This window comes from Bifidobacterium sp. LH_417 (assembly GCF_056357035.1).
The window spans coordinates 1-83,791 of sequence record NZ_JBKEVI010000014.1 but is presented as its reverse complement, the minus strand read 5'-3'; the positions used below and the strand labels follow the sequence as shown (position 1 = coordinate 83,791).

Annotated in this window: 59 protein-coding genes, 4 tRNA genes, 1 rRNA gene and 1 pseudogene; 8 read left to right on the top strand and 57 right to left on the bottom strand. The window is 65.9% G+C overall.

Annotation, left to right across the window (positions count from 1 at the left end; all coding sequences use genetic code 11):
- The 4 genes from AC1AYR_RS08765 to AC1AYR_RS08750 form a co-directional block, all read right to left on the bottom strand.
- Positions 1 to 140 (bottom strand): 16S ribosomal RNA (locus AC1AYR_RS08765); the annotation flags it as partial.
- A gap of 689 nt (positions 141 to 829) precedes the next feature.
- A complete protein-coding gene (locus AC1AYR_RS08760) occupies positions 830 to 1,231 on the bottom strand; it encodes a VOC family protein (RefSeq protein ID WP_034527195.1) in 402 nt (133 codons plus the stop codon).
- A 127-nt stretch (positions 1,232 to 1,358) separates the two neighbouring features.
- Positions 1,359 to 2,666, bottom strand: a complete 1,308-nt coding sequence (locus tag AC1AYR_RS08755; RefSeq protein ID WP_034527192.1) for an MFS transporter — start codon at positions 2,664 to 2,666, stop codon at positions 1,359 to 1,361.
- 182 nt (positions 2,667 to 2,848) lie between these two features.
- Positions 2,849 to 3,853 carry a zinc-dependent alcohol dehydrogenase family protein gene (locus AC1AYR_RS08750; RefSeq protein ID WP_034527189.1) on the bottom strand — a complete coding sequence of 335 codons (1,005 nt, stop codon included), beginning with the start codon at positions 3,851 to 3,853 and terminating at the stop codon, positions 2,849 to 2,851.
- Positions 3,854 to 4,191: 338 nt separating this feature from the next.
- On the opposite strand from AC1AYR_RS08750, the gene glgX reads away from it, so the two are divergent.
- Complete coding sequence (gene glgX, locus AC1AYR_RS08745) at positions 4,192 to 6,909, top strand: glycogen debranching protein GlgX (RefSeq protein WP_051922820.1); 2,718 nt, start codon at positions 4,192 to 4,194, stop codon at positions 6,907 to 6,909.
- Positions 6,910 to 7,037: 128 nt separating this feature from the next.
- On the opposite strand, the gene rpsI is transcribed toward glgX, so the two are convergent.
- The 7 genes from rpsI to AC1AYR_RS08710 all read right to left on the bottom strand — a co-directional run bounded on the left by rpsI (position 7,038) and on the right by AC1AYR_RS08710 (position 14,296).
- On the bottom strand, positions 7,038 to 7,529 hold the full coding sequence (gene rpsI / locus AC1AYR_RS08740; protein ID WP_034527187.1) for a 30S ribosomal protein S9: 492 nt from the start codon (positions 7,527 to 7,529) through the stop codon (positions 7,038 to 7,040).
- Between the two features lie 20 nt (positions 7,530 to 7,549).
- Positions 7,550 to 7,999, bottom strand: a complete 450-nt coding sequence (gene rplM / locus AC1AYR_RS08735; RefSeq protein ID WP_034527184.1) for a 50S ribosomal protein L13 — start codon at positions 7,997 to 7,999, stop codon at positions 7,550 to 7,552.
- 280 nt (positions 8,000 to 8,279) lie between these two features.
- Complete coding sequence (gene malQ, locus AC1AYR_RS08730) at positions 8,280 to 10,445, bottom strand: 4-alpha-glucanotransferase (RefSeq protein WP_034527181.1); 2,166 nt, start codon at positions 10,443 to 10,445, stop codon at positions 8,280 to 8,282.
- A gap of 68 nt (positions 10,446 to 10,513) precedes the next feature.
- Positions 10,514 to 11,119: an AbrB family transcriptional regulator gene (locus AC1AYR_RS08725; RefSeq protein WP_476511887.1), complete on the bottom strand. Its 606-nt coding sequence runs from the start codon at positions 11,117 to 11,119 to the stop codon at positions 10,514 to 10,516.
- A 22-nt stretch (positions 11,120 to 11,141) separates the two neighbouring features.
- The gene (locus AC1AYR_RS08720) at positions 11,142 to 11,783 is read right to left on the bottom strand and encodes an IMPACT family protein (RefSeq protein ID WP_034527177.1); all 642 of its coding nucleotides are present in this window, start codon (positions 11,781 to 11,783) and stop codon (positions 11,142 to 11,144) included.
- A complete protein-coding gene (locus AC1AYR_RS08715; protein ID WP_051922822.1) occupies positions 11,783 to 12,760 on the bottom strand; it encodes an NAD(P)-dependent oxidoreductase in 978 nt (325 codons plus the stop codon). The genes AC1AYR_RS08720 and AC1AYR_RS08715 overlap by 1 nt, the downstream gene beginning before the upstream one ends.
- Before the next feature lie 156 nt (positions 12,761 to 12,916).
- The gene (locus AC1AYR_RS08710; protein WP_476511886.1) at positions 12,917 to 14,296 is read right to left on the bottom strand and encodes a CapA family protein; all 1,380 of its coding nucleotides are present in this window, start codon (positions 14,294 to 14,296) and stop codon (positions 12,917 to 12,919) included.
- A 533-nt stretch (positions 14,297 to 14,829) separates the two neighbouring features.
- Here AC1AYR_RS08710 and AC1AYR_RS08705 point away from each other — a divergent pair.
- Both AC1AYR_RS08705 and dinB read left to right on the top strand, forming a co-directional pair.
- A tRNA-Ser gene (locus tag AC1AYR_RS08705) sits at positions 14,830 to 14,917 on the top strand.
- 2,226 nt (positions 14,918 to 17,143) lie between these two features.
- Entirely contained in the window at positions 17,144 to 18,490 is a 1,347-nt protein-coding gene (dinB, locus tag AC1AYR_RS08700; RefSeq protein WP_476511885.1) for a DNA polymerase IV, read from the top strand.
- Positions 18,491 to 18,502: 12 nt separating this feature from the next.
- On the opposite strand, the gene dapC is transcribed toward dinB, so the two are convergent.
- From dapC to AC1AYR_RS08635, 13 genes and pseudogenes are all read right to left on the bottom strand, one after another.
- On the bottom strand, positions 18,503 to 19,672 hold the full coding sequence (gene dapC, locus AC1AYR_RS08695; protein WP_476511884.1) for a succinyldiaminopimelate transaminase: 1,170 nt from the start codon (positions 19,670 to 19,672) through the stop codon (positions 18,503 to 18,505).
- Between the two features lie 8 nt (positions 19,673 to 19,680).
- A complete protein-coding gene (gene fdxA / locus AC1AYR_RS08690) occupies positions 19,681 to 20,004 on the bottom strand; it encodes a ferredoxin (RefSeq protein ID WP_476511883.1) in 324 nt (107 codons plus the stop codon).
- Between the two features lie 131 nt (positions 20,005 to 20,135).
- Positions 20,136 to 21,665 (bottom strand): amino acid permease, encoded by a 1,530-nt coding sequence (locus tag AC1AYR_RS08685; protein ID WP_476511882.1) that lies wholly within the window; start codon positions 21,663 to 21,665, stop codon positions 20,136 to 20,138.
- A 153-nt stretch (positions 21,666 to 21,818) separates the two neighbouring features.
- Positions 21,819 to 23,096: a UDP-N-acetylmuramate dehydrogenase gene (locus tag AC1AYR_RS08680; RefSeq protein WP_476511881.1), complete on the bottom strand. Its 1,278-nt coding sequence runs from the start codon at positions 23,094 to 23,096 to the stop codon at positions 21,819 to 21,821.
- A gap of 124 nt (positions 23,097 to 23,220) precedes the next feature.
- A complete protein-coding gene (rpmG, locus tag AC1AYR_RS08675; protein WP_033508889.1) occupies positions 23,221 to 23,388 on the bottom strand; it encodes a 50S ribosomal protein L33 in 168 nt (55 codons plus the stop codon).
- Positions 23,389 to 23,451: 63 nt separating this feature from the next.
- Positions 23,452 to 23,525: transfer RNA gene (locus tag AC1AYR_RS08670), tRNA-Met, on the bottom strand.
- A gap of 4 nt (positions 23,526 to 23,529) precedes the next feature.
- Positions 23,530 to 23,601: transfer RNA gene (locus tag AC1AYR_RS08665), tRNA-Thr, on the bottom strand.
- Between the two features lies 1 nt (position 23,602).
- Positions 23,603 to 23,684: transfer RNA gene (locus AC1AYR_RS08660), tRNA-Tyr, on the bottom strand.
- 265 nt (positions 23,685 to 23,949) lie between these two features.
- Positions 23,950 to 28,347: a transglutaminaseTgpA domain-containing protein gene (locus AC1AYR_RS08655; RefSeq protein ID WP_476555163.1), complete on the bottom strand. Its 4,398-nt coding sequence runs from the start codon at positions 28,345 to 28,347 to the stop codon at positions 23,950 to 23,952.
- Positions 28,348 to 28,504: 157 nt separating this feature from the next.
- Positions 28,505 to 29,464 carry an AAA family ATPase gene (locus AC1AYR_RS08650; protein ID WP_476511879.1) on the bottom strand — a complete coding sequence of 320 codons (960 nt, stop codon included), beginning with the start codon at positions 29,462 to 29,464 and terminating at the stop codon, positions 28,505 to 28,507.
- Positions 29,465 to 29,670: 206 nt separating this feature from the next.
- Positions 29,671 to 29,964, bottom strand: a complete 294-nt coding sequence (groES, locus tag AC1AYR_RS08645; RefSeq protein WP_034527158.1) for a co-chaperone GroES — start codon at positions 29,962 to 29,964, stop codon at positions 29,671 to 29,673.
- A gap of 161 nt (positions 29,965 to 30,125) precedes the next feature.
- Positions 30,126 to 31,571 carry a hypothetical protein gene (locus tag AC1AYR_RS08640; protein WP_476511878.1) on the bottom strand — a complete coding sequence of 482 codons (1,446 nt, stop codon included), beginning with the start codon at positions 31,569 to 31,571 and terminating at the stop codon, positions 30,126 to 30,128.
- A gap of 155 nt (positions 31,572 to 31,726) precedes the next feature.
- Positions 31,727 to 32,377 (bottom strand): annotated as a pseudogene (locus AC1AYR_RS08635) (GNAT family N-acetyltransferase); the annotation flags it as partial.
- A 215-nt stretch (positions 32,378 to 32,592) separates the two neighbouring features.
- Here AC1AYR_RS08635 and AC1AYR_RS08630 point away from each other — a divergent pair.
- The 3 genes from AC1AYR_RS08630 to AC1AYR_RS08620 all read left to right on the top strand — a co-directional run bounded on the left by AC1AYR_RS08630 (position 32,593) and on the right by AC1AYR_RS08620 (position 34,633).
- Positions 32,593 to 33,294, top strand: coding sequence for a 5-formyltetrahydrofolate cyclo-ligase (locus AC1AYR_RS08630; protein ID WP_476511877.1), 702 nt, complete (start codon positions 32,593 to 32,595; stop codon positions 33,292 to 33,294).
- 211 nt (positions 33,295 to 33,505) lie between these two features.
- Positions 33,506 to 33,691: an FmdB family zinc ribbon protein gene (locus AC1AYR_RS08625; protein WP_476511876.1), complete on the top strand. Its 186-nt coding sequence runs from the start codon at positions 33,506 to 33,508 to the stop codon at positions 33,689 to 33,691.
- 231 nt (positions 33,692 to 33,922) lie between these two features.
- Positions 33,923 to 34,633: an SAF domain-containing protein gene (locus AC1AYR_RS08620; protein WP_476555162.1), complete on the top strand. Its 711-nt coding sequence runs from the start codon at positions 33,923 to 33,925 to the stop codon at positions 34,631 to 34,633.
- Between the two features lie 46 nt (positions 34,634 to 34,679).
- On the opposite strand, the gene AC1AYR_RS08615 is transcribed toward AC1AYR_RS08620, so the two are convergent.
- The 6 genes from AC1AYR_RS08615 to AC1AYR_RS08590 form a co-directional block, all read right to left on the bottom strand.
- Entirely contained in the window at positions 34,680 to 34,880 is a 201-nt protein-coding gene (locus AC1AYR_RS08615) for a hypothetical protein (protein ID WP_476511874.1), read from the bottom strand.
- Positions 34,877 to 38,485: a helicase gene (locus tag AC1AYR_RS08610; RefSeq protein ID WP_476511873.1), complete on the bottom strand. Its 3,609-nt coding sequence runs from the start codon at positions 38,483 to 38,485 to the stop codon at positions 34,877 to 34,879. Before AC1AYR_RS08610 ends, AC1AYR_RS08615 begins: the two co-directional genes overlap by 4 nt.
- Positions 38,486 to 38,499: 14 nt before the next feature.
- Entirely contained in the window at positions 38,500 to 39,945 is a 1,446-nt protein-coding gene (locus AC1AYR_RS08605; protein WP_476511872.1) for a variant leucine-rich repeat-containing protein, read from the bottom strand.
- A 215-nt stretch (positions 39,946 to 40,160) separates the two neighbouring features.
- On the bottom strand, positions 40,161 to 40,541 hold the full coding sequence (gene rplL, locus AC1AYR_RS08600) for a 50S ribosomal protein L7/L12 (RefSeq protein ID WP_476511871.1): 381 nt from the start codon (positions 40,539 to 40,541) through the stop codon (positions 40,161 to 40,163).
- Positions 40,542 to 40,669: 128 nt separating this feature from the next.
- Entirely contained in the window at positions 40,670 to 41,191 is a 522-nt protein-coding gene (rplJ, locus tag AC1AYR_RS08595; RefSeq protein WP_034527148.1) for a 50S ribosomal protein L10, read from the bottom strand.
- Positions 41,192 to 41,771: 580 nt separating this feature from the next.
- Positions 41,772 to 42,632 carry a hypothetical protein gene (locus AC1AYR_RS08590; protein WP_476511870.1) on the bottom strand — a complete coding sequence of 287 codons (861 nt, stop codon included), beginning with the start codon at positions 42,630 to 42,632 and terminating at the stop codon, positions 41,772 to 41,774.
- Positions 42,633 to 42,777: 145 nt separating this feature from the next.
- On the opposite strand from AC1AYR_RS08590, the gene AC1AYR_RS08585 reads away from it, so the two are divergent.
- Positions 42,778 to 44,172 carry an NCS2 family permease gene (locus AC1AYR_RS08585; protein ID WP_476511869.1) on the top strand — a complete coding sequence of 465 codons (1,395 nt, stop codon included), beginning with the start codon at positions 42,778 to 42,780 and terminating at the stop codon, positions 44,170 to 44,172.
- A gap of 933 nt (positions 44,173 to 45,105) precedes the next feature.
- On the opposite strand, the gene pstB is transcribed toward AC1AYR_RS08585, so the two are convergent.
- The 23 genes from pstB to AC1AYR_RS08470 form a co-directional block, all read right to left on the bottom strand.
- Positions 45,106 to 45,885: a phosphate ABC transporter ATP-binding protein PstB gene (pstB, locus tag AC1AYR_RS08580; RefSeq protein WP_055427879.1), complete on the bottom strand. Its 780-nt coding sequence runs from the start codon at positions 45,883 to 45,885 to the stop codon at positions 45,106 to 45,108.
- Positions 45,886 to 45,937: 52 nt separating this feature from the next.
- Positions 45,938 to 46,936: a phosphate ABC transporter permease PstA gene (gene pstA / locus AC1AYR_RS08575; RefSeq protein WP_476511868.1), complete on the bottom strand. Its 999-nt coding sequence runs from the start codon at positions 46,934 to 46,936 to the stop codon at positions 45,938 to 45,940.
- Positions 46,936 to 47,889 carry a phosphate ABC transporter permease subunit PstC gene (gene pstC / locus AC1AYR_RS08570; protein WP_034527977.1) on the bottom strand — a complete coding sequence of 318 codons (954 nt, stop codon included), beginning with the start codon at positions 47,887 to 47,889 and terminating at the stop codon, positions 46,936 to 46,938. Before pstC ends, pstA begins: the two co-directional genes overlap by 1 nt.
- A 180-nt stretch (positions 47,890 to 48,069) precedes the next feature.
- Positions 48,070 to 49,197, bottom strand: coding sequence for a phosphate ABC transporter substrate-binding protein PstS (gene pstS / locus AC1AYR_RS08565; protein WP_034527970.1), 1,128 nt, complete (start codon positions 49,195 to 49,197; stop codon positions 48,070 to 48,072).
- Positions 49,198 to 49,719: 522 nt separating this feature from the next.
- Positions 49,720 to 50,430 carry a response regulator transcription factor gene (locus tag AC1AYR_RS08560; RefSeq protein ID WP_476511867.1) on the bottom strand — a complete coding sequence of 237 codons (711 nt, stop codon included), beginning with the start codon at positions 50,428 to 50,430 and terminating at the stop codon, positions 49,720 to 49,722.
- 84 nt (positions 50,431 to 50,514) lie between these two features.
- Positions 50,515 to 51,885, bottom strand: coding sequence for a sensor histidine kinase (locus AC1AYR_RS08555; protein WP_476511866.1), 1,371 nt, complete (start codon positions 51,883 to 51,885; stop codon positions 50,515 to 50,517).
- Between the two features lie 171 nt (positions 51,886 to 52,056).
- Positions 52,057 to 52,806, bottom strand: coding sequence for a 5'-methylthioadenosine/adenosylhomocysteine nucleosidase (locus AC1AYR_RS08550; protein ID WP_476511865.1), 750 nt, complete (start codon positions 52,804 to 52,806; stop codon positions 52,057 to 52,059).
- Positions 52,807 to 52,894: 88 nt separating this feature from the next.
- On the bottom strand, positions 52,895 to 54,082 hold the full coding sequence (locus tag AC1AYR_RS08545; RefSeq protein WP_476511864.1) for a 3-deoxy-7-phosphoheptulonate synthase: 1,188 nt from the start codon (positions 54,080 to 54,082) through the stop codon (positions 52,895 to 52,897).
- Positions 54,083 to 54,170: 88 nt separating this feature from the next.
- Entirely contained in the window at positions 54,171 to 54,932 is a 762-nt protein-coding gene (locus tag AC1AYR_RS08540; RefSeq protein WP_476511863.1) for a hypothetical protein, read from the bottom strand.
- An 82-nt stretch (positions 54,933 to 55,014) separates the two neighbouring features.
- Positions 55,015 to 55,521, bottom strand: coding sequence for a hypothetical protein (locus tag AC1AYR_RS08535; protein ID WP_476511862.1), 507 nt, complete (start codon positions 55,519 to 55,521; stop codon positions 55,015 to 55,017).
- A 67-nt stretch (positions 55,522 to 55,588) separates the two neighbouring features.
- On the bottom strand, positions 55,589 to 56,104 hold the full coding sequence (locus AC1AYR_RS08530; RefSeq protein ID WP_476511861.1) for a hypothetical protein: 516 nt from the start codon (positions 56,102 to 56,104) through the stop codon (positions 55,589 to 55,591).
- Positions 56,104 to 59,214, bottom strand: a complete 3,111-nt coding sequence (locus AC1AYR_RS08525) for a CS domain-containing protein (protein ID WP_476511860.1) — start codon at positions 59,212 to 59,214, stop codon at positions 56,104 to 56,106. Before AC1AYR_RS08525 ends, AC1AYR_RS08530 begins: the two co-directional genes overlap by 1 nt.
- Before the next feature lie 210 nt (positions 59,215 to 59,424).
- Positions 59,425 to 60,936: a GHKL domain-containing protein gene (locus AC1AYR_RS08520; protein WP_476511859.1), complete on the bottom strand. Its 1,512-nt coding sequence runs from the start codon at positions 60,934 to 60,936 to the stop codon at positions 59,425 to 59,427.
- Positions 60,937 to 60,959: 23 nt separating this feature from the next.
- A complete protein-coding gene (locus tag AC1AYR_RS08515; protein WP_476511858.1) occupies positions 60,960 to 61,985 on the bottom strand; it encodes a LytR/AlgR family response regulator transcription factor in 1,026 nt (341 codons plus the stop codon).
- 138 nt (positions 61,986 to 62,123) lie between these two features.
- Positions 62,124 to 63,254: a 3-deoxy-7-phosphoheptulonate synthase gene (locus tag AC1AYR_RS08510; protein WP_476511857.1), complete on the bottom strand. Its 1,131-nt coding sequence runs from the start codon at positions 63,252 to 63,254 to the stop codon at positions 62,124 to 62,126.
- Positions 63,255 to 63,775: 521 nt separating this feature from the next.
- Entirely contained in the window at positions 63,776 to 65,128 is a 1,353-nt protein-coding gene (locus tag AC1AYR_RS08505; RefSeq protein ID WP_476511856.1) for a C1 family peptidase, read from the bottom strand.
- 197 nt (positions 65,129 to 65,325) lie between these two features.
- Positions 65,326 to 66,762 (bottom strand): cell division protein, encoded by a 1,437-nt coding sequence (locus tag AC1AYR_RS08500; RefSeq protein ID WP_476511855.1) that lies wholly within the window; start codon positions 66,760 to 66,762, stop codon positions 65,326 to 65,328.
- A 158-nt stretch (positions 66,763 to 66,920) separates the two neighbouring features.
- Positions 66,921 to 67,577, bottom strand: coding sequence for a pyroglutamyl-peptidase I (locus AC1AYR_RS08495; RefSeq protein ID WP_476511854.1), 657 nt, complete (start codon positions 67,575 to 67,577; stop codon positions 66,921 to 66,923).
- Positions 67,578 to 67,621: 44 nt separating this feature from the next.
- Positions 67,622 to 68,773 carry an ATP-binding protein gene (locus AC1AYR_RS08490; RefSeq protein WP_476511853.1) on the bottom strand — a complete coding sequence of 384 codons (1,152 nt, stop codon included), beginning with the start codon at positions 68,771 to 68,773 and terminating at the stop codon, positions 67,622 to 67,624.
- A 200-nt stretch (positions 68,774 to 68,973) separates the two neighbouring features.
- Positions 68,974 to 69,798: an IspD/TarI family cytidylyltransferase gene (locus AC1AYR_RS08485; protein WP_476511852.1), complete on the bottom strand. Its 825-nt coding sequence runs from the start codon at positions 69,796 to 69,798 to the stop codon at positions 68,974 to 68,976.
- A gap of 200 nt (positions 69,799 to 69,998) precedes the next feature.
- Entirely contained in the window at positions 69,999 to 71,066 is a 1,068-nt protein-coding gene (locus tag AC1AYR_RS08480; RefSeq protein WP_476511851.1) for a purine nucleoside phosphorylase YfiH/LACC1 family protein, read from the bottom strand.
- A 103-nt stretch (positions 71,067 to 71,169) separates the two neighbouring features.
- On the bottom strand, positions 71,170 to 72,837 hold the full coding sequence (locus AC1AYR_RS08475) for a peptidase U32 family protein (RefSeq protein WP_476511850.1): 1,668 nt from the start codon (positions 72,835 to 72,837) through the stop codon (positions 71,170 to 71,172).
- 1,304 nt (positions 72,838 to 74,141) lie between these two features.
- On the bottom strand, positions 74,142 to 74,936 hold the full coding sequence (locus tag AC1AYR_RS08470; protein ID WP_476511849.1) for a LysE/ArgO family amino acid transporter: 795 nt from the start codon (positions 74,934 to 74,936) through the stop codon (positions 74,142 to 74,144).
- A 576-nt stretch (positions 74,937 to 75,512) separates the two neighbouring features.
- Between AC1AYR_RS08470 and AC1AYR_RS08465 the strand changes: the two genes are divergently transcribed.
- The gene (locus AC1AYR_RS08465; protein WP_476511848.1) at positions 75,513 to 77,003 is read left to right on the top strand and encodes an aminotransferase-like domain-containing protein; all 1,491 of its coding nucleotides are present in this window, start codon (positions 75,513 to 75,515) and stop codon (positions 77,001 to 77,003) included.
- A gap of 283 nt (positions 77,004 to 77,286) precedes the next feature.
- Here AC1AYR_RS08465 and AC1AYR_RS08460 read toward each other — a convergent pair whose 3' ends face one another.
- The 4 genes from AC1AYR_RS08460 to AC1AYR_RS08445 form a co-directional block, all read right to left on the bottom strand.
- Positions 77,287 to 78,150, bottom strand: a complete 864-nt coding sequence (locus AC1AYR_RS08460) for an aldo/keto reductase (RefSeq protein ID WP_476511847.1) — start codon at positions 78,148 to 78,150, stop codon at positions 77,287 to 77,289.
- A gap of 248 nt (positions 78,151 to 78,398) precedes the next feature.
- Entirely contained in the window at positions 78,399 to 80,660 is a 2,262-nt protein-coding gene (locus AC1AYR_RS08455) for a DUF2207 family protein (protein ID WP_476555161.1), read from the bottom strand.
- Between the two features lie 25 nt (positions 80,661 to 80,685).
- Positions 80,686 to 81,234, bottom strand: a complete 549-nt coding sequence (locus AC1AYR_RS08450; protein ID WP_476511888.1) for a LemA family protein — start codon at positions 81,232 to 81,234, stop codon at positions 80,686 to 80,688.
- A gap of 361 nt (positions 81,235 to 81,595) precedes the next feature.
- Positions 81,596 to 83,512, bottom strand: a complete 1,917-nt coding sequence (locus AC1AYR_RS08445) for an InlB B-repeat-containing protein (RefSeq protein ID WP_476511845.1) — start codon at positions 83,510 to 83,512, stop codon at positions 81,596 to 81,598.
- Positions 83,513 to 83,791 lie beyond the last annotated feature (279 nt).

Below are 83,791 nucleotides of genomic sequence, written 5' to 3'. Positions count from 1 at the left end.
AGTACGGGGCAGGTCGGTCACGCATTACTCACCCGTTCGCCACTCTCACCCACCAGCAAGCTGGCAGGATCCCGTTCGACTTGCATGTGTTAAGCACGCCGCCAGCGTTCATCCTGAGCCAGAATCGAACCCTCCACAAAAAAACTTCATGAAGAGAACCAAACAAATGACTCTCAAAAAGAAAAAAGACGGAACCCCTTATAAGGAAAGAGGTTCGCACAAAAACCCCGACACCATTCAAACCCCCTCGGGCACTCCAGAAAAAACCGGAGCCGGCATCGGACTGGCAATCATTGACTATAAAGAAGTAAGTAGTACAACACACTCTTGAGTTCTCAAACCACCACACACACCGAACAACCCCGGAAAACCAACCAGAAGGAAGAAACCGGACCGCTCAGCGGCAGCGAAAGAACAACTTACACCACCAACCACCACAACGCAAACCAACCCCAACACAACACCACCAAAATCCCCAAAAACAAGCCAAAACACCGGCGTGTCGAAAACACACAATAACAACCCAAACAGACCACCCACCGACGCTACGCGCCACCTCCCGCCAGCGGGAGGAAACAAACGGACACCACACACCAACCACAACACCACCCACCAAACCAGCAACCGACACCCACCTCGCACCACCGGACCACCCACCGACACCCACACACCACCACGCGACAGCGGGAGGAAACACCAGCCCACCCACCAACACCACCACAACACCACGCGATACAATCCGTTCCATAGGCACGAATGCGCATGGCCGACGCGGATGAACGCGTCGGCCATGCGCAGACTGTTGGTTGGATGGGAGAGGCGGAGCGGGTTACTTGACGATCTCGCAGAATTCGAGGGTCTCGCGGTTCGGGCCGAAGACGTTGAAGTAGCGGATGCCCTTGTCCCAGAAGCTCGGAATGGACTGAATCTCATCCTCCTTGATCTCCAGACCGAGTTCCTTCGCGTTCTCCCACGCGGCCTCGATATCCGGAACGTCGAACGCCCAGTGGTTGATCGCACCGGTGGTCAGCGGGGCCGGATCACCCTCCCAGGTCTCGATGGTCAGGTGGCCGTAGCGCAGGAAGGCGCAACGGTTCTCACCGTTGTGGAACAGGCCGGCGAGTTCGAAGCCGAGCGTCTCGGTGTAGAACTTGATGGTCTCGTCCAGGTCCTTGGCGATCATGCCGGAGTGCTGGAAGTCGGTGGTGAATTCGGTCATCTTCTTGGCCATGATGATTCTCCTTTGAATGGTGATGGTTGATTCGATTGTCTCGACAGGTTCAGGATAATCCGTCATTCGGGCGGCGCGGCCGACGCCATGCCGCCCGAATGATCGATCATTGGTATTTCGTTGCCGATCAGGCCGCGATCGCAGACTCCGCCGTCTCGGTCTTCGTTTCCTTGATGCGGTGGCCCTTCTCGTCGAAGCCGGGCTGCTTCGGGTGCAGGGTGCAGGTGAGCAGCAGCGCCACCACGTACAGGGCTGCGTACGTCCAGCAGATGCCTTCGATGCCGATCGACGGCAGCAGGACCGTGGCGATGCCGGGACCGACGAACGTGGTGAGTCCCGCAGCCAGGTTGTAGGCGGAGAGTGCGGCACCCTGCTTGCCGGGGGCTTCGAGCGTCATGATGGTCGGCAGGCAGGAGAACGCGCAGGTACCGATGCCGACGATGATGGAGGCGATGATCATCATCAGCGCGTTCGCGCCGAACCACTGCGGGATGTAGTAGAAGGCGACGGAGCCGACGGCGAGCACGCCGCAACCGAACCAGCGCATCGGCCACACCCAGCCGAAGCGGTCCATGAACCAACCCCAGAAGGTGTTGAAGATCAGGGTGACGACGAACACGAAGCCCCAGATGCGCATCCACTCCTCGGTCTTGAAGATGTTGATGCCGCCGTACTTCGTGGTGCACAGGTAGAGCGGCATGATGACCGGGAAGCCGTAGAGCAGCAGGTTGTTGATGATGCGGATGATGGCGCAGATGGCGATCTTGCGGTTGGTGAACAGGATGGTGGCGCCGTCGGTGAGCTCCTTCAGCTTCTCCTTGGTGCTCAGCCCCTCACCCTTGACGACCTTGTTCTTCGGCACGAACAGGAAGCACATGATGGTGCCGACGATCGAGAACGGCAGCGCGAACCAGAAGGTCCGGTACTCACCGAAGTGCGGCATGATGAAGCTCGGCAGATACGCGCCGAACACGCCGATGCCCAGCGAGAAGCAGGTCCAGAAGAAGCCGGTGGCGGAGGCGAGACGGGCGGGGGTGATGTACTGCGCCATCAGCACGACGAACGAGTAGATGAACAGCGGGTAGCCGATGCCGCGCACCGCGTAGACGGCGAGGATGAACGGATAGATGCCGCTGGGCAAAGCGAGTCCCAGGAAGACCAGGTGAACGGCGATCCACCAGCAGGCGCCGAACATCATAACGCGGCGAGCGCCGAACATCTCGGCGAGCACACCGGCCGTCCAACCGCCGAGTGCGGCGAACAGACCGTAGACGGTGACCAGGCCGGACGCCTGCGCCGCGGTAAAGCCCTGATCGACCATGTACTTGGACAGGAAGGTGAGCTCGAAGCCGTCGCCGGTCATGAAGATGGCCACGGCGAGGAAACCGAGGAGCAGCACGCGGGGAATGCCGAACTTTTCAAAGAAGCGAATCATGGATAGTCCCTACATAAACGTCGTTGTCGAATAGGAGCCGTCTTACGGCAACAGTGTAATGGCCGCCGGGAAAAAGGGGAAAACCGGCGGCCAAGTCTGTGTGATGCGGAGCAGCGGGGCGGCGAACCACCCCACCCGGCTCCGCCAGGAGCCCCCGCCAGCGGGGGCCGAGGCGTAAGGGATCAGTGGGCGAGCTTGACGACGGCCTTGGAGACACCCTTGATCTTGCCGTCGAGGAAGTCCTGGACCTCGTCGAGTTCGAGCTCGTGGCTGATGAGCGGGTCGACGTTCATCTTGCCGGATTCCAGCAGGCTGATCGCGTCCTTGAAGGTGAGCGGGTTGATGAAGGAGCCCTGGATGGTCAGCTGCTTCTTGTAGATGTCGTAGGTGTTCATCTCGAAGTGGGCCTCCTGCGGACCGACGCCGAACATGAGCACCTGGGCACCCTTGTTGGCGGCGGCGACGGCCTGGGCCTGGGTCTGAGGCAGGCCGACGGCCTCGATGATCACGTCGTAGGCGCCTTCGGGGATGGACTCGCGGGTGGTGTTGTAGATGTTCTTCACACCAAACAGCTCCTGGTTGCGCTGCAGCTTCTCGTCGAAGATGCCGGCGAGGTCGACCTGGTGCACGCCGTAGGCCTGCACGATCTGGGCGAACAGCTGGCCCATGAAGCCGTCGCCGATGACGAGGGCCTTCTGGTACGGCTTGAGCTTGAGCAGGTCGACGCCGTGCACGGCGCAGGAGATCGGCTCGATGGCGGCGGCGTCCTTAAGAGTGACGTTGTCCGGCAGCTTGTAGACGACGGTGGCCGGGGCGGTGAACTGCTCGGCGAGACCGCCGTTGCGGGTCACGCCGACGGCGGACAGGTGGTCGCACAGCTCCGGACGCTGGGTGAGGCAGAACTCGCACTGGCCGCAGTAGATGTTCGGGTCGACGGCGACGCGATCGCCGGGCTTGACGTTGGTGACCTCGGAGCCGATGGCCTCGACGATGCCGGAGTTCTCATGGCCGAGGACGATCGGCGGTACGGCGGCGGCGGAGCCCGGACGGCCCGCATACAGGTCATGGTCGGTGCCGCACACGCCGGCGTAGGCGGTGTTGATGAGCACCTCGTTCGGCGCGATCTCGGGGGTGGGCAGGTCCTGGATCTCGAACTGCTTGACGCCGGTGAGCACGAGTGCCTTCATGATGATTCCTTTCTACACGCCTTCGACTGCGAAGGCCTTGCTTGTTGTTGTTCTTCCGTCGTCACCGACGGTGTTGAAGTTTCGTTCATCCCCGCGTTCCCTGCGAGGTGTTGATACACACTATAACTTCTTTTCCCATGTTTTGCAAATTCATTTTCTAAAACCAATTGCAATCGGCGTGTCGCCTGGAATTCCGCCAATTCCACAGACCGCGCACACAGCCGCATACGTCGCCATTCTCATGACCAACCTCACCATCGACTCCGCTGCCGCACCTGCGGCCGCACAGGAAACCACCGGCGTTCCCGGTGAAAACCAGACACGCCTACAATGGGTGTATGAGAAACCCACCACTGCATCGCTACGCCACCCGCCCCGGCTTCTACTTCACCGAGGACGGCGGCGCGGACGTCGTCGTCCGGTCCGAGACCGCCGATCAGGTGTGGCTGAGCGTCATCGAATCATTGGACGATCCGTCCGCGTTCTACCAGGACGCCATCCGACTGTTCGACGTGCCGAACGTACCGTTCGTCGATCAGATCCGCGAATTCCCCGTCTGCATGCGCATCCTCGAGGATCTCTACGTGCGCGAGACGCTGTTCCGCATGCAGGGCCCCAACTACGGCCTGTGGTACGTACACATTCCGAAGGCGTGGAGCGGCATGCGCTACGGCTTCCGCGTCGACGGCGCATGGGATCCGCGCCACGGCGTGCGCTTCAACCCGTACAAACTGCTGCTCGACCCGTACGCGAAGGGCATCGACGGGAAGATGGAACTGACGCCCGCCGCCTTCTCCTACGAATGCGAGGTGGTGGACAACCGCGTCCACGGTTCCGCGTTCGGCAACATGAGCACCGTCGATTCGCTCGGTCACATGCCGCTGTCCGTCGCCATCGACGACCGCGACAAGACCAAGCACGACGACGATCCCGATCATCCGCACATCCCGTGGAGCAAGACCGTCATCTACGAGCTGCACGTCAAGGGATTCACCGCGCAGGCGCCGTGGCTGCCCGAGGAGATGCGCGGCACCTACGCCGGTCTCGCCCACCCGACCACGCTCGCCTACCTGCAGGGGCTCGGCGTCACGTCGATCGAGCTACTGCCGATCCAGGCGAAACAGCCGGAGGTGTTCCTCCAGGAACGCGACCGCGTGAACTACTGGGGATACAACACGCTCGGATTCTTCGCCCCCGAACCCTCCTACGCCACGAAGGCCGCACAGAAGGCCGGCGCGGAGGCGGTGCGCCAGGAAGTCATCGACATGGTGCGCGCCCTGCACGAAGCGGGCTTCGAAGTCATCATGGACGTGGTCTACAACCATTCATGCGAAGGCGGCGTGGAAGGACCGACGGTCTGCTGGCGCGGACTCGACGCGATCTCCACGTACCGGCGCCAGAAGAACAACATCGGCCGCCTGGAGGACACGACCGGCTGCGGCAATACGTTCGACTTCACGAACACGCACGTCGTCACGTTCGCCATCGACTCGTTGCGCTACTGGGCGAAACGCATCGGCATCGACGGATTCCGCTTCGACCTCGGCGTCTCGCTCGCCCGCCTCAACGGCGAGTTCACCCAGCATCACCCGTTCCTGTACGCGCTGCGCGCCGACCTGCTGCTCGGCAACCTCAAACTCATCATGGAGCCGTGGGATCTGGGCAATCTCGGATGGCGCACCGGACAGTTCGCCGTGCCGTTCGCCGAGTGGAACGACCGTTTCCGCGACACGTCGCGCCAGTTCTGGCTCACCGACGTGGAGAGCGGCGGACGCGTCGGCCGTATCGGCATGCAGGAGATGGCGACGCGCCTGTGCGGATCGGCCGACCTGTTCGCCACCGATCCGGGCCGCGGCGCCGCCTCGTCGATCAACTTCGTCACCTGCCATGACGGGTTCACCCTCACCGATCTCACCCGCTACGCGAACAAGCACAACGAGGCGAACGGCGAGAACAACAACGACGGCTCGAACGTCAACCATTCCGCGAACTTCGGTACGGAAGGCGAGACCGATGACGTGACGATCGTGGCGCGACGCGAACGCGCGGCGATGAACATGCTCGGCACGCTGCTGCTCAGCCTCGGCACGCCGATGATGCTCGCCGGCGACGAATTCGGCAACTCGCAGGACGGCAACAACAACGCCTACTGTCAGGACAGCCCGATCAGCTATCTCAAATGGGATTGGCTGTACCAGCCGGAGAAAAGCTGGCATATGCACCGGTTGGAGACCGTCTCGAAACTGGTGGCGCTGCGCAAGTCGCTCGACCTGTACCATCAGGAGGGCTTCTTCACCAGGCTCACGCAGCTGGGATTGCTCAAGCCGTCGAGCCGCATCCAATGGTTCCTCCCGAACGGGACCACGCCGATGGAACGCGACTGGTTCGACCTGGGGCAGCGCAGCTTCGCGATGCAGCTGCTCGATGCGAGCGAGACCGACATCCTCATCGTCATCAACGGCGTTCCGGAGGATCGTCAGTTCCGTCTGCCCGCCGACAACGCGTGGACACCGGCATGGTGTTCGGCGGAAAGCACCGGCCATATGCCCGGTCACGGCACCACCGTCGAGAACCTCAAGCTGGAGGGGCAACAGACCGTGTGGACGGTCAGTGTGCCCGAAAGCAGCCAGATTCATAATCTGGTCGAACGGATGCAGCAGGGTGAGACCGATGGCGCCACCGCACGTCAGCTCTCCGACGCGCTCGACGCGGATATGGCCGCGATTGCCCGTGCGGAGGCGCGCGCCGCAGCCGAGAGGGCGCTGCACCGTCATGCCCCGGCGCCCCAGCAGGCGGCGCACGCCGTGGCCGCCGCGACCGGTGCGAGAGGGGCGCACGCGCAATCCTCGCAATCCGCGCAATCCGCGTCCCACTCCGCTTCGACGGGCGCGTCGTCGCCGAACGCAGCGACGCCCGAACCTCAGCAACAGTCGGAACCGCAGCACTCCTCCCCCGTCGACACCGCGGCGGAACAGGCGACGACCGGCGCCGAAACCGATACGAACGTGTGGACGTTCCCGGCACTCAGCATCACGCTGATGAAACAGTTGAGCTGATCACGGCACAGGCGGGTGGGCCGCGCAAACGGCCGACCCGCCATGGCCGTCCACCATAAAACGACGGAACCCCGCCACCGGATGAACGGTGACGGGGTTCCTTCGTTGTTGGGCAGAGCCCAAACGAATCAACGCTTGGAGAACTGCGGGGCGCGACGGGCCTTGTGGAGACCAGCCTTCTTGCGCTCGACGACGCGGGCGTCGCGAGTCAGGAAGCCGGCCTTCTTCAGCTCGGCACGGTTGGCGTCGCGGTCGATCGCGTTCAGCGCACGGGCCACGCCGAGGCGGATGGCGCCGGCCTGGCCGGTGGTGCCGCCACCGTCGACGAGGACGACGACGTCGAACTTGCCCTCGAGCTTGAGGAGCACGATCGGGGAGTTGACCTCACGCTGCAGCAGCTTGGAGGGGAAGTACTCCTCCAGGGTGCGGCCGTTGATGGTCCACTTGCCGGAGCCCGGGATCAGGCGGACACGGGCGACGGCTTCCTTGCGGCGGCCGGTGCCGTAGCCCGGCTCGATCGCGGAAGTACCGGTGCCGGCGCCGGCGTTGGTCTCGGTGGTGTAGCTGGTGAGCTCCTCTTCGGTTTCCTGAACCGCGGAGTTGTTGGTGTTTTCAGCCATGTTCTCTATCTCCCTTCGGTTCACTTAGCCTGCTGAGAAACCTGCTGGATCTCGAAGACCTGCGGGTTCTGGCCGGCGTGCGGATGCTCGGAGCCGGCGAACACGCGCAGACGACCGAGCTGCACCTTGGCAAGACGGTTCTTCGGCAGCATGCCCTTGACGGCGGAGGTGATGATGCGCTCCGGCTTGTTCTTCAGCAGCTCGGAGTACTTGTCGCGACGCAGGCCGCCGGGACGACCGGAGTGCGAGTACAGTTCCTTGCCCAGCTTGTTACCGGTCAGCGCGATCTTGTCGGCGTTGATGACGATAACGTAGTTGCCGGAATCGGCGTGGGGCGCGTAGGTCGGCTTGTTCTTGCCGCGCAGCAGGGTCGCAACCTGGGAGGCGAGACGGCCAAGCACCACGTCGGTGGCATCGACGATGTACCAGTCATGAGTCAGATCAGCTGGCTTCGGAGTGAAAGTCTTCACTGTATCTACCTTTTCACTATTGTGTTCCGGGCTTCGGCTGATCGGCGTGCGCTTGGTTAGGGCGCGCCATCCGACAAGCTTCAGACCTCTTTATCCGTGGGCTCCCTGAAAGTCCTCGATGGCGAGTGGGAAAGCGCTTTGAAGGACCCCTTAGGGAAACACAACAATCCACTAGTATATCGCCGGGCTTGACATCGGCCCGGGCGTGTCGCCGGGTACGACGGAGCCCCGCAACCATGCAGGCGCGGGGCTCCGGTCATCGCATCGGCGTACGCCGTCGTCATCCATTCATAATCGAAGAGAGACGCTGCACCGACTCACGTTCGAACAGTCCTTCGAGCGGGACCACGTCGCACTTCGCATCGGCGAGCGGGATACGCCAGTTCGGGTATTCGTTGTTGGTGCCCGGCTGGTTCTGCGCACGCTTCTCCCCCACCGCATCGGTGATGGAGGCGGCGAGCAGCTTGCACGGCGAGCCCTTGAGCGCACGGTACTGCGACTCGATGATGTCCTGCTCATGGGCCTCGCGATGGTCGGCGAAGTCCGCGTCGAGATAGTTCTCGCGCACGAGCATCTCCAGCATGGCGTTCTGCTCGTTCATCGCGGCGCGCTCGAAGTCCTCCTTGGGACCGTCGAGCAGACCGAGGCGCTCGCGCAGCTCGACATGCTCCAGTTCGAGGTAGCCGGCCGCCGGCGGCAGATCATGCGTGTTGACCGAGGCGAGCGCGTACGGACGCCAGTCGGCGGGCGCGCGGAACCGGCCGTCACGCTGCTCGAACCATTCGACCGCGCATCCGAGCAGACCGTGCTTGGACAGCGAATCGGCCACATAGTCGGGCACCACGCCCAGATCCTCGCCGACGACCACGCCGCCGGCACGGGACGCCTCAAGCGCGAGGATGCCGAGCATGGTCTCGGAGTCGTAGTGCACGTAGGCGCCGTCCACCGGCTTGCGGCCGGCCGGTACCCACCACAGGCGGAACAGGCCGAGGATGTGGTCGATGCGCACCGCGCCAGCATGGGCGAACATGTTGTGCACGAGGTTGCGGTAGGGGGCGTAGCCGGTGTTCTCCAGGGCGATCGGGCTCAGCGGCGGCTGGCTCCAATCCTGACCCTGTTGGTTGAACATGTCCGGCGGGGCGCCGACGGTCGCGCCCTTCGCGAAGTTCTCCGGATGCCACCATACTTCGGAGCCGAGCGCGTGCACGCCCACGGCCATGTCGGCCATGAGGCCGATGCGCATGCCGGCCTCGCGGGCCTCGCGCTGTGCGCGGTCGAGCTGCTCGGTGGCGATCCATTCGAGCCAGCGGTAGAAGTTGAGCGTGTCCGGGAACTGCTGCTTGAGCGCCTGAATCTCAGGGGAATCCTTGGTGTACTTCTGCTCCCAGTTGCCCAGTTCGCGGGTCGGCGCACCCCACTTGTCGTAGCACAGGCACCAGGTGGCGTAGCCTTCGAGATCGTCGCCGGCCTCCTGGCAGAAGTCGGCGAACGCCTTCTGGCGCTCCGGGGAGCGGCCGAGCTTGAAGATGATCCACAGGGCGTGCATCTTCGCGCGCCACATCGAATCGCGGTCCACGACCTGCGCGTCGCCGTTGAGCGGTTCGACGGAGGCGTGCAGCTCCTCGACCTGCGCGAGGCTCTCCTTGCCGAGCAGCTGGTACTCCTCGATAGCCTCGGGGCGGATGTACGTGAAGTTGACGAGGCCGCGGGAGATCGGCAGATACGGCGACGGCGTCAGCGGGGAGACCGGCTCGGCGGCATGCACCGGGTTGATGAGCGTGAAGTCGGCGCCCGTGTGCTTCTTCGCGTCCTTGAGCAGGTCGGCGAGATCCTGGAAATCACCCACGCCCCACGAGTTGCCGGAGCGGATGGAGTACAGCTGCGCCATCCATCCCCACAGGTGGCCGCTCTTCATCTCGTCGAGCAGTTCGACACGCGCCGGCGCGCTGATCAGCGTGGCGTCCTGCGTACGATTGCCCACCGTGACATGCAGCGTGTGATAGCCGGCCGGCAGGTCGGCGGGAATGACGACCGACGACGTGGTGATGAACCGGTCGTTGAGCACGTAGGCCTTCGAGCCGTCGCCGGGGCCGTAGGCGAGCGGCTTGCCGTAGTCCTTGCCGCCTTCGAGCGTGATGGTCGCCTTCGGCAGGTCGAACACGCCGCCGTTGACGAGCACGCGCGACTCCTCGCCGACCGTGTGCAGCACGGTCGGCGGCACGAGACGGCTGCGACGCGCGTCGCGGATGTGCTTGATGGAGCCTCGGATCGCCTCGTCCCCGGAGGCGTCGATGCCCAGCGCGGCGAGCAGATCCACCAGGACATCGTCCTCGATCTCGTGGTAGTCGTCGCTCATCCCCACATAGCTGGTCCCGATGCCCACCAGCTTGGCCAGTCGAATCAGCGGACGGGCGAGCCGCTCTGCGCTTTCCGTTCTCTCAGTCATGCCTCCCAGTGTAACGCCGGTGTGGAGAAAACGCCGACACATGCGGTTCACACGGGCGATGTCGTACACTACTCGCGCGCGCGACGCTTCGCCACCGCGTGCCGTACTTCGGCGGAGGGGTCGTCGGCGAGCTTCGCCAGGGTCTCCGGCGTGGTGTTCGGGTTCAGCGCCACCGCGCGGCGGACCATCGAGGAGAGCACGGCGGGTGCGCCGGATTCGATCTCGGTGCCGAGCGTCGCGAGGAAGGCGAGCGTGGCCGCGTCCACCTCCGGGTTCTGCGCGCCTTCGAGCCGCATCTTCCACGAGGTCTTCGGGTTGCGCAGCGCCGCGTCACGCACTTCGGGCACCGGATCCTTGGTGAGCCGGCCGACCAGCCAGTTCTTGTCGCTTTCGTTGCCGGCGACGGCCTTGCGCACGTCAGGTTCCGGGTCGGCGGCGAGCTTGACGAGCACGTTCGGGAACGGCATCGTCTCGGCGAGGAAGATGCGGTCCTCGACCGGCGTGTGCGCGTTGCCGCCGACCGCTTCGAGCAGTGCGGTGGCGCGCGAGAACGCGGCCTGGTCGGCGCGGTCGGGCAGTTCGCGCCGCGCGAATTCGGACAGCTCGGCGGAATCCTCGCTGTGGCGCAGATGCTCGTAGGTGACGGTCAACGGCTCGAAATCGGTGTCGCTCATGCGCCCCAGCCTACCGCGGGCGTCAGTCCTGCGCGACCGCGCGGTTCACCACGTCGATCGGCTCCGGCGTGACGGTCGCGTTGAACGTCTCGCGCACGAGGTCCTCGAATCGCGGCGCGTCGTCGACCGGCAGCGACGCGACGAGCGTCACGTCGGCCGCGTACGTCTCGTCGGACTGCGTGCCGTGCACGGAGGCGAGGATCTGCTGGAACCGTTTGAGCTGCGGGTACTGCAATGCGACGAGGTAGCGCCGGCACGGCACGATCGCCGCCTGCCGCGCCGCCTTCACGGCGATCGACGCGCCGGTCGAATACGCGCGGATGAGTCCGCCGGAACCGAGCAGGATGCCGCCGAAATACCGCGTCACGGCGACCACGCAGTCCGTGAGATCGTTCGCGCGGATCACGTCGAGGATCGGCTTGCCGGCGGTGCCGGACGGCTCGCCGTCGTCGCTCATGCGTTCCGCCACGCGGCCGTCGGCGCCGCCGCAGACGGCCGCGTAGGCGACGTGGCGGGATTTCGGATGTTGTTCGCGGATTCGCTCGACGAAGGCGAGCGCCTCGTCGAGCGTCGCGACGTGCGCGGCGTCGCCGATGAACTCGGATTTCTTCTCGACGAACGCGTCGTGCGCGGGCTGGTCGGTAGGGTCGAGGATCGTCCGCATCACGCCTCGCGATCGTGCTCGGAGACGATGACGTTCACGTCGCGGCCGTCGAGGTAGGCGAGCGTGGCATCCGCCATCTGCCGGGTGAGGTCGGCGAACGCGCCGTCGGTGCGCCACGCGACGTGCGGTGTGAGGATCACGTTGTCCATCGCGCGCAACGGGTCGTCGGCGGGCAGCGGCTCCTTGTCGAACACGTCGAGCGCCGCGTGGACGTCGCCGCGCGCGAGTCTCGCCGCGAGCGCGCCGGGCGCGATGACCTCGGCGCGCGCCGTGTTGACGAACAATGCGCCGGGCTTGAGGCGCGCGAGATGGTCGGCGGTGATGATGCCGCGCGTCACGCCGTCGATGAGCGGCAGGTGGACGGTGACGACATCCGAGGCGGCGATGAGCGCGCCGAGGTCGTCGACCGGCGTGACGCCGTAGCGCGTGAACCGGTCGACCGGCGTGTGACCGGTCCACCATGCGGACACGTCCATATCGAGCGCCCGCGCGATCCGCGCGACGGCGCCGCCGATGCCGCCGAGGCCGATGATGCCGAGACGGCGGCCGGCGAGCTGCATGCCGTCCGCGAACGGACCGGACCAGCCGCCCGCCTTGATGCCCGCGTCGAGCGCGCCGACGTGCCGCGTGAGCTCGAACAAGAGCGCGAACGTGTGCTCGGCCACGGCGGCGTCACCGTAGTGGACGGCGTTGCAGATGCGCATGCCGAGGTCGCGGGCGAGCGCCAGATCGATGTAGCTGGCGACGCCGGTGCCGGAGAACACGATGCACTTGAGCCCGTTCGCGCTGAGGCGCCGCAGCAGCGCGTCGGAGATGTGCGGGCCGCCGTTGAGCATGATGCTCGCGCCGGCCGTGCGCTCGGCGATCAGGTCCTCGTCCTCGGTGAAGTCGCCGTACATGCGCACGCGGGCGACGTCGTGCAGACGCTCCAATTGCGCGGAGAGCGGCGCGATCATCGAGGCGAGCACGGCGGGCATGACGACGAGCGGCAGGTCGGTGCGTTCCGGCTGCGTGTCGAGGATGATCGGCGATGGCGTATGCGGCGTGGACGGCGATGCGGTGGATGGCGTGGTGGATGACGTGTGCGGCATGGTCATGGAGCCTACCTTAGCGCGGGCGGCACGGTCGCGACGTCACTGGTTCGCCTGTTTCGCCTGTTGCTCGGCGGTGATGTTCCATTCGCGCACGACGTTCGGATCGGCGCCCATCTTGTAGATCACGTCGGAGATGCGCTGGCGCTGTTTCGCGTCCTCCGCGTCGTTCCAGCAGGTGCCGTCCGGATGGTCGGAGGAGATCGGACACCACACGTACTGGCCCTGGCGCATGTTCGCGGTGGGCAGCCAGTCGATGCGGTTCACGCGCCACGACCCTTTGACGCCCTTCTTGCCGGCGAACTGGATGCGCGCCGTCATGCCCTGGTTGTTCACCTCGTTGCCGGGGATGTACGAGGTGACGGTGACCGCGTTGCCGGTGCCGTAGATGATCCACGTGTTGTTGTAGTGCTCGATCGGCTGCACGCAATGGCATCCGGCGCCGTAGATCACGTCGAACGCGCCCGTGTCCGCCAGCTCATGCGCCTCGGACACCTGCCAGGAATCCGCGTCGTCGAGATACTCCTGCACCGAGTGCATGGAGATGGCGACCACGTCGGCCCCCTCCTCGCGCGCCTTGTTCGCCTTGTCGACCGCGCGCTGGATGTCGGAATCATGATGCGGGTCGCCGCTCTCGCGCAGACGGTCCACCTGCCAGTCCTGGTCGGCGGTCATGCCGTTGAGCGACACGGTGCCGGTGACGAGGCCCAGCTTGCCGCCGCCGGTCGGCGAATCGATGACGAGCGGTTTGACGGAATCCGCCTCGGTCTTGTACGAGCCGGTCTGCGCGATGCCCTCCGATTCGAGCGTGTCCCACAGGCGGGCGATGCCGTCCGCGCCCTGATCCCACGAATGGTTGGTCGCGTGCGTGCACGCGTTGTAGCCGACATGCTTGGCGGCGTCCGCCACCTCAGGCGGGATGTTGAAGATCGGGTAGGCGGAGTAGGGGCCGCCGCGCGGGGCGATCGGCGTCTCGAACTCGCAGACGGCGATGTCGGAGGCCTGGATGTACTTCTTCATCGGTGCGAACAACGGGTCGAAGTTGAACGCGGTGCCGTCGGTGGCGGCCGTGTTCGAGCCGGCGAAATGCTCCCACAGACCCTCATGGAACAGCAGGTCGCCGTTGACGAGCATCGAGATGCAGTCCGTGTCCGGGCAGTCCGGGGAATTGCCGTGATGCTCGGCGGCCGGCTTCGGGGCCGCCGTCGTCTTGTCGAGCGTGGAACCGGAAGCGACGTTCGCGCCGGCGTCGCCGTTCGCACCGGCACCACCGAATCCGAGTCTGCCCGTGGACGCCGCCCACGCGCCCACGCCGAGCGCGACCGCCAGCAAGGCGACGATCGCCGCAACGATGGCGAGCGTGACGCGCGGTGATCTTTCGGACAACGACGCGTGTCGTCCCTCACCGTTGATGTGCTTCATGGCCGAGGCCTCCCTGTCTTCTTTTTTCGTCGCCGTGGGATTCCGGGCTCCTGGACCCTTGAGGTCCCTCGGTGTTCCTTGTGTTCCCGGTGTCTGTGGTTCCTGCGGCGGCGGGTTCTCCTATGTTCCCAAGTACGAGGGTATCGCCGGTACACGTCATCATTCGCGGAATGTCCACACGGGCGCGCCGGCCGGTGATTGATTTGCCTCTCCGCCGGCGGGTGTCGCGAAAACGGTTGGACTAGAATGGCCGGCAGGAGACGGACGGACAATGGCGTACCTCCGGCTCCGCCTACGTGCATGCAGGGAAGTGTGCCAAGCATGTCGCGCAAGGCGGCGCCGGAGTAGGGTCTCCAGGTTCTTCGCACTTTGGGTTTGTACGAGCTGCCACACGCAGATGCCGCCTCTCGCAGCAGCATTCCGTAACCACAGCACCCGTTTTTTGGGAATTTCCTTTGGAATTTTCTAGACACGGCGGGTCATATCCATCACATGGTGTATAGTTACATGCTGTTGTGTTCATGGCACAATGTGGAGTGATGCCTGAGTGGCCGAAAGGGGCACCCTGCTAAGGTGTTAGCTGCTTTGAGCGGCTCGGGGGTTCGAATCCCCCTCACTCCGCGACCAAGGGATTCACGGGTTATCGTGAATCCCTTTTTTCATACCGCAAACGGCGGTATTCCAACGGTTCCGGGCCGCTGACGCGCTCGCCGGCCGTTCGCGCGATGGTGCGTAATGGCGCGTGGTTATGGGGACGGTGTGGGGTACCTAGTGGGGTAACAAATTCCAACGGTTCCGGGCCATTGTCGCGCTCCCCTGCCGTCCGCGCGATGGCGCGTATCAATGCATAGATAGCGGCGCGTTAGGTGGTAAACAGAGTGGCAACAAATGTGACTCTTCGCATTATGGTGTGTATGGCCTCGCGCGGTTGTGATTTTCATCTTCCTCCCGCTGGCGGGAGGTGGCGCGCAGCGCCGGAGGGTGGTTGCAAGCCGGAATCCGGTGCGTTCGTCACTGCTGGGCCGGTCGTTCCAGGCGTGGGCCGGTCGGTTCGGTCAGGGGCCGGTCGGTTCGAGCGTGGGACCGGACGTTTTCGGGGTGTGTGCGGCGGACGCGCGCGGCGCGCGGCTCCCTGTGCCCCGTGTTCCGGCCGGTCCTGCTCCACGACACGTGCCGGAGAGCCTGTTGTGGAGCGGCATTCCGCAGCAACCCCCGTGCAAACCCCTGTTTCCGGCGTTCCCGGCCTGTAAAGTGCGCCACAACTCCCCGCAATCCCGGGTCCTGTCCCTGTTGTGGAGCGGGCCTGCTCCACAACAGCCGCCGGTATCGTTCCCACCGCGAGTCGTGGAGCAGACGACCCCTCAAATCGCGCCACAACTCCCACGAACCACCTCCCGCAACCCAGTTGTGGCACACCACCGTGCCACAACACGATCCCCGCACGCTGTTGTGGAGCGGCGTCCCGCCGCAACCCCCGTACAAACCCTCGTTTTCGGCGTCCCCGGCCCGTAAACCGCGCCACAACTCCCCGCAATCCCGGTTCCCGCTCCTGTTGTGGAGCGGACGACCCCTTAAATCGCGCCACAACTCCCACGAACCGCCGCCCGCAACCCTGTTGTGGCGCACCCCCGCTCCACAACACAATCCCCGCATGCCGTAGTGAAGCATCGCCGCACCCCGCGGCGCGGACCGGTGCGGCGTCACGGGCATCATGGTTCCGTGGCACGTTCCCCGCACAATGTTGTCGCAATGTTGTGCGGAGCCCCCGGGGGCGGATCGGCGCAGCGTGTGGAGCCCGAGAACGTCCCCAAACCCAGAGCCGGCCGCCGCATCACTCCAGACGGCCGTTCCCGGCGTCACAGATTCCGGAGGCGATCGGCCTCGTCCGTAATCCGGGACGCCCCCGCCGCCCGGAGTCCCGGATTCGGGAAAACGACCCTATCGTCCGTAATCCGGGACACTGGGAGAGGCTCAGCATCCCGGATTACGGATGATGCCGCTTATCTCCGGAATCTGGGACGCTGGGAACGGCCCAGCATCCCGGATTACGGACGAAGCCGCCCGTTTCCCGAATCCGGGACGCTGGGAGCGCTGGGGCGGGCTGGGAGCGGGCCCAGCGTCAGAAATCCCGGACGAAGGCGTTGTTCTCCGGGATTTGTGACGCTCAGGCATCGTTCTACCGACTCGTGACCACCCTCCGGCGCGAAGCACCACCTCCCGCCAGCGGGAGGAAGGACCGGAATCCCCCGACATTCCACGCCCGCGGCCACCCTCCGGCACGAAGCGCCACCTCCCGCCAGCGGGAGGAAGGAACGGGGCCCCGGCATTCCACGTCCCACGATTCACCAATCCGACACCACACGCGGAAACCCTAGAACATCACGTTCCCCATAGCCCCACACCACCCGTGACCACCCTCCGGCGCGAAGCGCCACCTCCCGCCAGCGGGAGGAAGGACAAAAAGGGGAGACACCGAATGGCATCTCCCCCGAGAGCGATGCCGCCGAAGCGGCATCGGGATCCGGTCAGTACTGACGCTCGCCGGAGCCGCTCGCGACGTCCACCGCCGCGCACACTTATGTAAAACATCTTTGTATAAGTGCTGTATCCCAGTGTAGACGCATATCCGCAATCCCCGAAATTACAACTTGGCCATGCAGGCATAGTGCGCGGTAACATCCCCGCAATCGGCAGGCCCCTCGCGCGACACGCCTGTGAATCACACCAGTTTCACCAATTCCACCGGGAAGCGGCTGATTCACTGCACGAGCCCGACGCAATGCCGGATGGCGCAAGCGGGTCGAGTCGGGCGAGCACGAGCCCCGCGACGGCACCTACAATGGCCGTATGAGCACCGCACCGAGACTGGCCGCCGCGAAACGCGATTGGGGGCATGACGAGACCGGATGCACGGTGCTGCACATCGACATGGATGCGTTCTACGCCTCGCTTGAGGTGGCGCGACACCCCGAGCTCAAGGGCAAGCCGGTGATCATCGGCACGGGGCCGCGCTCCGTGGTGTCCGCGGCCAGCTACGAGGCGCGCCGCTACGGCATCAACTCGGCGATGCCCGCCTCCCGCGCCCGCCAGCTGTGCCCGGACGGCGTGTTCCTGCCCGTCGACATGCGCTACTACCGCACCATCTCCCACCGCATCATGACGGAGGTGTTCCATGCCGTGACCGATCGGGTCGAACAGGTGTCGGTGGACGAGGGCTACATGGACGTCTCGGGCGCGCTGCTCGCATGGAAGCGGCCGACGGCGATCGGCGCGTGGATCCGCGCCGAAGTGGAGCGACGCTTCCATGTGACCTGTTCGGTGGGTGTCGCGGCGAACAAGCTCGTCGCGAAGATGGCGTCGACGAACGCGAAGCCGAACGGCATGCTGCTCATCCCCGCCGCCTGTTCCGCCGAGTTCGTGCAGATGATGCCGTTGCGCGGCATTCCCGGTATCGGCCCATCGTTGGAGCATCGGCTCAACGCGTGGGGTGTGGATTCGGTGGCCGCCCTGGCTGCGATGAGCCCGGACGCGTTGGAACGGGCGACCGGTTCGGCTGCGGCGGCGCGCGGATTGTGGATGGCGTCGCGCGGGCTCGACGAACGTCCGGTCACGCCGGTACGCGAGGAGAAGTCGGTCGGTTCGGAGGAGACGCTGCTCAGGGACACCACCGATCAGCGCGTGGTGCTCGGTCTGCTGCGCGAAGCGTGCGACGACGTGGCATCCACGTTGCGACGCAAGGGGTTCGTGGCGCGCACGGTGACGGTGAAGCTGCGGTTCGCGGATCTGAGCTACCGGACGAAATCGCGCACGCTGGAGCGCCCGGTGGACACGGCGAGCGCGATGTATCCGGAATGCGTGCGGCTGTTGCACGAGATGCTCGGCATGACGGCTGCGAACGGCAGCACATCAGCCGGCTCGAGGAACGGGGACAACGTCAGGCGTGTCGGCCGCGGCTTCGACAGCGGCGCCGCTCCCGACACGCCGCTGCCGAAGCTCATCCGACTAGCGGGCATGAGTGCGAGCGGATTGGCCGAGGCACGTGGTGCCGCCGTCCAGCCGTCATTGGACGACATGATCGAGGAGGCGACGAGCGCCGACGCGAGCACCAGCTCGGACCGGCGGCGGCGCGCGGAAAGCGCGTTGGACGAGGTGCGCAGACGGTTCGGCAAGGGTGCGGCACGGTTCGGCGCGTAGAAGCCGGAATCCTCAGGACGTGAGACGCGCGCAGGCGGCGTCGATGGCGTCGTCCGTGGCGGTGGCGGAGAAGCGCAGGTACGCGGGCGCACCGTAGAATTCTCCAGGGCTGGCGATGATGCCGAGCTTCGCAAGATCGGCCATGTCCGCCCAGCAGTCGCCGGACTTGGCCTTCACCCACACGTAGAGCGCGCCGGACGGCATCGCCGCATCGTACCCGTATGCGCGCAGGGCGGCGACAAGCTTCGCGAGACGCGTATGGTAGCGCTGCCACTGCATGCGCACCGCTTCGACATCGCGCAGTCCCGCGGCCATGGCGGCTTGGATGGGACCGGGGATGATCTCGCCGATCTGCTTGCGGTATTCGGCCATTTCGGTGACGAGACGGTAGTCGCCGGCGATGAGCGCCGTACGATAGCCGGCCATGTTGCTCTGCTTGGACAGCGAGTACAGCACGAGGATGCCGTCGGCGCTGCCCTCACACACCTGCGGGCTCAACGCGCACGGCGTGGCGGACAGGCTGAACGCGTCCGCCGCGGCGGGCTCGTTGGAATCGGCCGCACGCGCGCCGCGCCAGTCCATCAGCGCATAGCATTCGTCGGACAGGACGACTGCGCCGATCGCGCGCGCCGCGGCGACGATGCCGGCGAGCCAGTCGGCGCCGAGCACGTCGCCGGACGGATTGCACGGCGAGTTCACCCACACGGCCTTCACGCCCGGCACCTCGCGCCACGAGTCCACGTCGGCGACGTCATCGACTTTGAGCACGGTGGCACCGGCCAGCTGCGTGCCAATCTCGTACGTCGGGTAGGAGACCTTCGGCTGGACGACCACGTCGCCGGGACCGAGGTGCAGCAGCGACGCCATCAGCGCGACGCCCTCCTTCGATCCGACGGTGGGCACGACGGCCGCGTTGACGGCTTTCAGATCCACGCCGCGCAGATGGCGGAACCAGCCGTCGATCGCGTCGCGCAGGTCGCGCGTGCCGATGGTCGCCGGATAGCCGTGCGCGTTCGTCGCGTCCGCCGCCGCCGCGAGCGCGTCACGCACGCTGGCGGGCACCGGGTCGACCGGCGAGCCGACGGACAGGTCGATCATGCCACCCTCGACGGCGTTCGCGGTCGCCTTGTAGCCGGCGATGCGCGACCAGTCGTAGGGCGAGGAGTAGGTATGGAAGCCCATGCCGCGGTTCAGTCCTGGTTCTGCGGGGGCAGCGCGGCGACCTGCTCGGGGTCCTTGCCGATCGGGCCGTGCGCGGAGGCGCCGCCGAAATCGCCGACCTCGGCGAAGAAGTTGGCGGCGGCGTCCTTGTACCAAGCCCACTCCTCCGGCAGATCATCCTCGTAGAAGATGGCCTCGGTGGGGCACACGGGCTCGCAGGCGCCGCAGTCGACGCACTCGTTCGGGTTGATGTACAGGGAACGATCGCCCTCGTAGATGCAGTCGACCGGGCACTCGTCCACGCAGGCCTTGTCCTTCACGTCCACGCAAGGCTGGGCGACAACGTACGGCATGGGATTCTCCTTAGAACACGTTCTCCGTGAGTTTGCTAACCGTCAAGTCTAGGCGCGTGCGGGGACGGTCTGACACTCTGTCAAACCGTCCCCGCACGATGGCTCCGATGGATTCCGATGACGCCGGAACGTCAGTCGGTGTTGATGGCCTTGTCCGTCTCCTCGGAGAGCTGCTCGGTGAGTGCGCCCCTGCCGAGGCGCGCATGCCAGTAGCCGTAGCCGAAGTAGATGGCGAAGCCGATGACCAGCCACACCACGAACCGCAGCCAGGTGAGCACGGACAGGTTGAGCATGAGCCACAGGTTGGCGACGGCGATGAGAATCGGCACCCACGGGTTGCCGGGCATCTTGAACGCACGCGGCAGTTCGGGGCGGCGGGCGCGCATGATCGGCACGGAGATCGCGACCAGCGTGAACGCGGACAGCGTGCCGATGTTCACCATGTCGGCAAGCACGCCGATGTCGAAGCAGGCGGCGACGAGCGCGACGACCACGCCGACGCCGATCTGCAGCGCGACCGGCGTGCCATGCTTGCCGGTCTTGGACAGGCCGCGCGGCAGCAGGCCGTCACGGCTCATCGCGAACACGATGCGCGTGAGCCCCAGCAGCAGCACCATGACCACGGTGGCCAGGCCCAGCACGATGCCGAAGCTGATGATCTTCGCCGCCCAGTTCGCGCCGACCAGTTCGAACGCGGTGGCGAGCGACGGGCTGTCCTGCTTGGCGAGATCCTTGTAGGAGACCATGCCGGTGGTGACGAACGCGACGAGCATGTACATCACGATGATGAGGCCCATGCCCACGCCGATGCCGAGCGGCACGTTGCGGTGCGGGTTCACGGTCTCCTCGGAGGCGGTGGCGACCACGTCGAAGCCAAGGAACGCGAAGAACACGAGCGCCGCGCCGGACAGGATGCCGGGAACGCCGTACACGCTCGGGACCATGCCGGTCGCCCACTGCCACAGCGGCTGGTTGAGCACGTCGGCGGCGACGGAGCTGCCGGGCAGGGAGTCGGCGGGCTGGCTCGGCGGGATGAACGGCGTGAAGTTCGACATCTTCACGTAGAAGAATCCGACGACCACGACGAACAGGACGATCGCGATCTTCAGGACGGTCATCGCGCCATCCACGCGGGCGCCGATCTTCGTGCCGAACACGAGCAGCGTGGTGAAGAACGCGACGATGATGATCGGCGCGATGTCGATGTGGAACGAGCCGAACGTCAGGTTCGTGTCGACGCCCCAGCCCATGAGGTGGAAGAAGTCGTCGAGGTAGACGCCCCAGTATTTGGAGATCACCGAGCCGGCCATCATCATCTCGAGGATGAGGTCCCAGCCGATGATCCACGCGACGACCTCGCCGACGGTGGTGTACGTGAACGTGTACGCAGAACCCGCCACCGGGATCATCGAGGCGAACTCGGCGTAGCACATGACGGCCGCGCCGCACACGACGCCGGCGATGAGGAAGCTGATGATGACGGCCGGCCCCGCATGGAACGCGGCGGCCTGCGCGCCCACGGAGAAGATGCCGGCGCCGACGGCGACGGCGACGCCCATGATGGACAGGTCCCACCATGTGAGGTTGCGCTTGAGCGTGCGACCCTCTTCGCCGGTTTCGGCGATGGTCTGCTCGACGGATTTCGTTCGGAATATCTGCATGGTGTAGGGCCTTCTTGCTCTCCGGTTAGGTTCAACGGCATAGTATATGCCCACCGGATTGCATTGCGAAGATCCTTTCCCCACATGCGGGACGCACGCCACATGTGGCACCGCCCGTATTCCGCGGCAGGCGGCGCTCAACCGGGGCGACGGTCAGGGACGCAGGTCGATGCCGATGCACACCGGTTCGGGCACGAGCGCCACGCCGAACCGTTCCTTCACCCCCTGCTGGATGGTCTTGGCGAGGGCGACGACGTCCGCCGCCGCGGCGGTTCCGCGGTTCGTCAGGGCGAGCGTGTGCAGCGTCGACAGGCTCGCCGGCGCGTCGGCAGGTGTGGCGCCGGCGCCGGTGCCGGCATCGACATCGGCGGCATCGGCCTTGGTCACCGCGAATCCCTTGTGGAATCCGGCATGGTCGATGAGCCATGCGGCGGAGGTCTTCACGCCGGGCGTGCCGTCGGGCAGCGTGGCGGCGAACCGCGGCGCGTCCTCGGGCAGACGCGCCGCATCGGCCTCGGGCAGGATCGGGTTCATGAAGAACGAGCCGCAGCTGTGACGGTTCCAGTCGGGAGCGGGCAGTCCCGAACCGGCTTCGACGCTCGAAGCGCCGGCGGCGGCGAGACGCCTCAGATCGGCGATGATGTTCTCCTCGCGCTTCGTGTCGGACATGACCGGCTGAATGTAGCGGGTCGGATCCTCAAGCATGCCTTTCGACGCACGGACCTTGAGCACCGCGTCGCGGATGGCCGTCGTGGCCATGCGCGCGCCCACCTCGACGCCGAGCGCCTTCGCCAGCTGGCCGAATCCGACCGTGCCCTCGGCGCTGTGCCGCAGGGCGAACGTGACGGACAACACCACATAGCGCGGCGTCGGGAAGAACCGGTCGGCCGGCGTGGCGGGAGCCGCATACATGCTCGACTTCAACGCGGAGGAACGATAGCCGAACTTCAGGTCGTTCGGGGTCAGGTCGCGCGTCGTCTTCGTCTCGCGATCCCACACCTCCACCGATTCGACCGACGTGGCGACCTCCTGACCGTACGCGCCGATGTTCTGCACGACGGACGCGCCCACCGTGCCGGGGATGCCGGACAGGCCTTCGACGCCCTCCAAACCGAGTTCGACGGTGAAGGCGACGAAATCATCCCAGTTCGCGCCAGCCTCCGCGTTCACGTGCACGGTGCGGTCGTCGCCCTCGACGGGCGCCGCCTCGTCGGGCACGGTGATGCGGCGACGCGCGTCGCGCACGACGACGCCCGGGAACGGCTCATCGGAGACGAGCATGTTGGAACCGCCGCCGATGACGCATAACGGCAGGCCATGCTCGTCGGCCCCCTCAACGGCCTCGATGACGCCGACGCGCGTGGTCGGCTCGACGAAACGGGCGATTTCGCCGCCCACACCGATCGTGGTGATCTCTGCAAAACTGGTCATAGCTGCCTATCCTATCCGCGATGCGCGTGGCTCGCCCGCCACGAAGGCATGAACGACACGGAAAACGTCTGACAATACGAAAAAACCCGGCCGCATGGGCCGGGTTCCTCAACGCGAAATACGCTCAGCGGGTCTCGCGGTGCACGGTCTGCTTGCCGCAGCGCGCACAGAACTTCTTCAGCTCGAGACGGTCGGGCGTGTTACGACGGTTCTTCGTCGTGATGTAGTTACGCTCCTTGCACTCGGTGCAGGCCAGCGTGATGCCCGGACGGATGTCGGCGCTCTTAGCCATTGTCATTCACCTCTGTGTTTTCCTAGGTATAATATGCGCCCACCGGTTGGTGGGCGCGATTTGTAGCGAGGAAGAGGCTCGAACTCTTGACCTTACGATTATGAGTCGTACGCTCTAGCCAGCTGAGCTACCCCGCCAGAGAGCCCCGAGTGAGAATTGGACTCACGACCTCTTCCTTACCAAGGAAGTGCTCTACCACTGAGCTATCGGGGCGTGGCGGATAGTGGATTCGAACCACTGAAGCACGAAGCGGCTGATTTACAGTCAGCTCCCTTTGACCGCTTGGGAAATCCGCCAGTCTGTTTCCTTCCGAGGTCTTGACCTCGTCAGGCAACTCGAACATCATGCCACGGGTTTTCCCATCGCGCAACCCGAGTGCGTCGAACAGCCAACGAAAACACCGGCTCAGTACGTCAAAAACGTTGAAATTCCAACGAAATCAAAACATGCACTTTTCTAGCCGCATCGGCGTGTCGCGGCGGCATTCCCGGTGGTTTCCGAACCGTTTTCCCTTGCTCGAACACCCGAAAATCACCCGCACACCAATCGCCGCATCACCCCTCATCGGCGTGTCGCGGCGAACAACGCCGCAAGATCGCCGGCCAAATCATCGGTCTGCGGCGCGTCGCCGCCGAACGCGACCGCCGTGGCGGCGCGGGCGACCCGAAGAATCACCGTCCGATTCACGAGACCGGACTTCCGAATCGACGATTCCGCCGCCCCGCCGTCAGCGCGCGGATTGGACATCCCGTCCGCATCATCCGCGCATCCCGGCCATACGTCGACGATGCGATCGGCAATCATCAGATCGGTGTCGCAGTCCTCCCACCGCGCGCCGTATCGCCGTCCCTCGCGACGAATCTCACGCCACGCCGTCCGCCACGCGACCGCGCGCAACGCGGCGGACGCGGCATCGGCGCCCATACCGGCCCCGCCGGACGCGGCGCGGCGCGCGGCGGCGACGCACCGGCGGCGACGCCATGCGCGCACGCCGCGAGGGGCGCACACGCACGCGGCGAACATCACCGCGACCATCGCGCATACGGCCGCGACGCGCCAGCCAACCGGCAACGCCGAACACCATTGCGAGAGCCTCGACAGCTCGACCGGAACGCCGACCGGACCGACCGAATCGACCGAATCGCCCTCCTTCCCGCTCCGGGAGGACACGCCGTCGGAGCGCGTGGGCGTCTTGCCGGTCGCATCATCCGAACCGGTGGACGCGCCACCGCTCCCCGTCGCACCGGATTCGGCGACGGCGGATCCGTCGTCGGCGGACAGCGTGTCCGAAGCGCCGGAAGACGACGACTCCGCAGCCGCAGCCGACCCACCCGCGGCAAGCATGCCGTTGCTCGCGCTCGGCGGCGTCACGTCGAACGGCACCCAGCCGACGCCGTCCAGATACGCCTCCGTCCACGCGTGCAACTGACATGACGCCACCGGGAAATAGCCGTCGGAGCCACGTTCGGACGTGCCCGCGTTATAGCCGAGCACGATGCGCGTCGGCACGCCCAGCGCGCGGCCGAGCACGGCGAGCGCGGAGGCGTAATGCTGGCAGTAGCCCTTATGCCCGGTCTGCGGATCGAGGAAATCGTCGAGGACCTGCATGTTGGAGCGGCCGTCGCCGTCCGGCGCGTCCAGCGAATACGTGAAATGGTTGGACCTGTCGGTGAAATAGTCGACGAGCCATCGCATGGCGCGCACCTGCTCGTCGTAGGATCCGGCCTTCGCCGCGACGCCGTCCGCGCGCGCCTCGCGCACGACCGCGCGCACGTTGGCCGGCAGCGACCGCGGCAGGGACGTGGTGCGCGCGGCATGCGCCTCCTCGTCGGCCGTAGCGATCTGGCTATCGATCCACTGCATCATGCGCTGCCTATCGGTACTGGAGCCGGCTTCGACGGCGATGTACATGGTGGCGCCGTCTGCGTCGAGGATGGTCACCGCGTTCTGCACCCAGACGGGAGACGCCGCGGACATGTCGTCACCGCCATGCACGTTCGAACGCTCGTAGGAGGCGCCATTGCCGGTGTCCTGCAACGGCAGCACGATGACGGCGGCGTCGCCGGACGGCGAGAAACCATAGACGACGCCGTTGCCCGCGAGACCGAGACGATCGTCGAGCGTCTCGTCGAAGGCGATGCGCGTCGGCAGGGACGACGCGTAGGTGCTGACGCGGCCGAGCCGTTCGCCGTTCGCGGCGCGCACGACGCCCTCGCCGTCGACGGATGCGTGGATGACGGCGAACCCGTCACGCAGCTCACCCATGCCCGAATCGGCGAGCGCACGGCGCGCGGCTACCCACTGCGCGACACGCTCCCCGGAGGACTCGTTCTCCCGCGTCACCGCATCGGCGACGGCGCGGATGGGGTCGAGTTCGGAGAACCCGCTCGACGAGGAGATGGGAGTCAAGTACGCGCCCGTCACCGTGTACCGCATGCCGTCGGACGTGGTGTCGGTGCGGTTGATCACGCTGCCGTCGTTGTATCTCAGCCATGAGGAGCCGACACCATCGGTCTCGACGGCGAGACCGGGAACCGGCAGGAACCGCGAGCGCAGCGTGTCGATGTGCACGTTCGCGCTCACTTTGTAGCGGTCGAGCGTGCGCCCGTCGAGGCCGGAGCCCGTAGCGGAATCGGACGCGTCATAGCCGGCATAGCCGACCGTCCACATGTAGAGGCCGAGCGGGTCGCCGGCACGGCGCTGTTCCATCGTGAACCCGTCGGACTCGTTGCGGCCGAGCCGGATGCCGGCGCCGTATAGACCGGCGTCGATGGCGAGGCTGTGGTCGTAGCCCCACGTGTCGCCGTCGAACGTGTCGAGGGTGCTGAGTTTCAGATAGAGGAGCCGATCGGCGTTGTAGGTAAGCACGGTGGAATCGGAGCCGGCGTCGATGTTGCGTTTGAGGTCGATGAGCGGGCTGACCGTGTTCGACGAGAACATGCCGCCGCCCTCGCCGAACGACAACGGCGTGCGGTAGGCGAGGGTTTCGGCGGAGGGCGTGCATGCCAGGGTGATGGCCATGACGGCGAGCGCGGCGAGCAGGGCTGGTGCCGGGTTGACGGGTGGCGTGGCCGTGGCCGGCACCGGGTTGGCTGGTGCCGGGGCCGTGGCCGGCACCGGGTTGACGGGTGGCGGGGCCATGGCTGGTGCTGGTTTGGCGGGGCGGCGCGCACAGGCCGCCCACATGCTCATCGGGAAGGCAACGGCGAACAGGGCCACCGCCCACCACGGGGCGGTATGGCCAAGCATGGCCGAATCGGCCGCCAGCGCGACGACCGGCAGTATGGCGAGCGCCGGAGCGACCCAGCGCCACAGCAGCAGGCAGCGGATGAGCAATACCGCGGCGGCGATGACGACGACAAGGAAGAGATCCGAGGCTGGTGTGACCTTCAATGGCGGCAGCTGGCGGTCGAGCCGGTCGAATCCGAAAGCCAGCGTGCCGGCGAACCGGGACCAGAATCCGCCGTCGCCATCACCTGGCATCGACTGCTCCGAACCGTCGGCGGCCGTCACGGCGTAGCCATCGCGCAACCGGAGGACGACCAGCACGGCCGTTGCGGCACCGAGCACGAAGGCGAAGCCCATCACACGGATGAGCGCCACCCCGATCCGGCGCGCAGGTACGGTCGAGGCGAGTATCGCCGCGGCAAGGCCGGCGGCGGCGAACCATAGCCACCAGCCTGTAGGATTCACCAAGCCGACGAGCGCCTTGAGCATGATGCCGAGGAACACAAGCGACGTCGCAGCGGCGACGACATGCGGAACCACGGCCCGCGCCCATGTCCGCGTCCGAATCTTTGTCTGGCTCCCCGCGCGAGCCCAGATCCGAGCCCAAGTCCGACCCTTTGCGACATTATGCGAGCCCAAAGTGCCGGTTTGATTGGTTCCCGGACGGTTCTGCACGGGCTTCTGCGCAGTTTGGGAATGGTTCTGTGGAGTTCCGGAGCGATGCTGCATGGATTCGGGGCAAACCTGTGGAATCACGACCCGCTCCTGTGGAGTGGGGTCGAGTACACGCACCACCGCCCCGATGGGCGCGCGGCGCAGGGACTGCGCCAAACCGTTGGAATCACTGGCGTCGCACACCAGCACGGCCACCGGACCGGAACGGCGACGCACGATGTTTCCGACCGACACCGCACACATCGCCGGTGAAACTCCACACATCGCCGGTGAAACTCCACAGATCGCCGGTGAAACTCCACAGATCGGCCGCACCGCCGCCAGAAAACGCGTGACGGCCCGCTCCCCCTCGACCGTGCAGACGCCATCGGTGGCCATGACGTCCACATCGCGACCGGCCCGCACGTAGGGCAGCAGCGTGGCGACGGCCCGGTCAAGCCGCCGGGCGTCCACACCATCCGAGCCGTCCGTATTCACCACCAACAGCACGGTGGGTCGTTCGCAGCCCTCGGATTCACGCGTCATCAGTTCACCCCGGTGGGCGCTATGCCGCCACGAGATGCGGGAGAGCGGGTCTCCCGGCTCATAATCCCGGATCATTCCCGAATCCTCGGCTTCGCCCCGGCCTGCCGCACGCCCGCGAACGAGATTATCCATCCACGGCGCGCCCTCAGCCACCTCAGGCAGGATCAAGGTCTCCCCCGTGGCGGCGAGACCACGTCTCGCCGCGAACAATCCGAATAGCGAACGCCACCGCAACAACATGAAGGTCCGCCGATAGCGGCCGCGCTCACACGGCAACGCGCCCACCCACCGGTCCGCGACGTTCCCATACTGGTCCACACGCTCATAGCCCATCGTGACCGTCACCTCGGGCGGCTTCAGCAACCGCGCCGTGAGCGTCTCCCCCGGTCGCCCGGCGAGCACCCACTGCGCCACGGCGACGACGAACGAGCATACGATCATCGAGGCGATCACGATGACCGCGGCCATCAGCATGCGTTCATCGAGCAACAGTCCCGCATAGCAGGCGAGCACACCGAACGCGACCAGCACCAGGCACGGCATCGTGGGACGGATCAGCCCGTGGGGGTGGGTACGCCCGCGCCCATGAATCCGGCCGAATCCGGATGGCCAACCAGTCTTCTTCCGCGCCTCCGCCTTGCGCTGGCGCTGTGTCTTCCTCAGACGCCCCTGTGCCGGCCGTCGCATGTCATGCCCTCGGCGCCGCGATGCCGTGCACTACGTCGGCGACGACTTCCCTCGCACGTTCCAGCCCATCACCGGCACGCCCCACAGTGGTCTCGTCGAGTACGAGCCTGTGCGCGAGCACGGGCTCGGCGAGCGCACGCACATCATCGGGCAGTACGTAGGGCCGCCCGTCGATGAACGCGCGGGCGCGGGCCATCGCGGCGAGCGCGAGACCGGCGCGGGGCGACGCGCCGTACCGTATTCCGTCGCGGTCGCGCGTGGCACGGACGATGGCGACGATATAGTCGGCGATGCGCCGATCCAGCGTCACGCGACGCGCCGCCGCGCACACGGCTGCCGCCTCGGTGGCCGAGCAGACGCGCCGCACGCGGTCGAGCGGATGCGACCAGTCGTCGGCGGTGAGCATCAGCGCTTCTGCCTCGGCGGTCGGGTAGCCGAACGCCGTGCAGGTCATGAACCGGTCGAGTTGCGCTTCCGGCAACGGGTAGGTGCCTTCCAGTTCGATCGGGTTCTGCGTGGCGATGACGAAATACGGGTCGGGCAGCGGATGGGTCTCGCCGTCGACGCTCACCTGCCGTTCGTTCATCGCTTCGAGCATCACGGATTGGGTTTTCGGGTTCGCCCGGTTGATCTCGTCGGCGATGACGATGTTGGCGAACAACGGTCCCGGGTGGAACGTGAACCGGTCGTCCCGCCGCGACCAGATGCTTACGCCGGTCAGGTCGCCGGGCAGCATGTCGGGAGTGAACTGGATGCGGTTGACTTCCCCGTCGATGGCGCGGGCGAACGCGCGCGCGAGCGTGGTCTTGCCGACGCCCGGCACGTCCTCGAGCAGCAGGTGGCCGCCTGCGACGAACGTGACGACGGCGAGTTCGATGGCATCCGGCGGGCATGACAGCGTGTCACGCAGCATCGCGGCGATGCGGGAGGGGATGGCGGACGTATCGGAGGTATCGGTCATGGCTGCGCTCCTTCATGGGGGCATGATCCGTATTCCAGTGTATGAGCGACGCGTGCGGCGTTTCAACTACGCTGCGGGCTGATCCGCGTATGCGCGTGACGCATGGAAGCCGGATACCGATGACACCGGAGACAACCGGAAACAACACCGGAAACGCGAAGACCCCGGCATCGAGCCGGGGTCTTCGTTACGCGTATGCAGATGTCTCAGCCGAGGATGGCGAGCACGTCGCGGGCGCCGATGATGAGGTAGTCCTCACCCTCGTAGTGCACCTCGGTGCCGCCGTACTTGGAGTACAGGACCTTGTCGCCGACCTTGACGTCGACGGGGATGCGCTCGCCCTTGTCGTCGCGACGGCCCGGGCCGACGGCGAGAACTTCGCCCTGCTGCGGCTTCTCCTTGGCGTTGTCCGGGATGTACAGACCGGACGCGGTCTGGGTCTCGGCCTCGGCCTGCTTGACGATGATCTTGTCTTCCAGCGGTGTGAGCTTGATCGACACTGTGGGTCACCTCGTGTTTCTCGTTTGGTTCGATGTCTTCGCGCCGGAAACGCCCAAGAGGCTGACGATCACTTGTACGATCCCAAGCACTGCCTCACATGGTAGCGCGGTTTTTAGCACTCTGCCAACTTGAGTGCTAACGCTGTGAGAGAAACGGACGGTCAGGAGCTGCGGCGGGCGAGGATGGCCTGAAGGTCATGCCCCAGCGAGTCGGAGGTGGCGGCGGGCACGGCGACCCTCGCCTGCTCCTCGGATTCATGGAAGGCATTGACATCGGAGACGCCGGAATCCTGCGGCACAGCGGCGATGACGCTGCCGTCGTTGCCCGCGGTCGCGGCCTCTTCGGGCGCAGCGGCGACATCGACATCGGCAGCATCCCCAGAGGCCTCAGCGGACTCGGCGCTCTTTCCGGCGTCCTTGGCCGGCGCGGTCTCCATCCGCGCCTCCTCGGCGAGCCTGCGTTCCTCGTCGGCGTCGACCGGATCGGCCTTCGAAACCTGACGCATCGATTTGATCTCACGGCTTTCCGGCGCCTGAGGCTTGTCGTCATGCACGTTGCGTGCCTCGCCAAGCGAGAACGAGATGAGATCCTGTGCGGCGATGGCCATGTCGAACGCGTCGAGGGCCTTCGCGGGGCGCACTTCGGACAACTCGGTCGTGGCATCGGCGGGGATGACGGCGGCGCTGTGCCCGCCCGTCTCCTTGACCGCTTGTGCCGGGGCCGCAATCGCGGCCGGAACCCCCGCGGACTGCGGTCCGACGGTCTGCGGTACGACCTGCACGGGCGTGGATTCAGCGAGCGCGGCGGCCGCGCCGACCGTCTTGGGCGCGGACACGTCGATGACGTGCACGTCGGGGGCGTCGAGCTTGCCGTGCGCGGCGAGCGCCTGACGCTGCTCGATCTCCGCCTGGCGCAGCACGCGGCGAATCTCGCGGCGCTCCATTTCGGCGGTCGGCACCTCCTCGCCCCTCACGCCGGTCTGCGTGTCGATGGCATCGTCGGCGAGCGCGGAGGCCATCGCCTTGGCGGAACGCGTCATGCCTTCGGCCTCGGCCTTCACCTTGGCGGTTTCGGCGTCGACGTTCCTGGCCTGCGCGCGCGTCCTCGCCATGCGCGAGCGGCGTTCGCGGGCGCGCGCCTTGGCGACCTTGCGTTCCCATTCACGGGCTTGTCTGGCGGCGCGCGCTCCCAGCACCAGGACGACGGCGTCGAGGGCGATGGGAATCAGCGCGAACCACGGATTGAAGTGCAGCGGGAAGGCGATCGCGGCGACGACGATGGCGATGAGCAGCAGCGATACGACGAGAATCTGGCGTCGACGCACCGCCCGACGGCGCAACCGCCGTACTTCGGCGATGCGCTCGGGGGTGAGTTTGGTCGTGCGCCTCTCGTTCGGCTGCATCAAAACCCCTTTCGCGTAGGTGTCGTCATCGCTGAATCGCGTGCCGCTGTTCTCGTCGACCAGGTGCAGCGACGAGGAGAAGCGATCCTCGCGATGTTCCTCCACGTGCCTCATGCTTCTGGCCGTACGAACCGGCAGCCATGCCACGATCCCGATGAGTACGATGACGAGCACGATGATCGTGCTCAACTGCTCGTAGCCCATAATCCTCAAGAATAGGAGACGGTGGTCACATTGTCCGCATTGTGTCGCGGCGTGTCGATTGCCCGCGTAGGCGCGGGCGGCGTGGCGGCCGGAACGTCCGCGCCCGCCGCCACGTGCGCGTCCGTGGTTCCCGCCGCCGCGGACACGTCGCCGGCGGCGGCGACGAGCCGCGCGGCGAACCCCGCGCCCATGTCCTCCGCGATCAGGCTGAACGTCTCGTGCGAACGCCATGCGCCGGCCACGTACATGTAGTTCGGCCGCAGGCCCTCACGTCGTGCGCCCACTTTGCGCACGACGGCGAGGGAACGCGTGTTCTCCGGCAGGATCGCGATCTCCAGACGATGCAGACGCGGTCCGGTCGGATCGGCGATTGCCCAGTCGGCGAGCATGGCGAGCGCGGTGGGCGCGATGCCGTGTCCGGCGGCGTCCTGCGCGACCCAGTAGCCGACCACACCGGTGCGCATCGCGCCGTAGGTGATCGCGCCGATCGAAATCTGGCCGACGATGCGCATCCCGTATTCGATGAGGAGCACGATGCCGGTGCCGCGTTCCTCATTGCGCCGTTGGATGCCCATCCACTGATTGAACGTGATGCCGGGCCCGTGCATCGGATCGCCGGATTCCCATGGTCTGAGCCATGCGTCGTTGTCCCATCGCACCGTGCTCCACTCGTCCTCGTCGTCCGGGGTCATCGTGCGCAGCGTGATCGGCACGGCTCCGGCCGGCGCGTGGATGACGACGGGCGTGCGGATGGCGTTCGGGTCGACTGGCGCGAACGCGTGACGGATGGTCTGGAATACTGACACGCCCACCATTGTGCCACGCGCATGAAAAACCGGCGGGGTAAGGTGACTCCCGTGAACGGCCGGACTGTCGGACGGGCGAACGAGCCAGAACGGCGGCCCAGAACTGTTCGGAACGGCCCGGAACGGTTCCGAACAGTTCGGAACGGCCCGGAACGGTTCGGAACGGTTCGGAACGGTTCCGAACAGTTCGGAAATACAGCGGGACGGAGGCATGGATGATGGATGATGCGCGTATCGAGGTGAAGCGGCGTCTGCGCCATGAGGCGATCGCCCGGCGCAGGACGGTTGCGGCGGAGGAACGCGTCGCCGCCGGCGTGCGTCTGGCCGGATGGCTGCGTGATCTTCCGTGGCCCGCGTCGGCGCATACGACGACGGCAGCGTGCGTCGCGCACGATGGAGATGACAAGGATGCGACGGATGCCGCAGACATCGTCGATCTCACCGACGTGACGGTGGCGGCCTACGTGTCGATGGGCACGGAGGTTGAGTTGCGCCCGCTGCTGGAGGCGCTGCTCACGGCGGGGGCGCACGTGCTCGTGCCGCTGCTGGGTTCGGGACTGGAGGTCGGTTGGGGCGAGTTGCGTGATCTGGACGGGCTGCACGTCATGGATGAGGCAGGGTCCCGACATCATCGCCCGGACGAGCCGCAGGTCGCGACGCTGCCTCCCGAAGCGTTGGGCGAGGCATCGCTGATCATCGTGCCCACATTGGCCGTGGACCGTTCGGGCACCCGGCTGGGCCGCGGCGGCGGCTGGTATGACCGGGCGCTTGCGCATCGTGCACCGGATGCGCCGGTCGTCGCCGTGTGCTGGCCGTGGGAGCTGCTGGATGCGGATGCGGAACCGTTGCCCCGCGAACCGCACGATCTGCCGGTGAACGGCGCGCTCACGCCGGATGGGGTGACGATGTTCGCGTGACGGTTCGCGCGCGGCGGCGCTTCCGTCACCCGGCCCGCGTCCCGCCCCTCGTTCCGCATGGTGGAAGCCCGCGTCCGCTTCCGACGGGACGTGTCGCGTGAACGATTAGGATATGTACGGTTGCATATGCCGGGACACGCGCGGGACTCGGGCCTTCGCCGGGCGCATGCCGTCGCGTTCCGGGTCGGATTCGTTTCGTTGGAGGATTACGGTGCCTACCTATCATTACCGTTGCAAGAGCTGTGGCTACGATTTCACCGAACGTCAGTCGTTCGATGACGCTCCGATCACCGTCTGCCCCGAGTGCCATGAGGAGCAGGTGCGCAAGGTCTTCTCCGCCGTGCCGATTGAGTTCAAGGGCAGCGGCTTCTACCGCACCGATTCCGGCAAGAAGTAAGGCTCTCCGGTCGCCGTCGCGGCGACCATGACGGGGCATGACAGGCCATGACGAGGCTATGACAAGGCTGACGGGCCCATGTCCATGACGAAGGCGGCGTGTTGGATGATGTCATCCGGCACGCCGCCTTCGTCCGTTCGAACAGCGTGTGAAGATTTATGAGGGCTCCGTCCACATTGCCCGTACGGGTTGCGTCCGGCCACACCGATGCCGGACGCTTGACCTATGAGAATGCCTGATCCGCCTTGGGCGAGGCTCACACGCCCCACGCTCGCCGCCCGCCGCGCCCGCGCACGGCTCGCACGGCTCGCCGCCGTCTGCTGCGTCGTCGCGGCGGCGGCGATCGTGGCGGCGTTGCTGAATTCGCTGGTCGCCACGACGGATGTGGTCGTCGCCTCGCACGGTCTGCGTCGGGGCGACGTCATCGGCGCGGATGACGTGACCGTGGTGGTGACGCCACGCTCCCCCGTCGTTGCCGAAGCGTTCTCCCAGGTCGAGGATGTGGTCGGACGGATCGCACAGAACGATGTGGAGCCAAGACAGCCGCTGTTCCCCACGAACGCGCGCGATGCCCCGGTCGTACCGTCCGGCCGGACGGTACTGCAGGTGGCGGTGTCGAACGACGTTTCGACGCTGGTCGCCGGCGACACGGTGCGTCTGGTCTCCGCAGTGGGCTGCGATACGGGCCAAAGTGGCGAATCAGGCAATGACTCCGGCGGAAACGCAGACGGTGATGCCGGCGGCAGTATGGCGGACGAGTCGACGGATGCGTCATCGTGCACGCTCGCCGACGAGGCGTTGGTGATGGCACGTGCACGTCGTGACGGTAACGCCGGAAACGACGGCGCCGCTTCGACCGTCACCATGGCGATGACGCCCGAAGCGGCGGTCCGGGTGATGGCTTCGGCCGAACTCGGCGCGATCGTCGCGGTGATCCGCTGAGCTCCACACCGAAGGCCGCACCATTCATTAGCCCATCAGGCGAGGTTCACCGTCGTTCGTTGAACACAGCCCAATGCGGCGGCAACTCGTTCAGGATGCGCTTGTCGTCGTCGGCCTCACGCTGGCGTTCGGTCATCATGTCCGAAGGCTCCAGCTTGACGCCGTCCGCGTCGAACCGTTCGGTACCCTCACGCACGACGCGCTTGTGCTTGCGCGGCGTGCGACGGGTGGACGAATACTCGCTCATTGCACCTCCCGGTAGATCTCGCCGACCTTGGCGACGATGCGGTCGACTTCCTTCTCGGGGTTGACGAACGAGCCGACGCTCCACACGGTCACGACCGACCAGCCGAGGACCATGAGGTCGGCGGCGAGCATGCGGTGGCGTTCGCGCGTCGACTGGATGGACATGTATCCGGCGTCGTCGGTGAGCACGGCGAGCGCGAACGGCTTGTCCTTGAGTCCGACGGCCATCGGGATGGTCAGACCGTTGTCGTAGCCGTAGTCGATGGCGACGTCGAGCCCGCGGGCACGGATGCGGTCGGCGAGATCGTTGAACAGCGTGTTGTTGCCGGATTCGCGGCGCGACGGCAGGGCCGGCTCGTCGGGCAGATGCTCCGCCCACGTCAGCAACGTCTTGAGGAGCTTCACGCCCGGCGTGTGGATGCGCTCGTCCTCCATCTCGTCGGAGGTGAACGCGGCCACGATGTCGACGTGATGATCGGCGAGCGCGAGCGCGTCGAGCAGCATGCCGCGACCGCCCATGTCCTCCAGCGCGCCGAACTGCTGGAGCAGGCGCCCGTGCGCGGTCTTCGCGTAGCACATCGAGAGAATCACGTCGGTGGCGCGGGCGCCGGCGACCTCGCGGATGCCGACGAGGCGCACGTGGCGCAGGAAGCTGTTCATCGACTTGTCCTTGGCGGCGAGCGCCTTGAGCTCGGCGCCAAGGCGCACGCGGAACACGTCGGTGAGCGAGACGACGGTGAGCAGGTAGCTGGCGGGCACGATGGTGAACGAGCGCGCGCGTTCGGTGATGAGCCGCACCACCTCGTCGATCTCCTGCTGGCTGGATTCGACCAGTCCGGTGGCGAACACGGGCGTGCCGGTCGCCTCGATCTTGTGGTAGGCGATGTGGCCGCGCGCGCCGTCGGTGCATGCGTCGTAGCGGATGGCGCCGTAGCCTTCGGATTCGAGGAACGCGCCGAGTCGCGGCGCACGGCGCACCGGATGCGACTTCACTTCGACGACGGGCAGCGCGTCGATGAGACGCTTCAGTCCGGGGCAGGTGACGGTGCTGCGGTGGGCGATGATGACGATCTGCTTGACGCGCACGACGATGCTGAGCAGCTGGATGGCGGGAATGTGCGCGCACGCGTCGATGATGGCGACATCGGCGAGCGGCTTCGGCTCGGTGAGCGAGGCGAGCGTGTCCGGCGTGGCCATGAGGATCGGCTTGGCGGCGGCGAGAATCTCCGCGTGGTCGCGGCGGATGCGGTCGAGCGACTGGTGCCCACGTCCGGCGAGCTTCGTGTGCAGCAGGTTCGCCTCCTGAGTGCGGGCGAACAGCAGGTCGCACAGGCGGCGCATCGACTCCTGGGCGACCATCGGGCCGATGGAACGCACGTGTTCGACGTCGACCTGCTCGAAGCGTTCGGTAGCGTTGGCGAGCACAGAGCCGTCCTGGTTGGAGATGATCGGCGAGGAGCGGACGATGTCCTCGAACACGGTGGTCCACCAGGCGAGCTGGAGTTCGGCGCCCACGGCGGAGGAGAGCACGTGACGGTTGGAGAAGTCGGCGACGAGGTCGTTGAGTCCGACCGCCTGGAACTCCTGTTCGAGACGGCAGCGTTCAGGCAGGTCGTCGAGCGACTTGTGGTCGTCGTACAGGGCCTTGAGTCGGCTTTCCACCTCGTTGAAGTCACGCGATTCGAGTTCGCCGCCCTTCGGCGTGGTGTTGAGCACCGTGTCGAGCGCGGTCATGTCGCGCGACATGGTCTCCTGCGCGGTGATCATCTGGTCGAGTTTGGGCGGCAGGACCGGCCATCCGCCGTGCGGCACGAGCGAGCGCCACTGTTCGGACTGCTTCCTGACGATGACGAGCGCGGCGTGCAGATCCTCGACCTGGGCGCCGACGCGCAGCAGGGATTTCGCCTCGCGCGTGTGGCGGCGACGCTCCCAGAATCCCATCGTGGTGCCTTCCGCCTTGCGGTCGGCCTTCGATTTGGTCGCCTCGATCATCGAGTCGACGTCGCGTTCGAAGATCTCCGGCTGGAACACGTCGAGCACGCGACGCAGGTTCTTGAGCACGATGATCTGACGTGACCATTCGCGTGCCGTCGTGGGGACGGGGAATCCGCACGCCTGCACGGTGGAGGCGACGTGCTCGCGCACGGCGGGCAGCACCTTCTGCAGCAGGTCGACGACGCGCTGGTACGCGTCTACCGCATCCTGCTCGCTGGTGATGGTCGCCTTGTACCAAGCGGTGTCGTCGGGACCGATCGTGTATTCGCCGACTTCTGCGGCGCGTTCGAGCTTCGCCGTCCACTCGTCGATGTGCCCGGCGACACGTCGCGCCGTGTTCTCGGACAGGCGCACGTGCGTCGAGGGGTGGGTGGGGGCGACCGAGATCGCCGCTAGGTTCTGGATAGTCTGGTAGGCGGACACGCCCCACTTCTCACTCACCCCATGCAGGTCGCCGAGGTAGCGGGTCAGTCGGGAGCGCACGCCGACGAGCTCGTCGGCCAGCTGGTCGAAATGCTGCGTGGCGACGCCGGACTGGAATCCGACTGCGGTGATGAGCTGACGGTCGATGTCCGCGTTCGCGTGTTCGTCGGCGATGTCGAGCACCATGCCGGATGTCTCGTTGGCGCGCATGACCTGCATGAAACGGCGCTTCTGCTCGGCCACGCCGGGAGCGTACAGCACGGTGCGCCCGTTCATCACGCAGCGGGTGGCGATGGCCGCGGCCTGTTCGACCGTGTCCTTGCCGACGGCCCCGTCGACGGCCACGCTGTGGCCGGACGCGGCGAGCTGGGCCGCGTAGCGCACCGTGTTGTCGACGTCGCCGATCTCGTATTCGCTGTGCGGGTCGGCATCGAACGGACTGTAGTCGGGAATGGGGGCGTCGCGCAGCGTGGCGGCCGCCTCCTTGTCGCCGGCGAGCGCGTCGAGCAGCGTATTGCCGCTGGGGCCTTCACCCAACTGGTCGATGATGCGCTGCGTCTCGCTGAGAATCTGCGCCGACGGTTCCATGAAGCAGCCGAGGATGATGTGGCGCTCGATGTTGAAGTCGCCGACCGCGCCGTTCACGCGCTTCGTGATCTCGGTGAACACGGCGGAGGTCTCCGGTGTGCCGGACGCGTAGTGGGAGCCGTCGAACAGGTAGTCCTCGTCGAGGTCGATGCCGGCGTCGTGCATCGCGTCGACGAACGACGCGTTGAGCGTGACGGTGCCGGTGAACGTGATCGTCGACTGGCCGGGCGTGGGCGAGGAGACCGCCTGCACCGGGTACAGCAGCACCGGACGGGCGTTGCCATGCCACGTGGCGACGCCGACGACGAGCGATAGTTCGGCGACGCCGCTCACGCGCTTCTTGGCGGAACGGTCGTCAAGCACGCGGGTAAGGCGGCGTTCGGCGGCGCGCAGCATGCCGTTGTCGCGGAACAACGATTCGAGCGTGACGTGCCCGGAGGCGAACAGCTGGGCGATGCCCGACGGATGCGCGTGCGTCAGATCGAGCTGTGCGGCGAGCTGGTTGATGTCCTCCAACGGGGAAGGCACGAGGGACGACCGGTACTGGTCGTGCCACTGCCGCAGCCAATCGAGCGTGGGTTTCGTGGATGGTGCGCTCATCGATCCGCTCTCCTTCACTTTCCTACCGCTTCACGGTAATCCTGGTAGCCCACGTTGTGCGCGAGCGCCTCGTCGATGTCGGCGTCGCCCTGTGCGGCGAGCCAGGCATACAGGTCGTCGTACAGTGCGGGGTTCATCGCGAGGAACGGCAGCAGCTCCGCATGACGGGCCATTTCGAACTGGAGGGTCATGTCGGTGGTGTGGCGGGCGTCCTCGGAGGTAAGCCCGTCCACTTCGACCATCGGGGTCTGCGGCTTGTCGAATTCGCCTTTGGAGACTTTGTCGAACACGGACCCCGGTTCGAAGGCTGGCGTGTAGACGCCGGTCGCGTCGTCTTCGAGCTGATCGTCCACGGTCGACGTCGCGGCGACGGTTCCCGCGCCGGTGTCCAACGGCTTGAACGTGACGGCATCCGGCTGCGCGGCGGCAGGCTCCTGCGCGATGGCTGCCGGTTGCGCGGCAACAGGCTGCTGCACGACGGCCGCCGGTTGCGCGGCGGGAAGCTCGACCCGCGGTTTGGCGGCGGGAAGCGCCACCTGCGGGGCGGTGCCGCGGGCCGCGCCGACGACGATCGGCGTGGCCGTGTCGGCGTTCGGCGCGGATTGCGCCGGAACGGATTGCGCGGGCGTTTCGGCCGGCTTGTTCATCGCGTCGACGAACAGGTTGCGCGGCAGACCCGGGTCGATGGCCTTGACGACGTGCAACGGCACCGAATCGGCGGGAGGCTCGACCACGACCGTCTCGGCAGCGGCGGTCTCGCCCTCCTGTGCGACGGCAGGCGACGGCGTGACAGGCAGATCAGTGCGGGAGTCCGCTTCGGAGAACACGATCGGCGGCTTGTCGTCATCGTCCTGGAGTTCGGCGGCGGACGTGACCTGCGCGAACGTGAGCGGCTCGATGTCGTCGGCGATACGGTCGAGTGGCGATGCGGGAGCGGCGTGACGGGCGTGCTGCGCGTTGAAGACGGCCGTGGGCTCGCCGGCACGCAGGTCGAGGATCTCGTCGACGGACATGTCCGCCGCATCAGGCTCCTGACGGACCGTCGTGGCCGTGGAATAGTCGAACAGGTTCGGAATCACGGGCTCGGGCGTCGTATCCGGTTCGATACGCACGAAATCGACCGGCACGTCGCCGAACTGGATGCGCATCGGCGAGACGGGCAGCGGCACGTCACGTCCGGCGGGCAGCCGCATGAGCTCCGCCTTCTCGTTCACCACATAGGAACCGTTCGTCGAGTTCAGGTCGCGCAGCACCGCGCTGCCGTCCGTCGACACGCTGAACCGTGCGTGACGCTTCGACATGGATTTGGTCGAATCGTCGATCTCCAGACGCGCGATACCCTCATCCGGCAGCGGCCGGAGCGGTTTGCGGCCGATTTCCAGGCTTTCGCCCGGACGCACGTTCACCTGGTCCCCGCCGACGACCTTCAATCGCCACTGGCTCGCCGTCTGCTCACTCACCGCGCGGCCTTCCTTTCTGATGATTTCACGCACTATTTCCTATTGTGTCATGCCCCGATGCATTTGTTCGCATTATCGTCCGACGAATCGACAGAATCTCTGCGAGCGTTCCGCCGGAAATACGGGAGACCCCGCACCCATCGAAACGGATGCGGGGTCTCCTGCACGAAGAAACGTGCGAAGCTGGTAATGAGCGGCCTTCCCGACCGCGTGCATTACTTGAGCTCGACGGAAGCGCCAGCGGCCTCGAGCTGCTCCTTGGCCTTCTCGGCGTCTTCCTTCTTGGCCTTCTCGAGGACGGCCTTCGGAGCGCCGTCGACGAGGGCCTTGGCCTCGGCGAGGCCCAGGTTGGTGATGGCGCGGACGGCCTTGATGACCTGGATCTTCTTGTCGCCAACGGCGGAGAGGATGACGTCGAACTCGTCCTTCTCCTCCTCGGCCGGAGCGGCGGCACCGGCAACGGCGGCAACGGCGGCGACCGGGGCGGCAGCCTCGACGTCGAACTTCTCCTCGAAGGCCTTGACGAACTCGGAGAGCTCGACCAGGGTCATCTCGCCGAAGGCTTCCAGCAGCTCATCGTTGGTGTACTTAGCCATTATGGCTTCCTTTCGATTGTTGGCGACGAACTGAATTGAAGAGGTGTGTCCGTCACCTAAAACTTGGTTGCTTTTCAGTTATGACCGTTCGATTCACGCGACGGGGACGAACCCCTGCCACGACGGAATCAGGCGGCCTTCTCCTGCTTCTCGCGCAGCGCATCGATCGTACGCACGGCCTTGGTCGGCAGAGCGTTGAACAGGTACGCGGCCTTGGACATCGTAGCCTTGATGTCGCCGGCGAACTCGGCGAGCAGCTGCGGGCGGGACTTGAGATCCGCCAGCTTGGTGGCGCCTTCAGCGTCGTAGACGGTGCCATCGGCATAGCCGCCCTTGATGATGAGGGCTTTGTTCTCCTTGGCGAAGTCACGGATGGTCTTCGCAGCCTCAATGAAGTCGCCCTTCACGAAGGTGATGGCGGTCGGGCCGGCGAGAATCTCGTCGAGACCCTCGATGCCCGCTTCCTTGGCGGCGATGCGTGCCAGCGTGTTCTTTGCCACAGTGTAGGAAGTATCGCGGCCTAGCTTCTCACGCAGATCGGAAATCTGCGGAACGGTAAGCCCGCGGTACTCGGTCAGGTAGACCGCGTCAGCATCACGGAACTGAGCCGTAAGCTGAGCGACCACCGCTTCCTTTTCGGGCCTCTTCATGGCGTTCCTTCCTAAGTCGGCCGTTGACCTGAGGTTCGGAACGTCTCACCGGGCAATAAAAAAGCCCTGCGCGCAGGCAGAGCAACATAAGGCCGTTTCCGGCGCACCCGTAAATGGGCTTATATCTCTCAACCTGCGTTGGCTCGGCATGCCGAACTTCGGCAGATGCGATTGCACGCACCTGCAACCAACGGTCTGTGGTTTACGAGTGGATAAGTTACGTGGAGCGGCGGACATATAAGGACGCGGCGTGTCGCCGCGACAATTCCCTGCCTCACGACTGCCGCCGCTCGGCCAAGCCTACGGACGCTCCACCGGACCGTCCGCCACACGGCCCGGCAGCGTGTCGCCGCGACAATTCCCTGCCTCACGACTGCCGCCAGCAGGAAATGGCCCTGCAGGATCTTCCCACGCTCCCGCTGGCGGGAGCTGGCCGCCGCAGGCGGACTGAGGGTGGTATCCCTCGTGCGTCGAGACCACCCCCAGTCGGCTCCGCCGACAGCCCCCGCCAGCGGGGGCGAGAGCATCATGGTGCCACCTGCGACCCTGTCTCACGGCCGCCGGCGACGGGAGGGCGAGACTACAGCGTGGCGGCGTATTGGGCGACGGAGGCGGAGACCTCCTTGAGGTAGTCGAGGGAACGACGCCAGTGACCGGGGACCTCGATCGAATGGTTCGCATCCGGATATTCGTGCACATGCGGGGTGAGCGCGTTCGCGCGCGCACGATCGTAGAACGGGTCGGCGGTGCCGGCGCACACGAGCGGCGCCGGACCGGGATAACGCGACGTGCGCCACCGTTCCAACTCCGCCTCGCCGCCTGCGAGACCCGCGGCGTCCTCGTGCAGCACGGCCTTCGCAACCTCGACGGTCGGCGCATCCGGTTCGCCCATGATGTCGTCGCCGACGCGCGGCACCGGAATCACACGCGCGGACGGATCGAAGTCCGCGTGATGCAGGACCGGCGTCAACAGTACGAACGGCAGACCGAACGTCGTGGCGACATGCGGATAGGTCATTGTCGTCAGCGACTTGCCGATCAGCAGCAGTCGGGAGGTGCGCGGCGGCATGTCACCCGCGGCGACGGTTGTGACGGCCGCACTGTCGGTTGCGTCGTCGTAGACCGATGTGACCGTGGCCGTGGCCGTCCGGACCGATTCATCCGCGTTCGCCGCCTCCGCGCGCGCCGACGCCACCCACGCGTCGATCGCCTCGTTCAATACCGGAATCACCGTCGACAGATCGTCCGACGCATGGGCCACGTTCATGCGGTCGACGCGCCAACCGTTCTCCACCAACGCCTGGGCCGACCAGTACAGCAACGGGCGATCGCAGTTGTAGCCGGTGCCCGGCATAAGCAGCACACGTCCGCGCTCGGCTCCCGGCCTGACCGTGTTCTTCTTCCACGCGCGAATCGACACTTCGACCGGCTGCTTGCCCATATCCATTCCCTTCATCCGCTGGTCGGACATCCGTCCATCATCCGTCACACAGTCTACGCCGCGACCGCCCACGTCGAACCGGTGCAATGCGTCCGCGATATAATCGGCCACGGTTTTGCCAACCATTCCAAGGAAAGAAGAGAATATGGAGAAGTTCTTCCATCTGAAGGAGAACGGCACGACCGTCTCGACCGAGATCCTGGCCGGTCTGACCACGTTCTTCGCGATGGCGTACATCATCGTCGTCAACCCGCAGATCCTGTCGTCCACGGGCATGCCGTGGGGCGGCGTCTTCCTCGCCACGATCATCGCGGCGATCATCGGCACGCTCGTCATGGGCCTGTTCGCCAACGTGCCGTACGCGCAGGCGGCCGGCATGGGCCTCAACGCGTTCTTCACGTACACCGTCTGCTTCGGCCTCGGATTCACGTGGCAGGAGACGCTGTGCATGGTGTTCCTGTGCGGCCTGATCAACATCCTCATCACCGTCACGAAGATCCGCAAGATGATCATCATGGCGATCCCCGAGCAGCTGCAGCAGGCGATCGGCGGCGGCATCGGCCTGTTCGTCGCCTACGTGGGCATGCTCAACGTCGGCCTCATCACCTTCACCCCGAAGGACACGAAGGCCGCCGGCAAGGGTCTCGCCACCGCCGCCACCCCGGGCCTCGCCACGTTCAACAGCCCGGTGCTGTGGGTGTTCCTCATCGGCCTGCTGCTCGCCGTCGTGTTCACCGTGATGAAGGTCAAGGGCGGCATGCTGCTGGCCATCATCATCACCACGATCGTCGGCATCCCGTTCGGCGTGACCAACTTCGGCTCCGCCCAGTCCCTGTCGCAGACGTTCTCCGAGCTGCCGACCACGTTCGGCGCGATCTTCACGCCCGAAGGCTTCCCGGCGCTCTTCTCCGATCCGGCGCGACTCCCGCTCGTGATCGTCACGATCTTCGCGTTCTCCATGTCCGACACGTTCGACACGCTCGGCACGTTCCTCGGCACCGGCCGCCGCACCGGCATCTTCTCCCTTGAGGACGAGAAGGCGCTGGAGAACGGCTCCGGATTCTCCTCGAAGATGGACAAGGCCCTGTTCGCCGACTCGATCGCCACCTCCATCGGCGCGATCTGCGGCACTTCGAACACCACCACCTACGTGGAGTCCTCCGCGGGCATCGCCGCGGGCGGCCGCACCGGCCTGACCTCCGTGGTCGTGTCCATCTGCTTCGCGCTGTCCATCTTCTTCGCGCCGGTCATCTCCGCCGTGCCGTCCGCCGCGACCGCCGGCGTGCTGGTCATCGTCGGCTGCATGATGGCCGCCTCCCTCAAGGAGATCGACTGGACGAACATCGACGAGGCGATCCCGGCGTTCTTCGCCACCGCGTTCATGGCGTTCTCCTACTCCATCTCCTACGGCATCGCCGGCGGCTTCATCATGTACTGCCTGGTGAAGACCTGCAAGGGCAAGGCCAAGGATGTCCACCCGATCATCTGGATCGTGGCCGCGCTGTTCATCATCGACTTCGTGTGCATGGCGATCCTGTGATTTCGTGCGTCCCATGTGATCTTGTGATCGCGTGACACCAAAAGGACCCCGCCCATTTTGATGGACGAGGTCCTTTTTTCATGGATGCCCGGCTGGTTGTGTACCCGCCGGTTGCGTACCCGACGGTTGTACACCGACCGGTTGCGTACCCGCCGGTTGAGTACCCGCCGGTTGCATACCCGCCAGTTGCATACCGATCGGTTATGTACTGTACGGTTGCGTACCCTCTTCCGGCTCGCACCCGCCGGTCTCGCACCCTCTTCCGGGCACACCCCCGTACATTTCACCCGTTATCCCCGATGTACAGCGTTAAATGGACGTTTTAACCCCCTTAAAACGTCCATTTAACGCTGGTGAAAGCGGATTCCGGGGGTTTGGTACGGGGCAGGGGGGCCTTCATCACCTCCAGCCGGCGAACAAGAAACACAACCTCGCCACGACACCACCCTCCGACGCTACGCGCCACCTCCCGCCAGCGGGAGGAAAACACACGAGAGCCGGCTCATGCGCATCATCTCCCGACATCATCTCCCGCTAGCGGGAGGAAAACGCACGACACCACCAACGCGAAACCACCCTCCGACGCTACGCGCCACCTCCCGCCAGCGGGAGGAAAACACACGAGAGCCGGCTCAGCGCATCATCTCCCGAACCACCCTCCAGCGCTACTCGCCACATCACACCAACGGGAGGAAAACGCACGACACCACCAACACGAAACCACCCTCCGGCGCTACGCGCCACCTCCCGCCGGCGGGAGGAAAACACACGAGAGCCGGCTCATGCGCATCACCTCCCGACATCACCTCCCGCCAGCGGGAGGAAAACGCACGACACCACACGGAACCACACGGAACCTCGCAGGAAACGGGAAAAGCCCCGCCGAAGCGGGGCTTTTCCTTGACATGGGGCGACGGCGTATCCGTCGCGCGATCAGCCGAAACGGCCGGAGATGTAGCGCTCGGCCTCTTCGTTCTGGGGGTTGTTGAACATCGTGGTGGTGTCCGCGAAGTACTCCAGATGACCGGGCTCGCCGACGGCCTTCAGGTTGAAGAACGCGGTGAAGTCGGCGATACGGGCGGCCTGCTGCATGTTGTGGGTGACGATGACGATGGTGTAGTCGTCCTTGAGCTCGTTGATCAGATCCTCGACGGCCAGGGTCGAGATCGGGTCGAGGGCGGAGCACGGCTCGTCCATCAGCACGACCTGCGGGTGGACGGCCACGGCGCGGGCGATGCACAGACGCTGCTGCTGACCACCGGACAGACCGATGCCCGGGTTGTCGAGACGGTCCTTGACCTCGTTCCACAGGTTGGCGCCGCGCAGGGCCCACTCGACGAGGTCGTCGGCGTCGGACTTGTTGAGGTGCTTGTTGTTCAGACGCACGCCGGCGAGCACGTTCTCGCGGATGGACATGGTCGGGAACGGGTTCGGGCGCTGGAAGACCATGCCGACGTCACGGCGGACGGAGACCGGATCCACGTCCTTGTCGTAGAGGTTCTTGCCTTCGAGCAGGACCTCGCCCTCGACGTGGGCGCCGGGGATGAGCTCGTGCATGCGGTCCAGGGTGCGCAGCACGGTGGACTTGCCGCAGCCGGACGGCCCGATGAACGCGGTCACCTTGTTCGGCTCGATGTTGATGTTCACATCTTCGACGGCGAGGAAGTCGCCGTAGTAGATGTTCTCGTGGTTGACGTCAATGCGTTGTCCCATGATGTTTCCTTTTGATTCCTATGTAATGCGGTGTCGTCTGTATTGCGATGCGTCAGCGTCCGGTCTTGACGGCGAAGACCTTCGCCACGAGACGGCCGATGAGGTTGAGGAGCAGCACGATGATGATCAGCACGAGGGCGGCGGCCCAGGCGCGTTCCATCGGGATGGTCGGCACGCAGGCCGAAGTCGCGTTGACCGGGCAGTTCGCGTTGAGCTTCGAATACTCCTGGTAGACGAACACCGGCAGGGTGGTCATCTGGCCGGAGAACAGGTTCACGTTGGTGCTGGAGATGTAGCCGGCGGTCATGAGCAGCGGGGCGGTTTCGCCGATCACTCGCGCGATGGCGAGGATGCAGCCGGAGACGATGCCCGGTAGGGCGGTCCTGAGCACGATCTTGGTGATCGTGCGCTGCTTGGTGACGCCGAGGGCCAGCGAGGCCTCGCGCAGGTCGTTCGGGACGATCTTGAGCATCTCCTCGCAGGACTTGACGACGGTCGGCAGCATAAGCAGCGACAGTGCGACGGAACCTTCGAAGCCGTTGATGGTACCGGGACCGAACACGATGGTGAACATCGAGAAGGCGAACAGGCCGGCGACGATGGACGGGATGCCGCTCATCACGTCGACGAGCAGGGAGATCGTCATGGCGAGTTTGCCGCCGTGCGCGTATTCGACGAGGTACACGGCGCACATGATGCCGATCGGGATGGAGATGACCATGGCGCCGCCGGTGATCTCCAGCGTGCCGATGATCGCGTGGAGCACGCCGCCGTAGCCGCCGGACGGGGTCGGGTTGCCGCCGACCACGCCGGTCATGTTGTAGGACAGGAAGTTGAGGTTGAGTCGCTTCAGACCGTTGACGATGGTCGTCCACAGCACGGAGATCAGCGGCAGGCAGGCGATGACGAAGGCCAGGCCGATGAGGCCGGTCATGAAGTAGTCCTTGCGCTTGCGGGCGTTCTCCGAGGAGCGGGTGGGACGGAACTTGTCGAAGTCGATGACGGGCGCGCCGTCGAGGTTCTTCTTCTTGGTCGCGGTTGCTTCAGCCATCAGACGCTCGCTTTCTCGGTGATCTTACGGGCGGCGTAGTTGACCACGAACGTGATGAGGAACAGGATGAGACCGGTTCCGATCAGCGTGGAGACGCCCAGATCGTTCGCTTCGGGGTACTGCGCGGCGATGTTCGCGGCGATGGTCTGGTTCTGCGAGGCCTGCAGCAGCTTGATGGAGTAGGTGAGGCCCGGGGACAGAATCATCAACACGGCCATGGTCTCGCCGAGGGCGCGGCCGAGGGCCAGCATGGAGGCGGACACGATGCCGGACTTGCCGAACGGCAGCACGGCCAGCTTGATCATCTCCCACTTGGTGGCGCCCAGGCCGTAGGCGGCTTCCTGCTGGAGGGTCGGGGTCTGGAGGAAGATGTCGCGCGACATGGACGTGATGATCGGCAGCACCATGACGGCGAGGACGACGGCCACGGTGGCGACGGTGCGCTGCGGGTTGGCGGCGGGGCCGGCGAACAGCGGAATCCAGCCGAGGTAGTGCGCCACCCAGTTCCAGAACGGGTAGATGGCGGGCACGAGAATCAGGCCGCCCCACAGACCGTAGATGACGGAGGGGATGGCGGCGAGCAGGTCGACCACGTAGCTCAGGGCCGTGGCGATCTTCTTCGGCGCGTAGTGCGAGATGAACAGCGCGATGCCGATCGAGATGAAGAACGCGATCAGCAGGGCGAGGATGGAGACGAGCACGGTGCCGAAGAGCAGCGGGAGCACGTAGCCCCAGAAGCTGTCGGTCTTGCCGCCGGTGAAGCTTGAGATGGTGGCGCTGTTGGCGGACTGGTCGCCGCCGATGAGCGGCCACGCGCGGAAGAAGAGGAACAGGAACACGGCGGCCAGCACGACGAGGATCAGGATGCCGCAGGCATACGCGATGCCTTTGAACACCTTGTCCGCCGTTTTGCCGCCGGCCGGCTGCATGACCGGTGTGTCTTGCGAACTCACGGATTCTCCTTAGTGGAAAGTGGTGCGTTGTGCGGGTGATGAGGCTTGGCGGGCGGCGTTCTTCGGCGTTGTCGGAACCGGCTGTGAGCCGCAGCCGTTCGCACGACTGCGGCTCACAGATTCGGATTGTTCAGTTTGCCGATGTCCGTTCGCCCGGACCGGATGGCCGGGCCTCGGTCATCACTTGGTCTTGATGGCTTCGATCGACTTGGTGATCTTGTCGGTCAGGCTGGACGGCAGCGGGGCGGAGCCGGCGGCGTCCTGGGCGGCCTTCTGGCCGTCGGAGGAGGTGATGTAGGTCAGCCAGGCCTTCGCGAACTCGCCCTGCTTGGCATCCTTGTAGGCCGGGCAGACGATGGCGTAGGAGACGAGGACGATCGGGTAGGCGCCCTTGGCGGTGGTCTCGTGGTTGATCTTCACGACCACGCGGTTGTCGCCCTTGGCGGAGGAGTCGAGATCGGAATCCTCGATGACCTTGGAACCGGCCTCGGCGGAGATCTCGTTGTAGGAGTCGCCGACCTTCACGGCGACGGTGCCGAGCTTGCCGACCTGGGAGAAGTCGGCGTAGCCGATGGTGCCGTCGGCCTGCTGCACGGTGGAGATCACGCCCGAAGTGCCCTTGGCGCCCTGGCCGACGGAGTTCGGCCAGTTCTCGGACAGGTCGTAGCTCCAGTCGTTCGGGGCGGCGTCCTTGAAGTAGGAGACGAAGTTCTGCGTGGTGCCGGACTTGTCGGAACGGTGCACGACGGTGATCGGGGTGTCAGGCAGCTTGAGGTCGCTGTTCTGATCGGCGATGGCCGGATCGTTCCAGGAGGTGATCTTGCCGTCGAAGATCTTCGCAATCGTGGAGGCGTCCAGGTTGATGTGCTTGCCCGCGTCGGACACGCCCTTGAGGTTGAAGACCACGGCGATCGGGGAGATGTAGACCGGCACGTCGAAGGCGGCGCCGGAGGCGCAGACTTCCTTGGACTGGGAGACCTCGTCGTCGGACAGGGCCTTGTCGGAGCCGGCCCACGCGGTGGCGCCGGTCAGGAAGGTGGAGACGCCCGCGCCGGAACCGGACGGGTTGTAGGCGATCTTGGCGTCCGGGTTGTTGCCCTGGAAGCCGGCGATCCACGCTTCGACGGCGGCCTGCTGGGAGGAGGCGCCGGCGCCCTGGAAGTCACCGGAGATGGGCTCGGACTTGGTGGCGGAGCTGGAACCGCCGTCGGGCGTGGAAGCGGTGTTGTCGCCGCAGGCCGCGAGGCCGGCCAGCATCACGATGCCGGACAGGGCGGCAATGGAGCGAACGAGGATGTTCTTACGCATTGTTTCTTTTCCCTCTATCACTTGCAAGAGGCGATCCGGATGCGGTGTGGAGGCTCGCTCCGAATCGTCCGTCATTTCTTGACATCTCCAAGATTAGAGGCGACGAGGGGGCCCGCCCGCCGAAACCGGTGAACGGACGATGAACAATCCGCAATCAATGCCTACGTCGTTTTCGGCCCCAAAACGTAGTCGGCTCCCTTGCGGCGTGAAAGCCGACAGGGAGCCTGATAAAAGCCGAAGCCGTGAAATGGAGAACCCGGTGGGTTCTCCGTAGGCTGAGGGGATGGCGAACGCCATCCAAGACAACTCGCGCGTGACGAAGTCACGCGGCCGGCTGAGCCGTGAAGCAAACGGTCCGGTGAACCGTTTGTAGGCGAAGGCCCGCCGACAGGCGGGCAAGACAACTCGCGCGTGACGAAGTCACGCGGCCGGCCGAAGCCGTGAAACGGAGAACCCGGTGGGTTCTCCGTAGGCTGAGGGGATGGCGAACGCCATCCAAAACGACTCGCGCGTGACCGCAGGTCACGCGGCCGGCTTGTCGATCTTGTAGCCGAGACCGCGCACGGTGGTGAGGTACTTGGGGTGGCTCGGATCCTCCTCGATTTTCGCGCGCACGCGCTTGACGTGCACGTCGAGGGTCTTCGTGTCGCCCACGTAATCGGAGCCCCAGATGCGGTCGATGAGCTGGTGACGGGTCATGACGCGGCCCTTGTTCTGCAGCAGGTATTCGAGCAGTTCGAATTCCTTGAGCGGGAAGAACACGTTCTCGCCGCGCACGGTGACCTGGTGCTGGCCGACCTGCATGGCGATGTCGCCGCACACGAGCGGCAGGTCGTCGCCTGCGCCCGCGCCGTCGCCCGCGCCGGACGGCTGCTGGTTGCGACGCATGACGGCGCGGATGCGCGCGAGCAGCTCGCGGAACGAGTACGGCTTGGTCACATAGTCGTCGGCGCCGATCTCGAGACCGACGACCTTGTCGATCTCGGCGGACTTGGCGGTGAGCATGATGATCGGGACGCGGCTCTGTTCGCGGATGCGGCGGCACAGCGCGGTGCCGTCGATGCCGGGGAGCATGAGGTCGAGCAGCACGAAGTCGATGCCGCCCTTGGTGAACAGTTCGAGCCCCTCCTCGCCGGTCGCGGCCGCGGAGACGTCGTATCCTTCCCGCGTAAGCTGGTACACCAGCGGTTCCCTGTAGGATTCCTCGTCTTCCACGATGAGAATGCGCGTCATGATCACCTTTCCCTGTTTCGTTACGTGGACAATCCTAGTCGTTCGTCCACGGTTCATCCCTCGCTAATCTCGACTACGTAACCGCTACCGCGCGGTCTCCGCACCATCGTCTTCCTCATGCGGAATCATCACGGTATCTTCGTCGTCGGCTACGTTGCTTTCGACGTCCGGGGCGCCGTCGAGCGGCGTCTGGTCGGCGTCGAGCGGCAGTTCGATGGTGAACGTGGACCCCTCCCCCTCATGCGACCATACGGACACGGTGCCGCCGCAGTCGGCGACGCAGTGCTTGACGATGGCGAGGCCGAGGCCGGTGCCGCCGGTGGCGCGTGAGCGGGCCGGATCGACCCGGTAGAACCGTTCGAAGATGCGGTCGATGGATTCGGCGGGGATGCCGATGCCCTGATCGATGACGCGGATGCGCACCTTGCCGTCGCGCGCGCCCACGGCGACGCGCACGGTGGTGTGTTCGGGCGAATAGTGGATCGCGTTCTCGACGAGGTTCTTCACGGCGGTGGTGATCGCGTCCTCATCGCACGAGACGATCGCGTCCCGCTCCCCCGCCTCGGGCGCGTCGGTCGGCACCTGCACGCCGTCATAGTGCAGTTCGAGCGCGATATGCCGCCCGTCGGCCTGCACCTGGTTCTCGGCGATGGCCTTGCGCGAGACGGCGAGCACGCCGAGACGCTTCGGGTCGAGCACGCCGGTCGCGTCCTGCGCCTTCTGCAGGTCGATGAGACGGTGGACGAGTTCGGTGAGCCGCGTCGACTCCTTGGAGACGCGTCCGGCGAAATAGCGCACGGCGTCCGGATCGTCGGCGGCGTCGCCGATCGTCTCGGCGAGCAGGGAGATCGCGCCGGCCGGCGTCTTCAGTTCGTGCGAGACGTTCGTCATGAAGTCGCGTCGCATCGCCTCGAAACGGCGCTGCTCGCTCATGTCGCTGATGAGGACCGCGTACAGGTCGTCGCCGATCGCGCTCACTCTGAGCTTCAGATAGCGGATGTTCGACGGCATCGCCTTGCCGGCCTCGACGCCGCGTCCGGACTCGCCGTTCGCGCCGGCGAGCGTGCGCACGCCGTCGAGAGGCAGTTCGATCTCGCGTTCGCGCGTCACGCCGTCCGCGGCGACGCGCGCGAGGATGCCGAGCGCATCCTCGTCCGCGAGATGCCGCGACTCGTTGAGCCTGAATACGGCGGCGTCATCGGTCATGTATCGGATGTCGCCTTCGCCGTCGACGAGAATCACCGCTTCGGGAATCGCCGTGACGAACGCCTCCTCGCGCGCACGCACCGACGGTTCACCGCCGAACAGCACGTCGTCGGGGTCGAGCGGGGCGGCGACGTGCGGGCGCGTCTCGCGCCCCACGCGCTCGCCGCGCTCCATGCCGTCACGCCAGGCGGCGACCGCCGCCACGAGCGCGACGAGCGCGACCAGAACGAGCACCTGCCACCAGACCATGTCCCACCTCACAGACGGACGCCGGCGGGCGCACGACGGAACGTCACCACGCCCGCCGGGTGAAAACGTTTGCCTCTCCAGACTAGCGGGAGAACATGTAGGAGTCACGCCGGACTACGTAAGTTCAGCGGATGTTCACCTTCCGTCGGCGCGAGGCGTGCGCGACGCGCGTCACATGCGACGCAGCATGTCGACGACGAGGCGCGCGGCGGTGTCCGCGTACTCGGAGATGTCGAACTCCTTGAACACCTCGTAGTCGGTGTCCGCGTTGTCGGACAGGGCGCGGATGACGAGCGCGGGCACGTCGTTGCGCGCGGCGACCTGCGCGACCGCGGCACCCTCCATCTCGACGGCGTCGGCGCCCGTGTCGTGGATGATCTGCTCGACCTTGCGCGGATCGTCGACGAAATAATTGCCGGAGGCGATGATGCCGGTGATGTGCTTGGTGCCGGCAGCGTCGAGCGCCTCGTCGGCGATGTGGAGCAGATGGTCGTCGGAGTGGAATTCGGTGACGGGCATGTCCGGCGTGCCGGGCTTCCACTGGCCGACGAGACGCATGTCGGTGTCGAGGAAGCGCAGCGTGCCACCGAGCACGACGTCGTTGACGTGCAGTTCACGGTTGAGGTTGCCGGCGATGCCGGAGAAGATCACGGCGTCGGGTGCGTATGTGCTGATGAGATGCTGCGTGGTCGCGGCGGCGGCGACGAGACCCATGCCGCCCACGGTGGCGACGACGGCGAGCTCCTCGCCCTTGTTCGTGGCGATCGTGCCACGCGTGACGTCGAGGCTGGCGGCGTGGTCGTGCGCGACGTGGTCGAGGGCGGCGGCGATGAGCGCCACCTCCTCGTCCAGCGCGCCGATGATCGCGATGGTCCTAGTGGCGGATGCCGTCGTGGCGGGTGCCGTGTGCTTGCCGGTCATACGAAATCTCCCCTATGCTCGATGTGCGTTTCCGCAACCGAGCATAGGGGAGCTCATGGTCAGACGTTGGACCGGTGCCGGCGCGACGTCAACGCCAACGTCGCGTGGCGACCGCCTCGGCGAGTTCGCGCAGCAGGGATTCCGTGTCCTCCCAGCTCAGGCACTTGTCGGTGATCGACTTGCCGTAGACGAGCTGGCTGAGCGGCGCCGCCGGCTGGTTGCCGCCTTCGATGAAGCTCTCCATCATCACGCCGGTGATGCCCTGCTCGCCGGAAGCGATGCGCGCGGCGATCTCACGCACGACCTCGGCCTGACGGTGCTCGTCCTTGCCGGAGTTGCCGTGCGAGCAGTCGACGATGAGCCCGTGCGCGGCCGCGGACTCGGCGGGCATGCGGCCGCGGATCGTCTCCAACGCCGCCGCGATGTCCTCACGCGAGTAGTTGGGGCCGGAGCTGGCGCCGCGCAGCACGACGTGACAGTCCGGGTTGCCGAGCGTCTTGACGACGGCCGCACGACCCAGATGGTCGATACCGAAGAACGTGTGCTGCTGCGCGGCCGCGAAGCAGGAGTCGGACGCCGCCTTGACCGAGCCGTCGGTCGCGTTCTTGAAGCCGATCGGCATCGACAGGCCGCTGGCGAGCTGGCGGTGCACCTGGCTTTCGGTGTTGCGCGCGCCGATCGCGCCCCAGCTGACCGCGTCCGCGATGAACTGCGGGCTGGTCGGCTCGAGGAACTCGGTGGCGGCGGCGAGCCCCTCGTCCAGCACGCCGAGCAGCGTGCGACGGGCGAGCAGCAGGCCCTTGCGGATGTTGCACGAGCCGTCGATGTCCGGATCGTTGATGAGACCCTTCCAGCCGACCGTGGTGCGCGGCTTCTCGAAGTACACGCGCATCACGATGAGCAGTTCGCCGCCGAGCTCGTCCTTGAGCTTGGCGAGGCGACGCGCATAGTCGAGCGCCGCAGCCGGATCGTGCACCGAGCACGGTCCGACGACGACGAGCAGACGGTCGTCCTGCCCGTACAGGCAGGCGCGGATCTCGTCGCGCGAATAGGCGACAAGGTCCCGCGCCTCGGGCGTGAGCGGCAGGTCGCCGAGCACCTGCGCCGGCGTGGGCAGCACCTCGAATTCGAGGACGCGGCGGTTCACGATGCGGCTGACGCCCACCTGGTCCTCCCAGCGGGGCACATCGGTGGCGACCAGCGGGTTCTTGCCCGCGTCCATCGCCTCACGGATGGCCTTGAGATCCTCCGGCTTGTTCAACGGCTGCTGCTGCATGACGTCATTCTCTCCCTATGCTTGTCTATCCAGCCCCCAAGCATAGCGGATGGCCGCGGTGCCGCCGTACGTGGCCGCCGCCGGACCGTCACCGGCGACTGCCGGACACCTTCGCCCCCAGCGCGGCCAGTCCACCCGCCGCGGCGAGCAGCACCGCCACGACGGCCGCCGTGACGCCCACGCCCGTTGTGGACAATGATGACGCGGCCCGTCGTGCGACGGGCACGGTAGTGACGAGTTCGGTCGTTCCCGTTCGGGTCTCCGTTGCCGCCTCTTCATCCGCAACGGAACCGCAGCCGGCGACGCTCTCTCCATCCGTTGCCGGGTCGGCATCCTCGCGGGTTGCCAAGCCACTACCGTCGTCGCCGGAATCATGCTCCAACGTGGCGGAGAAGGCGACGGATCCGCGGTATTCGCCCGCGCCCGCCGCCTTCCACGCCTCGCGCGTGATGCGCACGGCGAACGTCGCTTCCTCACCGCCGTCCGCCGCGTCGGCATCCCAATTCGCTCCGGCAAATGCCGCGCCATCGTCGTCCGCGACGAGGTCGAACGCGAGACGCGCGCCGTCCTCCCCGGTGAGGACGCCGGAGGTCGCAGCCTCCACGCGCACGTGTTCATCCACGCCGATGTTGCCGTTGACGGCGAGTCCGCGCACGGAGGTGGTCTCGTCGCCGTACGCGATCGTCGTGCGCGCGGGAATCGTCAGCGTGTAGGTGGACGCGATTTCGGCGTCCAGCCTCATACTGCCGGAATCGGCCCATGCCGGGAAGGTCGTCGCCATGGACAGTCCCGCCGTCAACGTGATGGCCGTCGTCGCCGCGGACATGCGTGCGATGCTGCGCGTCGCCATGATTTCGTTCCTTTCCTTCATGTGCCGGAATTCCGTCCCGCCCGTGGAGCGGCGCGATACGCCGCGCCGCCGCGGACGGACGCTACTGCTTGTCGACGATGGACGCCTCGAAAGTCATGACGCCCAGATAGGAGCCGGCTTGGACCTTCGCCCCGCCGTTCGCGTCCGTCAGCTTGCTGAAGGTGAGCTTGTTGCCGATGGTGACGGTGGAGGAGACGACGCCGGTGAAGCTGCTGACCACATCGCCGTTCGACATCGCCTTGCCGGCGGAGTCGGTCACGGCGGAGACGGCCTTCACGGTTGCGTCGGACTTGTTGGCCAGAGTCGCCTTATGGTCGGTCAGGCCGTCCTTGATGCTCACGTTGAGCACCTTGCCGGGTTCGATGTTCGCCGCGTTCACGCCGATGCCGCCCGATTCCCTGCTCTGGCTTTCAGACAGGATGATGTTGGCGGGGATGCGCAGCGTGTAGCTGGATTTCACGTTGTATTCGACACGCATGTCAGACGAATCCGCGAGCGCGGTGGCGGGCAGCGCGAAAGCCGGGATAAGTGCGAGCGCGGCGGCGGCCGCGGCGATCTGCTTCTTCATGATGATTCCCTTCGTTGGGGTTTGGTTGGTATGTGGTTATGGCCCATGTGGTTATGGTTCATGTGGTTCAGTCGACCACATGCAATGTGAGTTTGATGTCGGAGCCGTTGAGCGGACTTTGGTCGTTCAACGAGAAGCATTCGTACTTGAGCGTCACCCCCTCGTAGTCCCCAACGGATAATGCTTGGGCCAGTTCGATCTCATGCAGTCCTTTGCCGGGTTCGATGAGTTTCGACCGCCAGATCTCAGTGCCGTCCGCGAGGACGAGCGTAATCCGGAAATAGCAGGTGTTCTGTTCCGGGTTATGCAGGTTCACCGATTGCGTGGTCACGCCCGCTTTGAACGTCATCGAGTCGAAGCCGGGAATGTCGATCGTGTCGGTGTTCTTCTTGCCCGTGTAGGTGTCCTGGTCGCCGGTCCAGTCCTCGCCTTCGGTTTCGACTTGGGCGGTCGTGTCGCCGGAGCCGAACCAGCGGTTCCAGTTGGCGCCGACGACCACGCCGCCGGCGGCGACGGCGAGGACGAGCAGTACGATCAGCAGGGTCCGCCACGGTGTGCGGCGCGTCGTTGTGGAATCAGCCATCATCGCCTCTCCTCATTGACGGTGAAGGTGAGCGTGGCGGTGTAGCGGCCGGCGGGGACCGTGGCGTCGGCGTCGCCTGCGATGGTCGGCTTGCCGAAGTGCAGCGTCGCCGTGGAGTCGCCGTCACCGATGCCGCCGAGCAGCGGCGATTCGCCGCCGAGCGTAGTGCCGTTGCCGTCGGTCACGCTGGAACGCAGCGCGACGTTGCCATCGGAACGGGTCAGTTTCAGACCGTCCGACGCCGTCCAGTCGTCGGCCGTGCCGCCGACGACGGAGCCGGAGACGGCGAGCTTCCTGCCGGGATCGACGAGTTTGACGTCCGTGACCTTCACGTCCGCGGTGTCGCCCGTCGTATCCTCATCCATCGAGACCGTGGTCTTCGGAATCGACAGCGTGTACGTGCTCGACGTGGCAGTATCGAACCACTGCCACGGGTTCGTCGCGCCATCGGCGTTCTCGCCTTCATACACCGCGCGATACGGCGTATACGAGGAGTCGGCCGACGATGTCCGCACGAACTGGTCGCCCGCCGCACCATCCGATACCGGCAGCCACAGATACAGGTTCGCATCCGCAGTGCCGTCCGTGTTCACATGCGTGCCGTCGATCTTCCAATCGGTCTTCCATGCGCCGCCCGTATCCGAACAGTCGCCGGACGCCGCGCACGAACGCACCGTACGATGATCCGCCGAAGCCGGCACCACCGCCAGATACACGTTGTTGCCGTTGCCGTCCGTCGGCTGCGGCGTGGTGGAAGAGGAGCTGACCGTTCCATCGATCACCTTCACACTGCCGCCGGTAATCCTGACATCCGAACCATCACCGTCGCGACCGCCGCCGATACCGGCACCACACGCAATGCCGGAACCACCGTACGACTGAGCCGTCACCACACCACCGGAAATCGTGATATACGAACCATCGCCGTTACTTCCGCCGCCGATACCGGCACCAACCGCGGCAGAGGATCCACTGTACGACTGCGCCGTCACCTTGCCGCCGGAAACAGTGATATACGAACCGGAACCATTCTCGCCGCCGCCAATACCAGCACCAAACACGGAGTAGGCGGAGGATTCACTGTACGATTGGGCGAGCAGACTGCCCCAATCGGCCTCATTGGAACCTTCCGATGTGATGGTCAGGGCGAAAGCCTCGTCCGGGCCGATCGACAGGTCGTTCTTCTCCAGACCGGCATGTTTGGGACCGGAAATCAGTTTGTTCTCGCTCTTGCTGGCAAGTGTGAGATTCAGCTTGCCGGACGTGTGCGCGAACGCAGCGGCATCGATATCCGTATCCTTGCTCAGATCGATCTTCACGCCATTGAGCACGACGTTCGCAGTCACACCATCCTTCGGCGTGACGACGATACGATCCTTCGTCGCGGTCTTGTCGGCAACGGACGGATGCCGCAACGTGCCTCCCTTCATCGACACCGTCAACGTGACCGAATCGGACGACGGATGCAGGGTCAGCACACCGGACTTAGCGACGCCGACGTTCGGCGTGTACTCATAATCCACGCCAAGCTCGCCACCGGACACCGCAAAATCCATGGAAATGGTCGTCACACGCACCGGATACGCATTCTTATCATCACCATCATTGGCAATGACCTCATACCCATCCGCCGGCGTTACGCCGTACACCTTGTTGTTCGTCACCGCATCACGTGATGTATCGGCGAAATAACCGCCGGTGATCATCACACCATTGGTCTCGGCGCCAATCGCACTTGCGTTCCTAGAATTAGCCGATACATATCCACCGGAAATCCGGATATCAGTTCCAGAACCGCGCTGACCGCCACCGATACCGGCGCCGTATGCACCATGGCGGCCAGACGCTCTAGCAGTCACCACGCCACCGGAAATCTCGATACATGAACCGGCCTTGGCGGATCCGCCACCGATACCGGCACCGAACGAGTATCTGTTGCCATACGTCTCGGCCGTCACCACACCACCGGACACTGTGATATACGAACCAGCACCTCTATTGCCGCCACCAATACCGGTACCACTCGCGATGCCATTGCCGGTCTCGCTTCCGTTGCTGCGCGACCTAGCGGTCACCTCGCCACCGGACACCGTGATATACGAACCAGCACCTCTATTGCCACCACCAATACCGGCAGCATTCGCTGCGGCTTTTTCAGAGTAGGAATCAGCTGTCACCACACCACCGGTAATCGTGATATATGAGCTGCTCTTGCTGCTGCCACCGATGCCGGCACTAGACGCAGCCTCGTATTCACCGTACGACCGGGCGAGCAGACTGCCCCAATCGGTGTTGCCGGAACCTTGTGATGAGATAGTCAATGTGAAATTCGCGGACGGACCGGACTGCAGGTCGTTCTTCTCCAAACCGGCATGTTTGGGACCGGAAATCAGCTTATTCTCGCTCTTGCTGGCAAGTGTGAGATTCAGCTTGCCGGACGTGTGCGCGAACGCAGCGGCATCGATATCCGTATCCTTGCTCAGATCGATCTTCACGCCGTTCAGCACGACGTTCGCGGTCACACCATCCTTCGGCGTGACGACGATACGATCCTTCGTCGCGCTCGGATCGGCCGTGGACGGATGCCGCAACGACCCGTTCATCGACACCGTCAACGTGACGGACCCAGCCGACGGATGCAGGGTGAGCACACCGCCCTTGGAGGCGTCGGCCTTGTATTCGTAATCCTTGCCATCCTCACCGCCGGTCACCGTGAAGTCCATGGCCGCGGCCTGCGCCGTCTCCGGCGTCGGCACGGGTTCGGCGTCCGCATCCGGTTCGCCAGTATCCGATTCGGCGACCGGTTCCGTTTCCCCGGATGATTCCTCCGGTTCAGCGGCCGATTCGGCGACCGCGTCCGTTTCCGCGGCATTGTCGGAACCGGTACCGGTTTCTCCCGCCGCCGGTTCCGACGCCTCGGCGACGTCCGTATCCTCCGCCGGTTCGGCGGCGGCGACGGACGGTTCGGCGGCGACGGTTGCGACGGACGCGGTGGACGGCGCAGACTCTTCGGCGAGCGCGGGCGTCACGGTAAGCGTGCATGAGGTCATGACGGCGACGAGTGCGGCGACGGCACGAACCGGCATCTTCAATCGGCTGGCCATGGTCATGCCCCCTCCCCGCCGGCGCGCGGCGTCGCGCGATCCGACCGTCGTAACGGATACCGCCCGGCACCATGCCCCCTTACGAGCGGACCATGAACCGGACTGTTTTCTCCACCCTATGGGAGGTGTCGGAGGGCAATCCAGCGCGGCGTCACGAACGGCGGACGCCACGCCACGAATGGTTCGGCATCAGCCGCGCTCCCCCGTCACCACCCGTCAGGCGATTACGGAGGATTCAGATTCCCCCTCCGGCGAGGCGGGCATCATCACGGAAACGCGGAAGACACGCGCGGATACGCCGCCGGGTTCGCCGGAATCGGGGGACTGAGCATCATCGTCGGAACGGACGGGGCTTCCCTCGTCGACGCGCATCTCACCGCCCAGGCGGTCGACCACGGCGGCGACGGACGCGAGACCCACGCCCGCGCCCGCGTGGCGCGACGACAGCAACCGGCCGTCGGCGTCGCGCCGGACGCGGTCGACGTAACGGTTGTCGACGGTGAGCAGCAGCGCTCCGCGAGCGTCGACGTGCGCGCGCAGCGTCACGTCGGGCGCGCACGCGGATCCGCCGCACGCCGCGACGCAACGCGCGGCGGCGGCGACCGCGTTCTCCAGCAGGTTGCCGAGCACGACGACGATGTCGGCGACGGCGACGTCCACCCGGCCGGGGACCCGCGCGCGCACGTCCACCGTGACGCCGGCCTTGCGCGCCGCCGCGAGATAGTAGGACACGACCGCGTTCACCGCGATGTTCTCGCATACGGCGATCGGCTCGTCGAGCTCCGCCGAGCCGGCCACGTCGTCGAGGTACGCGCGCACGGCGGCCATGTCGCCTTCGCGCGCGTACGCCTGCAACGCGACGACGTGCTGGCGCAGGTCGTGCCGGGTGCGCCGCGCCGTCTCCATGCGTTCCGTCAGCGAGCGCAGCTGCACGCGTCCCAACGCGAGGCGCCGGTTGCGTTCCTCCGCCTCGATGCGTCGCGTCGACTCGCGGTCCGTTTTAGCGAGCAGCCAGTAGAGCAGGACCAGCAGCACGGCGTACATGACGGCCGCGACGACGCCGACCTGCGCGGCATGGTCGTTGAGCACGTCCATGTAGAGGTCCTGGTACATCATGAGCAGCGCGTACAGGCCGAAGGGCGCCAGCCAGAGCACGCGCCACGCGGGGGCCGCGATCACGGGGCTGTGCAACAGGCGCGGCATCGTCTCGCGCGCCGGACGCCACAGGACGGCCACGAACACCGCCGCAAGCGCGTAGGTGACGGCGACGTCCACCCATGCGACGCGGATCTCCAGCCAGCGCCACTCCCCCACCGCGACCGCGTCCGCGATCTGGCCGGCGAACACGCAGACGGCCATCATCACCGCGCACGACAGGGACGTGAACAGCGCGCGGAAGAAGTCCAGCGTGCTCACATGCCAGAACCATACGACGACGAATACGGCGAATACGAGGGACAGTACGGAGACGAAATCGCCGGGGACGGGGCCGAGTTCCAGCCACACGCTGAGCACGTCGTATGCCGTGACGGCGATGGCCGTGGTCGTGACCGCGTACCGGCGCGACGTGCGGAGCATGTTCCATGCGATCGCGAAGCACAGGATGATCGCGGGGACCAGCGTGGCGTGCAGAAGGACGGCGCGCACGGCGATCGCGGGCGATGCCGGATCGTATTCCGGTTCGACGCCCAAGACGGCGAGCAGGGATTCAAGCAACGGGTACAGCATGATGGTTGCTCCTGCGGTAGGGGTCAGCGGCCGTCGGGGCGCCGCATGTGCGCGAACCGGTGTTCGGCGTAGCGCGCCTTCGCCTCGGCGTAGCGGCGCCGGCTGATTGGCACATGCGCGACGGCGCCGCCGGCCGCGTCATCACCCGCGTCATCATATGCGGCATCGTGCGCGACGCCATGCGTGACGCCGGATACGGCACCGGTCCCGGCAGGTGTTCCGGTCCCGGACGGGGACTCGCGGACCGCCACGAGGAAGGAGTCGGCGTCGATGCCGACGACATGGTCGAGGTTGACGATCCAGCCACGCGCGCAGGTGAGGAAACGCGGCCATCGTGCGAGTTCGTGGGCCAATCGGGTGAAGCCGGCACGCACCGTGAACGACGCTTCGGCCGGACCGTCCGCGTTGCGGACGATGACCGTATGCCCGTCCGCATGGCAGTAGGCCATGCGCGCCGCGTCGAAACGCAGGATGTGCTCGCCGTCGGCCAAGGCGACGACCGCATACGACGCGGCGGCACCCGTCGACGGTCTGCCGCCGCGTTCGGCGCGTTCGCCGCGATTCGTCCGATCCGCACGATTCGCGCGGGAGGCCAGTGTGGCGGCGGCACGCGCGCCGACCGGCAGTTCGACGACGCAACCGGACACGACGTCGCGGCGCGGCACGACGCGCGAGCGCAACGCGCCGTTCAGCCGATCGAGCGCGGCGTCGAGCTGCGTCCTGCCGAACGGTTTGACGAGGTAGGCGGCGACGCCGAACTCGTACCCGTCGACGGCGAAATCGGTGCTCACCGTGGTCATGACGATCGGGCCGTCGTAGCCCTGCGCGCGCAGCCAGCGAGCGGCGTCGATGCCGGATGCGGACGTCGGAAAATAGCCGTCGAGGAACACAAGGTCGAAACGACCGGGGTGCCACGTATGTCGGAATGCCTCGACCGTATCGAAATGTTCGCACAGCGCGACGGCGTCATGCCGTGCGCAGTAATCATCGACCGCAGCGGCGAGTGCGTCGCGGTCTTCGGGAATATCGTCGACGATGGCGTATCTCATGGGCGTATATCCTAGCCGCCATCGGGACGGAATCGGCAGGGAATGTTCAGGAGACCCGCCGGCGACGGTACCGGAACGCCCGTGTCGTTCCGGAATCGACCGGAACGACACGGGCTGACGGGGCTTCGACGGAACAGGTCAGCGGGCGCGGCGGGCGGCGACCGCGTCGGCGAGCGTGCGCAGCAGCTCCTCGGTGCGGTCCCACGGCACGCAGGAATCCGTCACCGACTGGCCGTAGACGAGCTGGTCGAGCGGTGCCGGCTTCTGATGGCCGGCAACGAGGAAGCTTTCCATCATCACGCCGAGAATGCCCGGTTCGCCTTCGGCGACACGTTCGGCGATCTCCTCGACGACCTCGGCCTCACGCACCTCGTCCTTGCCGCAGTTGCCGTGCGCGGCGTCGATGATGAGACCGTGCTCGCTCGGGCCGGACGCCTTCGATGCCTTCAGCGCCGCCATCGCCTCCGCGACGGACTCCTTGTCGTAGTTCGGCCCATGGTTGGAGCCGCGCAGCACGAGATGGCAGTCGGGATTGCCCTTCGTCTCCGCGGAGATGACGCGGCCGTCCAGATTGATGGACAGGAAGTGATGCTCGAACGCGGCGGCGTAGCAGGAATCGGCGGCCGGCTTGATCGAACCGTCGGTCGCGTTCTTGAAGCCCACCGGCATGGACAGGCCGGACGCGAGCTCGCGGTGCACCTGCGATTCGGTGTTGCGCGCGCCGATCGCACCCCAGCTGATCAGGTCGCAGATGTACTGCGGGGTGATCGGGTCGAGCCATTCGGTGGCGGCGGGCAGGCCGAGTTTCAGCACGTCGGACAGCACCTTGCGCGCCAACCACATGCCCTTGCGGATGTTGAAGCGTCCGTCGAGGTCCGGATCGTTGATGAGGCCCTTCCAACCAATCGTGGTGCGCGGCTTCTCGAAGTACACGCGCATGACGATGAGCAGCCGGTCGTTGAGCTCGCGGTTCACGGCGGCGAGCTTCGTCGCGTACTCGTGCGCCGCCTTCGGATCGTGGATCGAGCACGGGCCGACGATGACGAGCAGACGGTCGTCGCGACCGTGCAGGACGTTGCGGATCTCCTGACGGGAGGTGAGCACCAGTTCGCTCATCTCATCGGTGAGCGGCAGTTCCCTCAGGAACGCGCGCGGCGCCGGAATCGGGTCGAGCTGGCGGATGTTGACGTCGACGGTCTCGGGAAAGACGGCCTGCTCCCCCAAACGACGCGCGTCCTCGGAACTGTCCGGACCACGAAGTGCTGCCATGCCGACTCTCCTTTCTTGACCATGAGTCATTCGATATGCATGCGCTGCGCATGCGACATGCATGCGACATGCGATATGCGCCGCACCGTGCGGCAACCACTTCACTGTAGTGGCCGGCGCCCAAAATACGAAACCGGCCGGCCGTTTCGTGGAACGGCCGGCCGGAATGGGCGGATTATTGACCTCTGGCTCTCGCCTTTCAGGCGAGAGCTCTCCGAGCCCTGCAAGCACGGCCTCGCCTACGGCGAGACCCAGACCTGCCTTCACCGTACTTCGCGGCCTGTCGGCCGCTCACCGAACCTACGGACAACCCACCGGGTTGCCCGCTTAACGGTTCGGCGGCTCAGGAGCTCTCGCCTTTCAGGCGAGAGCTCTCCGAGCCCTGCAAACACGGACTCGCCTACGGCGAGACTCAAATCTGCCTTCACCGTTCCCCGCAGCCTCACGCCCGCGGGCCATGCCTACAAACAGCCCACCGGGCTGTTCGTCATACGGCATGTCGGCTCAGGAGCTCTCGCCTTTCAGGCGAGAGCTCCCATCGGATCCCATGCGGGCAGGGAGATGGCGGGTTCTTCGAGGGCCTTGAGGTACTCGTCGGGCAGGAGCGCCTTGGGGACGGCGACCTCGTAGACGTACTCGGTGAACCAGTCGTCGCTCATCGTGAAGTAGCCCTTGTCGGCGATCTTCGAGCCCCAGGAGTTCTCGACGCGCCAACGGCGGGTCGTCGTGCCGTCTTCGGCGACGTCCACGCCGGCGAAGGCCATCGCGTGGTTCATCGCGGAATCGGCGAAGCGCACGCGCGCCTCCTTGTCGAGATCGAAATCGAAATCGTAGATCGAACCGTACTCGAACAGGTCGGTGGCCCACGCGCCGGACTCGCGGTCCATGAACGGATGGCAGTCGGCGCCGAACCACACCGGAATGCCCTGCTCGACGAGGATGCGCTTGACGCAGTCCTTCATGAACTGGTTCGGCACGTTGAGGTATTCGGTGGCGTCGCCGCCGGCAACGTTGCCCAAGTGCTCGATGGCGATCTTGCGGCCCTTCGGATGCTCCTTGCGCGGATCGTCGACGAGGCAGACGTAGCTTTCCAGATCGGCGGATCCCACGTACTTCTTCCAGAACTCCTGCGGCGTGATCTCGCCGTCGCGGTGGAATTCACCGTCCTTGTCGGTCCACTCCCAGTCGAAGGAGACCGGCGGCTCACCCAGATGGATGGTGAGGATGCGGTGTCCGGCGGCGCGCGCCTCCGCGATCGTCGCGTCGATCGCGGCGTCGTCGCCGGCGGCATGCGCGGCGAACATGCGGGCGACGGCGGTGTGCAGCATGTGGCGCAGCTGCGTGTTCATCGCGCCGGTGTTCTTCGAGGAAGCGGTCTCCGGGTAGAGATCCTTCGGCACGGCGCCGTACTTCTTGTACACGTTCATCGCCATCGTCCACTGGCCGCCGTCGCCCATCACGTCGGCGAGCAGGTGCTGGACGAGACGGGAGTCGGCGGGCTCGCCGGCGCGCACGAGGGCGGCCACGTCCTGCAGGAAGTAGTTGATGCGCTCGAGCTTGTCGTAGTACATGGCGTAGTTCTGGGAGAACTCGAACTCCTTGACGTTCAGGTTCTTCTTCGCCACGAAACGCGCCACGTTCAGGGAGCTGAACAGCCAGCAACGGCCGGAACGGTCCTGGTGGGTGGCCTCGCCGTTATCCACAACGGTGGAGAAGCGGCGCTGCAGCAGGCGTGCGCGGTCATAGTTCTTCGCGACGGTGTCGATGCCGGCGGCGGTCACCGCGTTCATCGCCATGCGGTTGGTGCCGTCATCGTCGAAATCCTCGCGCAGGACGGTCAACGCGTCGTTGCTCAACGGCTGCAGTTCAGTCATATCCGATGTTCTCCTTTGTCTCCTTGTGGGCGGATAACAACCGGAACCAGCTTACTCGCCGCCGCGCCGTGGCGGAACCGCGCAAGCGACGTTCCGCATGGTGGACGCGACTCGTTCGAAAACGACGATGCCCGCCGCCCGTATGCATACGGGCGGCGGGCATCGTGGTGCCATTGCGGCACGGACGTCAATCGGTCTCAGTCGGCATCGGCCGGCTGCGGGACCGGCGCGGGGGCCTGCGCGTCGGCGGCGGGCGCCGCCTCGACGCCGGTCTCGGCGCCGTCGCCGGCGTTCTCGTCGTCGCCGTCTGCAGGCTGCGCGGGTTCCGGAGCGGGCACGGCGTTCTTCACCGGCACGTCCGGCGCGGCGACCGGGTCGCCGAGGAATCCGGAGAACGCGTTGGCGAACATGGAACGCAGTTCGGTGACGCGCTGCGTGATCTGCGCCTCGCGCTGCTGCAGCTCGTGGATGTTCTTCTTGAGACCGTCGAGTTCGACCTGGGCGGCGGTGCGACGCTCCTCGATCTGAGCTTCGGCGTCCTCGCCCGCCTTCTTGAGGATGGCGGCGGCCTGGGCGTCCGCGTCGGCGCGCTTGGACGCGGCGTAGGAGTCGGCCTCCTCGCGCACGGTCTTCGCCTGGCTGACGAGCTTGTCGGCCTCGGCCTTGGCGGCGGTGCGACGCTCCTCCAGGTTGTCGAGCAGCTCGCTGACCTTCTTGGTCGCCTCCTCCTGCTGGGCGGCGATGTCGGTGCGGATCTGCTGGACCTCGGCGTTCACCTGGCTCATCGTCTTGGTGCGGTGCACTTCGGCGTCGTCGGTGATCTCCTGCGCCTTCGACTTGGCCTCGTCGGTGATCTCGCCGGCCTTGCGCTGGGCGTCGGTCATCATCTTGGAGACCTGCTCGCGCACGTCGGCGAGCTTCTTGTTCGCCTCGGCGAGCGCGGCCTCGATCTGGTCGTTCGCCTCGGACTTGAGGCGGGAGAGCTCCTCGTTGGTGCTCTTGCGCTGGGCGGCGATCTGCGCGGTGGCCGTGGCCTTGAGGTCGGACAGCTCGCGCTCCTGCGCGGCGCGCTCGGAGGCGAGCTTCTTGTTGTGCTCCTCGCGGGAGTTGCTGAGCTCGAGTTCGACGGTCTGGCGCTGCTCGGTCACGTTCTTCGCGGTTTCGGCGCGCAGCTGGGCGGCGTCGTTGCGGGCGGTGGTGGTGATGGTCTCGGCCTCGTTGTTCGCCTGGTCGAGAGTGGAGGAGGCGCGCTGGTTGGCGTCGTCGATGATGTGCTGGGCGTCGAGCTTGGCGTTGTTGATGAGCGTCTGCGCCTGCGCCTGGGCGGCCTTGCGCGTGGTGGCGGCGTCGGCCTTGGCGCGTTCGAGCAGCTCGGAGCTGGTCTGTTCGGCGGAGGCGAGCATCTGCTGGGCGTTGGCGCCGAGCGAGGCGAAGCTGTTGTTGGCGGGCTTGCGCTTCTTCTCCTCCTCCAGCTGCGCCTGCAGCTGCAGGATGCGGTCGTCGCCGGCCGCGATCTGCTCGCGCATGCCGGCGAGCGTGCGCTGCGCCTGACGCACGCGCTCCTGCGCGGCGGCGAAGGCCTCGTCGACCTTGTCTTTGTCGTAACCCCTCAACACGATCGGGAACTGATCCATGTCTGTCCTTTCGGCTCCATCACATCGCTCTACCCATAATGCGCCCTATGCGGGCATATCGAGCAAAATCGTATCCCATCACGGCCGGAAACGGGCCGGACGCGCCCGCAATGCACACATCATTACCCACTTTTGTTCGATGTCGGCGCGTCGCGGCGTCACGCGATGAGGATCTCCTTCGAGCTGGGACGACGGTAGTAGCGCACCGTCTCGCGCACCACGTCGCCGCCGGCCGAGACGAGCTGGCGCAGCGGCAGACCATGCTGCGGGTGCGGCGACTCGTTGACGAGCGGGAAGCTCACGAATCCGGCGAGCACGCGCTCCTGGCCGTGTGCCCAGTTGAGCAGGTTGTAGAACAGCGAGTTGCAGACGAACGTGCCCGCGTCCGAGCTCAGGGTGGCGGGAATGCCGTCATGCGCGAAATCGGCGATGATCGCACGCAGCGGCAGACGCGTCCAGTAGGCGGCGGGGCCGTCCGGATCGATCGGCGCGCGCCGCGGCACCACGTTGTCGGCGTCCGGCTTGGCGGCGTCCATGAGGTTCGTGGCGCAGCGCTCCATCATCACGCCGCGCGCCGCGTGCTTGAGTCCGGTGGCGATGACGATGTTCGGCTTCGCCTCCTCGATGGCGCCGAGCAGCGTGGGCCACGCCTTGGCGAAGCTGACGGGCAGGCTCACCGCGCGGATGGTGAGGTCCACGTCGTCGAGCCCGTCGACGCCGCGTTCGGCGAGCAGTTTCGGCACCTCGTAGGAGGGGTTGACGCGCACGTCGTCATAATGGTCGAAGCCGGAGATCACGACACTGAGCTGTTGCATGGCCCCCAGTCTACCCGCCGTCGGAGTCCGCGCGCCGCCCGCCGTCATCGTTCCAGCGACATGCGGATGGAGGCGGCATGCTCGCGCAGGTATTCGCGCAGATAGGGGATGGCGAAATCCACTTTCCCGTACCCTTTGTCCACGATCACCTGCGCTTCGAGGAGCCGCATGCGGTATCGACCCGCGTATTTCACGCTCTTGCCCATGCGCTGGGCCACGACGGACGTGGACGCCGGACCGTCGTCCTGCGCCATCGCCAGCAGATACGTCTTGTCGACGGGGGAAAGGCCGTCGAGCTCCGGCCCATGCACCGTATCCCCGAGGCGGCTCAACGCGTCGCGCACTCCGCGATGCGCGTCCTCCTCCGAGACCACCGCGTCGCCGTCTCCCCGCCGGGAACGATTGGCGATGCGCCATATGGAGTAGCCGACCAGCTGGATCATGAACGGATACCCGGCCGTGGCCTCCGCCGCGATGCGCAACGGCTCGCCGTCAAGCACGATGCCGGTCTGGCGGAAGGAGTCCTGCAGGGCGTCGGACACCTCCATCAGCCCCACGTCCCCCAACCGTTCCGGCTGGGCCCTGCGCAGGAACGTCATCACCTCGTCGTTCAGCCATTTGGAGGCCACCGACGGCAGACCGGCGAACACGAAGGCCACGTTCCTGTCGTCGCTGACCATATGCTGCATGGCCGTGGCGATGGCGACCATGTCGTCGCGGTCGGCGGCCTGCACCTCGTCGACGGTCACCAGAAGCCCCGCATCACGCTTCTCCAGCGCGTCAAGCCGCAATGACATCGCGTCGCGCAGATCGAGCGGCATGCGCTGGCGTTCGTACCGCATCGCACCGAGGCTGCCACCGACGCCGAACGCATTGACCGACGGCTCCACGGTGAATTCGAATGTTCGCTTCGCCGGCTTCAGATGATCGAGCAGCCGTTGCGCCATGCCTTTGGACGCGGTCTCGCTGACGGTCAGCCAGCCACGCTCCTCCGCTATGCGCCGGAATTCGGCCAACAGCACCGTCTTGCCGACGCCGCGAGCCCCGGTGACGCGCATCAGACGCCCGGGAGCCCCGGAACCGTCGTCGAGCCCCTCGCGGAAATCATCGAGCACGCCGTCCCTGCCGATAAGAATCGGCGGGAGATGCCCCGCGCTCGGTTTGAACGGATTCGACACGACCGGCTTCTTCACCATGCGACCACCGCCAAATCTACAAAAATCTACACACCACACAGCAGTCTACAAAAATCTACAACATTCTACAAGCGTCTATAAGCGCAATCATCACGCCGGAACGATATGCGAACGCCCGGCCGCATACGGACATGCGGCCGAGCGTGACGGCTGACCGGATGCGCGCGCACGCGCACCGCCGCCGCGCGCGCGACGCGCGGTCAGCGGCGATGCATCTGGGCGGCGGCGCCGGCGAACATGGCGTGCATGCGCGCCTTCGCCTCCTCGCGCGTCATATGGTGCGTGAGGTCGGCGGCGATGCGCTCGGCGACGGGGATGTCGGCGAGCGTCGTGATCTTGAGGTTCGTCTCGCTGCCGGCGACGATCGCGACCGGCACGTCGGGCATGTAGTCGACGACGACGCGCGTGTCGTCGGTCGGATGGAAGTCCGGGTCGGCGGCGGCCAACTCGTAGGCGCGGCGGATCGTCGCGAAACGGAACGACTGCGGCGTCTGCGCGCGGAACGTGTTCGGACGATCCGGCACGCTCGCGACGACCTTCCGGTCGCCGAGATCACGCGTGAGCAGCATGGTGTCGGTGGACGCGAACGCGACGGTCGCGGCGTCGTACTCGTCGAGCGCGTCGATCGAACCGTCGATCGCGGACTGCGCGACGAACGGACGCACCGCGTCGTGGATGAGGATCTTCGCATCGTCGGGGATACCGGCCGCGGCGAGCATGTCGAGCGCGGCGGCCGTGCTGTCGACGCGCTCGGCGCCGCCGTCGATGACGACGCGCACCTTACCGTAGCCGGCCTCGGCGATGAGACGCTCGACCTCGCCGCGCACCTTCGCGTTGACGACGACGACGATGTCACTGACGCGCTCGCACCGTTCGAACGCCTCGATGCTCCAGCACACGATCGGCTTGTCGCCCACGGAGACGAGCTGCTTGGGATTGTCGGGATCGAAACGCGTGCCGAATCCGGCGGCGAGCACCACCGCCACGACGGGCGCGGACTGCTTCTTGTTCTCTCTTACGCTCATAATGCCTCCACCGTAGAACGCGCCCCGGAACGGTGACGCAGGTCACACGCGCATCTGCACGGAATATCCGCCGGAACGCGCGGGGCGTGCGGCGGGACACGGGACCACGGGGCCACGGGACCACCCTCACCCGCTTCGCGGGAGCTCCCGCCGGCGGGAGCGGATGGGGACGGCGGCTCAGCGCCCAGCGGCCCAGCGGCTCAGTGGCGCACGATGAGCGCGAGAAGACGGCCCTCGTGGCGCTTGCCGGCCTTTGCGGCGCGGCGGTGCGAGTACCACAGCGGGTTCTCGAGCGTGCACATGCTGTGGCGGATGGCCGCGATGCGCTCGCTCAACTCGGCCGGGCCCTCGCCGTCGGTGCGGCACAATTCGGCGAGCTCGGCGTCCTCCTCCAGGTATTCGGTGGCGGCGTGGATGCGCGGCATCGAATCGACGATGCGGTGCACGCCGGCGAACGCGAGGTCGATGCGCGCGGCCTCGGCGATGTCGATGCCGGCGCCGCCGAACCGCGTCGTGGTCTTGGTCAGCGGGAAACGCTTGACGAACGTGTCGGCGATCTCGTCGCCCACCTCGTAGCATTCGCCGCAGATGCACGGGCCGAGCGTGGCGACGATGTTCTCAGGGCTGGCGCCCTTGGCGGCCATGAGGTCGACGGTCGCCTGGATCACGCCGCGTTCCAGGCCACGACGACCGCAGTGTGCGGCGCCGATCACGCCGGTCACCGGGTCGGCGAGCAGCACGGGCAGGCAGTCGGCTGCGAACATGCCGAGCGCAATGCCGGTGCGCGATGTGACCTGACCATCGGCCTCGACGACGTGGGGCGCGACGCCGCCTTCGGTCGGCTCGGCGGGCGCGGCGGTCGGCTCGGTCGGCTCGCCGGTCGCTTCGGCGACGGCCGCGCCGGTGCGCGTGCCGGAAACGTCGAAGCCGAACGGCGTGTTGATCGCAAACGCCTCGTCCACGTCGACGGCCGTGCCGGAGTGGACCTGCGAGACGAGCGAGAGACGAGCACCAACCGCCTCGGCGAGCGCGATGCGGTTCGACAGGACGGCCTCCGGGTCGTCGCCGGACTTGCCGCCCAGGTTGAGATTGCCGAAGTCGCCGGTCGACAGGCCACCGAGACGCGTCGTGTAGACGACAGTCACGCCGGGCGCGAGCGCGATCGGGATGGTGACGGGGATCGGGCGCCCCGCCTTGTCGGTGGAGCTGATCTGGTTCGAGTCGAGAATCGTCTCGTCGGTGTAGTCGTCGGTGTAGTCGTCAGTCATGGTTACCTCCTGTTCGGCTGTGCTGCTATGCGTACTGTCCGGCCGGGCCGCTGTCCGGCCCCGCGGCCTATACGGTCTATGCCCTGCGGCCTACTCGTGCGGCTCACTCGGCCTTGAGCGTGGGTTTCTTCGTGCGCGAGCGGATGGCCGCGTTCTCGGGCACCTCGTGCGGGCAAGGCAGCGAGAACACATGCGCCGGGTTGTTGATCGCGGCGACGGGCACGCCGTCCGCGTCCTCGAGCCCGGTGGCGGGCACCGTGTAGGCGAGCGGTTTCTCGCCGGGCAGCAGGAATTCGACCTCCTGGCCGGGTTCGATCTTGTTGCGGCTCATGATGGTCACGCGGCCGCCGCGCTCCGGGCTCCAGGAGAGCACCTCGCCGACGACCATCCACGCGCGGAAGTAGGCGGAACGGTTGGTGTTCTGCGTCACCTTGTGCTCGGGGTAGTAGAAGCCGGTGGAGTAGTCGCGATGGGCGACCTTGTCGGGTTCGTCGAGCAGCCAGTCGGGCAGTTCGACATGCGGCGCGGGGCGGCATTTCGCGTGATGCCAGCCTTCCGGCAGCACCTCCTCGCGCGTGTTCGACTTGCGGCGCGCGGACCGGGCCTTGTAGCTCAGCTGGTCAAGCTGGGCGCCGCCGGCGGAGCGGGCGGCCGCGTCCTCGGTCTTCGCCGGGGCGACGGCGGGTTCGGCCGCGGCGACGGGTTCGGCCGGGGCGGTCACAGCCGTGGCATCGGCGGTCTCCACGTCGCCTTCGACGGGCGGCTCGCCGGGCACGCCGGCGAACGCGCGGTCGGCGTCGTGTTCGATCGCGTCGTCGGCGGCATGAGCGAAATCGGGGTCGTCGGGGCGGATCACGCGGTCGCGGAACGGTTTGAGCACCGTGCCGTCCGCGGTCTCGAAGCCGCGCTGGATCATGTACTCGTTGACGGCGGTCTTGTACGCGTTGGTCATCGCGGCGATGTAGTACGCGGATTTCGAGCGGCCCTCGATCTTGAGGCTCGTCGCACCGGAGTCGATCAGGTCGTCGATGTGGTCGAGCATGCACATGTCCTGCGAGTTGAACAGATACGCGCCCTCTTCGGTCTGTTCGATCGGGAAATACTGGCCGGGGCGCTTCTCCTCGACAATCGAATACTTCCAGCGGCAGGGCTGCGCACATTCGCCATGGTTGCCGTCGCGGCCGGTCAGGTAGTTGGAGAACAGGCAGCGGCCGGAGAACGCCATGCACATCGCGCCGTGCACGAAGCATTCGATGTCCATGTCGTCGGGGATGCGGGCGCGGATGTCGCGCACGGCCTGCAAGTCCATCTCGCGGGCGAGCACGACGCGGCGCGCGCCGAACTCGTAGAGCGCCTGCGCGGCGCCGTAGTTGGTGACGCCTGCCTGGGTGCTCACATGCAGTTCGACGTCGGGGGCGATCTGGTGGGCCATCATCATCACGCCGATGTCGGTGACGATCATCGCGTCGATGCCGGTGTCCTTGAGCTGTCCGATGTAGTCGCGCATCGCCTCGACCTCGGCGTTGCGGGGCAACACGTTAAGCGTGACGTACACGCGGCTGCCGCGGTCGTGCGCGTAGCGGGCGCCCTCCTCGAAGTCCTCGAGGCTGAGGTTCCTCGGGGCGCTGCGCATGCCGAACGCCTTGCCGCCGCAGTAGACGGCGTCCGCACCGTAGTCGACGGCGGTCTTGAGTCCGCGCAGGTTGCCGGCCGGGGCGAGCACTTCGGGCTTGCGGCGCATGCGCAGGGGGTTCTTGCTATCCGTATTCATCACCCCAACAGTGTAGCGGCCCGCCCCTCCCCGCGACGGGCCGAGCCGGCGCACGCCCTGCTCCTCCCCAGCGCGAAACAAACCGGGCACCAGTTATCCCATCCGTCTCGCGGAATCCCCTCCCAGCGAAACAAACCGTGCCCCACATGACCCACCCGCTTCACGAAACCCCCTCCCAGCGAAACGGACCGGGCACACATACCCCATCTGTCTCGCGCAGGCCACTCCCAGCGAAACGAACCGGTCACCACATGACTGGAACAGCTCACCAAAGGATCCAGCGAAACAAACCAGGTGCCACATGACCCGCCCGCTTCACGAAACCCCTGCCCAGCGAAACAAACCCGTCACCACGCGCCCTGCCCGCTTCACGGAGCCCCCTCCCAGCGAAACGAACCGGACACTACATGACTGAACCAGCTCACCAAAAGACCCAGCGAAACAGATCAGGTGCCACATAACCCGCCCGTCTCACGAAACCCCTGCCCCGCGAAACAAACCCGTCACCACACGACCCGCCCGCTTCACGAAACCCCTGTCCAACGAAACAAACCGGACACCACATGACCCACTTGTCTCGCGGCCGCCTCTCCCCGCGAAACGTGCCGGACACCACATGACCGGACCATCTCACCAAAGAGCCCAGCGAAACAAATCGGGCATCAGTTGCCCCATCTGCCTCGCGCATACCACTCCCAGCGAGACGAATCGGGCACCACGTGACCCGCCCGCTTCACGAAACCCCTGCCCAACGAAACAAACCGGGCACCACATGACTGAACCAGCTCACCAAAGAACTCTGCAAAACGGATCAGGTGCCACATGACCTGCCCATCTCACGAAGCCCCCTCCCAACGAAACGAAACGGGCACCACACGACCGGAACAGTTCACCAAAGGATCCAGCGAAATGAACCAGGTGCCACATAACCCGCCCGTCTCGCGGCCGCCTCTCCCCGCGAAACGTGCCGGACACCACATGACTGGACCATCTCACCAAAGAGCCCAGCGAAACAAATCGGACATCAGTTACCCCATCTGCCTCGCGCATACCACTCCCAGCGAAACGGGACGGGCACCACATGACCTACCCGTCTCACGAAACCCCTGTCCCGCAAAACGAACCGGACACCACATACCCCATCTGCCTCGCGCAGGTCCCTCCCAGCGAAACAAACCGGGCATTACATGACTGGAACAGCTCGCCAAAGGATCCAGCGAAACGGGAAGGGCACCGCATGGCTCACCCATCTCGCGGAGCCCCCTCCCCGCGAACCGGATATCCCGGCCTCTTCGCAGCTGCCCTCAGAGGACGGCGAGGGCGAAGTCGATGAGGAGCTTGAAACCGTAGAGGGTGATGACGCCGCCACACACGCGGTTGAGGACGTCGATGACCTTCGGACTGAACCGGTGCGCGAACGCGTTGACGACGAGCGTGACACCGAGGAACCATATAACAGAGGCGGTCTCCACACCGGTGATGAACGGGGTGGTCTGGCCGGCGTGCAGCGTGGCGGCGAACGCGCCGAGCATCAGCGTGCCGTCGATGATGGCCTGCGGGTTGAACCAAGTAACCGCGCAGGCGGTGCCGATCGTGTCGAGCAGACCGCGCACGCCGAGATGGGCGGCTGGCATTGCCGGACGACTTGCAGCCGATTCGCAGGAGTCCCCGCCGGCGGACGCGTCCTCTCCTCCGGCACAGGAATATACAGAGGAGACGGCCGGACCACCCTCACCCGCTTCGCGGGAGCTCCCGCCAGCGGGAACGGAAGTAGGGGAAACCATACCGCCTTCCCCGGTGCCGGAGTTCACGCCGGCGGTTTTCTTGGTGAGGACGAGACCGAAACCGATGCGGATGACGACGAGGCCGCCGAGACCGAGAACGATGGTCTCCAACCACGGACGTTCCTGCATGAGCGCACCGACGCCGAAGAAGCAGGACAGGCTCAGCGCCATGTCGAAGCAGATGACGATGAGCGCGGTGATAAGCGCGTTGCGGCGCGTGCGCGTCAACGCCGAGTTGATGACGAACAGGTTCTGCATGCCGATCGGCGCGATGTATGCCAATCCCATCGTGAACCCTTGGATATACAGTCCCATCTTCGCTTCATCTCCTCCGTCCCCAATCCGGGAACCTGTGGGCCGGCCGATTGGTGGTGGGGTGGATCCCCAGCCGTACACGGCCGTCTCCCACAATGGGAACCTGCGGGCGGGCCGACGCTTTCCCTATCCGACCGTTTTGGCTGGGCCATACTCACCCAACCAAAACCAGCCAAACCATATCGGCCTTGAACAACCATATGCGGACCACACGTAAGCCACGTGCCCTGCAATCCGCATCGTTCCAATGCCGTTGCCATATCCTACGCAGCGGATTACACTTGGCAACCAGCCAAGAACAGAGTATGGCGCCCAACCAAACACCCCCTAAGTCACCCCACGGCCGTCCGGCTCCCCTCAGGGGCGGAACCGGACGACCAACCCGATGAGGCACATCCCCGCCTCCCCTCCGTCATCGCTTCGCGATGCCGCCACCGGTATTCATCGGTCAAGATGCAGGTCGCCCCATCAGAGCATCAGAGAGGCGGAAATACGGGACCGACGCCTCGCACCCCTTCAAAGAATCCGGCGACCACGGACCGGACGAGGAGCGATCCGGGCAGGAAGGAGCCGCATATGCCGCGCAGCGCACCACTCGACATCGATTGGGCACCGGACCGCTCGTCCGGCACGCCCGTCACCGAGCAGATCGTCGATTTCATGTGCGGCCGCATCGCGTCCGGCACGTGGCCGATCGGCGCGAGACTGCCCAGCCAGCGCGCGTTGGCCGAATCGTTCGGCGTGAACCGATCCACCATCATCGCGACCGTCCAGGAACTCGCCGACTACGGCATCATCGAGGGTCGGCATGGTGCCGGCACGCGCATCGCAAGCAACACGTGGTCGCTGATGTTGCCCGGCGCGCCTGACTGGGCGGACTACGTCTCGTCCGGCTTCTTCAAGGCGAACAACGCGACCATCCAGACCATCAACCGGCTCGAATTCGACCGGTCGAAGACGCGCCTGGGCACGGGCGAGATCGACCCGCGGCTCTTCCCGCGCGACATGTGGCGGCGCGTGGCCGGCGAAGCGGCGTGCGAGATCGACGCGCTCGGCTATCCGCCGCCAGAAGGACTGGACGTACTGCGCGAGGCGATCGCCGCACACATGCGCGACTGGAGCGTCGACTGCCGCCCCGAACAGGTGCTCGTCTCCTCGGGCGCGTTGCAGGGATTGCAGATGATCTCGGTGAGTCTGCTGTCCGCCGGGTCGACCGTCTATGCGGAGGCGCCGAGCTACATCAAGTCGTTGCAGGTGTTCCAGTCGGCCGGCATGACGCTCGCCGGCGCGCCGATGGACGGGCAGGGGCTGGACGCGAGCGCGCTGGACGGACTGCTCGACGAGCATGGCGCACGCCTCTCCCCCGACGGTCGCACCTCCGCCCGGCAGGACGGTTCCATCCTCTACACGATTCCGACGAACCACAATCCGACCGGCGTGACGATGCCCGAGTCACGCCGTCGCGCGCTCATCGACGCATGCGTGGCGCACCGGCTGCCGATCATCGAGGATTGCGCGTACCAGGACCTCGTCTTCGAGGGGGACACGCCGCGAGCGCTCAAATCCTATGACGAGACCGGCATGGTGATCACACTGGGCAGCGCGTCGAAGTCACTCGCGCCGGGGCTGCGCATCGGGTGGATCGTGGCCGACGAACGGATCGTGCACCGGCTCGCGGACGTGAAGATGCAGATGGATTATGGTGCGAGCACGCTCAGCCAATGGGTGTTCGCCCGGTTCCTCACGAGCGGGCTGTACGCGGAATATCTGGAACGGCTGCGCGCCGAGCTGCGCCGCCGCAGGGATGCCGCGTTGGAGACGCTGGGGCGGCTGTTCGCCGGACGCGCGCACTGGAACGTGCCGCGCGGCGGGTTCTACATCTGGCTCACGTTCGACGGGCCGGTGCGCATGGGGCGGCTGTTCCGGCAGGCCGCCGACCATGGGGTGCTACTCAACCCGGGCGACATCTACGATTTCGAGGGCGACAACGCGCTGCGCCTGAGCTACGCCTACACCACCCCGGAGGAGTTCGCCGGGGCGGCGCAGGTGCTGGCCGGGTTGGCGTGACGTGCACCCCATGCCGGCCAACCCCGAAACCTATTGGAACAGGGTTGTCCGGCACGAGTTCAAGCCAGGCAACACGAAACCGGCAGTTTGTCGGGTTACCCGGCACCAAGTCATGCCGGACAATGCCGGAATCCACTGGAACTGGGTTGTCCGGCATCAGGTCGTGCCGGACAACCCCGAAACTCGCTGAAACGGGTGTATACGGCACGAGTTCATGCCGGACAACACGAAACAGGAGGTTCATCGGGTTGTCCGGCACACATGCGCACCGGCCGCTCCGACATCAGCCGAGCTTGGCGAGCTCCTCGGGGCTCAGTTCGAGCTGGTCGGCCTTGAGGGAGTCGAGGATCGTCTCGGGGCGGTGGGCGCCAGGGATGACGAACATGTGGTCGCCCTTGGCGAGCTCCCAGGCGAGCGTGACCTGCTGGTAACTCACGCCGTGCGCGGCCGCGATCTCGCGGAACGGGTCGAACTTGGACTCGTCGTACGGGTGGCGGTAGCCGCCGAGCGGGCTCCAGCACACGAACGCGAGGCCGAGCTTCGCGCAGTAGTCGAGCGTGTCCTGCGTCTCCAGGTGGATCGGCGAATACTGGTTCTGCACGGCGACGAGCTTGTCACCCAGAATCGAGCGTGCGATGTCCAGCTGTTCGATGGTCACGTTGGACACGCCGGCCACGCGGGCCACGCCTTCGTCGACGAGCTGCTTCAGCGCTTCGACCGACTCGTTGTACGGCACCTCCGGGTCGTGGCGGTGCAGGTACAGCAGGTCGATGGTGTCGACGCCGAGCGCGAGCGCGGATTCCTTGCCGTATGCGATGAGATGCTCCGGCTTGCCGTCGCGCGGCCACACCGGCTTGTCGCCGTCCCATGCACGGCGCAGGCCGATCTTCGTGGCGACGGTCACCTCGCTCTTCGGCCCCTTCCACGTGGCGAGCGCCTCGCGGACCAGCTTCTCGCCGGTCTGCTCCTCCTCGCCGGGCGTGTAGTAGGCCCACGCGGTGTCGATGTGACGGCAGCCGGCGTCGAGCGAGGCGTGCAGCGTCTCGATGCCGACCTCGTGCCCGCGGTTGTTCTCGATGGTCAGCGGCATTTCGCCGTGGCCGATCGCGGTGGTGGAGAATGGTCCGAGATTGCGGTACAGCGCCATGATGGCTCCCTTCGTGCGTGTTTGCTTAACGGTACGGCTGCTTCCAGCGTAAGCAGGCACGTGGATTTCACGGCCGGGAACCACCCTCAGTCCCGCAGAAGCGGGACAGCTCCCGCCAGCGGGAGCCGAAGAAGGACAGTCAGACCACCGCCCGCGGACAGCTCCCGCCAGCGGGAGCCGAAGAAGGACAGTCAGACCACCGCCCGCGGACAGCTCCCGTCAGCGGGAGCCGAAGAAGGACAGTCCCGTCATCGGCCGCCGCCGGAACCACCGCCGGAACCACCGCCACCGCCACCGAAGCCGCCACCGCCGCCGGACGAGGAGGACGGCGCGGCATCGGCGATGGTCGAGGCGACCGCGTCGAATCCGGCGCTCAGCTGCGAGCCGATGTCGCCGAGACTTCCGGCGAACGCGTCGGCGCCGAAACCATCCGAACCGCCGAACGGCGAACCGTCCGAGCCATCCGACCACGAGCCGGAGGCGCCGTAGCCGCCGGACCCGTAACGCCGATGCCACGCACGGCGACGATAGCTCCAATACCACACCGAACCGGAACCGTGCTCGTCCAGCCACGCCGGATCGGCGAGCTGCGGGTACGCTTTGGCGAGTTCGGAGGCCATCCTGCCGGAGATACCGAACGCGGCCGCATACACCATGTACCAGTCCCACAGGGCGAGGTCGGCGGGGCCGCGGTCGGAGAAGTCGGAGAAATCCTCCATATACCGTTTGAGCCCGAGGCACCTGCCCGCGTACTCCTCGCCGGAGGGCGTGAACCGCCTGGGCATGCCGATGCTGAACGCGAACACCGCGATCCACACGCATGGCGCGCCGACGCACAACTGCACGGCGATGTTCGCGGTGAACAGTTGCGTGGTGAGCAGCAGCGAACCGAACAGCACCTGGATGAGCGAGGCGAGCATGTACCCCTTCGCCACGGAGCGGACGGGATCGAGCATCGCGTACTCGACGGCGGCCGCGGATGTGAACCGTTCCATCGACTGGTAGCCGTCACGCCACCCCTTGCACGCGTCCCGCATCTGCGTGACGTCGAACACCGGGGAGCCGACGCGCCGCGAAATGTCGACGATGAGGTCGAGGCACGCGGATTCCGACGCGCACAGGCCGAGTCTGGCGCGCTGCGGCGTGAATACGACCGGCCGGATCACGATGGTGCTCGTCGCGTCGCTCACTTCGACCAGTCTCGAATCGGCACCGATCATGCGCGACAGGGCGACCGGGTCCGCGCGGCTCATATCGACGCCGCGGTACATCCACGAAGGCCCGGGGTGGATGGCGATGGCCTTCTTCACGGCGAGCGCCATCACTGTGCCCGCCAGCGAGCACTCGTTCAGCACGCGGTCCGCGCGTTTGCCGGCGATGCCGCCGACCGGCAGCTCGTCCATCGCGTCCATGAGACGTGCGGCCGCGGCGGGACTCACCTGCGGCGGATCGCGCCAGTAGACGATCGTCCCATGGTAGCCGGCGAGACGACGCGAACGGAACGCGGCGACGAGACTCCATGCGGACAGCGCGACGGCGACGGCGACGAGCGACGCCCAGCCGACGAGTCGAAGGCGGGCTTCGGCGCGGACCTTGTCGCGCCAATCCTGTTCCTTGCGTCGTTCGGTGGATTTGAGGTCGGCGAGCGCGTCGTCGTGGACGGTGCGCGTCACGTCTCCCGCGTACCGGGAGTCGTAGGCAGCGACGACGTTGATGTAGTCGCCGGAACGGAAATCGTGGGCGGTGAACGTGAACGCGTCGTCGGAGGCGTGGCCGTCGGCGTCCGTGTTGGTCTCGCTCTCGCTTTCGGTGTGCAGCCAGCTCCATATGCCGTCGGGGCCCGCTCCCTGCGGGTAGCGCACTTCGCCGGTGATGGTGCCGGCGGGCACTTGGCTGGTGGTTCGTATCGGCTCCCATTGGAAGGTGGCGACGTCGTCGTGTTTCGTGACGACGTCGTGCATGGTGAACGACACGTCGAACTTCAGACTGTCGGTTTTCGTGGTGGCAGGAATGTTCCATCCGATTTCGATGGTCTTCCTGCTACCTCCCGTACCGTCGGCGCCGAGGCCGTCCTTGCCGGGCTCGTATGGTTGCGGATCGTCAGCGCTGACGGTCACGTCGGCGATGTACCAGTGGTTCGCGTATCTGAGATCCCAGGTGCCGTCGTTCACGGTGTCGGGGTTGCGCGGGTCGGTGCGCGTGTAGGTCTCGCCGGTCGTGACGTTGCGCACGGTGATGTCGGTGATGTCGGTCAGTTTGCCGCGTTCGAGCGTGTACTGCCAGTACAGCTGCTTCCAGGGTTTCGTGTAGCCGTCGTCGTCTTCGCGTTCCCGGAGCCGATAGTCGTAGCGCGTGTCGACCTTGAGGTCGCCGGAAGCGGTGACGGTCGCCGTGTAGTCGATGGTGCGGCAGGCGAGCGCCGCGCCCCGCGCGTTGCCGATGTGGCCGACGATCAGGACGGCCACCAGGATCGCCGTGGTGAGGAAGGCGTTGACCGCCGATCTGACCATTCCGTGCCGCATGATGACGCCCTGTTCAGAACCTCACCTGCGGCACGGCCCGGCTGGCCTCGTCGGCGGCGAAGTACTGCGCCTGCGTGAAGTGGAACATGCCGGCGATGATGGTGCTCGGCACGGTCTCGATGCGCGTGTTGTACTTCATCACCACGTCGTTGTAGAACTGGCGCGCGTACGCGATCTTCTGCTCCAGCGCCTGCAGCTGGTTCTGCAGGTTCATGAAGTTCTGGTTGGCCTGAAGCTGCGGGTATGCCTCGGCCGTGGCCGTCAGGTTGAACAGCGCCTTCGAGAGCGCGTTCTCCGCGGCGGCGCGCTGCGCGATCGTGGCGCCCGGGTTCGAGGCCGCCGCCACCGCGCCGGCGCGTGCGGCCGTCACCTGCGTGAGCACGCCCGACTCGTGCGCCGCATACCCCTTCACCGTTTCGACGAGATTCGGGATGAGGTCGACGCGCTGCTTCAGCTGCACGTCGATCTGCGCCCAGCCGTTGCCGACCCGGTTGCGTAATTGGACGAGCCCGTTGTAGGCGGCCACCGCCCACGCCGCCAATGCGATGATGATCGCGAGCATCACCACCACGACGATCACCGCCACCGCCACACCGCTCATGTTCCGCTCCTTCGCCTTTGGCTGCCAACGGCCCCCAACCTTCCGCGCGCCATCACACGACCAGACACGCGACCCGACACACGACCGTTCGCTCCCCATTTTCCCACACTCAGGGAATTCCCGGTAGACATACGGCTGTTGATACGAAAACAGGGGTCTGGAACATCTAGGATGTTCCAGACCCCCTTGGATCGACGGCCGTTAGGCCATGCATCCGGCATGGGACGATTTCGAAGGCGAACTCATGCCTTCAACTGCATGTGAAGAAGCTTGACCGGCCGCCGATCCAAGTGTGGAACACCCGAATCGGGCGGCATGCGGGTCAGGCGCGCTTGCGCAGCAGCGTGATGACGGCCGCACCGGCGAGCGCGACGATGGCGAACACGGCCACGCCGGCGATAGCAGAACCGGTCTCGCCGAGGATGGCGCCCTCGTTCTTCTTCGCTTCGGCCTTGGTGTCAGCCTTCTTGTTGTCGGACGCGGGCTTGTTGTCGGAGGCGACCTTGGTCCACTGGGCCACGAGCTTGTAGACATTGCCTTCGACGGTGTCCGCGGCCTTCACAGCGGTGCCGTCCTTGTCGGTGCCGGTCTCGGCGTACGCCCAGCCGGACAGCTTGTAGCCGTCACGCGTGATGGTGTCGGCGGTCGGCAGCTTGTCGAGGATGGTGTCGCCCTTGCCGATCTGCAGGGAGAAGTCACCGGTCTCGCCGTTGATGTTGCCGCCGTTCGTGTTGTACACGACGGTGAACTGCTCGACGTTCATGTCCGGGTCGACGTCGGCAACGTCCCACAGGGCGACGATGTGCTCGTCGGCGGAGAACACGTCGTCCTTGCCAACGGTGGTGTTCGTGCCGTGGGATTCCACGTCGGCGTAGTGCCAGCCGCGGAACGTGTAGCCGTCACGCTTGAGCTCGGGGAGCACGGACAGCACGTTCTGGTTCTCGCCGACGGTGTACATCACGTCGCCGGCCTGACCCTTGAACTCGCCGTCCTGGATCTCGCCGCCGTTCGTGGAGACGGTCAGCGTGTAGGTCTTCACGGAAGCGCCCGGATCGACCTCGGACAGCTCCCACGTGGCGTACACGGAGACATCGCCGGAGACGACGTCGTTCGCGCCGACGGACGTGGAGGTGCCATGGCCGGTCGCGTCGGCGTAGTGCCAGCCGTGGAAGTCGAAGCCGTCACGCTTGAGCTGCGGCAGCAGGGAGGCGACGGTCTCGCCCTCGCCCACGGTGTACTGCACGTCACCGGACTGGCCCTTGAACTCGCCATCCTGGATGACACCGCCCCTGGTGGAGACGGTCAGCGTGTAGGTCTTCACGGAAGCGCCCGGATCGACCTCGGCCAGATCCCACGTGGCGTACACGGCGACATCGCCCTTGACGACGTCGTCCTTGCCGACGGACGTGGAGGTGCCCACGGCCACGGCGTCGGTGTAGTGCCAACCGCGGAACGTGTAGCCGTCACGCTTGAGCTCCGGCAGGACGGACAGCAGGTTCTCGCCCTCGCCCACGGTGAGCTGGACATCGCCGGACTGGCCCTTGGCCTCGCCGTCCTGGATGACGCCGCCCTTGGTGGACACGGTCACGGTGTGGGTGGTGACGCCCATGCCGGGATCGACGGAGGCTTCCTTCCACTCGGCGTGCACGGTGACATTGGCGGAAACAGTGTCGGTGGCGCCGACGGCCTTGCCGTTGTCGTAGTACCAGCCGGCGAACACGTAGTCGAGACGGTTCAGCTTCGGCAGGGAGGCGGACAGGTTGTCGCCCTCGTTGAGGGTGTACATCACGTCACCGGTCTCACCGGCATGCTCGCCGTTCACGATGACACCGCCTTTGGTGGAGACGATCACGGTGTGGGTGACGGGTGCCGGAGCGGACACGTCCTTCAGCACGGCGACGAGCGTCGCGCCGTCAAGTCCGGCAACATTGGAAGTCTTGAATTCCGGCTCGCCGATCTTGGCGCCGGTGTTCACACGGACGCCGTTCAGCGTCCAGTAATCGATTGCCTTGCCGCTCGGCACGTCGACGGAACGCTCGACGTTGGCGAAAGCGGTGGCGACGGTCGTGTCGCAGCTGGCCTGCGAGATGACGATGGGCTTCTCGACCTGGAAGTTCACCGTGCACAGTTGTTCTTGTTCTTGATTTGCGGGGGCCTCTTCAGCCTGTGCGGTAAACGGGGCCACTACGGCCAGTGCCGCCACCGCCGTGACACCCGCGATAACCTTCTTCAAAGTCATGATGGGACCTCGACAGCTTTCCTACTATCTACTTCTTATCCATCCCCATCCAGGAGCCTTCGAAATCCCCAGGGACACGCACGGCCGCTCTTCACTTCAACCATGCAGCGAACAAGGTACCCCCCATTACCATGTTTGGTAGGCCTCGATGGTCGGGGCCGGGTCGCCGGTCCTGGTATGACTTTCCTGCCCTGTCGTTGATGATCCGGGGGGTGTTGTCGCCGGGAGCGGGGGCGTCCGCAGACCGCTGATAGGAACCAGGCCGGCCGCATGGACGCG

Bases quoted from the DNA above. Each gene is read 5' to 3' on its own strand.
- AC1AYR_RS08760 (WP_034527195.1), bottom strand. From the start codon at position 1,231: ATGGCCAAGAAGATGACCGAATTCACCACCGACTTCCAGCACTCCGGC.
- AC1AYR_RS08755 (WP_034527192.1), bottom strand. From the start codon at position 2,666: ATGATTCGCTTCTTTGAAAAGTTCGGCATTCCCCGCGTGCTGCTCCTC.
- AC1AYR_RS08750 (WP_034527189.1), bottom strand. From the start codon at position 3,853: ATGAAGGCACTCGTGCTCACCGGCGTCAAGCAGTTCGAGATCCAGGAC.
- glgX (WP_051922820.1), top strand. From the start codon at position 4,192: ATGAGAAACCCACCACTGCATCGCTACGCCACCCGCCCCGGCTTCTAC.
- rpsI (WP_034527187.1), bottom strand. From the start codon at position 7,529: ATGGCTGAAAACACCAACAACTCCGCGGTTCAGGAAACCGAAGAGGAG.
- malQ (WP_034527181.1), bottom strand. From the start codon at position 10,445: ATGACTGAGAGAACGGAAAGCGCAGAGCGGCTCGCCCGTCCGCTGATT.
- AC1AYR_RS08725 (WP_476511887.1), bottom strand. From the start codon at position 11,119: ATGAGCGACACCGATTTCGAGCCGTTGACCGTCACCTACGAGCATCTG.
- AC1AYR_RS08720 (WP_034527177.1), bottom strand. From the start codon at position 11,783: ATGCGGACGATCCTCGACCCTACCGACCAGCCCGCGCACGACGCGTTC.
- AC1AYR_RS08715 (WP_051922822.1), bottom strand. From the start codon at position 12,760: ATGCCCGCCGTGCTCGCCTCGATGATCGCGCCGCTCTCCGCGCAATTG.
- AC1AYR_RS08710 (WP_476511886.1), bottom strand. From the start codon at position 14,296: ATGAAGCACATCAACGGTGAGGGACGACACGCGTCGTTGTCCGAAAGA.
- dinB (WP_476511885.1), top strand. From the start codon at position 17,144: ATGAGCACCGCACCGAGACTGGCCGCCGCGAAACGCGATTGGGGGCAT.
- dapC (WP_476511884.1), bottom strand. From the start codon at position 19,672: ATGGGCTTCCATACCTACTCCTCGCCCTACGACTGGTCGCGCATCGCC.
- fdxA (WP_476511883.1), bottom strand. From the start codon at position 20,004: ATGCCGTACGTTGTCGCCCAGCCTTGCGTGGACGTGAAGGACAAGGCC.
- AC1AYR_RS08685 (WP_476511882.1), bottom strand. From the start codon at position 21,665: ATGCAGATATTCCGAACGAAATCCGTCGAGCAGACCATCGCCGAAACC.
- AC1AYR_RS08680 (WP_476511881.1), bottom strand. From the start codon at position 23,096: ATGACCAGTTTTGCAGAGATCACCACGATCGGTGTGGGCGGCGAAATC.
- rpmG (WP_033508889.1), bottom strand. From the start codon at position 23,388: ATGGCTAAGAGCGCCGACATCCGTCCGGGCATCACGCTGGCCTGCACC.
- AC1AYR_RS08650 (WP_476511879.1), bottom strand. From the start codon at position 29,464: ATGACCGATACCTCCGATACGTCCGCCATCCCCTCCCGCATCGCCGCG.
- AC1AYR_RS08640 (WP_476511878.1), bottom strand. From the start codon at position 31,571: ATGGGCTACGAGCAGTTGAGCACGATCATCGTGCTCGTCATCGTACTC.
- AC1AYR_RS08630 (WP_476511877.1), top strand. From the start codon at position 32,593: ATGATGGATGATGCGCGTATCGAGGTGAAGCGGCGTCTGCGCCATGAG.
- AC1AYR_RS08620 (WP_476555162.1), top strand. From the start codon at position 33,923: ATGCCTGATCCGCCTTGGGCGAGGCTCACACGCCCCACGCTCGCCGCC.
- AC1AYR_RS08615 (WP_476511874.1), bottom strand. From the start codon at position 34,880: ATGAGCGAGTATTCGTCCACCCGTCGCACGCCGCGCAAGCACAAGCGC.
- AC1AYR_RS08610 (WP_476511873.1), bottom strand. From the start codon at position 38,485: ATGAGCGCACCATCCACGAAACCCACGCTCGATTGGCTGCGGCAGTGG.
- rplL (WP_476511871.1), bottom strand. From the start codon at position 40,541: ATGGCTAAGTACACCAACGATGAGCTGCTGGAAGCCTTCGGCGAGATG.
- rplJ (WP_034527148.1), bottom strand. From the start codon at position 41,191: ATGAAGAGGCCCGAAAAGGAAGCGGTGGTCGCTCAGCTTACGGCTCAG.
- AC1AYR_RS08590 (WP_476511870.1), bottom strand. From the start codon at position 42,632: ATGGGCAAGCAGCCGGTCGAAGTGTCGATTCGCGCGTGGAAGAAGAAC.
- AC1AYR_RS08585 (WP_476511869.1), top strand. From the start codon at position 42,778: ATGGAGAAGTTCTTCCATCTGAAGGAGAACGGCACGACCGTCTCGACC.
- pstB (WP_055427879.1), bottom strand. From the start codon at position 45,885: ATGGGACAACGCATTGACGTCAACCACGAGAACATCTACTACGGCGAC.
- pstA (WP_476511868.1), bottom strand. From the start codon at position 46,936: ATGGCTGAAGCAACCGCGACCAAGAAGAAGAACCTCGACGGCGCGCCC.
- pstS (WP_034527970.1), bottom strand. From the start codon at position 49,197: ATGCGTAAGAACATCCTCGTTCGCTCCATTGCCGCCCTGTCCGGCATC.
- AC1AYR_RS08560 (WP_476511867.1), bottom strand. From the start codon at position 50,430: ATGACGCGCATTCTCATCGTGGAAGACGAGGAATCCTACAGGGAACCG.
- AC1AYR_RS08555 (WP_476511866.1), bottom strand. From the start codon at position 51,885: ATGGTCTGGTGGCAGGTGCTCGTTCTGGTCGCGCTCGTCGCGCTCGTG.
- AC1AYR_RS08550 (WP_476511865.1), bottom strand. From the start codon at position 52,806: ATGACCGGCAAGCACACGGCACCCGCCACGACGGCATCCGCCACTAGG.
- AC1AYR_RS08545 (WP_476511864.1), bottom strand. From the start codon at position 54,082: ATGCAGCAGCAGCCGTTGAACAAGCCGGAGGATCTCAAGGCCATCCGT.
- AC1AYR_RS08540 (WP_476511863.1), bottom strand. From the start codon at position 54,932: ATGGCGACGCGCAGCATCGCACGCATGTCCGCGGCGACGACGGCCATC.
- AC1AYR_RS08535 (WP_476511862.1), bottom strand. From the start codon at position 55,521: ATGAAGAAGCAGATCGCCGCGGCCGCCGCCGCGCTCGCACTTATCCCG.
- AC1AYR_RS08530 (WP_476511861.1), bottom strand. From the start codon at position 56,104: ATGGCTGATTCCACAACGACGCGCCGCACACCGTGGCGGACCCTGCTG.
- AC1AYR_RS08525 (WP_476511860.1), bottom strand. From the start codon at position 59,214: ATGACCATGGCCAGCCGATTGAAGATGCCGGTTCGTGCCGTCGCCGCA.
- AC1AYR_RS08520 (WP_476511859.1), bottom strand. From the start codon at position 60,936: ATGCTGTACCCGTTGCTTGAATCCCTGCTCGCCGTCTTGGGCGTCGAA.
- AC1AYR_RS08515 (WP_476511858.1), bottom strand. From the start codon at position 61,985: ATGAGATACGCCATCGTCGACGATATTCCCGAAGACCGCGACGCACTC.
- AC1AYR_RS08510 (WP_476511857.1), bottom strand. From the start codon at position 63,254: ATGGCAGCACTTCGTGGTCCGGACAGTTCCGAGGACGCGCGTCGTTTG.
- AC1AYR_RS08505 (WP_476511856.1), bottom strand. From the start codon at position 65,128: ATGACTGAACTGCAGCCGTTGAGCAACGACGCGTTGACCGTCCTGCGC.
- AC1AYR_RS08500 (WP_476511855.1), bottom strand. From the start codon at position 66,762: ATGGATCAGTTCCCGATCGTGTTGAGGGGTTACGACAAAGACAAGGTC.
- AC1AYR_RS08495 (WP_476511854.1), bottom strand. From the start codon at position 67,577: ATGCAACAGCTCAGTGTCGTGATCTCCGGCTTCGACCATTATGACGAC.
- AC1AYR_RS08490 (WP_476511853.1), bottom strand. From the start codon at position 68,773: ATGGTGAAGAAGCCGGTCGTGTCGAATCCGTTCAAACCGAGCGCGGGG.
- AC1AYR_RS08485 (WP_476511852.1), bottom strand. From the start codon at position 69,798: ATGAGCGTAAGAGAGAACAAGAAGCAGTCCGCGCCCGTCGTGGCGGTG.
- AC1AYR_RS08480 (WP_476511851.1), bottom strand. From the start codon at position 71,066: ATGACTGACGACTACACCGACGACTACACCGACGAGACGATTCTCGAC.
- AC1AYR_RS08475 (WP_476511850.1), bottom strand. From the start codon at position 72,837: ATGAATACGGATAGCAAGAACCCCCTGCGCATGCGCCGCAAGCCCGAA.
- AC1AYR_RS08470 (WP_476511849.1), bottom strand. From the start codon at position 74,936: ATGGGACTGTATATCCAAGGGTTCACGATGGGATTGGCATACATCGCG.
- AC1AYR_RS08465 (WP_476511848.1), top strand. From the start codon at position 75,513: ATGCCGCGCAGCGCACCACTCGACATCGATTGGGCACCGGACCGCTCG.
- AC1AYR_RS08460 (WP_476511847.1), bottom strand. From the start codon at position 78,150: ATGGCGCTGTACCGCAATCTCGGACCATTCTCCACCACCGCGATCGGC.
- AC1AYR_RS08455 (WP_476555161.1), bottom strand. From the start codon at position 80,660: ATGGTCAGATCGGCGGTCAACGCCTTCCTCACCACGGCGATCCTGGTG.
- AC1AYR_RS08450 (WP_476511888.1), bottom strand. From the start codon at position 81,234: ATGCTCGCGATCATCATCGCATTGGCGGCGTGGGCGGTGGCCGCCTAC.
- AC1AYR_RS08445 (WP_476511845.1), bottom strand. From the start codon at position 83,512: ATGACTTTGAAGAAGGTTATCGCGGGTGTCACGGCGGTGGCGGCACTG.